The sequence below is a fragment of the Burkholderia sp. WP42 genome (genome assembly GCF_000745665.1).
In the GTDB taxonomy this organism is placed as follows: Bacteria; Pseudomonadota; Gammaproteobacteria; order Burkholderiales; family Burkholderiaceae; genus Burkholderia; species Burkholderia vietnamiensis.
Genome location: NZ_JQJT01000024.1, coordinates 55,176 through 156,275, shown reverse-complemented (window position 1 = coordinate 156,275; position 101,100 = coordinate 55,176). Strand labels below are relative to the sequence as shown.

The window sequence follows — 101,100 nt, the reverse complement described above, 5'->3', positions numbered from 1 at the left end:
CCGCCGATCTTCGCTGCCGCTGCGACCGTGTTCAGCGTCGCGGCCTTGATCGACGCGTTGTCGTGTTCTGCAATCACCAGAATCGTCATTTCTTTCCGCTCCCTCTTACAGCACCTTGGCTTCGGTCTTCAGCTTCTCGACCAGCGTCTTCACGTCCGGCACCTTCACGCCGGCCGCGCGCTTCGGCGGCTCGGCCACCTTCAGCGTCTTCAGACGCGGCGTCACGTCCACGCCGAGGTCTGCCGGCTTGACCGTTTCCAGCGGCTTCTTCTTCGCCTTCATGATGTTCGGCAGCGTCACGTAGCGCGGCTCGTTCAGACGCAGGTCGGTCGTGACGACCGCCGGCAGCGTCAGCGACAGCGTTTCCGCACCGCCGTCGACTTCACGTGCGACCGTGGCCTTGCCATCGGCGACCGTGACCTTCGAGGCGAACGTCGCCTGCGGCAGACCTGCCAGCGCGGCCAGCATCTGGCCCGTCTGGTTCGAGTCGTCGTCGATCGCCTGCTTGCCGAGGATCACCAGTTGCGGCTGCTCCTTGTCGACCAGCGCCTTCAGGATCTTCGCGACGGCCAGCGGCTCGACGCCGTCGGTCGACTCGACCAGGATCGCGCGGTCCGCGCCGATCGCCAGCGCCGTGCGCAGCGTTTCCTGCGCCTGCGTCACGCCCACCGAAACCGCGACCACTTCGGTCGCCACGCCCGCTTCCTTCAGGCGCACCGCTTCTTCAACGGCGATTTCGTCGAACGGGTTCATCGACATCTTCACGTTCGCGATGTCGACGCCCGTGTTGTCCGACTTCACGCGGACCTTCACGTTGTAATCGACCACTCTTTTCACTGGCACCAGGATTTTCATGCACACGCTCCAAAGTTACGAATACGACCAGAGGCCATTCTATAGCGAGGCCCCGTGATTGCGCGGCCAAGCGGGCCCATCATGGCCGCCGAGGATAGCGCTCCTCGACGGCGCGCCGGTAATAGCGAACGATCGTTCTATTTTAAAAGAGAAAAAACCCGGGCGCAAAGCCCGGGATTTGGATCATCGACTCTAATCGGCACCGGGCGCGCCCTGCATCTCGCGCTGACTGCTTACCAGGCGGCGATCACCGCGCCGCCGAACTTCTGTTCGATGAATTGCTTCACTTCCGGGCTCCGATAGGCCGCGACGAGCTTCGCCACCCACGGTCGCGCGCGGTCGGCTTCGCGAATCGCGAGGACGTTCGCGTACGGACCGTTCGGGCCCTCGATCGCGATCGCGTCCTGCTTCGGCTTCAACCCGGCTTCCATCGCGTAGTTGGTGTTGATCGCGGCCGCGTCGACGTCGCCGAGCGAGCGCGGGATCTGCGCCGCGTCGAGCTCGACGATCTTCAGCTTGCGCGGATTGTCGACGATGTCGAGCGGCGTCGCCTTCAGCCCCGCATCCGCGCGCAGCTTCAGCAGCCCCTGCTTCTGCAGCAGCAGCAGCGCGCGGCCGCCGTTGGTCGGATCGTTCGGTACCGCGACGCGCGCACCGGGCGCCAGCTCGGCCAGCGACTTCACGCGCTTCGAGTAGATGCCCATCGGGAACGTGACGGTATCCGCGACCTTGATCAGCTTGTAGCCACGGTCCTTCACCTGCGCCTGCAGATACGGGTCGTGCTGATAGCTGTTCGCGTCGAGGTCGCCCGCGGCGAGCGCCGCGTTCGGCTGCACGTAGTCGGAGAATTCGACGATGCGGATGTCGAGGCCGCTTCGCGCCGCGACCTTCTTCACGTATTCCATGATCTGCGCGTGCGGGCCACCCGTCACGCCGACCTTGATCGTTTCGGCCTGCGCATGCGCGCTCGCGAACAGTGCAGCCGCGCTAATGGCGGCCGCGAACTTGAGCATGAAGCGTCGTTGCATCGTCTCCCCCGAAGGATGAAGGTCTTTTTACTTGTGGCTCAGCCGGCGTACGAGCCAGTCGCCGAACGATTGCACGATCTGCACGAACACGATGAGGATCGCGACCACCGTCCACATCACTTCCGGCAGATAGCGCTGGTAGCCGTAGCGGATCCCGAGATCGCCGAGCCCGCCGCCGCCGATCGCGCCGGCCATCGCCGAATAGCCGACCAGCGACACGAACGTGATCGTCAGACCCGCGACAATGCCCGGCAGCGACTCGGGCAGCAGCACCTTGAAGACGATCTGCGACGTCGTCGCGCCCATCGACTGCGCGGCCTCGATCAGCCCGCGATCGACTTCGCGCAACGCCGTCTCGACGAGCCGCGCAATGAACGGCGCCGCCGCGAGCGTCAGCGGGACGACGGCCGCGGCCGTGCCGATCGACGAGCCGGTGACGAGCCGCGTAAATGGAATGACCGCGACCAGCAGAATGATGAACGGCGTCGAGCGCACCGCGTTGACGAGGCCGCCGAGCACGCGATTCACGCCGAGGTTCTGCAGCACGCCCTGGCGGTCGGTCAGATAGAGCAGCACGCCGAGCGGCAGCCCGACGAGCGCACCGACCGCCCCGGAGATGCCGACCATGATCAGCGTCTCCCAGAACGACTGCACGAACATATCGAACATCTCACTCAACATACGAAAGCTCCTCTACCACGACACCTTGCTCGCGCAGGAACGCGAGCGCCTGCCCGACCTTGCCCGGCTCGCCGCCAGCGAGCACGGCGAGCGACCCGAACGCCTGACCCTGGATCTCGTCGATCTGGCCGTGCAGGATGTTGAAATCGAGCTCGTAGCGGCGGATCGTTTCCGACAGGATCGGCTGGTCGACGCCCGTGCCGGTGAACGCGAGCCGCAACAGATGCCCGCTGCCGGTCTTCATCCGCTCGGCCACGCGCGCCTTCAGCGCCGGCGGCAGCTCCTGCGCGATCACGTCGCCGATCAGCGCGCGCGTCACTTCGTGATGCGGTTGCAGGAACACGTCGATCACGCGCCCCTGCTCGACCACGCGGCCCGCGTCGAGCACCGCGACGCGATCGCATACCTGCTTGATCACTTCCATCTGGTGCGTGATCAGCACGATCGTGAGGCCCAGCTCGCGGTTGATGCGCTTGAGCAGATCGAGGATCGAACGCGTGGTTTCGGGATCGAGCGCCGACGTCGCTTCGTCCGACAGCAGCACCTTCGGCTTGCTCGCGAGCGCGCGCGCGATGCCGACACGCTGCTTCTGGCCGCCGCTGATCTGGGCCGGATAGCGGTCTTTCTGCGCGGACAGCCCGACGAGCTCGAGCAGCGGCAGCACGGCGGCTTCGATCTCGGCACGGCTCGCGCCGGCCAGTTCGAGCGGCAGCGCGACGTTGTCGAACACCGTGCGCGACGACAGCAGGTTGAAGTGCTGGAAGATCATGCCGATTTCGCGGCGCGCCTCGCGCAGTGCGCCGGCCGGCAGCACCGTGAGATCGCGCCCGCCGACGACGACGTTGCCTTCGGTAGGCCGTGTGAGCAGGTTGATGGTGCGCACGAGCGTGCTCTTGCCGGCGCCGCTGCGGCCGATGATGCCGAACACCTCGCCCTGCGGAATCGACAGGTTGACGTTGTGCAATGCGTCCACCCAGCCGGACGGCCCGGGAAAACGCTGCGACAGATTGCGTAATTCGATCATGTAAACAAAACGGCGGCCGGCAGGCGAGGGTCGCCGGTCAGCCGCCAGATGCATCTGGAATAGCCGGCGATTTTACCGCAAACACCTCATTCCCCTTAATAATCAATTTCGCTCTTTTCATAACCCAGTGAAATTAGAGGCGCGCAGCGACTCCCTTGCGCGAAGGCCGCGACTATGATCCGGAATACCCATGCCAACTGACAAGGAGACCGCCAGATGAGCGCCATCACGCCGCCCGACACTGCAGCCGCCGCAGCCGCCATCGCAGCCGGGGATCCGGCCGCGTGTCCCCCGGCGCGAATGGGCCGGCTGCGCACCGCGGACGGGCTCGAACTGGCGTTGTACCGCTGGCCGGCCGCGGACGGCAGCGCGCCGCCGCGCGCGACGGTCGCGCTCGTACACGGCCTCGCCGAACATGCGGGGCGCTACGAGCGGCTGGCAGCACGGCTGAACGCGGCGGGCATCTCGGTGCTGGCGATCGACCTGCGCGGGCACGGCCGGTCGCCGGGCAAGCGCGCGTGGGTCGAGCGCTTCGACGATTACCTGAACGACGCGGATGCGCTGGTTGCCGAAGCCGCGCGCGGCAATACGCCGCTCTTCCTGATGGGGCACAGCATGGGCGGCGCCATTGCGGCGCTGTATGCGATCGAACGCCTGCCGGCCAGTGGCCACACGCTCGCTGGCCTCGTGCTGTCGAGCCCGGCGCTCGCGCCAGGGCGCGACGTGCCGCGCTGGATGCTGGCGATGAGCCGCTTCATCAGCCGCGTGTGGCCGAGCTTCCCCGCGATCAGGATCGATGCGGCGCTGCTGTCGCGCGATCCGGCGATCGTCGCGGCCAATCGGGCCGACCCGCTCGTGCACCACGACGCGGTGCCCGCGCGCACCGGCGCCGAACTCCTCGACGCGATGGCGCGCATCGAACGCGGCCGCGGCTCGCTGCGCGTGCCGGTGCTCGTCTATCACGGCACCAGTGACAAGCTGACGGAACCCGACGGCAGCCGCGCGTTCGGCGCGCACGTCGGCTCGCCCGATCGCACGCTGACGCTCTACGAAGGCGGATTCCACGAAACGATGAATGATCTCGAGCGCGAGCGCGTGATCGATGCGCTGATCGCGTGGATTCACGCGCACGCGCCGGCCGGCTGAGGTCGCGCGGGCTGCGTGGACGCGCTGCGCCCGCCGGTAGCCGAGCAGGTCGCGCGGCGCGGTCGCGGCCGGCAAGCTGCGCAGCCGCGACCGCTTGCCGATGCGCGGCAGCTCGCCGCGCGCGTCAGACGCCGGCGAGCGCGCGCAGATGCGCGACGACGCTGCGCCCGAGCGCCGACAGGTTGTAGCCGCCCTCGAGGCAGCTGACGATGCGGCCCTGCGCGTGCCGGCGCGCGACCTCGACGATCTGCGCGGTCAGCCATTCGAAATCGGCCTCGACGAGCCCGAGATTGCCGATGTCGTCCTCGCGATGCGCGTCGAAGCCGGCCGACACGAACACCATCTGCGGCTTGAACGCATCGAGCCGCGGCAACCAGAACATGTCGACCGCTTCGCGCACCGCCATCCCGTTGCTGCGCGCGGGCATCGGCAGGTTGACCATGTTCGGCGCCTGATGGTCGGCGCCCGAGAACGGGTACAACGGATGCTGGAAGAAGCTGCACATCAGCACGCGCTCGTCGTTCGCGAACGCCGCTTCGGTGCCGTTGCCATGATGCACGTCGAAATCGATGATCGCGACACGTTCGAGGCCGTGGACGTCGAGCGCGTGCCGCGCGGCGATCGCCACGTTGTTGAAGAAGCAAAAGCCCATCGCGCGCGCAGGCTCCGCGTGATGACCGGGCGGCCGCACGCTGCAGAACGCATTCGCGTAGCGGCCCTCGATCACCGCATCGGTCGCCGCGATCGCGGCGCCGGCCGCGCGCAACGCGGCGCGCCAGGTGTCGCGATTCATCAGCGTGTCGGGATCGATTTCGACGTAGCCGTCGACCGGCGTCATGCTGCGGATGTAGTCGATATGAGCCTGCGTATGCACGCGACCCAACGCGACCTCGCTCGCGAACGGCGCGGATTCGTGCACGATCAGGTCGTCGATGCGGCTCGCGATCAGCTGATCCTGGATCGCCGACAAGCGGGCCGGGCATTCCGGATGCCACTCTCCCATCTCGTGCAGCATGCAGTCGGGGTGCGTATAGAAGGCGGTTGCCATAAGCTGTCATCCGCGGCGTCGGGTGCGCCGCAGGTCTCCATCAATGATGTCCATCGTCTTGCCGCGAATTCGCCGCTAACTTACCACAACGCTGCGCCGCCACGTCCCGGCGCGCGGGATGCGTCGGGTATACTGCACCGTACCCCACCGCCCTGTCCGCCCGCTTCGACATGAATTCCAGCAAGCCCGCCGCCCTTCTCTCCACGCTGTTGCACGTTCGCGCTCCACTCGTCGCCGCTGCGCTCGCCGCCACGGCCGCGGTCTCGCCCGCGCACGCGCAGACGCAGCCGACGAAGCCCGCCGGCATGCTCGTCGCGCAGGCCCAACCGCAGCAGCCGGCGCCGCAAGGCCAGACCTTCGAAGAAGAAATCGTTCCGCAGCGCTACGCGAACAACGCGAAGGTCGATGCATTCATCGACGAGATGGTGAGCCGCGACGGCTTCGATGCCGCGAGCCTGCATGCGCTGTTCTCGCGCGTCAGCTATTCGGCGACCGCCGTGAAGCTCGTGAAGCCCGCGCCCACGCCGTCGGTGAAGAATTGGCGCGTTTATCGTTCGCGCTTCATCGAGCCGATCCGCATCAATGCCGGCGTGAAATTCTGGAAGGCGAACCGTGCGACGCTGCAGCGCGCGTCGCAAGAGTTCGGCGTGCCGCCCGAAGTGATCGTCGGCATCATCGGCGTCGAAACGATCTACGGGCGCTACATGGGCAACTTCCGCGTGCTCGATGCGCTGACGACGCTCACGTTCGATTATCCCGACACGCCGAATCGCGACAGCCGCCAGGCGACGTTCCGCAAGAACCTCGAGGACTTCCTCGTCTGGACGCGCGACAGCCAGCTCGACCCGACCACCGTGCTCGGCTCGTACACGGGCGCGATCGGCATTCCGCAGTTCCTGCCGAGCAGCATCCGCGAATACGCGGTCGACTACGACGGCGGCGGCCACGTCGATCTGCGCAGTAGTCCTGCCGACGCGATCGGCAGCGTCGCGAACTACCTGAAGCAGCACGGCTGGGAAACCGATCGCCCGGTGGTCTGGCGGATCACGCCGGACACCGGCAGCCTCGGCATCGCGCAAGCCGCCGCCGACGGTCAGCCCGAACCGCACTGGGCGCTGTCGCAGTTGCTGCGCGCCGGCATGACGCTCAACGAGCCGACCGTCAACATCACGACCGAAGCCGGTACGCCGGTCACCGTGGTCGACCTGCCGTCGCCGGGACACGCGACCGAGTACATGCTCGGGCTGAAGAACTTCTACGTGCTGACGCGCTACAACCGCAGCTTCTTCTACGCGCTCAGCGTGTATCAGCTCGGCGAAGCGGTGAAGGCGCAAATGGAGGCGAGCGGCGCACTGCCGCTGCCGCCCGCCGACACGGACCCGTCTGCGCAATAAGCAGCGTTCGCACAAACGAAAAGCGCCGCTCGATGCGGCGCTTTTTTCATCGGCTCGACGGCGTGCGGCCGTGGGCCGCGATCACGCAGGAAACACGCCGGTCGACAGGTAACGGTCGCCGCGGTCGCAGACGATGAACACGATCGTCGCGTTCTCGACCTGCCGCGCGATGCGCATCGCGACTTCGCAGGCGCCGCCCGACGAGATCCCGGCAAAAATGCCTTCGACGGCCGCGAGCCGGCGCGCCATCGTTTCGGACGCGGCCTGGCTCACGTTCTCGACGCGATCGACGCGGCTGCGATCGAAGATCGTCGGCATGTAGGCTTCCGGCCACTTGCGAATGCCCGGAATGCGCGAGCCGTCTTCCGGTTGCGCGCCGATGATCTCGATCGCCGGATTCTGCTCCTTCAGATAGCGCGACGTGCCCATGATCGTGCCCGTCGTGCCCATCGCGGACACGAAGTGCGTGACGCGTCCTTCGGTGTCGCGCCAGATCTCCGGACCGGTCGACTCGTAATGCGCGACGGGGTTGTCCGGGTTGCCGAACTGGTCGAGGATCACGCCCTTGCCTTCGCGCTGCATCTGCTCGGCGAGGTCGCGCGCCAGTTCCATGCCGCCCTTCACCGGCGTCAGGATGATTTCCGCGCCGTACGCGGCCATGCTCTGGCGGCGCTCGACCGACAGATCCTCCGGCATGACCAGCACCATCTTGTAGCCGCGGATCGCAGCGGCCATCGCGAGCGCGATGCCCGTGTTGCCGCTCGTCGCCTCGATCAGCGTGTCGCCCGGCTTGATACGGCCGCGCGCTTCCGCCTTGCTGATCATCGACAGCGCCGGACGATCCTTCACGGAGCCGGCCGGGTTGTTGCCTTCGAGCTTCGCGAGCACGACGTTGTTGCGCGCGCGAATCTCGTCGTCCGGCAGGCGGACCAGTTGCACGAGCGGGGTGTTGCCGATCGTGTCTTCAATCGTTTTGTAAGCCATGGGATACCGTGAGTGCGAGGCCGATCAATCGATCGATTGTAAACCAGCACCGACGCTCGCGCGGGCAACCCCTTCGCGGCGATGGAATACCGGTGCGATGCGATGCGCGATCGCGCAACGCGCGACGGGCCACGCAAAAAACCCGCGGCATGCCGCGGGAAGCCGTCCAACGACGGCGCCTGAAGGATCTTGTGGTGGCGCGTGCGCTACTTCTGTGGTGTGCGGGCGGCCGCGGCGGCCGGCTTCGGTGCTGCCGGCTTGCCGGCAGCAGCCGTGCCCGCACCGGCCGCGCCTGCCGCGCCGATGGTCAAGCCCTCCTGTTGAAGACGCTCGACCGTATGGCCGCCCATTCCCTTCACGCGCGATGCGAGGTCGTCCGCGCTCTTGAACGGGCCACGTGCGCTGCGTTCGTCCAGAATCGCCTTGGCCCGCGCCGGGCCGATTCCCCTGATGCCGACGAGCGCGTTTTCGTTCGCGGTGTTGACGTCGACGGCCGCCCAGGCCGACGCGATCACGCCGGACAGCGCCGCGGCGGCCAACCATTTCCTGATCATGTGCTGGATCTCCGATGAAAGCGGCCGGCGGCTGCCGACCGTGAGACCCAGTCTAGCGATGCGACGCGCGCGCTTAAACCTGGCCGGACAGCCAACGCACGTAGCGATCGACACCTTCCTGCACCGTCAGGAACGGCGCGTCGTAGCCGGCCGCGCGCAGCTTCGTCTGGTCGGCCTGCGTGAAGCACTGGTACTTGCCGCGCAGCGCATCGGGGAACGCCACGTATTCGATCAAGCCCTGCTCGACCTGCTGCGCGAGCGTGAGCGGCGGCAGGTTGTCGAGCGCACGCAGCGTATTGACGACCGTCGACGCGATGTCGTTGAACGGCTGCGCGCGGCCCGTGCCGAGATTGAAGATGCCCGACTTCTCCGGATGATCGAAGAAGAACAGGTTGACCTTCGCGACGTCTTCCACCGACACGAAGTCGCGCGTCTGCTCGCCCGGCGCGTAACCGTTGTACTCGCCGAACAGCTTGACCTTGCCTTCCGCGCGGAACTGGTTGAAGTTGTGGAACGCCACCGACGCCATGCGCCCCTTGTGCGTCTCGCGCGGACCGTACACGTTGAAGTAGCGGAACCCGGCGATCTGGCTCCTGGCGCTCGGCAGCACGCGGCGGATCACCTGGTCGAACAGGAACTTCGAGTAGCCGTACACGTTCAGCGGCGCCTCGACCTCGCGCTCTTCGACGAAGCGCGTCGAGCCGCCGTAGATCGCCGCCGACGACGCGTACAGGAACTGCGCGCCCTGCGCGAGGCACGCATCGAGCACCGCGCGGCTGTAGCGGAAGTTGTTGTCCATCATGTAGCGGCCGTCGGTTTCCATCGTGTCCGAACAGGCGCCTTCGTGGAACACCGCGCGCACCTTGCCGAAATCGCCGCGCGCGAAGCGTTCGACGAATTCGGTCTTGTCGAGATAGTCGTCGATCTCGCAATCGACGAGGTTACGGAACTTGTCCGCGCGCGTCAGATTGTCGACCGCGATGATGCGCGACTCGCCGCGCTCGTTGAGCGCCTTGACGATGTTCGCGCCGATGAAACCGGCTGCACCGGTGACGATGAGGGTCATGGTCATCCTGCCTGAAAAATGACGAGACGATCGCGCGGCGCTCGGTCGGGCCGCGGCGATCGCTCAATGAAACAGTTCGTCGTAGTCGACGGTGGCCGTGCCGAGCTTGCCGACCACGATCCCCGCCGCGCGGTTCGCGAGCACCACGGCGTCGACGAGCGGCACGCCGGCGCCGAGCATCGTCGCGACCGTCGCGATCACGGTGTCGCCCGCACCCGATACGTCGTACACCTCGCGCGCGAGCGCCGGCGCATGCAGCTCGCCCGCCGCCGAGAAGAGCGTCATCCCCTCCTCGGAACGCGTGAGCAGCAGCGCGTCGATGTCGAGCTCCGCGCGCAGCTTCGCGACCCGCTCGCGCAGATCGTCCTCCGACTTCCAGTGCCCGATCACTTCGCGCAGCTCCGCGCGATTCGGCGTGATCAGCGATGCACCGCGATAGCGCGCCCAGTCGTCGCCCTTCGGATCGACGAGCACCGGTTTGCCGCCCGCGCGCGCGCGCTCGATCATCGTCGTCACGTGAGTGAGACCGCCCTTCGCGTAGTCCGACATCAGCACGACGTTGTGCTGCGGCAGCAACGTGTCGAAATGGGCGAGGCCCGCGAGCAGCACTTCGTGCGTCGGCGTCGCCTCGAAGTCGACGCGCAGCAGCTGCTGCTGGCGTGCCAGCACGCGCAGCTTGATGGTCGTCGGCAGCGCCGCGTCGCGTTCGAGATGCGGCGTGACGCCGCTGCTGGCCAGCAGTTCGACGATCCGCTCGCCCGGTTCGTCGCAGCCGACCACGCACAGCAGCCCCGCCTGCGCGCCGAGCGTCACGACGTTGCGCGCGACGTTGGCCGCGCCGCCGAGCCGCTCTTCCTGACGCTGCACGTGCACGACGGGCACCGGCGCTTCCGGCGAAATGCGGTCGACGTTGCCGAACCAGTAGCGGTCGAGCATCACGTCGCCGACGACGAGCACGCGCGACTTCGCCAGCTGCGCGCGCGGGACCGGCACCACTTCGCGAAGAGAACTCATCGTGCGCTCACCCACGGGAAACGGTTTGGGGGTCGACATACGGGCGTCCGATCGCGTAGTAGTCGATGCCGATCTCGGCCATCGCATCCGGCTCGTACAGATTGCGCCCGTCGAAGATCACCGGCGCCTTCAGCTCCGCTTTCAGGCGCGTGAAATCCGGACTGCGGAATTCCTTCCACTCGGTGACGATCACGAGCGCATCCGCGCCGGCGACCGCCGCATCCTGCGTATCGACGAAGTGCAGACGCGCGAGCGCGTCGGCGCCTGCTTCGAAATCGAGCGCGAACACGCGGCGCGCCTCGTCGATCGCGACCGGGTCATACGCGCGCACGGTCGCGCCGCGCGCGAGCAGCGCGGCGATGAGCCGGCGGCTCGGCGCCTCGCGCATGTCGTCGGTATTCGGCTTGAACGCGAGGCCCCACACCGCGAACGTGCGGCCGCTCAGATCCGCGCCGAAGCGCTGTTCGATCTTGCCGATCAGCACGTCCTTCTGCGCCGAGTTGGCCGCCTCGACGGCCTCCAGGATGCGCAGCGGCTGGCCGTTCTCGCCGGCCGTGCGGATCAGCGCCTGCACGTCCTTCGGGAAGCACGAGCCGCCGTAGCCGACGCCCGCATACAGGAAGTGATAGCCGATCCGCGGATCGGAGCCGATCCCGCGCCGCACCGCTTCGATGTCGGCGCCGACCTTGTCGGCCAGATTCGACATCTCGTTCATGAACGAGATGCGCGTCGCGAGCATCGCGTTCGCCGCGTACTTCGCGAATTCGGCCGAGCGCACGTCCATGTAGATCGTGCGCTCGTGATTGCGGTTGAACGGCGCGTAGAGCTTCTTCATCTTCTCGCGCGCCACGCTGCCCGTCTCGTCGTGGTCGACGCCGATGATGATCCGGTCCGGCCGCATGAAATCTTCGACGGCCGCGCCTTCCTTCAGGAATTCCGGATTGGAGACGACCGAGAAGCGATGCGCGACGCTGCCGCCGAGCCCGCGGGCCGCGAGCGCGTCGTCGACCACCGCGCGCACGCGCTGCGCGGTGCCGACCGGCACCGTCGACTTGTCGACGATCACCTTGAAGCCCGTCATGTGGCGGCCGATGTTGCGCGCGGCCTCGAGCACGTATTGCAGGTCGGCCGAGCCGTCCTCGTCGGGCGGCGTGCCGACCGCGATGAACTGGATCTCGCCGTGGGCGACACTCGCCTCGATGTCGGTCGAGAAACGCAGCCGCCCTGCCGCGCGATTGCGCGCGATGATGTCGAGCAGGCCCGGTTCGTGAATCGGCATCCCGCCGTTGTTCAGGATCTCGATCTTGCGCGGATCGACATCGAGACAGAAGACGTCGTGGCCGATCTCCGCGAGACAGGAACCCGTGACAAGACCGACATAGCCGGTGCCGATGATGGTGATTTTCATAGATGTTCCGGTACGTCCCGGTAATTGACTAACTTGGCCGCCCGGCCGAAGCCGGCGGCAACCGCCACGCGTCGCGCCGCTCGCCGGGATCAGCCCGGCATCGCAGGTTCGACGCGCCGCGGCGCATAGGTTTCCCAGCCGCTGCAACCGGGGCACTGCCAGTAGAAGAGCCGTGCCCGGAAACCGCAATTCTGGCACGTATAGCGCGGCAGATTCTTGGTGCGCTGCCGGATCAGCGCGCGCATCATTTCAAGCTCCTTACGGCGCGGCTCGTCGGCCGCGGCGATCTGCGCATCCAGCAGGTGCAGCATGCCCGACAGGTTCGGCGACTTCTCCATCTGCGCGCGCGCGAGTGCGTGCGCAGCGTCCTGGCCGCGCATGCCCGCGATGTGCTGATACGCGATGTCGAGCAGATCGTTCGACGGATAGCGATCGACATAGCCCATCAGCAGCTCCGCGCCGTCGACCGGCTTGCCGAGCGCGATGTACGCCTTCATCAGCTTGTCGGCGACGAGCGGCAGGTAGGCGGGGTTCTGCGTTTCGACGCGCTTCCAGTGACCGATCGCGGCGGCGGGATCGCCGGCCGCTTCGGCCGCGTCGCCCGACAGGATCGTCGCGCGCACGTTCTGCGGGTTCGCCGCGAGCGCGAGCTTCAACTGCTCGGCCGCCGCCGCGGTGTTCTTGCGCTGCAGCGCATCCTGCGCGAGTTCGCAGTGGAACTGCGCGATTTCGATGCCGAGCGGCTTGTCGCTCATCGACTCGATGCGTCGCGCGGTGTCGATCGACTTGTTCCAGTCCTTTTCGATCTCGTAGATCGTCAGCAACGCCCGCTGCGCACCGAGCGCGTAGTCGCCGTCGGCGAGGCGGTGGAACGCCTCCTCCGCCCGGTCGAGCAGGCCGGCCTTCAGGAAGTCCTGGCCGAGCTCGTACAGCGCGTGGTCGCGCTCGTTCACCGGCAGGTCCGTGCGGCTCAGCAGGTTCTGGTGGACGCGGATCGCGCGGTCCGTCTCGCCGCGGCGGCGAAACAGGTTGCCGAGCGCGAAGTGCAGCTCGACCGTCTCGGGGTCGAGCTTGGCGACCTCGATGAACGCATCGATCGCCTTGTCCGGTTGTTCGTTCAACAGAAAATTCAGGCCGCGAAAATACGAGCGCGGCAGGTTGGCGCTCTCCGACAGGAGATTCTTCAGGTCATAGCGTGACGCCGCCCATCCGAGCGCGAACGCGACGGGAATCGCGAGCAACCACCAGAAATCCAGATCCATGCGAGATATCGAAGCAGAGACGAAAACCGCGCGAAATTCGCGCGGCGTCGGTGTTAAATGACGGGCGGCATCGGCGGCTGGTCGACGACCGCCGGGGTTTCACGCGCGGCGCGCAGATCCCGCTTGAGACGTCCGTTCTCCAGACGCAGCCGGAAGATTGACGGCAGCGCAGACAGCAGACCGGCCAGCAGACCGACGACGAAGAACGCGAGACCGATCAGGATCAGCGGCGCCTGCCACGCGTAGCCGGCAACGAAATTCAGCGTCGCGGTTTGCGTATTGGCCAGCGCGAGCACCAGCAGCAGCACGAACACCAATACCCGGATCAGCCAGACGATAAACTTCATGTAGCCCTCTCTTTGTTGAGGTTTGCCGCGGCGCGCGACTCCCCTTCGCGTCGCCGAATCGACCCGTATTGTAAAGGATGCGTTTCGGCGTCAGCGCAGATCGTTCGGAGTGCGTCGTCCTGCCGCCGCCGGAAATGAAAAAAGCGCCCGCTAGGGGCGCTTTCTTTTCAGCCTTCGCCGGACAGGTTCCGGGCAAACCGCACGACGCTCAACGCTCGTCGTCCGGGTCGTCAGCCTTCAGCGGCTCACCGGCGCGACCGTCGACGCGTTCACGCAATTCCTTGCCGGGCTTGAAGTGCGGCACGAACTTCTCGGGCACCTGCACTTTCTCCCCCGACTTCGGGTTGCGTCCGACGCGCGCCGGGCGACGGTTGAGGCCGAAGCTGCCGAAACCGCGAATTTCGATGCGATGCCCTTTCGACAGAGCGTCGGACATCGCATCGAGCATCGTTTTCACCGCGAAATCCGCATCCTTGAGGACAAGTTGCGGAAATCGCAGTGCCAGCTGTGCGACCAACTCGGATTTGGTCATACTTCAGCAGACCTCGCGAGGCTTACTGGTTCTGGCCGTCGAGCTTCGCCTTCAGCAGCGCGCCGAGGTTGGTCGTACCGGTCGCAGCAGCGCTCGAGTCCGACTGCAGGCCGCGGATCGCTTCCTGTTGTTCAGCCGAGTCCTTCGCCTTGATCGACAGGTTGATGCCGCGCGACTTGCGATCGATGTTGATCACCATCGCGTTGACCTTGTCGCCTTCCTTCAGCACGTTGCGTGCGTCTTCGACGCGATCCTGCGAGATTTCCGAAGCGCGCAGGTAGCCTTCGATGTCGCCCGTCAGCGTGATCACGGCGCCCTTCGCATCGACCGACTTCACCACGCCGTCGACGATCGAACCCTTGTCGTTCATTGCAACGTAGTTGCTGAACGGGTCGCCTTCGAGCTGCTTGATGCCGAGCGAAATACGCTCCTTCTCGACGTCGATACCGAGCACGATCGCTTCGACTTCGTCGCCCTTCTTGTACTTGCGAACGGCTTCTTCGCCGGCTTCGCTCCACGACAGGTCCGACAGGTGGACCAGGCCGTCGATGCCGCCCGGCAGACCGATGAACACGCCGAAGTCGGTGATCGACTTGATTGCGCCCGTGATCTTGTCGCCCTTCTTGAAGTTGCGGCTGAAGTCATCCCACGGATTCGGCTTGCACTGCTTCATGCCGAGGCTGATACGACGACGGTCTTCGTCGATCTCGAGGACCATGACTTCGACTTCGTCACCCAGCTGGACAACCTTCGACGGTGCGACGTTCTTGTTGGTCCAGTCCATTTCCGACACGTGGACCAGGCCTTCGATGCCCGATTCCACTTCGACGAATGCGCCGTAGTCGGTGATGTTCGTGACCTTGCCGAACAGGCGCGTGCCCGACGGGTAACGGCGCGAGATGCCTTCCCACGGATCGTCGCCCAGTTGCTTGATGCCCAGCGAGACGCGGTTCTTCTCTTGGTCGAACTTGAGGATCTTCGCGGTGACTTCCTGGCCAACCGACAGGACTTCGCTCGGGTGACGCACGCGACGCCATGCGATGTCGGTGATGTGCAGCAGGCCGTCGATGCCGCCGAGGTCGACGAACGCGCCGTAGTCGGTGATGTTCTTGACCACGCCGTTGACGATCGCGCCTTCCTTCAGCGTCTCGAGCAGCTTCGCGCGCTCTTCGCCTTGCGTTGCCTCGATCACGGCACGACGCGACAGCACGACGTTGTTACGCTTGCGATCGAGCTTGATCACGCGGAACTCGAGCGTCTTGCCTTCGTACGGGGTCGTGTCCTTGACCGGACGCGTGTCGACCAGCGAACCCGGCAGGAACGCGCGGATGCCGTTGACCATCACGGTCATGCCGCCCTTCACCTTGCCGGTGATGGTGCCGGTGACGAGTTCGTTGTTGTCGAGGGCCTTTTCCAGCGACAGCCACGATGCAAGGCGCTTCGCCTTGTCGCGCGACAGGATCGTGTCGCCGTAGCCGTTTTCGAGTGCGTCGATCGCGACGGACACGAAATCGCCCGACTGCACCTCAACCTCGCCCTGATCGTTCAGGAATTCCTCGATCGGAATGTAAGCCTCGGACTTCAGGCCTGCATTGACGACCACGAAGTTGTGGTCGACGCGCACGACTTCGGCGGAAATCACTTCGCCGGCGCGCATGTCTTGGCGGGTCAGCGACTCTTCGAACAGAGCCGCAAAGGATTCGGTATTCGGGGTGGAGGTTTGCAGGTCGGACATAAAAATCGGATTGTGCATGGATCGCTGTGCCACGCCGGCCGGAATGGCAGGCTGAAAGAGCCAGATCGAAACCATACGGGGTTAAGGGTTTGAAACACGCTGAGCGCTCGCGCGCCCAGCACCTACTGCTGCCCGCCTTTTCAGGCCGGCTGGCCGAGCGCCCGGTACCACTGCAGCACCTGATCGACCGCTTGATCGACCGAAAGCGCCGACGTATCGAGCAGCTTGGCATCTGCCGCGGGCTTCAGCGGCGCGGCCGCGCGATTGCTGTCACGCGCGTCACGCTCACGCAAATCCCGGAGCAAGTTATCTATATTAGCAGAAAATCCTTTTTGCATCAATTGCTTATGCCGCCTCGCCGCGCGAGCCTCGGCGCTGGCCGTCAGAAACACCTTGAGCACGGCGTCCGGGAAGATCACGGTGCCCATGTCGCGGCCGTCCGCAACCAGGCCCGGCGTCTTGCGGAAAGCCCGCTGGCGCGCCACCAGCGCCACGCGCACCGGGCCGTGCACGGCGATCGCCGACGCGCGGTTGCCGACCGCCTCCGCGCGGATGTCGTTCGACACGTCGACGCCGTCGAGCTGCGCGCAGCCCTCGCGAAACGTGATGTGGAGGTCGTCGATCAGCTTCACGAGCGCGTCGATGTCCTGCGCGTCGATCCCGTAGCGCACGCTCGCGAGCGCAGCGAGCCGGTACAGCGCGCCGCTGTCGAGCAGGTGAAAGCCGAGGTGCGCGGCGACGAGCGCCGCGACGGTGCCCTTGCCGGAAGCGGTCGGGCCGTCGATCGTGATGACGGGGGTCGGGTGAAAGGGTCGGGTCGATTTCATCGGGTACGGTCGGTCAGGCCTTGGCGAGCGCGGCGAAGCGGTCGAAATAGTCGGGGAACGTCTTGCCGACGCACTTCGGGTCGTTGATCCGCACGGGCACGCCGCCCAGGCTGACGAGCGAGAAGCACATCGCCATCCGGTGATCGTCGTAGGTGTCGATCGTCGCGTTCGGCGTGAGCCGCTGAGGCGGCGTGACGACCAGATAGTCGGGCCCCTCCTCGACCACCGCGCCGAGCTTGCGCAATTCGGTCGCCATCGCCGCGATGCGGTCGGTTTCCTTCACGCGCCAGCTCGCGATGTTGCGCAGCGTGCTCGTGCCGCTCGCAAAGAGCGCCGCGACCGCGATCGTCATCGCGGCGTCCGGAATCAGGTTGAAATCCATGTCGATCGGATCGAGCTTGCCGTGATCGTGGCCGATGCCGCGCACCTCGATCCAGTCGTCGCCCATCGACACGTTCGCGCCCATCTGCATCAGCGCGTTCGCGAAGCCGACGTCGCCCTGGATGCTCGCCCGGCCGACGCCCTCGACGCGCAGCGGGCCGCCGCCGAGCGCGCCGGCCGCGAGGAAATACGACGCCGACGACGCGTCGCCCTCGACCATGATGCGCCCCGGCGAGCGGTAACGGACCCCGGCCGGCACGACGAAGCGCTGCCAGCCGTCGCGCTCGACGGTCACGCCGAAGCGTTCCATCAGTCGAATGGTGATGTCGATGTACGGCTTCGAGATCAGTTCGCCGTCGACTTCGACGACGATCTTGCCGTCCTTCGCCTTCACGAGCGGCAAGGTCATCAGTAGCGCGGTCAGGAACTGGCTCGACACGTCGCCGCGCACGCGGATCGGCGCGTCGACCGTGATCGCCGCCGGCTTGATCCGCAGCGGCGGAAAGCCTTCGTTCTGTTCGTAATCGATCTGCGCGCCGATTTGCCGCAGGCCGTCGACGAGATCGCCGATCGGCCGCTCGTGCATGCGCGGCACGCCGTGCACGCGGTAGTCGCCGCCGTTGACCGCAAGCGCCGCCGTCAGCGGGCGCACCGCGGTGCCGGCGTTGCCGAGGAACAGATCGGCCGTCCTCGCGGTGAACGCGCCGCGCGTGCCGGCGACGACGCAGGTGTCGCCGTCGCGCGTGAACCGCACGCCCAGCTTGCCGAGCGCGTCGAGCATCACGCGCGTGTCGTCGGAATCGAGCAGGTTCGTGATCGTCGTTTCGCCTTCGGCGAGCGCCGCGAGCAACAGCACGCGGTTCGAAATGCTCTTGGAGCCGGGAAGTCGCACGGTGCCGGAGGCACTGGAGTACGGGCCGAGATCGAGATAGTCCATGTGAATCGTCCTGTTATTTCTTGACCGGTTCTGCAGCGGGCTGCGCGCCGCGCTCCTGCCACGCCTTGCGCGCGGCGCGCGAGCGCGTGAATACGGCCTCGAGCGCGGCGCCGTCGCCGGCGTCGATCGCCGCGCGCAGCCGTGCGAGCACGCGCGTGTAGCCGTCGAGTTCGTCGAGCAGCGCCGCGCGGTTGGCGACGCACACGTCGCGCCACATTTCAGGGCTCGACGCCGCGATCCGCGTGAAGTCGCGGAAGCCGCCGGCCGCATATGAGAATTTCAGCTCCGCATCGGCCTCGCCGAGGATCTGCTCGACGAGCGCGAACGACAGCACGTGCGGCAAATGGCTGATCGAGGCGAATACGCGATCGTGCTGGGCCGCGCTCATCGTGCGCACGTCGGCGCCGGTCGCCTGCCACATCGCGTCGATCCGCGCGACCGTCTCGGGTGCGTTCTCCGCGAGCGGGCACAGCACGACGTTGCGGCCGACGTACAGGTCCGGCAACGCGGCTTCGACACCACTCGACTCGCGGCCGGCGATCGGATGGCCCGGCACGAACCGGGCGATCCGCTCACCGAGCGCCGCGCGCGCGGCCGCGACGACGTCGGACTTGGTGCTGCCCGCATCGGTGACGATCGTCGCGGCGTCCAGCCACGGCGCGATGCGCGCGAGCAACGGCTCCGTCTGCGCGACCGGCGCGGCGAGCAGCACCAGATCGGCGCCGGCCAGCGCGTCGCGCAGTTGCGCGTCATCGTCGAGCGCCGCCGCGCGGTCGATCACGCCGAGCGCCAGCGCGCGCTCGACCGATGCACGCGACCGGCCCACGCCGACGATCTCGCCCGCCCCGCCCGAGGCACGCTCGCGCAACGCGCGCGCCAGCGATCCGCCGATCAGGCCGACGCCGAAAATGACCAGTTTGTTGAATGCAAAGCCTGACACGACATGAGCCAAGTGACGCGCGCGGAACGATGCCCGCGCACGGAAGTCCAGATCCCGGGCACCGGGCGCACACCCGGCGCGACCTGCGCCGGATACCGCCCGAACCCGCCGTCGGCAGCGCGGCCCGGCCGGCGCTGCCCCTTCGCCGCCTCGCCGCGTCGCCCGCGCGAGGCAGGCGACGGGCCGCCGCGCATCAGCGCGCGCGCGGATACGAACCGAGTATCTTCAGGAACGCGGCTTTCTGGCCGAGCTCCGCGAGCGCGGCGGCCACCGCCGCGTCGTCCCGGTGCCCTTCGATGTCGATGTAGAAGTAGTACTCCCACGTGCCGACCCGCGCCGGCCGCGATTCGAAGCGCGTCATCGACACGCCGTGCCGCGCGAGCGGCTCGAGCAGCTTGAACACCGCGCCCGGCTCGTTCTTCACCGAGACGATCAGCGACGTCTGGTCGTGACCGCTCTGCCCCGCCGGCTGCTTGCCGACGATCACGAAGCGCGTGCGGTTGTGCGGATCGTCCTGGATCAATGAGAACGCGACCTGCAGCCCGTAGTGCGCGGCCGCACGATCGCCGGCGATCGCCGCGACGCTCGGGTCGGCCGCCGCGAGACGCGCGGCCTCGGCATTGCTCGACACGGCTTGCCGCTCGAGCTGCGGCGCGTTCGCCGCGAGCCACTGCTGGCATTGCGCGAGCGCCTGAGCGTGCGCGCAGACGCGCGTCACGCCGGCGAGCGTGCCGCTTTGCGTGAGCAGGTTGTGATGGATCGGCAGCGCAAGCTCGCCGCTGATCAGCAACTGCGTCTGCAGCAGCAGGTCGAGCGTGCGCGACACCGCGCCCTCGGTCGAATTCTCGACCGGCGCGATCCCGAAGGCGGCCGCGCCCGCCTCGACCGAGCGGAATACTTCGTCGATCGACGGGCACGGCAGTCCTTCGATCGACTGGCCGAAATACTCGAACATCGCCTGTTCGCTGTACGTGCCCACCGGCCCGAGGAACGCGACGTGGATCGTCTGCTCGAGCGCGCGGCTCGCGGCCATGATCTCGCGCCAGATCGCGCTGATGTGCTCGCCCGCGAGCGGCCCGGCGCTCATGTCCTGCAGGCGCGCGATGACCTGCAGCTCGCGCTCCGGCCGGAACACCGGCGCGTTGAAGTGCTTCTTGACCTCGCCCACCTCGAGCGCCACCGCAGCGCGCTGGTTGAGGAGCGCGATCAGCTGCGCGTCGATCGCATCGATGCGGTCGCGCAGCGGTTTCAGGCGGGAATTCAGTTCGTCGTCCATGCGTTTTGCCGTGCTGTTTGAACAGCGCGCCGTCAGGCGTCGCGCCGTTCGAAGTCCTTCATGTACTCGACGAGCGCCTTCACGCCCTCGAGCGGCACCGCGTTGTAGATCGACGCCCGCATGCCGCCGACGGACTTGTGGCCCTTCAGCTGCAGCAGCCCGCGCGCCTTTGCGCCGGCGAGGAAGTCTTCATTGCGCGTTTCGTCGGCCAGGAAAAACGGCACGTTCATCCGCGAACGCACCGCCGGCTCGACCTTGTTCAGATAGAAGCCGCTCGCGTCGATCGTGTCGTAGAGCAGCTTCGCCTTCTCGATGTTGCGGGCCTCGATCGCCGCGAGACCGCCCTGCCGCTTCAGCCACTGGAACACGAGGCCCGCGATGTAGATCGCGTAGGTGGGCGGCGTGTTGTACAGCGAGTTGTTCTCGGCGACGGTCTTCCATTCGAATGCCGACGGGCAGATCGACAGCGCGCGGTCGAGCAGGTCCTCGCGAACGATCACGACGGTCACGCCGGCCATCCCGATGTTCTTCTGCGCGCCGCCGAACAGCACGCCGTACTTCGCGACGTCCATCGGGCGCGACAGGATGTGCGACGACACGTCGGCCACGAGCGGCACGTCGCCGAGGTCGGGAATCTCGAACGTCTCGACGCCGTCGATCGTCTCGTTGGTGCACAGATGCACGTAGGCCGGATCGTCCGACAGCTGCCATTCGGCGCGCGCGGGCGCGCGCGTGAAACCGTCGGCCGTCTTGCCCGAGGCCGCCAGATGCGGCGTGCAGTACTTCTTCGCTTCGTTGAACGACTTCTGCGACCACGAACCGGTGACGACGAAGTCGGCGCTCTTGCGCGAACCGAGCAGGTTCATCGGCACGATCGCGTTCTCGGCGATGCCGCCGCCCTGCAGGAACAGGATCCGGTGGCTGGCCGGCACGTCGAGCAGCTCGCGCAGGTCGGCCAGCGCGGTTTCGTGGATCGACATGAATTCCTTGCCGCGATGGCTCATCTCCATCACGCTCATGCCGCTGCCGTGCCAGTCGAGCATTTCGTCGGCGGCTTGCCGCAGCACTTCCTCGGGGAGCGCCGCTGGGCCGGCGGAGAAATTAAAGACGCGCATCGTGAATAACCTCGGGACGGACGCGGACCGGCTTGCGGCCGGCTCGCTGCCGGCAGAAAGACCGCGCCACAAAAAGGAATGGCCGCTTGCGCTCGCGCGCAAACGGCCATTATCGCACTGTCATCAGGCTCCCGCCAAACCCGACCGGACGGCCGGGCGGCGCGCCCGGACCGCTTACTTGCCCGGCTTGACCGCGGCGACTTCCTTGTCAGCCTGCGTGCGCGTTGCCTGGATCGCTTGCGGCATGTACTTCTGCATCAGGCCGTTGACGACGTCGCGGCCAACCTGATCCTGAACCTGGATGAACTTGCGGCCCGTCGGGCTCTTGTAGAACGTCGTCAGATCCTTGATCTCCGACGTGCTGTAGTACTTCGCGTACGCGTCGTACTGAGCCGACATCGCATCGTTCTGGAACTGCTGCGTGCCGAACACCTTGCCCGCGCCGTCGACCAGCTTCGGCACTGCGTTCTTTTGCAGCGTCGGCACGGCGGCCTGCTTCTGCTTGTCGTTCAGCGTCTTGTTTTCCGACAGCGCGTCCGACAGGATCGCCGGAACGAGTTGCTTCGCTTGCATCTCGGCGCTGTTGCCGATTGCCGACACGAGCTTCGGCGCGTCGATCGCGTCGAGCAGATCCTTGATCGCCGCCTTCTTGTCGGCGTCGATCGGCGCAGCTGCCGCGGTCGCAGCCGGTGCGGAATTCGACAGCGCTTGCGCCATCGCGAACGTCGGCACCAGTGCAGCCAGCAGAACCAGTTGCTTGAATTGCTTTTGCATCATCACTCCCTTGTGGAAATATGAATGGTTGCTCGCCGACCGCGGCGCTTCACGCCCGCGGCGGCTCGAGTCTCATCCCGTTGTTCAGGCTTCGCCGTCCGACGCCTCGTCGACTTCGCCCTCACCCTCTTCGGCTTCAGCGATCTGCTGCAGGCCGGAGAGCTTCGTGCCCTCATCAAGACTGATGAGTGTAACACCTTGCGTAGCCCGTCCCATCTCGCGGATCTCGGACACACGGGTGCGGATCAATACGCCGGCAGTCGTGATCAGCATGATCTGATCTTCGGCGTCGACGAGCGTCGCGGCGACCACCTTGCCGTTGCGCTCGGACGTCTGGATCGCGATCATCCCCTTCGTGCCGCGGCCGTGACGCGTGTACTCGGTGATCGGGGTGCGCTTGCCGTAGCCGTTCTCGGTCGCGGTGAGCACCGTCTGCTCCTCGCTGCCCGCGACCAGCATCGCGATGACCTGCTGGCCGTCCTCGAGCTGCATGCCGCGCACGCCGCGCGCTTCGCGGCCCATCGGACGCACGTCGTTCTCGTCGAAGCGCACGGCCTTGCCGGCATCGGAGAACAGCATCACGTCGTGGGCGCCGTCGGTGATCGACGCGCCGATCAGGAAATCGCCGTCATCGAGACCGACCGCGATGATGCCCTTCTTCATCGGGCGGCTGAATGCTTCCAGCGGCGTCTTCTTCACGGTGCCGAGCGACGTCGCCATGAACACGAACTTGTCGGCCGAGAATTCCTTGACCGGCAGCACCACGTTGATCTTCTCGCCTTCCTGCAGCGGGAACATGTTGACGATCGGGCGGCCGCGCGAGTTGCGCGAGCCCTGCGGCACTTCATACACCTTGACCCAGTACACGCGGCCGCGGTTCGAGAAGCACAGGATGTAATCGTGCGTGTTCGCGATGAACAGCGTCTCGATCCAGTCGTCTTCCTTCATCTGCGTCGCCTGCTTGCCGCGGCCGCCGCGCTTCTGCGCGCGGTACTCGGACAGCGGCTGCGACTTCACGTAGCCCGCATGCGACATCGTGACGACCATGTCCTGCGGCGTGATCAGGTCTTCGGTGTTCAGTTCGGTCGCGTTCAGCTCGATCTTCGAGCGGCGCGCGTCGCCGAACTCGGCCTTCACCGACGTCAGCTCCTCGCCGATCATCGTCGTGATCCGCTCCGGGCGCGCGAGGATGTCCAGCAGGTCGGCGATCTGCGCCATCACTTCGCGGTACTCGCCGATGATCTTGTCCTGCTCGAGACCGGTCAGGCGTTGCAGGCGCATCTGCAGGATTTCCTGCGCCTGCGTGTCGGACAGGCGGTACAGCCCGTCGCCCTGCATCCCGAACGCCGGGTTCAGCCCTTCCGGACGATACGCGGCGCGACCGCCGGCCGCGGCGTTCTCCGTCTCGGCGCGCGCGAGCATCTCGCGCACGAGCGACGAATCCCACGACCGCTCCATCAGCCCCTGCTTCGCGATCGGCGGCGTCGGCGCGGCCTTGATGATCTCGATGAATTCGTCGATGTTGGCGAGCGCGACTGCGAGACCTTCGAGCACGTGGCCGCGTTCGCGAGCCTTGCGCAGTTCGTAGATCGTGCGGCGCGTCAGCACTTCGCGTCGGTGCGACAGGAAGCACTGCAGGATTTCCTTCAGGTTCAGCAGCTTCGGCTGGCCGTCGACGAGCGCGACCATGTTCATGCCGAACGTGTCCTGCAGCTGCGTCGCCTTGTACAGGTTGTTCAGCACGACCTCGGGCACTTCGCCGCGCTTCAGTTCGATCACGACACGCATGCCGCTCTTGTCGGACTCGTCGCGGATGTCCGAGATGCCTTCGAGCTTCTTCTCGTTGACGAGCTCGGCGATACGCTCGAGCAGCGAGCGCTTGTTCACCTGGTACGGGAGCTCGTCGACGATGATCGCCATCCGCTGGCCACGGTCGATCTCCTCGAAGTGCGTGGCCGCGCGCATCACGACGCGGCCGCGCCCGGTGCGATAGCCGTCGCGTACGCCGGCCACGCCGTAGATGATGCCGGCCGTCGGGAAGTCCGGCGCCGGGATGATCTCGATCAGCTCGTCGATCGTCGCTCCCGGGTTGTTCAGCAGATGCTGGCACGCGTCAACGACTTCGTTCAGGTTGTGCGGCGGAATGTTGGTCGCCATGCCGACCGCGATGCCCGACGAGCCGTTGATCAGCAGGTTCGGAATGCGCGACGGCAGGACCGACGGCTGCGTTTCGTTGCCGTCGTAGTTCGGCTCGAAGTCGACCGTTTCCTTGTCGATGTCGGCCAGCAGCTCATGCCCGATCTTCGCCATGCGAATTTCGGTGTAACGCATCGCCGCGGCGTTGTCGCCGTCGATCGAGCCGAAGTTGCCCTGCCCGTCGATCAGCATGTAGCGCAGCGAGAAGTCCTGCGCCATCCGCACGATCGTGTCGTACACCGCCGTATCGCCGTGCGGGTGGTACTTACCGATCACGTCACCGACGATACGCGCCGACTTCTTGTACGCGCGGTTCCAGTCGTTGTTCAGTTCGTGCATCGCGAACAGTACGCGCCGGTGCACGGGCTTCAGGCCATCGCGGACATCCGGGAGGGCACGTCCGACGATCACGCTCATCGCGTAATCGAGATACGAACGGCGCATTTCCTCCTCTAGGGAGGTGGGCAGGGTCTCTTTGGCGAATTGATCCATGTATCCGTATCGTTTCGGAGCGAAGACGGCGAACGCCTTTCGCGTGGGCGCTGCATGCGCAACGCAACGCGAGATTCTAACATGCGCCCATCCGCAGCCAATTCGCGACCCCCAACTATATGTAAACAGCAAAAATCGGAGCTGCGGTGCGATGCCCGCCCCGGCCGCGATCGCGCCCTCCTTTGGTGCGCGGGCGAGTCCTGCGACGTGGCGTCGCGGCAGCGGGTAAACATAGGCGTCGTTTCCCGCAATTTCCCCGCCCCACTCTTGACAATTTCTTAAAGTTGCGGCAGGCGACTGTTGCGCATGCACCACAAAGTGGGGGCGATCTTGGGGTGGGGAGGATTTTTTTTCGTAGGAAGGGAACGATATGGCAAAATGCCAACGCACTGAAAGTTAGACGCTGCTCGAAGTCTACACAGAGCGGTGCCGCGTTTTTTGTGCCGCACCAATGTTATACTTCGAGCAATGTATGACTTGTCACCGTCAACAGGCTCGCAGTAAACCTGCGGTAATCTCAATTTCGAGAGGAGAAATATGAATAAACTTTCAAAGCTCGCGTTCATTGCAGCTACCGCAGTTATGGCTGCATCCGCTTCGGCACAGTCGGTGCCGGCGTCGCGTCAAGCCGTCAACGACAACTGGGTGAACGGTACGGGCGAATGGGTGTGGATGAACGGCACGAACGAGCTCTGCTGGCGTGACGCGTTCTGGACGCCGGCCACCGCCAACGCAAAGTGCGATGGCGCACTGGTCGCCCAGGCACCGCAACCGCCGGTCGCTCCGGCTGCTGCACCGGCAATTTCGAGCCAGAAGATCACGTACCAAGCCGACGCGCTGTTCGACTTCGACAAGGCAACGCTCAAGCCGCTGGGCAAGCAGAAGCTGGACGAACTGGCATCGAAGATCGAGGGCATGAACACGGAAGTGGTCGTCGCCACCGGCTACACGGACCGCATCGGTTCGGACAAGTACAACGACCGTCTGTCGCTGCGCCGTGCGCAAGCAGTCAAGTCGTACCTGGTCAGCAAGGGCATCCCGGCCAACAAGATCTACACGGAAGGCAAGGGCAAGCGCAATCCGGTTACGACGGGCTGCAACCAGAAGAACCGCAAGCAACTGATCGCCTGCCTCGCACCGGACCGCCGCGTGGAAGTCGAAGTGGTCGGTACGCAGCAAGTGCAGAAGACGACCGTTCCGGCGCAGTAAGCCGCGGTTTCAACTGCTCCAAAGCCCCGCTCCGGCGGGGCTTTTTCATTGATGCCCGTCCAGGCGCTTGCTGGCCTCGTTGTCCGCCCGCTTATATACTTGCGGCTGACGTACCGACGCACCGCCCTCCTTCCGTACCCGTTTGCCGACATGACCAACGCCGATCCGCACGAACTCCAGAAATTCAGCGACCTCGCCCATCGGTGGTGGGATCCGAACGCCGAATTCAAGCCCTTGCACGACCTGAACCCGGTCCGGCTCGGCTGGATCGACTCGCATGCGCATCTGGCCGGCAAGCGCGCGCTCGATATCGGTTGCGGCGGCGGCATCCTGTCCGAATCGATGGCCGGGCTCGGCGCGCAGGTCAAAGGCATCGACCTGTCGAACGAAGCGCTCGGCGTCGCCGATCTGCACAGCCTCGAAAGCGGCATCACCGTCGATTACGAGGCGATCGCCGCCGAAGCGATCGCCGAGCGCGAGCCCGGCAGCTACGACGTCGTCACCTGCATGGAAATGCTCGAGCACGTGCCGTCGCCGGCCGGCGTCGTCTCTGCCTGCGCGAAGCTCGTGAAGCCCGGCGGCTGGGTGTTCTTCTCGACGCTGAACCGCAACCTCAAGTCGTACCTGTTCGCGGTGATCGGCGCCGAGTACATCGCGCAGATGCTGCCGAAGGGCACGCACGACTACGCGCGCTTCATCCGCCCGTCGGAACTGGCCGGTTTCGTGCGCGCGACCGATCTGCACATCGTCGAGCTCAAGGGCATCACCTATCACCCGATCGGCAAGCGCTTTGCGCTGTCGAACGACACCGACATCAACTATCTCGTCGCGTGCCGCCGCGGCGCGTAATCCTCGACCCGGCATGACGACCTCCCTTTCGACCGAGCGCACGACGCTCGACGCACCGCGGCTGACGCAGTGCGACGCCGTGCTGTTCGATCTCGACGGCACGCTCGCCGATACGGCGCCCGATCTCGCCGCCGCCGTCCACAAGATGCAGCGCGTGCGCGGCCTGCCCGAGACGCCGCTCGACGTGCTGCGGCCGCTCGCGTCGGCCGGCGCCCGCGGCCTGCTCGGCGGCGCGTTCGGCATCGATCCGCAGACGCCCGGCTACGACGCGATGCGCGACGAGTTCCTCGCCAACTATGCGACGGACATCTGCGTGCACACCGCGCTGTTTCCGGGGATCGGCGACGTGCTGGACGAACTGGACGCGCGCCGCGTGCGCTGGGGCATCGTCACCAACAAGGTGATGCGCCTCACCGCACCGCTCGCCGACCTGCTCGGCCTCGCGGCACGCGCGGCCTGCATCGTCGGAGGCGACACGACGCCGCACTCGAAGCCCCATCCGGCCCCGCTGCTGCACGCAGCCGCACAACTGACGCTCGCGCCCGAGCGGATCGTCTATGTCGGCGACGACCTGCGCGACATCCAGGCCGGCACCGCGGCCGGCATGGCGACGGTCGCAGCCGCGTATGGCTACTGCGGCGACGGCGCTGCGCCGGCCGACTGGCAGGCGCAGCATCTCGTCGACACGACGCTGCAACTGCGCGAACTGCTGCGCGATGTTGGGCTATAATGGTCGATCTTATCCGCGGGGGCGACCTGGTTTCGACAGGGGTTGTGAAGCGGCTAGGGCATGTCGAGGACCCGTCACCTCGTTAATCAATGGGAAAAACGTAACTGCAAACGACGATACGTTCGCACTGGCAGCCTAACGGCCGCCGTCCTCTGCCTAGTTCACTGACGGGCTAGTGTCGCAAGACCGGTAGCAATACCGACAGAGGTCATATACGTCAGTTAAGCCTTGGCGGCGTCGCGACGTCCGGGTCGAAAACTTAGCGAATCGCCGTAGTGCAGCGTGTTCGTCCGCGTCGCTGCGGTTAAATCAAATGACTGAACTAAACATGTAGAACTAGTCGTGGAGCGCTTCTGGACGCGGGTTCGATTCCCGCCGCCTCCACCAAATACACGGCAACGCAGTTCGGCGCGTTGCCAGGAAAAACCCGCGACAGCGTCACGCTTCGCGGGTTTTTTATTGCCGTTCGGCTGGTTCGAGCGCCCGCAATCACACGTGCGGAGCGAAATTTCGCCGCGCGGCGATTTCCGTGTCGTGCCCCTGCCCTGCCGGATGTGTCTCGAACTCTTCCAATGCGGGAAGGCGCTCTGCCCGATCGCGGCCCGCGTTGAAACACAGCTGCCCTAGTACAGCCAGCCCGCAGCGCCCCGCAAACTTCCCGTCCAGACGAACAAAACCCCGCACGACACGCGTCTGCGGGGTTGCTTGTTGCCAACGAACGATACGTCACGCGCCATTTGAAAAAGCGCCCAGCCCCGGACGGGCCGGGCAGAATACCGCCGGTACGCCGGCGGCAGGAGGTGACGGACGTCCGCAGCCGCTCGCGCGGCGATCGACCGCGCCGAACGGCGTCTGCCCGACGGCGCGGGCCGGGAGCACGACACCTCGTCGCTCCCGGCCCGCGCTTTCGTCGGGCAGTGCGCAGCTTAGCTGCCGCGATACAGCGACTTCATTTCTTCAACGCTGGCCGGACGCACGCCGATCGCGCGCGAACCCGATGCCGACGCACCCTGCACTTGCGCACCGTAGCCGCTCGCATCGGCGCCTTGCGCCTGCGCGACTGCGCGCTGCTGCTCGGCGACGCGGGCGGTCGCAGCCTGGATCGCTTCCGGATAATGCGGATCTTCGCCGCGGGCGGTGTTGTAACCGGCCTGCTGCAGTTGCACCAGTTCCGCACGAACCTGGGCGCGGGTGAGTGCCGAGCCGGACTGAGCGAACGACACGACCGGGGCGACGAGAGCGGCAGCAACGACAACAGCTTGAACGAGCGACTTCATGATGACCTACCTCCGTATTTGTCTGATCTTGCGATGAACACCCGTTCATCGCCGACAAATGGAAGTGTATGTAGGCAACTGCTTAAGAATAAGGCAGGTTTCTGGAAGACATTCTTTCAGGATTACGGGTTAACCCTATAGTCCATTAGTGCGCCGGCACCCGCCCGGCAGCGCCGCATAAACGCGAGCCCCGCGAAGCGGCAGGCTTCGCGGGGCTCGGCAGACCGGCGCGCTGCGCGGCCATTGTGGCTACGCGCGCTGCGATCGGGAAGCGGTGGTTACTGCGTATCCATCGGGCACTTCAGGTTGCAGCCGTTCGGATCGCCGATGTCGCCCTTGCGACGCAGCGCAGACTTCTTGCCGCTCTGATATTTCTGCGACGGCGCCGACGCCGCGAACGGCATCTGCGGATGCTCGTTCAGGCGGAACTGATCGCTCAGAATCCCGCCGGGCACGCCCGGGGAGTTCTGCGCGAACGCAAACGGCGTGGCGGCGATCAGAAGCCCCGCGGTCAACGCTGCCGCGGAGAGAGGAACGGAAAGTTTCATGGCGGGATGACGCCTGAACGGCGTGCTTGTTGGAACGTTGATCAAGCGGCAAGCGTAGCGCAAATCCCCTGCTGCTGCAGCGCGCGCCGCACGCGCGTGCATTACCTTCCGTTGCCGCCCGGCACGGTGGCAGCGTCCCCGTCGAGCCCCGCCGCAACGCCGATCAGCGTGCCGCATGCTGCTGGATCGTAGCCGTCGAGATGCGCGACGCGCTCGACGAACGCCGGATCGCGCAGCAACGCGAGCACGTCGGCGAGCGGCCGCGACGCCAGCCGCGCGCGCTCGCATGCGAAGTAGTAATCCTCGTCGACGACCGGAATGAAATCGAGCCCGAAGTGATGGGCGGCCGGCTCGACGCCGAAGCCGAGATCCGCCATCCCGCTCGCGACGAACGCCGCGATCGCCGAGTGCGTGAGCTCGGCCGACGCATAGCCGTCGATCCGCTCCGGATCGACGCCGATCGAGCGCAGCGCGAGATCGAGCAGCATTCGCGTACCGGACCCCGGCTGCCGATTGACGAAGCGGATATCGTTGCGCGCCAGATCGGCCAGCCCGCGCACCTGCTTCGGGTTGCCGCGCGGCACGAACAATCCTTGCTGACGGCGCGTCAGATGAATCAGCACATGGCGCGTGTCGTCGAGCCACGGCCGGTAGATCTGCGCGCATTGTTCGCGAAACGCGCCACGCGGCAGATGAAAGCCGGCCAGCTCGCATTCGCCGCGTGCAAGCGCGCGGACGGCCTCGACGCTCTCGCGGTACTTGATGTCGACGGCCGCGTGCGCATCGACCAGCGCGGCCACCAGCGCCGCGACCGCATAGCCGTGCGACGCGTGGATGCGCACCGCACCGTCGCGCTGCGCGAGCCGGCGGTTCAGGTCGCTCGCCACCTCGGCGGCGAGCGACCGCAGATTCCCGTCGAGGCGCGTGTGCGCGAGGCGCTGCGCGTCGACGACGGCCCGCCCCAGTTCCGACAACGTCGAGCCCTTGCCGCGCGCCGTCTCGATCAGCTCGCCGCCGATGCACGCCTCGAGCGCGCGCAGCATGCCCCACGCGTGCCGGTAGGACAGCCCTTTCGCCTGCGCCGCCTGCGCGATGCTGCCCGTCTCGGCCACCAGCTCGAGCAACGGCGCGACGTCCGACAGGCTCGCCGAACGGCCCGCCGTGTCGCGCACGGTCAAATACGCGTCGCATTCGATTCGAATCATTTATGTACTCCGATTTCCTATTGCGGCCACGAAATCTTCCGCTTATCGTTGTTTGAAATCAATCAGAACGAAGTCACGGTGTGCGTTATATGAATTACCGGCACATATGAGACTTTGGAGGAGCACAAGCGATGTCCCCGAATTCCCCTGCGCCCGACGCGCTGGTCGAGCGTCACGCGCGCGCCGGCCGCTCGCTCGTCGCGATCCTGCATGCGATCCAGGACGATGCGGGCTACGTGCCGGCCGGCTGCGTCGCGCCGCTGGCGAAGGCGCTCAACTTGTCGCGCGCCGAAGTGCATGGCGTGCTCACCTACTATCACCACTTCCGCACCGCGCCGCCCGCCCGCGTGACGATCCAGATGTGCCGCGCCGAAGCGTGCCGCAGCATGGGTTGCGAAGCGCTGGCCGAGCATGCGCAGGCGCGCACCGGTTGCCGGTTCGACGCGGCGCACGGCGATGCTGCCGACCCACACGCGCCGCCCGACGTCGCCCTCGAATCGGTGTACTGCCTCGGGCTGTGCGCGCAGTCGCCGTCGATGACGATCAACGGCGTGCTGCACGCGAAGGTCACGCCGGAGAAATTCGACGCGCTGCTCGCGCAGGCCGCCGCCCACACGCCGGAGGCCGCATGACGACCCGCATCTACGTGCCGCGCGATTCGTCCGCGCTCGCACTCGGCGCCGACGCGCTGGCCGCCGCGATCGTCGCGCACGCGCAGCAGCGCGGCATCGACATCGAGCTGATTCGCAACGGCTCGCGCGGCTTGCTGTGGCTCGAGCCGCTGGTCGAAGTCGGCACGCCTGCCGGACGCGTCGGCTACGCGAACCTGTCGGCGACCGACGTGCCCGCGCTGTTCAATGCGAACTGGCTCGACGGCGGCGCGCATCCGAGCGGCGTCGGCCTCGTCGACGCACTGCCGTATCTCGCGCGCCAGCAGCGCCTCACGTTCGCCCGCATCGGCCTGACCGATCCGCTGTCGATCGACGACTACCTCGCGCACGACGGCCTCGCCGGCTTGAAGAACGCGCTCGCGATGGATGGCGATGCCGCGTGCGACACGCTGATCGAATCGGGGCTGCGCGGCCGCGGCGGCGCGGCCTTTCCGGCCGGCATCAAGTGGCGCACCGTCCGGCAGGCGGCCGCGACGCAGAAGTACATCGTCTGCAACGCGGACGAAGGCGACTCGGGCACGTTCTCCGATCGTCTGATCATGGAAAGCGACCCGTATTGCCTGATCGAAGGGATGATCATCGCGGGCATCGCGACGGGCGCGACGCTCGGCTACATCTACGTGCGCAGCGAGTACCCGCACGCGATCGCGACGCTCGAAACAGCGCTCGAGCGCGCCCGCGAAGCCGGCTGGCTCGGTGCGCACGTGCTCGGCTCCGCGCACGCGTTCGACCTGCACGTCGCGAAAGGCGCCGGCTCGTACGTGTGCGGCGAGGAAACGGCGCTGCTCGAATCGCTCGAAGGCAAGCGCGGCGTGGTGCGCGCGAAGCCGCCGCTGCCCGCGCTCGCCGGTCTGTACGGTAAGCCGACCGTGATCAACAACGTCATCACGCTCGCCACCGCGCCGGTGATCTTCGCGCGCGGCGCGGCGTTCTATCGCGACTACGGAATGGGCCGCTCGCGCGGCACGCTGCCGTTACAGCTCGCGGGCAACATCCGTCACGGCGGCCTCGTCGAGCTGGCGTTCGGCGTCACGCTGCGCGAGCTGCTGTTCGATTACGGCGGCGGCACGGCGAGCGGCCGGCCCGCGCGCGCCGCGCAGGTCGGCGGCCCGCTCGGCACCTACCTGCCCGAGCATCAGTGGGACGTGCCGCTCGACTACGAGGCGTACGCGGCGATCGGCGCGGTCGTCGGTCACGGCGGCATCGTGCTGCACGACGACACGTCGAATCTCGCGGAACTCGCCGAGTACGCGATGAAGTTCTGCGCGATCGAATCGTGCGGCAAGTGCACGCCGTGCCGGATCGGCTCGACGCGCGGCGTGGAGACGATCGCGCGGATCCGCAACGGCGATACGTCCGAACGGCAGATCACGCTGCTGCGCGACCTCTGCGACACGATGCTCGCAGGCTCGCTGTGCGCGATGGGCGGGATGACGCCGTATCCGGTGCTGTCCGCGCTCGACCATTTCCCCGAAGATTTCGGGCTCGCCGCCGGCCAGCCGGCCGCGTCGGGTCCGGTCAAGGCTGCGGCCTGACCCAGAAGGAGCCCTGCATGTCCCTCGACACTCAGAACGTCCGCCAAGGCGGCTGCGGCTCGGGCCAATGCGCGTGCAAGAGCGCCGCAGCGGCGCGCGCGCGCGATCCGTTCGACGAAACCGACTATGGCACGCCGCAACGCCATGCCGACACCGACGTCACGCTCGAAATCGACGGTCAGGCGGTCACGGTGCCGGCCGGCACGTCGGTGATGCGCGCCGCGATCGAAGCCGGCGTCAACGTACCGAAGCTGTGCGCGACCGATTCGCTCGAGCCGTTCGGCTCGTGCCGGCTGTGCCTGGTGGAGATCGAAGGCCGGCGCGGCTATCCGGCGTCGTGCACGACGCCCGCCGAGGCCGGGATGAAGGTACGCACGCAATCGGACCGGCTGCAGAAGCTGCGCCGCAACGTGATGGAGCTGTACATCTCCGACCATCCGCTCGACTGCCTCACCTGCCCGGCCAACGGCGACTGCGAACTGCAGGACATGGCGGGCGTCGTCGGGCTGCGCGAAGTGCGTTACGGCTTCGACGGCGCGAATCACCTGCGCGACCGGAAGGACGAGTCGAATCCGTACTTCACGTACGACCCGTCGAAGTGCATCGTCTGCAACCGCTGCGTGCGCGCCTGCGAGGAGACGCAGGGCACGTTCGCGCTGACGATCGCCGCACGCGGCTTCGAGTCGCGCGTCGCCGCCGGCGCAAGCGAATCGTTCATGGCGTCGGAATGCGTGTCGTGCGGCGCGTGCGTCGCAGCGTGCCCGACCGCCACGCTGCAGGAGAAGAGCGTCGTGCAGCTCGGCCAGGCCGAACACTCGGTGGTCACCACCTGCGCATACTGCGGCGTCGGCTGCTCGCTCAAGGCGGAGATGAAGGGCACGCAGGTCGTGCGGATGACGCCGCACAAGAACGGCCTCGCAAACGAAGGCCACGCATGCGTGAAGGGCCGCTTCGCGTGGGGCTATGCGACGCACAAGGACCGCATCACGAAGCCGATGATCCGCGAGAAGATCACCGACCCGTGGCGCGAAGTCAGCTGGGAAGAGGCGCTCACCTACGCGGCGACGCAATTCCGCAAGCTGCAGCAGAAGTACGGCCGCGATTCGATCGGCGGCATCACGTCGTCGCGCTGCACGAACGAGGAAACCTACCTCGTGCAGAAGCTGGTGCGCGCGGCGTTCGGCAACAACAACGTCGACACCTGCGCGCGCGTGTGCCATTCGCCGACCGGCTATGGCCTGAAGACGACGCTCGGCGAATCGGCCGGCACGCAGACCTTCGCATCGATCGGCCAAGCCGACGTGATCGTCGTGATGGGCGCCAACCCGACCGACGGCCATCCGGTGTTCGGCTCGCGGCTGAAGCGGCGCGTGCGCGAAGGCGCAAAGCTGATCGTGATCGACCCGCGCCGCATCGACGTGGTCGACGGCCCGCACGTGAAGGCGACGCACCACCTGCAGCTGCGCCCCGGCACGAACGTCGCGATGATCAATGCGCTCGCGCACGTGATCGTCACCGAAGGGCTGGTCGCGGACGCGTTCGTCGCCGAGCGCTGCGACACGCGCGCGTTCGAGCAATGGCGCGACTTCGTGTCGCGCGCGGAGAACTCGCCGGAGGCGACCGCCGAAGTGACCGGCGTGCCGGCCGAACAGGTGCGCGAAGCCGCGCGCCTTTATGCCACCGGCGGCAACGCGGCGATCTACTACGGTCTCGGCGTGACCGAACATGCGCAAGGCTCGACGACGGTGATGGGCATTGCGAACCTCGCGATGGCGACCGGCAACATCGGCCGCGAAGGCGTGGGCGTCAATCCGCTGCGCGGCCAGAACAACGTGCAGGGCTCGTGCGACATGGGCTCGTTTCCGCACGAGCTGCCCGGTTACCGCCACATCGGCGACGCGAGCGTGCGCAGCCAGTTCGAGTACGCATGGTCGGCCACGCTGCAGCCGGAACCGGGGCTGCGCATTCCGAACATGTTCGACGCGGCGCTCGACGGCAGCTTCAAGGGGCTCTATTGCCAGGGCGAGGACATCGTCCAGTCGGACCCGAACACGCAGCACGTCGCGGCCGCGCTGTCGGCGATGGAATGCATCGTCGTGCAGGACATCTTCCTGAACGAGACGGCCAAATACGCGCACGTGCTGCTGCCGGGCTCGACGTTCCTCGAGAAGGACGGCACGTTCACGAACGCGGAGCGGCGCATCTCGCGCGTGCGCAAGGTGATGCCGCCGCTCGCCGGCTACGCGGACTGGGAAGTGACGCTGATGCTGTCGCAGGCGCTCGGCTACGACATGCACTACACGCACCCGTCGGAAATCATGGACGAGATCGCGCGGCTCACGCCGACTTTCTCCGGCGTGTCGTACGAGAAGCTCGACGCGCTCGGCAGCATCCAGTGGCCTTGCAACGACGAGGCGCCGGAAGGCACGCCGACGATGCACATCGACGCCTTCGTGCGCGGCAAGGGCCGCTTCGTGATCACGCAGTTCATCCCGACGCCGGAGAAGGTCACGCAGCGCTATCCGCTGATCCTGACTACCGGGCGCATCCTGTCGCAATACAACGTCGGCGCGCAGACGCGCCGGACCGAGAACGTGCAGTGGCACGAAGAGGACCGCCTGGAGATCCATCCGCACGACGCGGAGGACCGCGGGATCCACAGCGGCGACTGGGTCGGCATCGAGTCGCGTGCGGGCCAGACGGTGCTGCGTGCGCTCGTGTCCGATCGCATGCAGCCTGGCGTGGTCTACACGACGTTCCACTTCCCCGAATCTGGCGCGAACGTGATCACGACCGACAGTTCCGACTGGGCGACGAACTGCCCGGAATACAAGGTCACGGCCGTGCAGGTGATGCCGGTCGCGCAGCCGTCCGACTGGCAACGCTCGTACGCGCGCTTCAACTCGGAGCAGCTCGAGCTGCACGAGCGCCGCGCCAGCGCGCCGGGCGTTGCGACGACGGGCAAGTGAGGACGCCATGGACCACGCACACCTGATCGAGATGGCGAACCAGATCGGCGCCTTTTTCGAGTCGATGCCCGATCGCGACGAAGCGCTGACCGGGATCGCCGACCATATCCGGCGCTTCTGGGAACCGCGGATGCGCCGCGCGCTACTCGCCGCGCTCGACGATCCGTCGAGCGAAGCCGGACGCCGCGCCGCGCCGATCGTGCGCGACGCGATCGCCGCGCATCGCGCGTCGCTCGTGCCGGCAGACGCTCACGCGTGACGGACGTGCTACGCGCCCGTTACGCAACCATGACGCGCGTTTGACGCAGGTCTGACGCGCGTCGCTACGCGGGCTGCGGCATGCCCGCGAACCAGCTTTCGCAATGGCGCAGCAGCGCGTTCGCGTCGGTGGCGGTGCGCCCGCGCGCCGCGATGTAGCCGTCGGGGCGCAACAGATAGAACGACGGCCGCGAGCGACCGTACGCTTGCGCGAGCGCGTCCGCGCCGTCGGCTTCGGCATCGGCGATGCGCCACGCACGCACGGCGCCCGGCATGATCCGCTCCAATCCCTGCGCGAGCGCCTGTGCATCCGCCGACGGCGGCCGCACTGCGCCGGCGTCGACGTCGACATCTGCCATGTCCATACCGGGCGGCTCCTCGAGCAACAGCAGCGTAAAGCTAGCCGGATCGTGCAGGTCGTAGAGCCGCGCGGTCCCCGGCGCGCGGCCGAGCGGCCCGTCGATCACATGCACGAGCGCATCGGGCGCACGCTCGCCCGCCCGCGGCCCGCCGTCGAGCACGCGCTCGAGCGTGAGCGGGCTTTTCCGGTACTGGACGCCCAGCTCGCTGAACGAGCGGCGCACCGCGTCGCGCACCGGCCCGAACGACGCGAGCAGCGGCACGACGTGATCGCGCAGCAGCTTGACCGCGCCGTGGTCGGCTTCGACCATCTGCGTGATGAAACCGGTCTGCCGCAACACGTCGCGCTCGATCGGATGGCGCTCCGCGTGATAGGTGTCGAGCAGCCGCTCGGGCGTGCCGGCGGCGAGCACGCGCGCGAGCTTCCAGCCGAGATTGAACGCTTCCTGCATCCCCGTATTCATCCCCTGCGCACCGGCCGGGCTGTGAATGTGCGCGGCATCGCCCGCGAAAAACACGCGGCCGTGGCGTAGCCGCTCGACCATCCTGCTGTGCAGATGAAAGTACGACGACCACGTGAGGTCGCTCGGCGCGATCGATATACCCATCCGCGCGCGCACGATCGCGTCGCACTCGTCGAGCGACGGTGCCGGTGCGTCGGGCGACGGGTCGCCGCCGGGCGGGCGATCGGCCACGAGCCGGTAGCGGCCGCCGCCCATCGGGAACAGGCCGGCAATGCCGTCGGGCGTCGTAAACAGGTGGATCTCTTCGTCGGACCAGTCGGGAATCGCGGCGAAATCGGCGAGCAGGAACGTCTGCTCGAACGCACGCCCCGCGAAGCCCACGCGCAGCAGACGCCGCACCGTGCTGTGGGCGCCGTCGGCGGCGATCAGGTAGGACGGCGCGCAGCGCGCTTCGCGGCCGTCGGCGCCGCGCAGCGTCACGTCGAGCGACGTGCCGTCGGCCTCGCATGCGACGAGCGTGACGCCGCGCTCGACCGTCACGCCGAAGCCGGCGAGATGCTCGGTGAGCAAGCGCTCGGTGACGCTCTGGTCGAGCAGCAGCAGGTACGGATAGCTCGTGTGCAGCGGGTCGAAATCGAGCCGTGCGATCACGCGGCCATCGGCATGCAGCGCGGCCGCATGCACCCGGTGGCCGAGCGCGAGGAACGGTTCGACCGCACGATGCTGCTCGAGCAGCTCGAGCGTGCGCGCCTGGATGCCGATCGCGCGGGAATGCGCGGCGGGCACCGCGAGGCGGTCGATGATGCGCACCGGCACGCGGGCACGCGCGAGGCTCATCGCCGCGGCGAGGCCGGTGGGACCCGCGCCGACGATCAGCACGGGTGGAATATCGAGCAGTGTGTCAGCCATGAGACCCTCGATGACACGCGACCCTGCCAGTCTACGCCGCTCCGCGTGACGGGGCCATATGCCAATCGGCCGATCTGGGGCCGCCATGCGCAGTGTGGGAAAATACGCGCTTTCCGTCAGTTCTAGCGTCATGGATTCCGCATTCGACCGAGCGTATGCCGCGCACCGCGCGGGCCGCCTCGCCGAGGCCGAGCACGGCTATCGCGCCGCGCTCGCCACCAATCCCGCCGATGCCGACGCGCTCCATCTGTTTGGCGTGCTGCGGCATCAGCAGGGGCAGCATGCCGAAGCGGCCGACCTCGTCGGCCGCGCCGTCGAGTTGCGCCCGGGCGACGCCGCGCTGCAGCTCAACCTGGGCAACGCGCTGAAGGCGCTCGGCCGGCTCGACGAGGCGATCGACCGCTTTCGCAACGCGCTGACGCTCGCGCCCGAATTTCCGCTCGCGCACTACAACCTCGGCAATGCGTATGCGGCGCTGCAGCGCCACGAGGATGCGGTCGACGCGTTCGGCCGCGCGCTGCGGCTCACGCCCGACGACGCCTCGATCCACAACAATCTCGGCAACGCGCTGAATGCGCTCGGCCGGCACGACGACGCGCTCGCCGCATTCCATCGCGCACTCGAGCTGCGCCCCGGACACGCCGGCGCGCACAACAATCTCGCGATGGCGCTGAACGCGATGGGGCGCGCAAACGACGCGATCGCGCACTTCCAGGCCGCGCTCGCCGCCGAGCCGCGCTTCGTGGCCGCGCATTTCAACCTCGGCAACACGTTCGAAGCGCTCGGCCGCCATGCCGAGGCCGCCGCCGCATTCGAAGCGGCCCTCGCGCTGCACCCGCCGTTTCCGCTCGCCCTGTTCGGGCTCGCGAACGCACTGAGCGCGCAGGGCCGCCACCGCGACGCGCTGCCCTGTTACGAGCGCGCGGTCGGCCTCGATCCGTCGTTCAGCCTCGCGTGGCTGAACCTCGGCAACGCGCATCACGCGCTCGGCGCGCACGAGATGGCGCTGCGCGCGTTCGACCAGGCGCTGCGCGTCGCGCCTGACCTCACGCTCGCACGGCTGCACCGCGCCGTCACGCTGCTCACGCTCGGCGACTTCACGCGCGGGCTGCCCGCCTACGAAGCGCGTCACGACACGCCCGGCGCAACGCCGCTCGGCACGCTGCCGCGCTGGCAAGGCGAGCCGATCGCGTCGCGTACGCTGCTGATTCGCGCCGAGCAGGGTTTCGGCGACACGCTGCAGTTCGTCCGCTTCGTACCGCTCGCCCGCGCGCGCTGCGCGCGCGTCGTGCTCGAAGTGCAGCGCGAGCTCGTCGCGCTGCTCGCCCCTGCCGCCGCGCGCTGGCGCGTCACGCTGGTCGCGCAGGACGCCGCGAAAACGCCCGCTGCGGACCTCGGATGCACGCTGATGAGCTTGCCGTTCCTGCTCGGCCTGCAACCGGGCGACATCGCCGCGGGCGCGCGCTATCTCGACGCGCCGGACAGCGCGCGCCGACGCTTTCGCGGCTCGCTCGGCGGGCAGTCGAGGCGCAAGTTCGGGCTCGCATGGTCCGGGCGCCGACAGGCGCAGGAAAACCGCTCGATGCCGTTCGATGCGCTCGCGCCGCTGCTCGCGCTGCCCGACATCGACTGGATCGTGCTGCAGCCCGCCCTGGACGCCGACGAGCGCGCGCGCGTCGACGCGCATCCGCGCGTGCATCACCTCGACGGCCGGCTGAACGACTTCGGCGATACGGCGGCGTTGATCGAGCGGCTCGACGGCGTCGTCACGATCGACACGGCCGTCGCCCATCTCGCGGGCGCGCTCGGCAAGCCGCTGTGGGTGATGCTGCCTTTCGCGGCCGACTGGCGCTGGTTCACCGGCGACGACTGTCCGTGGTACGCGCATGCACGGCTCGTCCGCCAGCCTGCGCCGGGGCAATGGCTCGACGTCGCGGCGAAAGTCGCCGACGCGCTACGCGCGGCCTGACGGCCGAGGCTCACAGAAAAAACGGAGCGGCGAGGCGCTCCGTTGTTCGTTCGGCGTGTCACACGCGAGGCATCAGGCCGCCTTGTACTGGTTGCGCGCCTCCGGCGTGCGGTACAGCACGAGCGTCGCGATCAGCCCGCAAATCGCGGCGACGCTCAACCACAGGCCCGGCGCGGCCTTGTTGCCGGTCTCGTGGATCAGCAGCGTCGAGATCGCCGGCGTGAAGCCGCCGATCGTCGTCGCGAGGCTGTATGCGAGCGAGAAGCCGGCGGTACGCACGTCGGCCGGCATCACTTCGGTGAGCGCGACGACCATCGCGCCGTTGTACGAGCCGTACAGGAACGACAGCCACAGCTCGACCGCGAGCAGCCGCAGGAACGACGGTTCCCCCACGAGCCACTGCACGGCCGGATAGGCCGACAGCAGCGTGAGCAGCGTGAACGCGATCAGCACCGGGCGGCGGCCGACGCGGTCCGACAGCGCGCCCGACAACGGCAGCCATACGAGATTGGACAGGCCGACGCACACGGTGACGACGAGCGCATCGAGCGACGACAGGTGCAGCACTTCCTTGCCGAAGGTCGGCGTGTACGCGGTGATCATGTAGAACGACACCGTCGTCATGATCACCATCCCCATCCCGGCGATCACGACGCCCCAGTTCTCGAGCATCGAGCGCATGATCTCCCCCATCGTCGGACGATGATGCTTGGCGAGGAATTCGTCGGTTTCCTTCAGCGAGCGCCGGATCAGGAACAGGAACGGCACGATCAGGCAGCCGATCAGAAACGGAATACGCCAGCCCCATGCCGTCATCTGGTCGGCGGGCAGCATACGGTTCAGCAGCACGCCGACGAACGCGGCGAACACGACCGCCACCTGCTGGCTACCCGATTGCCACGACGTATAGAAGCCCTTGTGCCCCTTCGTCGCGATCTCCGACAGATAGACCGACACGCCGCCGAGCTCGACGCCCGCCGAAAAGCCCTGCAGCAACCGGCCGAGCAGCACGAGCGCCGGCGCGAGCACGCCGATCGTCGCGTAGCCGGGGACCGCGGCCACCGTCAGCGTGCCGAGCGCCATCAGCCCCAGCGTCAGGATCAGCCCCTTGCGGCGGCCGTGATGGTCGATATATGCGCCGAGCACGATCGCGCCGACGGGCCGCATCAGAAAGCCCGCGCCGAACACCGACAGCGACAGCATCAGCGATGCGAACGCGTTGCCGCTCGGGAAGTACGTTTTGGCGATGGCCGACGCGTAATAGCCGTAGACCATGAAGTCGTACATTTCGAGGAAGTTGCCGCTGACGACGCGGAATACGGTGCGGACCTTCGATTCCGTCGCGACGGCAGGCGTGGTGGTGGACATGTTTTTCTCTCGACTCGAATGGGGCGGCGTTCGCGCCGTGGCGATGCAGCGATGTGGCAAGGCCGCGATGGGTGACGCACCGGCCCGGCGCGCACGGACCTCGCCGGCGTGGTCTGAAAATAATGCCATGCGAAGCCGACAATTGCCTTGTGCCCGCGGTGCCGGCCGTGCGGCATGCGTCGCTGCGTACGGGTCGTACCAGACGGGGCGGTCGGCACGCCAAAATCAGATCGGTCTGATCGACCGATCGCGATCGGCTCACCACAATGTCAGGATTTGCGCGGCGATCCGCGCCCGGTCCGGCGCGGTGGTCGCTTCGCAATGCGTATCCGTCCATGATCCAGCCGCCCGCCGTTCCCGTCGAAGGCAAACTCGCCCTCCCCCGCGTCGCGCCGCTCGGCGGCGTGCCGTCGTTCGGCCGCGAATGGACGTTCCGTCCCGCGTCCGGCGCCGGACGCCGCACGCGCTGCGTCGCCACGCTGACGACCTCATGCGTCGACATCGACGCGCCGCATCGCGCGTGCCGCTGGCTACCGCTGACCGTTGAGCCGCCGTCTGTCGCTCCCACCGCCGATCGGTCCATCGTTCGTACTGCCGGACGCCCGCGCGATCGGCGGGCGTTACACGCCGCGTGCTGGAGCATCGGCGCGCTCGGCATCATCGGCGCGTTGATCGCCACGCATGAACCGTTCCCGCGTTTCGCGCCGGAGCCCGCACGTGAGCACGCCGCCGTCATGCAGCCCCACGCCGCGCCAGCGGCGGCTGCCGTGCGCGTCGCGACGACCGAGCCGATCGCGCCGAATGCCTCGGTCGTCGTCCCGGCTCATCCGCGCGCCGCAGCGCAGCCCGTGCCGACATCATCGGAAGCAGCGCGCCGCGGCCACCGCGCCCGCACCATCGCCGCTCGCGTCGGTCGCGGCAGCGGACACGCCGCCGCATCGATCGAACATCGTGCGCACGCTATCTGCGCCACGCTACGCGTCGGCCACTACGCGACCTGCGGCCGCATGGCCGATCACAGGCCGCACGTCGCAGACGGCATCGCTCGACCACCCGCACCGCTTGCCCCATCCCGACGCATCGCACGATGCAGCCGACGATCTGCTCACGCTGATCGCGCTGGCCGATGCGTTGCAGGCGGAACTCCCCGCGCGTCGGGCCACGATGCCCGCCACCGGTTTCGACTGGACCGCCCGGTTGTCGCACCGCCGCCTGACCGACGCACCCGACCGGTACACCCGCTGACTGACCCGCAAACAAAAAACCCGGCGAAGCATGCTTCGCCGGGTTTCGTTGATACGTCGATCCACGGACCGCCACGTCGTCACTTGTGCGCGGGCAACCCCATCTCAGCCTGCCGCTCGAGTTGCCGTACCTGCTCCTGCAGATCGCGCAACTGCAACTGCGCCGCGCGCTTCTCCACCTGCAGCGCCTGCGCCTGTTCGCGTGCCGAGCGTTGCCGCTGCGCGACCTCTGCCTGCTGGCTGCGCGCGATGCTCAGATCGGCCTGCAGTTGCTGCGCGCGATTCGCCTGCAGCGCGATCACGCGCTCGAGGAACGCCTTCTGCGCCTGCAGTTCGGTGCGGCGCAGTTCAACGTCCGCGAGCTGCGCCGTCTGCTGGACGAAGTTCTCGTACACCATCTGCGCGCGGCTCTTGTCCTGCGACTTGATCACGCGCCACAGCTGCTTGTCCTGAAACAGCGCGACGTAGTAGGTCATCTCGCGCGGATCGAACATCAGGCTCGCGCCATAGCTGCCGTTGTAGGTCGTGCGCATCTCGACCATTCGCCCGTCGTGCAGCAATTGCGTGAGTTCGGCGACGTTGCCTTGCGCGGTCGCATCGGCCGCCGCCGTGGGCGACGTGGCCGGTCCGGCGGAGGCCGCGTCGCCGCTCAGGCTCGTCACCGCCGGGCGCGTGCCGGCGACGGGCGCGCCCGCATCGTCGGACCACGCCGCACCGGCGTACGCGCAAGCGGCGATTGCAACGACCCACGTGGCGCAACGCGCAGGGGAAAAATCTCGAGAGGCCAACGTCAGACTCCGGCGAACGAATCGGGACTCGCGATTATCGTGCAAAACCGGACGGCCGCATCTCGAATTGATCGTCCCGCGGCCGGCTTGCTGCCGGCCATCCCGACGCGGGCTTACAGGCGGGTATCGCGTGCGGCGCGCAGAAACGCGTCGAGCAGCGGCGTACAGTCGAGCAGCTCGGCGCCGCCCGCGCGATGAAACTCCGGGTGCCACTGCACGCCGACGACGAACGGCGCACGCCGATAGCGGATGCCCTCGATGATGCCGTCGCCGGCCGACACGGCCTCGATGCTCAGGTCGCGGCCGAGATCGCGGATCGCCTGATGGTGGATCGAATTGACGATCGCCTCGCTGCGCCCGGGAAACATGCTCGCGAGCGTCGACGAATCGGGAAAGCGGATCGCGTGCCGATGCTGGTCGTAATGCTCGCTCACGTGCGCGTTCGCGGTCGGCACGTCGCTGGCGATGTCCTGATACAGCGACCCGCCGAACGCCACGTTGATCAGCTGGCAGCCGCGGCATACGCCGAGCACCGGCTTGCCGGACTCGACGAACTCGTGGAACAGCTCGAGCTCGTACATGTCGCGCACGCGGTCGCCCGGCCATTCGGGGCGCGCATCGGACGCCGCGTAGGTTTGCGGCGACACGTCGGCGCCGCCTTGCAGCAGCAGGCCGTCGAGATGCTTCGCATAGTCGCGCAGGCGGATGTTGCTCGGGTGCAGCATGCCCTGATGACCGACGGTCGGAATCATGAACACCAGCACGTCGCGCGACATCACCCAATGCGCGATCGATTCCTCGAGATACTGCAGTGTCTTGCCGCGCAATCCCTTGGCGCCCGGCTCGGGATGGAAGATCCGCGCCGACACGCCGATGCGCAGCGTGCGCTGCGTGATGCGCTGGCCGGCGCGGTCGAACAGCCGCCGCGCGCGCGCCGCGATGATCCGGCCGACCACCGACCACGGCGTGTCGCTTTGTTTCAGGTAGGCGGGCGGCGCGTTCTGCGCGCTCGCGGGCGGCGGCCGCGGCGTGTCGAAATCCGGCTGCGCGCCGAAACCGGGCGGCGCCGCGCCGGGCTTCGGCGGCGCCGCTTCGCCAGCGGCGCCCGGCGTGCCGGCGGCACCCGGCTCAGACGCAGCCGTCACGGGCGAGGCGCCGTCGTCGGCAACGTCGTGGGCGGCAGCGGCCTGGGCAGCGGGAGCGGCGGGAACATCGGCTGCTCGCGGCGGCTCGGAACGGCGGGAATCGGGGGAAGCGGAAAAGGTGCCGGGCAGACCGGCCGGGGAAGGCGTGGTTTCGCTCATGACGATGGTCTGGTACGTCGCTCGCGCGTATTGGATTGACGAGGATTCATTATGCGTCAGCGTACGATCGCGCGGTAAACCAGCAACATCCTGTCGATACTGTTGCAAGTCGTCGCATTCCGCGCAGAACCCGCGAAGCGCCCGCCTTCGCCACCGTCCCGGCACGGTGGACAGCAGTGATATATCACAATACTATCCACCGATCGTCCTCGCCGTCGGCGGCCCACGCGATGACCGCGTCCGCCCCGCCGATCAACGCTGCCCTCGCATGAACACCGTACCCGACGCCGGCCGCGGCAGATCCGCGCCACCGGCCGCCAGCCTCGCCGAGCGCGCATATGCGCTGATCCAGCGGGACATCGTCACGATGCGCCTGCCGCCCGGTGCCGCGCTGAACGAAGCCGAACTCGTCGCCCGCACCGGCATCGGCCGCACGCCCGTCCATCAGGCCGTGCACCGGCTGGTGCTCGAGGGGCTGCTGTCGGTAAGGCCGCGCAAGGGGCTGCTGGTGCAGCCGCTGTCGCTCGACGAAATCGTCGCGGTGGTCGACGTGCGGCGCATCAACGAAGCGCATTGCGTCGAACTCGCCGCCCGCCATGCGACGCCCGACGATCTCGCCTGCCTCGCCGCGCTGCTCGCCGACGGACAGGCGTGCGTCGACACGCACGATGTCGAACGGATGATGGAGCTCGACCGCGCGTTCCATCAGACGATCGCCGCCGCCGCGCGCAACAGCGTGCTCGCGGAAATCCTGCGCGCGCTGCACGAGCGCTCGCTGCGCTTCTGGTTCGTCACGCTGTCGCAGCCGCAGCATCTGTCGGCCGTCCAGCGCGAACACCGCGAACTGTTCGAGCGCCTGTCCGCGCGCGATGCCGCGGGCGCGCGTGCGGCCGTCGAGCACCACATCGATTCGTTTCGCGCCACGCTTGTCCAACATCTTCGTCCCTGAGCCGCCCATGACCACCTTCACGCCGTTTCCCCCGCTCGCCCAGCTTGCCGACGATCTCGCCGCCGGCAGGACCACCAGCCGCGCGCTCGTCGACATCGCGCTCGAGCGGATCGCCGACCCGTCGGGCCAGGGCGCCGTCGTGTTCACCGAAGTCGATGCCGACCACGCGCGCACGGCCGCCGACGCGCACGACCGGCTGCGCGCCGCGGGCACCGTGCTGTCGCCGCTCGCCGGCATCCCGGTGTCGGTGAAGGATCTGTTCGACGTCGCGGGCCAGGTGACCCGCGCCGGCTCGCGCGTGCTCGACGGCGCGCCGCCCGCGCAGGCCGATGCGGCCGCCGTCGCGCGGCTCAGGCGGGCCGGCGCGGTGCTGGTGGGCCGCACCAACATGAGCGAATTCGCGTTTTCCGGCCTCGGCCTGAACCCGCATTTCGGCACGCCGCGCTCGCCGTACCGCCGCGACGTCCCGGGCGACGCGCGGATCGCCGGCGGCTCGTCGTCCGGCGCGGCGGCCTCCGTGGCCGACGGGATGGCGGCCGTCGCGCTCGGCACCGACACCGGCGGGTCGATCCGCATCCCGGCCGCGCTGTGCGGGCTCACGGGCTTCAAGCCGACCGCGAGCCGGATCCCGACCGGCGGCGCCGTACCGCTGTCGACCACGCTCGACTCGTTCGGCCCGATCGGGCTCACGGTGGCCTGCTGCGCGCTCGTCGACCGGGTGCTGGCCGGCCTCGAGCCGCATGTGCCGGCCGCGCGTCCGCTCGAAGGCGTGCGGCTCGGCGTGCTGACGAACTATGTGACCGACGGCGTCGACGCCGACGTCGCCGCGGCGCTCGACGCGTCGCTCAAGCATCTCGAAGCGGCCGGCGCGATCGTCTCGGACGTGCGCTTTCCGGCGCTGGACACGCTGCCCGACGTCAACCGGTTCGGCTTCTCGCCGATCGAGGCATACGCCTGGCACCGCCCGCTGCTCGCGCAGCACCGCGACCGGTACGACCCGCGCGTGCTCGCGCGCATTCTGAAGGGCGAGCCGGCGAGCGCGGCCGACTATCTCGACCTGCTCGCCGCGCGCGCCGCGATGCTCGACGAAGCGGCGCGCACCGTGTGGTCGCGCTTCGACGCGCTCGTCGCGCCGACGGTGCCGATCGTGCCGCCGCGCATCGCCGACCTCGAGGCCGACGACGCCGCGTTCGCGCACACCAACGCACTGGTCCTGCGCAACCCCGCCGCGTTCAACTTCCTCGATGCATGCGCGCTGTCGCTGCCGTGCCAGCCGCGCGGCGCGGCGCCGGTCGGGCTGATGCTCGCGGCCGCGCCGCACCGCGACGATGCGCTGCTCGCGATCGGCCAGGCCGTCGAGGCCGTGCTGAACACGATCCGGTGAGCGCGCAACGGTCGTGACGGCGCACGCCGTGCCGGACCCAACGTCGGCGACGAGCCGCCGCGAACGATCTGTCAGTTTCGTGCCAGATCGTTCGCGCTAAAATCGCGCGATTGTTTATCGGACCGACCAACGACAGGAATCCCGCCGACATGAACGATTACACGCTCGCACTCCGCCGTGAACGCCGCCTGCTGATGCTGCTCGGCTGGGTGTGCATCGCGCTGCTGGCCGGCGCGCTCTATCTGCAGTACGTGAAGAACGAAGACCCGTGCCCGCTCTGCATCATCCAGCGCTACTTCTTCGCGGCGATCGGGATCTTCGCATTCCTTGCCGCAGGGATGCGCCACTGGCGCGGCATCTGGGTGCTCGAGCTGCTGATCGCGATCGCCGCGGCCGGCGGCGTCGGCACCGCGGCCCGGCATCTGTCGATCCAGCTGAATCCGGGCTTCAGCTGCGGCTTCGACACGCTGCAGCCGATCGTCGACAGCCTGCCGCCCGCGCAATGGTTCCCCGGCATGTTCAAGGTCGCGGGCCTGTGCGAGACGGTCTACCCGCCGATCTTCGGCATCCTGCTGCCGGGCTGGGCGCTGATCGCGTTCGCGGTGATGCTGATTGCCGCCGTGTCGAGCCTCTGGCGCCATCGCCGCAAACTCGCACGCTGAAGCGACGCGGCCGAGCCGCACCGGCCGCGTCCATCGGGCGCGAGACAGCCGGCGCGGCGCCGCTCCACCTGCGCGCTCGAACCCTCAACGCCTCCCGCGCCGATTCCCCAGCTCGCTCGCGCAACCCCTCTGCACGCGCGTTTCCGCCCGCGCCGCGCACCTCGGCGCCCTGCCCGTGCGCAGCCGGCCTATGATCGACATGATCGCCGTCTGATAGCCCGGATCACCGCGCCGCCATGTTGCCGGCGCGTCGCGGTGTTATCTTCCCGACTGGATGGCGATCTACGTGCGCGAGGCCAAGCGGTCACACCCCTGCGTAACGCGCGCCCGATCCGCAATGTCGACTGGATTCATCATGACAACGCACACCATCCGCATCCGTCACCCTCATCGCGCCCGCACCTCGTGCGGCGTCGTTTCCACGCGCATTCGATGCTGCGCCGTCGACCGGCACCGGCCGTGCGACAGGCGCGCCCCGCTCTCGTCCGCACCGCTTGCCGCGCCGGTCGACACGCGCCGCGCGTCACGCCGTGTCGTCCCGAACGGAGCGTGCTGATGGAAGCCTGGCTCGGCGATCTGCAGCAACTGCTCGCGCACGGCGAAGCAGTCGTGCTCGTGACGGTCGCGCACACCGACGGCTCCGCGCCGCGCGAAGCCGGCACCAAGATGCTCGTCACGCGCGACGGCGCGCGCCACACGATCGGCGGCGGACACCTCGAATGGAAAGCGATCGAACTCGCAAGGCAGTTGCTGAAGGACGGCGCGCACACCGCGCATGCGCGCCGGCTCGAGCGGCTCGCGCTCGGCCCGAGCCTCGGGCAGTGCTGCGGCGGTGCGGTCGTGCTCGCGTTCGAGCGGCTCGACGTCGGCGATCTCGGCTGGATCATGTCGCTCGCGAAGCGCGTCGCGGCCGGCGCGGCGACCGTGCGTAGCGTATCATTCGGCCCCTCGCCAGGTGCGCCGCTGCTGAGCGAGCCCGAGGCGCCCGGCGCCCGCGCCGATTGCCTGCTGTGGGAAACCGGCGGCGTGTCGCTGATGACCGAAACGATCGCGCCGCATGCGTTCCCCGTCGTGCTGTTCGGCGCCGGCCCGATCGGCGCCGCGCTCGTCAAGGTGCTCGCGACGCTGCCGTGTCAGGTGCGCTGGATCGACGGGCCCGATGCGGCATTTCCGCCGGCCGCGACACTGGCCGGCATCGGCAATCTCGCGATCGACGCGCTGGCCAGCCCGGCCGACGCCGTCGACGCCGCGCCGCCGCACGCGTACTTCATCGTCACGACGCACGACCACGCGCTCGATTTCGTGCTGGCCGAGCGCATCCTGCGACGCGCCGACTATGCGTACTTCGGGATGACCGGCTCGCGCACCAAGCGCGCGCAGTTCGATCATCGACTCGCGGCGATCGGCATCGATCCGGCCCAGCTCGCCCGGATGCACTGCCCGATCGGCGTCGAAGGCATCGTCGACAAGGCGCCCGAAGTGATCGCGATCGCGGTGGCCGCGCAGTTGCTGCAGGCCGTCGACGCGAACGCGAACGCGGCCGCGCACGCTTCCCCAACATTCTGACCGACCAAGAACGACGCCATGACCCCGACATTCAAGGACAAGATCGCACGCGCTCCGAAAGCGGAGCTGCACATCCATATCGAAGGCTCGCTCGAGCCCGAGCTGATCTTCGCGCTCGCGCAGCGCAACGGCGTGAAGCTCGCGTACGAGTCGATCGACGCGCTGCGGGCCGCATACGCGTTCACCGACCTTCAGTCGTTCCTCGACATCTACTATGCGGGCGCGAGCGTGCTGCTCACCGAGCAGGACTTCTACGACATGACGGCCGCGTACTGCGAACGCGCGCTCGCCGACCACGTCGTGCACACCGAGCTGTTCTTCGATCCGCAGACGCATACCGAACGCGGCGTGCCGATCGAGACGGTCGTCGCCGGCATCGACCGCGCGCTCGCCGACGCCGAGCAGCGCGGGCTGTCGAGCAAGCTGATCCTGTGCTTCCTGCGCCATCTGTCCGAGGACGATGCGCTCGCGACGTTCGAAGCGGCGCTGCCGCTGTTCGAGCGCTATCGGCACCGGTTGATCGGCGTCGGCCTCGACTCGTCCGAACTCGGCCATCCGCCGACGAAGTTCGCGCGCGTGTTCGACAAGGCGCGCGCGCTCGGCCTCAAGCTCGTCGCGCATGCGGGCGAGGAAGGCCCGCCCGCTTACATCTACGAAGCGCTCGACGTGCTCAAGGTCGACCGCATCGACCACGGCGTGCGCAGCATCGAAGATGCGGCGCTCGTCGAACGGCTCGCGCGCACGCGCGTCGCGCTGACCGTGTGCCCGCTGTCGAACCTGAAGCTGTGCGTGTTCGACGACATGGCCAAGCACACGCTGAAGGCGCTGCTCGACCGCGGCGTCGCGGTGACCATCAATTCCGACGATCCGGCCTACTTCGGCGGTTACGTCAACGACAACTACTTCGCGACGGTCGACGGCCTGCAATTGACGGACGGCGAGGTCTACGCGGTGATCCGCAACGGCTTCGAAGCGTCGTTCGTCGATGCCGCACAGCGCGACGCGCTGATCGCGCGGCTCGACGCGTACTGGCACGCCGGATGACGGCCCGCATCGAGGTTCGCTAGACAGATGAAACGCCGCAACGACATCCGCTTCGCGATGCACGGCTCGGCGCTCAGTCGGGCGGACGCGTCGCACGGAGCGCACGCGACGCGCCCGGCGAGCATGAGCCCGGACCTCGCCGCATGCGTCGGCCGGACGGAAACGGCCGTGCGCACCGATGCGCACCGAAGGTCGCCGGCGCGGTGCGTCGTGCGGCCCGCTGCGGCGGCGCGAGCAACAGCGGGCACGCCGCCGGCTGCGGGCAGCCCGGCGCTATCGGCCGCGCCCTTCCCGCGCGTACGCGTCATCGCGGCCCGCGTGCATGCTCGTCGTCGCGACACGCATGCGCATGCAGGCGCGGCCGACCGATGCCGTCGGCCGCACCGACCGTTTTCTTCTGTTCGCCTTACCTTGATGCAGGACCATTCGTGATGACGCAAACCGCTTTCCGTTCCCAGCTGCTGACCTTCAACGGCGATCCGGCGCAGTCGAGCCAGGCCGCCCGTTACGAGACCGACGGCCTACTGATCGTCGACGACGGCAAGGTCGTCGCGCACGGCGCGCATGCGCAGCTCGCGCCGACGCTCGCGCGCGACGCGATCGTCCATGACCTGCGCGACAAGCTGATCGTGCCCGGCTTCATCGACACGCACATCCACTACCCGCAGACGGACATGATCGCGTCGCCGGCGCCCGGCCTGCTGCCGTGGCTCGACACGTACACGTTCCCGACCGAGCGCCGCTTCGCCGATCCGGACCATGCGCGCGAGGTCGCCGAGTTCTTCCTCGACGAGCTGCTCGCATGCGGCACGACGAGCGCGCTCGTCTACTGCACGGTGCACAAGCAGTCGGCCGACGCGCTGTTCGCGGCGAGCGACGCGCGCGACTTGCGGATGATCGCCGGCAAGGTGCTGATGGATCGCAACTGCCCAGAGTTCCTGCGCGACACCGCGCAGTCGGGCTACGACGACAGCGCCGAGCTGATCGGCCGCTGGCACGGCAACGGGCGGCAAATGTATGCGCTCACGCCGCGCTTCGCGCCGACCTCGACCGAAGCGCAGCTCGAAGCCTGCGGCGAGCTCGCGCGCCGCCATCCGGACGTGTTCGTGCAAAGCCACGTCGCCGAGAACGTCGATGAAGTGAAATGGGCGGCCGAGCTGTTCCCCGGCCATCGCAGCTATCTGGACATCTACGACCATTACGGCTTGCTGCGCCCGCGCGCCGTGTACGGCCACTGCATCCACCTCGACGACGAGGACCGCCGGCGGATGGCCGACACGCGCACCGTGGTCGCGCACTGCCCGACGTCGAACTTCTTCCTCGGCAGCGGGCTGTTCGATTTCGACAAGGCAGGCGAATTCGACGTGCCCGTCACGCTCGCCACCGACGTCGGCGGCGGCACGTCGTTCTCGATGCTGCAGACGATGAACGAGGCGCACAAGGTCGCGCGTCTGTCCGGCCATCACTTGACCGCGACGCGCATGTTCTGGCTCGCGACGGCCGGCGCCGCGCAGGCGCTCGATCTGGCCGACACGGTCGGCACGCTCGCGCCGCGCAGCGAAGCCGATTTCATCATGCTCGACCCACAGGCCACGCCGCTGCTCGCGCGCCGCACGCAGCGCGCCGAGTCGCTCGAGGAGCTGCTGTTCGCGTTCGCGCTGCTCGGCGACGATCGCGCGGTGTACCGCACCTACGCGGCCGGCCGGCTCGTGCACGAGCGCGGCGCCGCACGCCGGGCCGCCGCCTGACACATAGGCTGCCGGCACCGGCGCGGCCCACGCGGCAGCCGGCGCCGGCGCAGCCGCAGGCGCGCCGCACGCGCGCGTTGCCGTGCTAGAATTCGCCGCTCATTGGGGAGTAGCCGCTCCGCTCGATGTCCCGCGCCACCGGCGCGCATCGTGACGGAGGCGTCCGTCAACAGACTTGGCCGTTCGGCCATGGCGGACGCAGCCACCGTGGCCTGGCGAGACCGATGGTTCACTGCGCGCCGCATCAGGGCCCGGCGCGCGGCGAATCGTCGCTCGCACGCACAACCTCGGCCCGTGGAACCCCATACGTGTCTCAAGCCTTCCTGATCTCCACCGGCGCCGTCGCTCTCGCTGAAATCGGCGACAAGACCCAACTGCTGTCGCTCGTCCTGGCCGCGCGCTATCGCAAGCCCGTGCCGATCATTCTCGGCGTGCTAGCCGCGACGCTCGTGAACCACGGCCTCGCCGGCGCGCTCGGCGAATGGCTCGGCGCGCTCGTCACGCCGTCGATCATGCGCTGGGCGCTCGCGTTCTCGTTCATCGCGATGGGCTTGTGGATTCTCGTACCGGACAAGCTCGACGAGGACGAAGCGAGCGCAACGCGCTCGCGGCTCGGCGTGTTCGGCGCGACGCTCGTTGCATTCTTTCTCGCGGAGATGGGCGACAAGACGCAGATCGCGACCGTCGCACTCGCCGCGCGCTTCCACGATTACCTCGGCGTGGTGGCCGGCACGACGTTCGGGATGATGCTCGCCAACGTGCCGGCGATCCTGCTGGGCGACCGCTTCGCGCACCGGCTGCCGACCAAGCTGGTACACGGCATCGCGGCCGTGCTGTTCGTCGTGCTCGGCGCGCTGGCGTTGCTGGGCGTCGGCTCCTGAAGCAAGCGGGCCGCGGCGCGGCGCCTCGGCCGCGCTCGTGTGGGCCGTGCGGCGCGCGCGTTACTTCGCGACCGCCGCAGCCGAGGCCGGCACCGCCGGCACCGCGCGCTCGTTGGCAGCCGGCGCGGCCGGCCCGCCATGCTTGTCGACCGGCAGCCGCACCGTGCGGATCGCGCCGTTCGACAGCGGGAAATCGGCGAGCGCGCTGCGCGCGAGGAACGGCATCGCGTACAGCAGCGCACCGTTGTCGCCGGTGGTGCGTGCGGTCACGTTATAGACTTCCTTGCCGGTCGCACGCTCGGTGATGCGGATGCCGAGCGTGTAGTCGTAGACCTGATAGGTCTGCGCGACGTAGCCGGCCGGCATCGGTCCCCACGGGCCCCATGGCCCCCAGGGCCCGCCGCGCCAGTACGGCCCGGGGCCGATGAACCACGGATCGTAATAGACGGGCTGCGGCACCGTCACCAGATCGCTGCCGACGCCATAGCTGAGCCCCACCAGGTAGCGCGCCTGCGCGGCCGGCACCTGCCGGAACGCATAGGCGGACAGTTCGTTCGCGACGATCGGCTCGTACGTCGACTGCTCGATGCTCTGCTTCTGCGCGTCGGTGCGCGTGAACGCATAGGTGCGTGTCGCGTCGCTGCCGCTCCAGTCGGAGAAGGCCGTGACCTGCGTCGTCACGTAGCTGGTGCAGCCGGTCAGCAGCGCCACGGCCAGCGCAGCCGCCCAGCCCGCACCGCGTCGTATCCATTCGCGTTTCATGTCGATCCTCGTCGATCCGTCACCCGCACGTCGCACCGCGCGAAGCGCACGGGATGCCGATGATACGCGGACTCCCCGAGCCGGCAAAAAGTTCGCGCGGCACGCGGGCGCAAGCCTTTGTACAATGACCCGACTCGCCCGGCCCGCGCCGCGGGCCCGATCCCCATTCCACCCACCTCGACGACCATGTCCGACAACGCTTCCTCCACCGTGATCCGCCGCGCCGACTACACGCCGCCGGCCTTCCTCATCGACTCCGTCGCACTCGAATTCGATCTCGCACCGGCTCGCACGGTCGTCAGGAATACGATGCGCGTGCGCCGCAACCCGGACGCCGCGCCCGCACCGCATCTCGAGCTGATGGGCGAAGCGCTCGACTTCCTCGGCGCACGGCTCGACGGCGCGCCGTACGGCGCGGTGCGCGCGCACGAACACGGGCTGACGGTCGAAAACGTGCCCGACGCGTTCGAGCTCACGCTCGACAGCGCATGTGCGCCGGACCAGAACACCACGCTGTCGGGCCTGTACGTCTCGAGCGGCAACTTCTTCACGCAGTGCGAAGCCGAAGGCTTTCGCCGCATCACCTACTTCGTCGACCGGCCGGACGTGATGGCGTCGTACGTCGTCACGCTGCGCGCCGACAAGGCCGCGTACCCGGTGCTGCTGTCGAACGGCAACCTCGTCGACTCGGGCGAGCTGCCGGACGGCCGCCACTTCGCGAAATGGGAAGACCCGTTCCGCAAGCCGAGCTATCTGTTCGCGCTCGTCGCGGGCAAGCTCGTCGCGATCGAGGAGAAGATCACGACCGGCTCGGGCAAGGAAAAACTGCTGCAGGTGTGGGTCGAACCGGCCGATCTCGACAAGACGCGCCATGCGATGGATTCGCTGATCCATTCGATCCGCTGGGACGAGCGGCGCTTCGGCCTCGAGCTCGATCTGGACCGCTTCATGATCGTCGCGGTCGGCGACTTCAACATGGGCGCGATGGAGAACAAGGGGCTCAACATCTTCAACACGAAGTACGTGCTGGCGAACCCCGAGACCGCGACCGACACCGACTTCGCGAACATCGAATCGGTGGTCGGCCACGAGTACTTCCACAACTGGACCGGCAATCGCGTGACCTGCCGCGACTGGTTCCAGCTGAGCCTGAAGGAAGGCCTGACCGTGTTCCGCGACCAGGAATTCTCGGCCGACATGGCCGCGGGCGACGACGTCGCGTCGGCGGCCCGCGCGGTCAAGCGCATCGAGGACGTGCGCGTGCTGCGCCAGCTGCAGTTCGCCGAGGACGCCGGCCCGATGGCGCATCCGGTACGCCCGGAAAGCTATGTCGAGATCAACAACTTCTACACGATGACCGTCTACGAGAAAGGCTCGGAAGTCGTGCGGATGTACCAGACGCTGTTCGGCCGCGACGGCTTCCGCAAGGGGATGGACCTGTACTTCAAGCGCCACGACGGTCACGCGGTCACCTGCGACGACTTCCGGCATGCGATGGCCGACGCGAACGGGCGCGACCTCGCGCAATTCGAGCGCTGGTACAGCCAGGCCGGCACGCCGCGCGTGTCGGTCCGCACCGCCTACGACGCGGCCGCGCGACGCTATACGATCACGCTCGCGCAGGGCTACGGCGACGCGTCGCCGGCCGCGCGCGCGACCCAGCAAGGGCCGCTGCTGATTCCGTTCGCGCTCGGCCTGATCGGCCGCGACGGCCGCGATCTGCCGTTGCGCCTCGACGGCGAAGCCGCGGCGTCGGGCACGACGCGCGTGCTCGAATTCACGGCCGCCGAGCAGACCTTCACGTTCGTCGACGTGGCGGAAGAGCCGCTGCCGTCGCTTCTGCGCAACTTCTCGGCGCCGGTGATCGTCGAGTACGACTACAGCGACGACGATCTCGCGTTCCTGCTCGCGCACGACAGCGACCCGTTCAACCGCTGGGAAGCCGGCCAGCGTCTCGCGACGCGCGCGCTGCTCACGCTCGCCGCGCGCGCCGCAGCGAACGAGCCGCTCGCGCTCGGCGAGAACTTCATCGCCGCGTTCCGCCGCGTGCTGACCGACGACAGCCTGTCGCCCGCGTTCCGCGAGCTCGCGCTGACGCTGCCGTCGGAAACCTATCTGGCCGACCAGATGGCCGAAGCCGACCCGGCCGCCGTGCACCGCGCGCGCCAGTTCGTGCGCCGCCAGCTCGCGACCGCGCTGCGCGCCGAGTGGCTGGCCGCATACGAGCAGCATCAGACGCCCGGCGCGTACGAACCGACGCCCGACGCGGCCGGCCGCCGCGCGCTGAAGAACCTCGCGCTCGCGTATCTCGCCGAACTCGAGGATCCGGCCGAAGCCGTGCGCATCGCCACCGCGCAGTACGACGCGGCGAACAACATGACCGATCGCGCCGCCGCGCTCGGCGCGCTGCTGGCGGGCGCTGCGGCCGGTGCGACGGACGCGGCCGAGCGCGCGCTCGGCGACTTCTACCGCCGCTTCGAGAACGAGGCGCTCGTGATCGACAAGTGGTTCGCGATGCAGGCCGCGCAGCGCGGCACGCCGGCGCGGCCGACGCTCGCGCAGGTCCGCAACCTGATGGCGCATCCCGCGTTCAATCTGAAGAATCCGAACCGCGCACGCTCGCTGATCTTCAGCTTCTGCGCGGCGAACCCGGCGCAGTTCCACGCGGCGGACGGCTCGGGTTATGCGTTCTGGGCCGAGCAGGTGCTCGCGCTCGACGCGATCAATCCGCAGGTCGCCGCGCGCCTCGCCCGCTCGCTCGAACTGTGGCGCCGCTTCACGCCGACGCTGCGCAACCGCATGCGCGAAGCGTTGGAGCAGGTCGCGGCCGGCGCGAAATCGCGCGACGTGCGCGAGATCGTCGAGAAGGCGCTCGCATAACGCGCGCGACGCATCGCCTGCCGCTGCGACCAAGCCGGCGCCGCCTCGTTGCGGCGCCGGCTTTTTCATCGGCTCCACACCGGCCAGGCTCGGGCGGGGCCGCCGCACGGGCGCGTCGCGTCCATGTAACCGGACGAAAAAAGGCGGCGGCGCGACGGGCGTGCCGGGTAAAATTGCGGCAATTCAAGGATTCTTTGGCCTTTCGGAGTCTGTCATGTCCATTGCCCGCCGCACCACGCTGTCCAAGTTCCTGATCGAGCAGCAGCGTGAGACCAACAACCTGCCCGCCGACCTGCGGCTGCTGATCGAAGTCGTCGCCCGCGCGTGCAAGGCGATCAGCTACAACGTGTCGAAGGGCGCGCTCGGCGACGCACTCGGCACCGCCGGCAGCGAGAACGTCCAGGGCGAAGTGCAGAAGAAGCTCGACATCCTGTCGAACGAGATCCTGCTCGACGCGAACGAATGGGGCGGCAACCTCGCCGCGATGGCGTCGGAGGAAATGGAAACGTTCTTCCCGATCCCCGCGAACTACCCGCGCGGCGAATACCTGCTCGTGTTCGATCCGCTCGACGGCTCGTCGAACATCGACGTGAACGTGTCGATCGGCACGATCTTCTCGGTGCTGCGCTGCCCGCACGGCAAGCAGGCCACCGAGGAATCGTTCCTGCAACCGGGCACCGAACAGGTCGCGGCCGGCTACGCGGTGTACGGCCCGCAGTCGGTGTTCGTGCTGACGACCGGCAACGGCGTGAACTGCTTCACGCTCGACCGCGAAGTCGGATCGTGGGTGCTCACGCAAAGCAACATGCAGATCCCGGCCGACACGCGCGAGTACGCGATCAACGCATCGAACGCGCGCCACTGGTACGAGCCGGTGCAGCGCTACGTCTCCGAACTGAACGCCGGCAAGGAAGGCCCGCGCGGCGACAACTTCAACATGCGCTGGATCGCGTCGATGGTGGCCGACGTGCACCGCATCCTGAACCGTGGCGGCATCTTCATGTATCCGGCCGACAAGCGCACGCCCGATCGTCCGGGCAAGCTGCGCCTGATGTACGAAGCGAACCCGATGTCGTTCATCGTCGAGCAGGCAGGCGGCGCGGCGACCACGGGCACGCAGCGCATCATGGAAGTGCAGCCGACCGGCCTGCACCAGCGCGTGCCGGTGTTCCTCGGCTCGAAGAACGAAGTCGAGCGCGTGACCGCCTATCACAACGAAGGCAAATAAATTTGCATCGAAGCACTGGACGAAGGCGCGCGACCTCAGTAGAATCGCGCCTTCGCGATGCGGCCCTCACAAGCCGCATCGTAGTGAAGTGAAAGCGGCAAGCCCGCCGGATCGACGGTTTCGCGAAGTAGAAGCAGCAGCAAGCTGAAAAAATTTCGCAAAACCTATTGCCAAGATCTCGGACTTGACCATATAATTTCATTTCTCTGCTGCCGGTGTAGCTCAGTTGGTAGAGCAGCGCATTCGTAATGCGAAGGTCGTAGGTTCGACTCCTATCTCCGGCACCAAGACATAAAGGCCTGACGAGTAATGCTCGTCAGGCCTTTTCTTTTTTCCGACCCACGTTCGTGCAACACCGCGTGCGCCCGTTCTCCCTCTCATTCAGCCTGCGCTACGCAGCCGCGTGATTGCCGCTGCGACACCTTGCCGTGCGCCACGTTGCAGCAGCCGCCGCTCAGCCAGCATCGCTCCCGACACCGCTCTCCTCTCCCACGCACCACGCCCGGTGAGCCGGCGAATCTGCTGGAAAAAGCGTTTAAGCGTGCATAACATTACTTAACGATTCCGACCCGTCTATCGCGTTACATTGCGAAGGCGGCGCGGCGGGTCGCACTGTCGCCTTCAAGCAGCATGCGGCAGAACAGCCGGCGTCCGGTCATTTCGACTCAAACACAAGGAGAGGATCACCATGACTCATGGCTTGATTATGTGGCTCATCATCGGCGCGATCGCCGGCTGGCTCGCCGGCCTGCTGGTCAAGGGCGGCGGGTTCGGGCTGATCGTCGACATCATCGTCGGCATCGTCGGCGCGGTGATCGGCGGCTGGCTTGCCGGGCTGCTCGGCATCAGCATCGGCAGCGGCTTCATCGGCTCGGTGATCGTCGCGGTGATCGGCGCCGTGATCCTGCTGTTCGTGATCCGGCTATTCAGGCGCGCGGCCTGACGATCTTCTCGCGCGCCTTCGGGCGCGTTTTCGTTTCTGGCCCACCGAGACGCGGCGCGCAGCCCTTCGCGCGCCGCCGTCCTCGTCAGCGGCCGTTGCCGTGCCGCAGCCAGCCGTCCAGCACGTCGGACGTCAGCAAGCCGCTGCGCGCGTCGCGCACACCGTCGCGGCCGATCCACACGGTACGCGGCATTTCTCCTCGCCATCCCGCATCGAGCGCCGCGCGCAGCCGCTCGGGCATCGGCTCCGCGTTCGCGTATTGCGCCACTTGCGGCGGCAAGTTCATTTGCGCGAGCGCGTGGGCGAGCGCGGCAGCGCTGTCGTCGTAAGCGTCGAGCGCGACCATCGCGAGCCGCACGTCCGGATGCCGGCGCTGCCACGCCACCAGATGCGCGGCGTTCTCGCGACAGTATCCGCAGTCCAGCGACCAGATCTCGACCGCGAGCGGCCGCTCATGCGCGCTCGCGTACAGCTTAGCGACCTCGGCCGCACGCAGCGGCTGCAGTTCGCCGGCCCATGCCGGCACGCTCGCGAGCAGCGCGCCGAGCGCCACGATCCACCCTCGCTTCATTGCGCGCCCTCCACCGGAATCAGACGATAGCCGTCGTTACGCGTGCGCCACGACACGTAGATGCGGCCCGCATCGTCGAGCAGCTGCGGGTTGTCGCTCGCGCCGGACGTCGACGCGATGTCGCGCGGCGCCGACCAGTGCTCGCCGCGATCGTCTGAGCGGCGCAGCCTGATGTGCATCGTGTCGCCGTCGAACGCCTTCCACGCGAGCCACACGACGTCGCCGCGCGCGACGAGCGCCGCATGCGACGCCTGTTCGGCCGGCGCCGCCGGATTCGCGCCGAACGCCCACGGCGTGCCGCGCGGCCGGCCGTCTGCGTCGATGCGTGAATAGAACACGTCGGCGCGGCCGTCGACCACGCCGAACCACGCGATGTGGCGCGTGCCGTCCGGCGTGATCGCGAGCGCGGGCCCGTGCTCGGGGCACGCGTCGACCCGCCAGTTCGAGAAGGTCGCGCGCAACGGCACGACCGGCTCCGATGCCGCGATCGGCAGCACCGCGAGCACGTGATCGCGAATCTGCCCGGGAAACACGTTGCGCCATACGGCCTCGATGCGGCCGGCCGGATCGACGGCCATCGCGATCCGGCAGCATTCGCACGTGTGGTCGGTCACCTTGCGCTCCGCTTCGAACGACGCGCCGCCGTCCCGCGACACCGCGTAGTAGACGGCCGCGCCGTCGTACGACTGCCCCGCCGCCTTCGCCGCGACGAGATCGCGCTTGTCGATCCACGCGATCGCGATGTTGCCGGCCGGGTCGACGGCCATCATGTCGAAGCGGTGCGTGATCGCCTGACGGTCGCGATGCACGGTGATCGGCACGCTCCACGTCGCGCCGCCGTCGAGCGAACGCGAGAAGCGCACCATCCCCGTGTAGGGCGCATCGAGCGGCATCGACCACGACACGTACACCGCGCGGCCGTCCGGGCTCGTCGCGAGCTTCGGCCGATTTTCCGCGCTGGTGTAGATCGGCTCGGGCATCGCGTTGACGGTGACCGGCGCGGACAGCGTGCGGCCCGCGTCATCCGAGTGCGCGACGACGACGTGCGCGCCTTCTACCCATGCGACCCACAGCCGGTGCCGCGCATCGAACGCCGTGCCGGTGGCGAGCGGCGGCTTCTGCTGCGCCGGCGCCGGCTGCATGCTCATGTGCGCGGCATGCGGATCGGCCACCTGCGGTGCGGCGTGCGTATCCCGCAGATCGTGCGCGGCGGCGCACGACAGCGTTGCGAGCCACAACGCGCAAGCTGCCGCGAACGATTTCACAGCGACCATTTCAATTCTCCAAAGAAGGTACGGCCCGGGTACGGATGGAACACGTAGTAGCGGCGGTCGGTCACGTTGTCGATGCCGACCGAGGCGCTCCAGTGACGGTCGAAGCTGTAACGGGCCTTCAGATCGACGATCGTGAAGTTGCTGGTGCCGCCGTACACGTCGGGATTCACGTCGCTGTTGTCGAGCGTGTTGAACTGGCGGCCCGAGTAGCGCACGCCGACGCTTCCCAGCCAGTGTTCGTCGAAGCGGTACGACGCGAGCAGGTTCGCGCGCACGCGCGGGATGCGCGGAAAGCGCGACCCCACGTACGCCGGATTCGCGGCATCGGCCAGGATCTGCGCGTTGCTCGCCGACACGTTCGCGTCGATGTCGAGCCCGCGCAGCCCGACGTTGCGGCCGCTGAATGCGAGCTCGACGCCGCGCACGCGCACGCGGTCGACGTTCGAGATATTGGTGACCGTCGTTGCGCCCGACACCGTCGTCTGGCTGTAGATCGAATCGCGCAGGTCGCTCTGGAACACGCTCGCCCGCACCACGCCGACGCCGACGTCGCGCTCGGCCGTGAAATCCCAGTCGATCGCCTTTTCCGGCCGCAGGCCCGGGTTGTTGTTGACGATCGCGTTGTTCGAGATCGTCCCCTGGAACAGCTCGCCGACCGTCGGAAAGCGCGTGCCCGTCGCGAACGACAGGCGGAAGCGCCACACGTCGGTGGCGTCCCATTGCAGCGCGACCTTCGGCGACAGCGCATTCGCGCCGCGGTCGGCGTAGCCGAGCGTGGCGCTCCCGTTGCCGAGCGCGCCGCCGTAGGCGTCCCAGCGCTCGTAGCGCAGGCCGAGCGTCGCGAGCCAGCCGGGCGCGAACCGCCACGCGTCCTGCGCGAACAGCGCCTGCGTGCGCGTATCGCCGCGGTAGACGCTCGCGACCGACGCGCTCGGCCCGGCCAGCCAGTCGGCCGTGTTGTACGTGACGTTGCGCAGGAAATAGTTGTCGTAGTGATAGCCGAACGTGAACGTATGACCGTGCACGTCCGGCGCCTCGGCCTTCAGGTCGAGCGTGCGCCAGCCCGTGCCGTTGCCGTCGAACAGCGTCCCCGCACCGCCTTGTGCAGTCGACGCGGCGCGCAGCACGTCGCGCGACACGTCGTAGGCCGACACCACGCCCGACAGCCTCCAGCCGGAATCGAGCCGGCCGTTCAGCCCGAGCGCGTACAGCCAGTTCTCCTGGTCGCCGCGCTGCGGCGCGAATGCGCTCGGCGCGACGGTCATGTTGCGGCCGCCGATCGACACGTTGCCGCCGTACACCGGATTGCCGGCCGCGTCGCGCAGGAAGGTGGCGCCGTGCTGCCGGTAGTGGTTTTCCCAGTGACCGAGCGTGAGGGTCGCATCGACGTGGTCGGTGAACGCATAGCCCATCCGCACCGTGCCGTTGAGCTGCTCGGTCCGCTCGATGTTCTGCGCGCCGACGATCGTGCGCGGCTTGCCGTTGGGCCCGATGTCGGTGGCCGCGCCGGTCACGGGCACCGCCGCGCCGAGCCGCGGGTTGTACGCGGCATTGGGACTCGCATACTGCATCGGCTGGCCATCGTTCTCCAGCCGGTCGAGCGACAGCGAAAACCAGAACCTGCCGATGCGGTTCGCGATTCTCGCCGTCTGATGGTTGCCGCCGAAGCTGTCCGCGAACCCGTAGCCGTCGCGATAGCGCTGCGTGAAGAACTGCGTCGACACCGACGCCTCGAGCCGGTCGGGCTTGCGCGTCGTCAGCAGCACGGTCGAGCCGATCGCGTTGCCCGGATAGAGCGCGGAAAACGGGCCGTACAGCACGTCGACGCGCGCGATGTCGTCGGGGGCGATCAGCGACCAGCGCGGCGGATACGCGTAGCTCGAGCCGAGCAGGTTCGACAGCAGCAGGCCGTCGGCATACACGAGCCCGCGCGCACTCTGCAGCTCGTTGAAGTCGCGCCCGGCGAACACGCTGTTGCGGTCGCCGATGTAGCGCTTGCGCACCATCAGGTTGGTCGCGTACTTCAGCGCGTCCTCGGTGCTGGTGTTGGTGTGCGAGTCGATCTGCTCGCGCGTGATCGACTCGACGACGGCCGGCGTGTCGGGATCGACGCTTTGGCGCTGGGCAGTGATGCTGACGGCGCTGAGCGTGTCGCCGGTCGGCGTGGGTGCGGGCGTGGGTGCGGGCGTGGGTGCGGGCGTGGGTACGGCAGCGGACGGCACGCCGTCGGCGGACACGCGCGTCGCGCCGGAGGTCGGATCGGCGGACGCGCCGTCGATCGGGGCCGCTTGCGCGAGCGGCCATACGAAAGCGGTCGCGCACGCGAGCGCGAGCCGTCCGCGCGGCGGGCGCGCGGCGAAGGTGAACGACATGGATCAATTCCTGAAAACGTGACCGAATGCCGCAGCACGCGAGCGCACGCAGCGCGCGCGTGAGGCGTGGCGCGCGGAACGCGCCCGCGGGCGGCACGCGCGCCGTCGAGGCGCGCGGACGATATCAATCAGATCGGGACGTTTTCAGGCGGGCCGCGCGGCTGCGCGAGTCGGATAGGCTGCCCGGGACGATCGGGCACGACAGGTGCGACGGCCCGGTAGGCGAACGCGCGCACGAAGCCGGGCAAGACAGGCACGCTGGTGGCGAGCGCGACGTTCGACGCGAAGCCCGGGCAGTACACGCAGTGCGGTACGGCGGCATGGTCGAACGACGCCGTGCCCTGCTCGTCGGCGGACGGTGCGAACACGACGCGGTGGGCGCCGGCCGCACTGCACAGCTCGAGCGGAAGCGCGCCGGAACCGCTCGCCGCGACGCGCGCATAGCCGATGACTGGCGACAGTACGTTCAGTACCAGCGCCAGCCAGACGAGGCCGATCCATCGCGTCTTTCGTGTCATCGCGGTCGAGGAAAAAGTGCGCGCGAAGTATAACAAGCGGACCGATCGTTGCCGATCCTGCGCGGCGCAATAGTCGGCATCGGACAGCGCGCGCCAACGCATGTGCCGTTAATACAACAGAGACAAAAACTAACGATTCGCCTCTGGCATAAATCCGAGCGCGAGGTTGATAATTATTGAACCCGCTGGAGAAACGATCATGGATGAAAGACCAACCCGCATGCCGCCGCCCGAGCAAGTAATGAGCCCGGATCCGGAGCCCGTCGGCGTCGAGTTCCTCGCCGAGTTGCCCGAGCACGTCCGGGCATTCTTCGACGAGCAGCACAAGCTCTACGCGCCGAAGTGATCGCGCGTTCCGTTCCGTAACCGTCGCGTGTCGATCGAGATCGTGCGGTTTCTCGCTGCGTTTCGTGCGCAGATCGCTTTGCACCCGGGCTGCAACGGCCTGACGGTGCCGGTTCGGCGCGTCCGCTAAATATCCGCTGTCGCGTCGCTCCGCCGCGCGGCCGTCTTCGTCTATCCTTCTGGTTTTCCCGCCACGGCCCCTGCGGCCACTTCCGAACGTCCCGATGAAACAAGCCATTCGTGCCAGCCTCGCTGTCGCCACGCTGGGTGTCGCATTCCTTTCGGCGCCGCCCGCAGCGCGCGCAGACGGCGACGACACCGCGCTCACCAATCTCGTCGCCCTTGCGTCGCAGCGGCTCGCGCTTGCCGAGCCGGTCGCGCGCTGGAAATGGGCCAACCACCAGGCGATCGAAGACAAGCCGCGCGAAGCCGCGCTGCTCGCGTCGGTGGAAAAGCGCGCGGTCCAAGCCGGCGTCGACGCGGCGGTCGCCCGCACCTTCTTCGAGGACCAGATCGCCGCCAGCAAGGACGTGCAAAACGCGCTGTTCGCCAACTGGCGCGCGACGCGGCCTCCGGAAGGAACGCCACCCGACCTCGCGACCAGCACGCGCCCGGCGCTCGACCAGCTCACGCAGAAGATGCTGGCCGCGCTCGCGCAAGCCGCGCCGGTGCGCGACGCCCCGGATTGCCAGGCACGGCTCGCGCGCAGCATCGCGAACTGGAAGACGCTTACCCGCTACGAGTCGACGCGTACGCAGGCGCTCGGCACCGCGCTGTCCCATGTTTGCTCGGCGGGCGGCGCCAGCGCGATCGGCTGACCGGCCGCCACGATCGCAGGCAGCCGCGCGCGATTCTCAGTCGGCTGCCGCGAACGCCGCCAGCGGGATCAATTGGAGGCCGCGCGCGAGATAGGTCTGCAACAGACGCTGCGTATGGGGCTCGAACGCGCCGTCCGTGCCGTCCGCCGCGAGCCGCGCGGCGGCGTCGAGCGACTCGGCCACGCCGAGGTAGCGCCACGCATCGATCACATGAAACAGGCTGCGCTCGCCGTGCGCCTCGAACGCGACCGCGCCGTCGAACGGCCAGGGCGCATCACCGGCACGTACGGCCGCAGCCGTGGATCGCCGGTTGTATGCCGGGCGCAGGCGCGCGATCCACTGCGCTTCGGCAAGCATCGCGCCCAGCTCGTTGCCGGTCTCCCGCCACTCGACGCGCCGCACCTGCTGCGCGATCCGCATTTCCTTCGACGAGCGCCGCTCGCCGGTCAGCAGCGCACGCAAGCGCTGCCGGACACGCACGCTGCGGCCGACGTACAGCGCTTCGTCGCCCTCGCCGAACAGCGCATAGGCGCCGCATCCGGCCGGCGCGGTATCGAGCCATGCTTCGGTCAAGTCGCCGCCCAGACGGAAGTGGCGCGTCGTGCGTGCGATCTGGTCGCGCAAGCGCTCGAGCGGCACGAGCGTGTGTAATTGCCGCCAGAACTGCCAAATCAGGTCCGCATCCGCGAGCGCGCGGTGGCGCGCGGCGGGGACCAGCCCATACCGCTCGATCAGCGCATCGAGGCCATGCCGCGACTCGCGCGGAAACAGCGCGCGCGACAGCTTCACCGTGCATAGCACGTCGGGGTTGAATGCGAGGCCGGCGCGCTCGAATTCTGCGCGCAGAAAACCACGGTCGAAGCTCGCGTTGTGCGCGACGAACAGCTTGCCGTCCAAACGCTCGAACAGCGCCGGCGCGAGCGACGCAAACGACGGCGCGTCGCGCACCATGTCGTCCGAAATACCGGTCAGCTGTTGGATGAACGGCGGGATCGGCTGCCCGGGATTGACCAGCGTCGTCCATGTGGACATGTGGCCCGGACCGATTTCGACTACCCCGATTTCGGTAATGCGATGTTCGGCGGGCGATCCACCAGTGGTTTCGAGGTCGACGAAGACGAGCGGCTGTTCGCTGGCAGGATCGGACGGATAAAGGTCGGACATGAAGAGACGGGAGAAACGATGCTTCCGCGAGTATGCACCGGCGCGGGTGTCGCGGGCCAGTGCAACCGGAATCGATCCGCATGCCGGCCGTTTTCGCGGCCGCAAATGCAAAAAGCCCCCGCTATGCGGGGGCCGGACGTGATCGGTACTACGCGGCGCGTCAGGCTGCCTGGATATTCGCTGCCTGCTTGCCCTTCGGGCCGACCTTCACCTCGAACGAAACGCGCTGGTTTTCCTTCAACGTCTTGAAGCCTTCCATCCGGATTTCGGAGAAGTGCGCAAACAAATCTTCGCCGCCATTGTCGGATGTAATAAAGCCAAAACCTTTAGCATCGTTAAACCATTTTACGATACCGGTATCCATACCTTCGTTCCCCACTCGTTTAGATCAAAAAAGCTACCATTTATAGCCGCTTCCCGAACACCCGTAACAGCGTGCCGATTCCCAATGGGCGCTGCGTCCGGGGACGGAGTGCTCACTTTATAAATTGGACGATCGAGGCGCGTCAAGCAAATTTTTAACGCCCTCTTTATCAAAATCACATCAATGCCATTGGAATGGGCACACACTCGTCTTCTATTAACTAATTCGCGCCAAAACCCTGTCAATATTACCGGGCATGGAGCACCGTTAATCGAAATGATGAAAAACATACCGGGGTCGAATCATGCCGGTAAAATCCTCGGGGTTTTTTCCGGTTGCGCAAGCCGCGCCACGTTGCGATGCTGGAGTCACGCAATTGGAGGAGAAGGTCATGTGGCTGGACGGAATCAAGCGCTTCGCGAGCCGACTCGCACGCGCACGCCGCAAGTCCCGCGCGCTGGCCGAGTCCCGTGAAGCGCCGTGTGACACCGAGTTCGATCCGACCTGGCACGGCGACCATTGGCAAAACCTGTTGGCGTCGCCGCTGGATGCCCGTCACTACGTGATGGAAGACTGGACCTATACGCCGCCGCAGGCGCAAACCAACGACGCGGAACCGGCTGCGAGACGCAAGCGACGCTCGTACTCGTAGCGGCGCGGGAGAAGCCGCGGGGAAGGACAGGAACGACGGGCAAAAAAAAGCGCGACTGGGAAGTCGCGCCGACAAAGGTTTGGAGATCTTTTCCGTCAACGAAAAAGTCTGCTTCGGAAAGCAGAGACTGCAGTATAACGAGATTACATCCTTTCATTATCCATGCTCCGCACAAACCTCTATTGCCGATGTGTCAATAATCGGATTGTTTGCGCGGTGGCGTTGGCAGTGTCGCGACGGCGCAACGTCATTACGCACTGCTGACGACAGCAATCGTATGTTGCGCCGCCGCAATGCCCGGATAATCGGGGCACTCCGCCCGCGCGACCATTCTTGCGCCATCCTAAATACAGTATTGCGGCACGCGCTTCTCTACCGGAGCCACGGCGCTTCATACACTACAAAACGGATTGGTGACTGAGCGGCCGCTGCCCCACATGTCACGCGCGTACCGCTCGATGGCGATGCGCGCGACAGCCCGCTGCGGCTTCGATCGACAACAATCGTTTGGAGACAGATCATGAAAAAGACGCTGATCGTTGCCGCATTGGCCGGCATTCCGGCGATCGCCGCCCATGCGCAAAGCAGTGTCACGCTATACGGGCTGATCGATGCCGGCATCACCTACACGAACAACCAGGGCGGCCACAGCGCGTGGCAGGAAACGAGCGGCTCGATCAACGGCAGCCGCTGGGGGCTGCGCGGTACCGAGGATCTCGGCGGCGGCCTGAAAGCGATCTTCACGCTGGAGAACGGCTTCGGCATCAACAATGGCACGCTGAAGCAGAACGGCCGCGAGTTCGGCCGGCAGGCATTCGTCGGGCTCGCACACGACGGCTTCGGCTCGCTCACGCTCGGCCGCCAATACGACAGCGTCGTCGATTACCTGGGGCCGCTGTCGCTCACGGGCACGCAGTACGGCGGCACCGAGTTCGCGCACCCGTTCGACAACGACAACCTGAACAACTCGTTCCGGATCAACAACGCCATCAAATACCAGAGCGTGAACTACGGCGGCCTGAAATTCGGCGCGCTGTACGGCTTCTCGAACGCCACGAATTTCGCGAACAATCGCGCATACAGCGTCGGCGCGTCATACAGCTACCTCGGCTTCAACGTCGCGGCCGCTTACATGCAGCTGAACAACAACGTCAACGCGCCGGCGCTCGCAGCGAGCGACCCGGGCGCCGTGGCCGGCGACTGGACCTTCGCGGCCGGCCGCCAGCGTACCTGGGGCGCCGGCCTGAACTACGGCTTCGGCCCGGCGACCGCCGGCTTCGTGTTCACGCAGACCCGCCTCACCGATTCGGCCGGCATCAGCGCCGGACAGTCGGGCGTGTCGCGCGGCATCGCGCTCACGGGCGGCACGCGCTTCAACAACTATGAGGTGAACGGCCGCTATGCGCTGACGCCGGCATTCTCGCTGGCCGGCTCGTACACCTACACCGATGCCCGCCTCGACGGCCAGTCGCCCAGCTGGCACCAGTTCAACCTGCAAGCCGACTATGCGCTGTCGAAGCGCACCGACCTGTATCTGCAAGGGGAATACCAGCGCGTCAACGCGGACGGCTTGGCGATCGGCGCGAACATCAACGGGCTCGGCAGCGCGTCGTCGACGAACAAGCAAATCGCCGTCACCGCGGGTATGCGCCACCGCTTCTGAACCATTGCTGCGGCGATCGCGCCGCCGTCATGGGGGGGCTGGCCGTGCGGGCGCCGCGGACGTCGATACGCACCGCTGCGACGCCGCACGCCGCTACGCGCTCATGCGTCGTCCCGCGCCGGATAGCGCACGTCGAGCACGTCGATCGGTTGCGGGCCGGCCGGCGTGATCAACGTGACGGTATCGCCGATCTTCGCCTTGATCAGCGCCCGTGCAATCGGCGAGATCCAGCTGACGCAGCCGCGGTCGAGGTCCACCTCGTCGATCCCGACGATCGTCACGGTGTGGTCCTCGCCGTCCGGCGTCGCGTAATCGACGGTCGCGCCGAAGAACACCTGGTCGACGTTCTCCTGCCGGCTCGCGTCGACGACTTCGGCGAGATCGAGCCGCTTCGTCAGGAAGCGGATCCGGCGGTCGATTTCGCGCAGCCGCCGCTTGCCGTAGATGTAATCGCCGTTCTCGGACCGGTCGCCGTTCGACGCGGCCCACGACACGAGGCGCACGACCTCCGGACGCTCGACGTCGATCAGGTTCAGCAACTCGTCCCTGAGCCGCTTGTGGCCGGCCGGCGTGATGTAGTTCTTGGTGCCCGCCGGGATCGCCGGCTGACCGGGGTCGAGATCGTCGTCGTCGCCTTCCGATTCTTTGACAAACGCCTTGTTCATGATGCTGATTCGATACGTGAATGACTGATGCCCCAAGGGTACACGAACGCGGGCATGCAAGATCAGGCGACATTTTTTGCGGATAAGGCTTCCCTTTTTATACAACCCTGCTATACTTCCGCTTCTGCGTGCGGCTGTAGCTCAGTTGGATAGAGTACTTGGCTACGAACCAAGGGGTCGTGGGTTCGAATCCTGCCAGCCGCGCCACTTTTTTGGGGGCCTTCCCATCGCAGAAGGTTCCGACAGTTGAAGCAGTACCGTCTTGCGTGCGGCTGTAGCTCAGTTGGATAGAGTACTTGGCTACGAACCAAGGGGTCGTGGGTTCGAATCCTGCCAGCCGCGCCACCTCAGAAGGGCCTTCCTCCGGGAAGGCCCTTTTTTCTTTTCCGCTCCCCTCTTCCGCTCCCTTCTTCGGCTTCCCTTCCGTCGCCCCAAAGAAAACGGCGGCCCGTGGCCGCCGTCTCGACTCGCCGCAACCGTGCAGCGTCAGTAATCCTGGCGCTCGCGCTCGATCCGCATGCCGCCGTCGTGACGCGCATGCGCGCCGTCCTCGGTCGAGCGTTCGCGCATGATCCGCATCACGTCGGGATTGGTGCGCACGCGGCGCATCACGTTCGCGAGATGCAGGCGGTCGCTGACCTGGATGACGAAGCGCAGCACCGTCGACTCGTGCGTCAGATCTTCGTCCATCGCGATATGCACGATGTTCGCGTCGGCCGACGTGATGTCCGCCGCAACGCGCGCGAAGATGCCCTTCGTGTTCTTGACCAGCGCCTTCACCGCGACGTCGAACAGCCTGCCCGGCTGCGGCGCCCATTCGACGTCGATCCAGCGCCCCGGATCGCGCCGGTGGATGCGCTGCGCGACACGGCAATCGGTCGTATGAATCGCCATCCCGAGGCCGATGCCGATATAGCCCATGATCGCATCGCCCGGAATCGGCCGGCAGCATGCCGACAACTGCACCGACATGCCTTCGGTGCCGGTGATCACGACCGGCGGCGCATGGTGCGCGGGATGGCGCTCGGACTTCGGCAGATCGTCGTCCGCGTCGCGGCCGCTCATCAGCACTTCGATGCGCTTGGCCATCACGGCCGCCACCCGCCGGCCGAGGCCGATGTCCGCGAAGATTTCCTGGCGACTCTTGTTGCCGGTCCACTGGACGAGCTTGTCCCACACCTCCGGCGTCACGTCGGCGAGCGCGAACCCATAACCCTTCAGGCTCTGGTCGACGAGCCGCTCGCCGAGTTGCACCGACTCGTTCAGGCGCATCGTCTTCAGATAGTGACGAATCGCCGAACGTGCCTTGCCGGTGCGCACGAAGCCGAGCCACGCGGGGTTCGGCTTCGAATACGGCGCCGTGATCACCTCGACGATATCGCCGCTCTTGAGCTCGGTGCGCAGCGGCAGCAATTCGTTGTTGATCTTCACGGCCACGCACTGGTTGCCGAGATCGCTGTGGATCGAATACGCGAAGTCGAGCGCCGTCGCGCCGCGCGGCAGCGCCATGATCTTCGACTTCGGCGTGAACACGTAGACGGCGTCCGGGAACAGGTCGATCTTCACGTGCTCGAGGAACTCGCTCGAATCGCCCGCTTCGCTCTGGATGTCGAGCAGCGACTTCAGCCACTGGTGCGCGCGCTTCTGCACGTCGTTCAGATCGGCGCCGCCGTTCTTGTACAGCCAGTGGGCGGCCACGCCGGCCTCGGCGATCTCGTGCATCTTGCGCGTGCGCACCTGGAACTCGATCGGCGCGCCGAACGGGCCGACGAGCGTCGTGTGCAGCGACTGATAGCCGTTGATCTTCGGGATCGCGATGTAGTCCTTGAACTTGCCGGGCACCGGCTTGTACAGCGCATGCAGTGCGCCGATGCACGTGTAGCAGTCGAGCGGGTTGTCGACGACGACGCGAAAGCCGTACACGTCGAGCACCTGCGAGAACGACAGCTGCTTGTCGCGCATCTTGCGGTAGATGCTGTAGATGGTCTTTTCGCGGCCGGTGATTTCCGCGTCGATCTTCGCGTCGGTCATCGCACGCTGCGCGGCCTCGAGGATCTTGCTGATCACCTCGCGACGATTGCCGCGCGCGGCCTTCACGGCCTTCTCGAGCGTCGCGTAGCGATGCGGGTTGAAGTTCGCGAAGCTCATGTCCTGCAGCTCGCGATACGTGTTGTTCAACCCGAGGCGGTGCGCGATCGGTGCGTAGATGTCGAGCGTCTCGCGCGCGACGCGGCGGCGCTTTTCCATCGGCACCGCGCCGAGCGTGCGCATGTTGTGCAGCCGATCGGCGAGCTTGACGAGGATGACGCGCACGTCGCGCGCCATCGCGAGCAGCATCTTGCGGAAGTTTTCCGCCTGCGCTTCCTCGCGGCTGCGGAATTCCATCTTGTCGAGCTTCGACAAGCCATCGACCAGTTCCGCGACCTTCGGGCCGAACCGTTCGGCCAGCTCGCTCTTGGTCACGCCCTGGTCTTCCATCACGTCGTGCAGCAGCGCGGCCATCACGGCTTGCGCGTCGAGCTTCCAGCCGGCGCAGATTTCCGCGACGGCGACCGGATGAGTGATGTAGGGTTCGCCGCTCTGGCGATATTGACCGAGGTGGGCTTCGTCGCTGAAGTGGAACGCCGCCTTGACCTCTTTGATTTCGTCCGGACCGAGATACTCGGCAAGCGCGGTCGTCAGATTCGCGATCGAAACGACGCCGTGCTTGCGAGGCTGCTCCGGTGTGGCGGTCGGCCCGAACAGATGCCGGAAGGATTGTTCGAGGACCGCGTCGATGTACTGGCGCGCAGGCGACTGGGCCGTGACTTCGGTGGTCGAATCCGCGGAGGCGGACGATGGGGTGGTGCTCATATTCGCCTCCAGGTCGAGTCGTTGCGCGCGTGCACTACATGGCTGGAACGGGCCGGATGCGCGTTACACCGGCACCTTCTTCAGCATCTCGACGCCGACCTGACCCGCAGCGATTTCGCGCAGCGCGACGACCGTCGGCTTGTCGCGGCTTTCGATCTTCGGCGTATGGCCTTGCGCGAGCTGCCGCGCGCGGTAGGTGGCGGCGAGCGCCAGTTCGAAGCGGTTGGGGATTTGCTTCAGGCAGTCTTCGACGGTAATGCGAGCCATGTTGGAAATTCCTTCTGAATATAGTCGTTATTCTACCTTATGTCCCTCTACCCTCGCGTCATTCCGCGTGGGGCAGATGGATGCCGAGTTCGATGAACAGCTCCGCATGTCGCGCGTACTGCGAACCAAAACGCAGGCGCGTCGCCGCGACGATGCACTCCAGTTCCGCGAGCGCACGATCGAAATTCTCGTTGATCACCACGTATTCCGCTTCGGACGCGTGCGCCATCTCGCTGCCGGCCGCGAGCAGGCGGCGCGTGATGACGTTCGGCTCGTCCTGGCCGCGCTTCTTCAGACGCTCCTCGAGCGCATCGAGCGACGGCGGCAGGATGAAGATGCCGACCGCGTTGTGAAACTGCCGCTTCACCTGCTGCGCGCCCTGCCAGTCGATCTCGAGCAGCACGTCGTGGCCGCTCGCCATCTGCTCCTCGATCCACACGCGCGACGTGCCGTAGTAGTTGCCGTGCACTTCCGCGCTTTCGAGGAATTCGTGCGCGGCGTGACGCGCGCGGAAATCCTCGACGGTGGTGAAGTGATAGTGCTGGCCGTCCTGCTCGCCCGGGCGCGGCTTGCGCGTCGTGTACGAAATCGACAGGCAGATGTCGCTGTCCTTCGACAGCAGCGCGTTCACGAGCGTCGACTTGCCGGCGCCCGACGGCGCGATGACCATGAACAGGTTGCCGGGATAGACGCCGCCGTGCAGCGCATGCGACGCGTGGCCGTCGCGATGGGAATCGGTCATGACAGCCTCCGCCGGGCCGCCCCCTCGGGGGGCAGCGAACGTAGTGAGCATGGGGATCGTTTCATCTCTGTTACTCCAGGTTTTGCACTTGCTCGCGCATCTGCTCGATCAACAGCTTGAGCGCCATCGATGCGTCGGCGAGCTCCTTCGCCGCCGCCTTCGAGCCGAGCGTGTTCGCTTCGCGATTCAGTTCCTGCATCATGAAGTCGAGACGCTTGCCGACGCGGCCGCCCTTCTCGATCACATGACGCGTTTCGTTCAGGTGCGCGGTGAGGCGCGACAGCTCTTCCGCGATGTCGATGCGGATGCCGTACATCGTCACTTCCTGACGAATGCGCTCCGCCGCTTCCTCGCGCGTGACGATCGTCGCGCTGCCTTCCGGCGCCGCGAGGCCGAGCGCTTCCTGCAGCCGCTCGACGATCTTCTGCTGATGTTTCGCGATCAGCTCCGGCACGAGCGGCGTGATGCGCGCGACGATCGCCTCCATTTCGGTGACGTTCGACAGCAGCATCGTCGCGAGTTGCGCGCCTTCGCGCGAGCGCACCACGACCAGCTCGCCGATCGCTTCCTTGCCGCACGCGAGCACCGCGTCGCGGATCGCGTCCGCCGACACGCCGCTCTCGGCCAGCACGCCGGGCCAGCGCAGGACTTCACCGGCGCGCAGGCGGCCGACGCCCGGGAACGCATCGAGCACGGAGCGCTCGAGCTCGGCGAGCTGGCCGAGCGCCGTCTGGTTCAGCGCGCCCGCGCCGATGCTCTGCTCGCCGCGCTGCAGGTTGATACGGGCGTCGACCTTGCCGCGCGACAGCTTGTTCATCAGCATTTCGCGCAGCGCCGGCTCGCATGCGCGCACGTCGTCGGGCATCCGGAAATTGAGGTCGAGGAAACGCGAGTTCACGGTGCGCAGTTCGACCGACACGCTCGCGCCGCCGTTGCCGGCAGCCGTCGCGAGTTCGCGCGTCGCGCTCGCATAGCCCGTCATGCTGTAGATCATGGTTCGTCTCGCCGTGGGTGTGCCCGGATCGGGCGGGAATAAGTCGAGGCGCCCGGCGCATTGCAAGGCGCGGGGCGGGAAGCGCGCATTATCCCATTTTTGCGCGCGACCCCGCCGGGCAAGGCCGCCGTTCGGCGCTAAAATCGGGGTTTCCTCTTCCGTGCCCGATTCCCGATGACGTCATCCCTGTCCCGCCCGAGCGGCCGTCGCGCCGACGAACTGCGCAAGGTCGCGCTCACGCGCCACTACACGAAACACGCCGAAGGCTCGGTGCTCGTCGAATTCGGCGATACCAAGGTGATCTGCACGGCAAGCGTCGTGGAACGCGTGCCCGAATTCCTGCGCGAGCGCGGCCAGGGCTGGCTGACCGCCGAATACGGGATGCTGCCGCGCGCGACGCACACACGCAGCGATCGCGAAGCGGCGCGCGGCAAGCAGACGGGCCGCACGCAGGAGATTCAGCGCCTGATCGGCCGCGCGCTGCGCGCGGTGTTCGATCTGGAAGCGCTCGGCCCGCGCACCATCAACATCGACTGCGACGTGATCCAGGCCGACGGCGGCACGCGCACGGCGAGCATCACCGGCGCGTTCGTCGCCGCGCACGACGCCGTGTCGAAGCTGATCGCGGCCGGCAAGCTCGCGCGCTCGCCGATCACCGATCACGTCGCGGCGATCTCGGTCGGCGTGTACGAAGGCGCGCCCGTGCTCGACCTCGACTACGCGGAAGACTCGCGCTGCGACACCGACATGAACGTCGTGATGACGGGCGCCGGCGGCTTCGTCGAAGTCCAGGGCACCGCCGAAGGCGTGCCGTTCTCGCGCGCCGAAATGAACGCGCTGCTCGACCTCGCGCAAGCCGGCATCGGCCGGCTCGTGCAGCTGCAGAAGGACGTTCTGGGCGCCGACCATGTCTGACGATCGCACTGCCGCGCCGCTGTCGCGCATCGTGCTCGCGTCGAACAACGCCGGCAAGCTGCGCGAATTCGCGGCGCTGTTCTCGACGGTCGGCATCGAGATCGTCCCGCAGGGCGAGCTGGCCGTGCCCGAGGCCGACGAGCCGTTCGGCACGTTCATCGAGAATGCGCTGACCAAGGCGCGTCATGCGGCGCGCCTCACCGGCCTGCCGGCGATCGCCGACGATTCCGGCCTGTGCGTGCGCGCGCTGCGCGGCGCGCCGGGCGTCTATTCGGCGCGCTATGCGCAGCGTGCCGGCGGCGCTCGCGGCGACGCGGCGAACAACGCGCATCTGGTCGAGCAGCTGCGCGGCGTCGACGACCGCCGCGCCTACTATTGCTGCGTGCTCGCGCTGGTGCGTCATCCGGACGATCCCGAGCCGCTATTCGCCGAAGGGCGCTGGATCGGCGAGATCGTCGACACCCCGCGCGGCGAGCACGGCTTCGGCTACGACCCGTATTTCTACGTGCCGGCGCTCGGCGCGACGGCCGCCGAGCTCGAGCCGGCCGTGAAGAACACGCACAGCCATCGAGCGCTTGCGCTCGACGCGCTGCTCGCGCGGCTCGCAGAGGAAACCGCATGATCGTCTACGTCACGCCTTCGCAACCGGAGGCCGCATGAGCCAGGCGGCGCAAACCGGCGCACGCGTCGTCGCGACGTTCACGTCGCCCGGGCAGGTGCGGCTCACGTCGCTGCCGCCGCTCGCGCTGTACGTGCATTTTCCGTGGTGCGTGCGCAAGTGTCCGTACTGCGATTTCAATTCGCACGAATGGAAAGGCGAGCGCTTCCCGGAAACCGAGTATCTCGACGCGCTGCGCGCCGATCTCGAGCAGGCGCTGCCGCTCGTGTGGGGCCGCCAGGTGCATACGGTGTTCATCGGCGGCGGCACGCCGAGCCTGCTGTCGGCGGCCGGCCTCGACCGGCTGCTGTCCGACGTGCGCGCGCTGCTGCCGCTCGACGCGGATGCCGAGATCACGCTCGAGGCGAACCCCGGCACGTTCGAAGCGGCGAAGTTCGCGCAGTTTCGCGCGAGCGGCGTGAACCGCCTGTCGGTCGGCATCCAGAGCTTCAACGAAGGTCATCTGAAGGCGCTCGGCCGCATTCACGACACGGCGCAGGCGCGCGCGGCCGTCGAGATCGCCGCGCAGACCTTCGACAACTTCAACCTCGACCTGATGTTCGCGCTGCCCAACCAGACGCTCGCCGAATGCCACGCCGACATCGAGACGGCGCTGTCGTATGCGCCACCGCATCTGTCGCTCTATCACCTGACGCTCGAGCCGAACACGCTGTTCGCGAAGTTCCCGCCGGTCGTGCCGGACGACGACGCGTCGGCCGACATGCAGGAATGGATCCACGAGCGCACGGCCGAGGCCGGCTACGGCCGCTACGAGGTGTCCGCGTATGCGAAGCCGAATCATCAGTGCAAGCACAACCTGAATTACTGGCGCTTCGGCGACTATCTCGGAATCGGCGCGGGCGCCCACACGAAGCTGTCGTTCCCGAACCGGATCCTGCGCCAGGCGCGCTACAAGCATCCGGCCACCTTCATCGAACAGGCGATGGCCGGCACGCCGGTGCAGGAAGAACGCGAAGTGGGCGCGCGCGACCTGCCGTTCGAGTTCATGCTGAACACGCTGCGGCTCGTGGAGGGCTTCCCGGTGCACAGCTTCGCCGAACGCACCGGCCTGCCGATGGGCACGATCGAGCCGGCGCTGAACGAAGCGGAACGCCGCGGGCTCATCACGCGCGACTTCACGCAGATCGCGCCGACGCCGCTCGGCCAGCGCTTTCTCAACGACCTGCAGGAATTGTTCCTGCGCGACGATTGACGCGGAACGACGCGGCATTTCGGTTACAATGCACGCCTCGCGTGGAAGCGTGGCCGAGCGGTTTAAGGCACCGGTCTTGAAAACCGGCGACGGGAAACTGTCCGTGAGTTCGAATCTCACCGCTTCCGCCAGGAAATTCGCCAAACCCCGTCCATTCATCGAATGACGGGGTTTTTGTTTGTCCGCGGCGTTTGCGCGCGCAGCGCCGCAACGCGCCGACGCGCGCCGCCGGATGCCGTTACAATCCGGCGCTCCGAACCGCGAAACGGGACACCCACGTCATGAAACCCTTCATCGCCTCCTCGCTCGTCGCGCTGCTGGCCACGGTCGGCACGCATGCGGCGGCTGCCGATTCCGCCTCCGACGCCGACGCGCAAACGCCGTCGTGCGCGATCGCGTACGTGAAAGGCGTCGGCGGCTCGCCGCGCAGCCTGCGCGAATATCTGGCGAGCCCGACGCCGTACAACTACCTGAAGGAAAACGAGCTGCAGTGCAAGGTGTCGGACGACGGGCGCGCATCGAACTGCACCGGCGTGACCTACATCCGCAACGAGCAGGTCAGCGTGTACGACGATTCCGACCCGGCGACGCTGACCGTCGTCGCCCCGGTGGAGCTCGATCACGGCCAGAAATATCCGGTGATCCTCGTCATTCAGCGCAAGGACGCGCGCTGCGCCCGTTGAGCGGCGCTGCCGCGGGATCGTGGCGGGTGTGAGAACGACTGCGGGCCGCTTCGTGCAGCGAAGGCCCACTACACGCAACACTGACGACCCGCGCCGCCATCGCCTAGAATTCGATCAGCACGGCGACACGACCGCCGCCGCGACTCGCTGCCGCCCGCACCATCCCCGCGCGCGGCACACGGAGACCGCCATGACCGAACTGTCGACCGCGACCGATCACGTCGATTACGAAGGCTTCGAAATTCATGTCGTGCCCGGCCTCGCGCCCGGCAGCGACGCGCGTTATACCTACACCGGCTATGTGTGCCATCCGGGCGTGAATCCCGCCCTGCCCGATCATGCGGTGGCGTTCCATGCCGACGGCGAAGAGAGCTTCGCGAGCCTCGACGAAGCGGTGCGCGAAGCCGTGCACATCGGTAAAAGCATCGTCGACGGCACACATCCGGATCTGTCCGTTCTGGCGCTCGTGACGCACGGCTACTGAACGCGTTCGGCCGTGGCTGCATCCGCCGCGTCGAATCGCGACGTGGCCCCGGCGCCGCACCGGTTGCCGTTATCCGCGCATCGCGACGGCGCGTTTCGCGCGCTATGCGTTTCCCCGGATAACACGCCGCGCGCGGACGCCTATCATTTTTGTATCGTCACCCTCCGGCACTTCCCCATGCGCTCCGTTCTCCGCCCGTGCGCCAGCCGGCGGCGTATTGCCGTGCTCGTCGCCATCCCGCTGCTCGCCGCCTGCACGATCACGCCGCCGCCGTCGCTGCACTCGGTGCTGACGATCCCGTCGGTCGTGCGCAGCGCGAACCTCGACCAGTATCGCGTCGAAGTCGCGCGGTGCGTGGCCGACCACAACCCGTCGGGCGTGTCGCGCGGCACGCCGCAGGCGATGCTGCGCTCGCTCGTCGTCGTCGCATTCACCGTCGATCGCGGCGGCCGCGTCGTCAATGCTTCCGTCTATCGCAGCAACGGCGACAGCGAGGCCGAAGCCCTTGCGCTGGCGTCGCTGCGCCGCTCGGCGCCGCTGCCTCCTCCGCCGCCGAAACTGCTCGACGGCAACGGCCGGCTGGAGATACTGGAAGGCTGGCTCTTCAACGACGACGGCCGCTTCGCGCTGCAGAGCACCGCGTCCGCGCAGGCGCAATCGCTCGATTGAACCGTCGGCACTCCGCACTTACCGCTCCGCGGCCGCGCTCGCTATAATTTTTCGCCATTGCGCGGCCATCCCGCCGCGCACGCGTTCGCACGCCGCATCCGGCACGCGAGCCGATCACGCCGGCATCCGGCGGCGGCGGCCTATCCGTCTCCATCGTCGACCGGCGGGCGATACCCGCGCCACGACACGCGGCGCGCACCGCCACCGCGTCATCCGCTCGGCCGCGCCGGGCTGCGCCTGTTCGCGCTCGCCGCGGCCGAACACCCCAACGATAAAACGGAGACATCCATGTCCGCATTCCCCCCGGCCGTTGCACGCGCAACCGGCTCGGCCGGCGCCGTCAGCCATCGGCGCATCGTGTTCGCGAGCTTCATCGGCACCGCGATCGAGTTCTACGATTTCTACGTGTATGCGACGGCCGCGGCGCTCGTGATCGGGCCCGTGTTCTTCCCGCACGGCTCCGCGACCGCGCAGGCGCTGTCGGCATTCGTGACGTTCGGCATCGCGTTCATCGCCCGGCCGATCGGCTCGTTCCTGTTCGGTCACTTCGGCGACCGCATCGGCCGCAAGTCGACGCTGGTCGCGTCGCTGCTCGTGATGGGCATTTCGACCACCGCGATCGGCTTCGTGCCGGGCTACGACACGATCGGCACGCTCGCGCCGGTGCTGCTGTGCGTGCTGCGCTTCGGCCAGGGCATCGGCCTCGGCGGCGAATGGGGCGGCGCGGCGCTGCTCGCGACCGAACACGCGCCGCCCGGCAAGCGCGGCTGGTTCGGGATGTTTCCGCAACTGGGCCCGTCGGTCGGCTTCCTGATGTCGAACGGGCTGTTCTTCGCGCTCGCGCTGTCGCTGTCGGACGAACAGTTCCGCAGCTGGGGCTGGCGGATTCCGTTCCTGGTCAGTGCGGTGCTCGTCGCGGTGGGCCTGTACGTACGACTGAAGATCGCCGAGACGCCGGCCTTCCAGGCCGCGCTCGAGCGCGACGAACGCGTGCGCGTACCGGTCGCGACGCTGATCTCCCAACACTGGCAGCCGACGCTGCTCGGCGCGCTCGCGATGGTGGTCTGCTACACGCTGTTCTATATCTCGACGGTGTTCTCGCTGTCGTACGGCGTGTCGGCGCTGCATATCCCGCGCCAGAGCTTCCTCGGCCTGCTGTGCTTCGCCGTCGTGTTCATGGGGCTCGCGACGCCACTGTCGGCATGGGCGGCCGACCGCTTCGGGCGCAAGCCGGTGCTGGCCGCGGGCGCGATCGCCGCGCTGCTGTCCGGCTTCGCGATGGAGCCGCTGCTCGGCAGCGGCTCGATGCCGCTCGTCGCGCTGTTCCTGACGCTCGAGCTGTTCCTGATGGGCGTGACGTTCGCGCCGATGGGTGCGCTGCTGTCCGAGTTGTTCCCGACCAACGTCCGCTACACAGGCGCCGGCGTCGCGTACAACCTCGGCGGGATCCTCGGCGCGTCGATCGCGCCGTACATCGCGCAGCTGCTCGCCGCGCGCGGCGGCCTGTCTTGGGTCGGCGGCTATGTGTCGGTCGCGGCGGCGCTGAGCCTGATCGGCGTGCTGCTGATGCGCGAAACCCGCGACGCATCGCTCGTCTGACCTCCGGGACAGCCCCGGTTGTACGGCGCGCGGCGCTGCCTATACTCGGAGCCGGGCGCACCGCGCCCGGAACTTCTCCATCTCAAGGAGGCGCCGCGATGAACGTCCATCTGAACAACGCCGACCTCGTGCTGATACTCGCGCTCGCGCTCGGCAGCGCGCTGCTGCTCGCCGCGCGCTTTCGGCCGCAAAGCTGGCGCGGGCTGCTCGTCGAAGCGTTGCTGGCGAATCTGGCCGCGATCGCGGCGGTGGTGACGGTCGAAGCGTTGCTCGCGTGAAGCGCTCGCGCGCACAGCGGCGTCGATAGCCCCGTCAGGCCGTCAAGCGCACACGCCGCGCGCCATGCGCCGGGCCGACCGCATCGATCGCGTCGAGCACCTGCGCAACCGACGGCGGCGCACCGGGCTCGCCGATCGACAGCGCGTGCGGCGCGCCGCCGATGCCGCAATGGTGCCGCGACGTCGCGACGAAGATCATCACGGTCGGGCGCTTCAATGCGTGCGCCATATGCACGAAGCCGGTGTCGACGCCGACCACGAGCGTCGCCAGACCGATCGCCGCGCCCAGTTCGCGCACCGACATCGCGGGCAGCACGATCGCGCCGGGCGCCCGCGCGGCGATCTGCTGCGCGTCGTCGTGTTCGGCCGGCGATCCCCACGGCAGCAGGACCCGCACGCCGCGCGCGATCATCTGCGTGGCCAGCGCGGCCCAGTGATCGGCCGGCCATTGCTTGTCCGGATTGGACGTCGCATGAAACAGCAGCACGAACGGCGTGCCGTCGGTCAGCGCGGCCGGCAGGCGCGCGTCCTGCGGCGCGCCGATCCCGTGATCGGCGAGGCCTTCGGGGACATAGCCCAGCGCCTCGCCGGCGCTCACGCGCATCCCGTGCCACGCGTCGCAGTCCGGCCGCGGGCCGAAGCGATGCGAGTACGCGAAGCGGGCGCCCGTCTCGCCGAGATCCTGGGTCTGGTAGCCGACGCGGCGCGCCGCGCGCGCCAGCGCCGAGATGATCGCGCTCTTGTAGACGCCGTGCAGATCGATGGCCGCATCGTAGCGATGCGCGCGCAACGCGCCGATCGACGCGGAGATCGCCTTGAAGTCACCGCCGTTGCGCAGCTTCTTGAAACGCCGCAGCGGCGCGCACAGCACGTTGCTGACGCCGGGGTGCCAGCGCACGACTTCGGCGCAGGATTCGTCCACGGCCCAGTCGACCGCCACACCGGGGAACGCACGATGGAGGTCCGCGACGACAGGCAACGTCTGGACGACGTCGCCGAGCGAGGTCACTTTTACGATGAGGATGCGTTTCACTTTTCTTGTGGGGAATGGCCGGCCATTTCGCCATGCTAACGACGCTTGGCGACCCCACACATTACACCAAGATTACATTTGCAACAAAATGCGTCGTTTTCGTAAAGTTTTGTCAGGCGCCCATGGCATCCGAATCTTCCTATAATGCGCCTTTGCCCTGCCGGCCGACGCCGATGCAACGCTCAGAGCTTCCCGCCCCGCTTTCCCGTCTGTTTCCGCTCCTCACCCGACGCTCGCTGCGAATCTGGCGCCAGTTCGGCGTCTTCTGGCTCGGCGCCATCGCCGTCGGTCTCGCGGCCGTGCTGTACGCGCGGCTGATCGACTGGGGTTACGACACGTTCCGCACGATGCGCGAGCACGCCGCCTGGCTGCCGCTGCTGCTGACGCCGTCGATCGCCGCGGCGTCCGCGTGGATCACCCGCCGCTTCTTCCGCGGCGCCGAGGGCAGCGGGATTCCGCAAGTCATCGCGACGCTGCATGCGAGCCCGCGCGCATTCGGCTCGCGGCTGCTGACGCTGCGCATCCTGTTCGGCAAGGTGCTGGTCTCGTTCCTGGGGATCCTGGGCGGCTTCACGATCGGCCGCGAGGGCCCGACCGTGCAGGTCGGCGCCGCGCTGATGTTCAACCTGCGGCGCCTCTATCCGCGCTCGAACGCGCAAATCGAACGGCAACTGGTGCTCGCCGGCGCGGCGGCCGGCCTGTCCGCGGCGTTCAACACGCCGCTCGCCGGTATCGTGTTCGCGATCGAGGAACTCACGCGCAGCTTCTCCGCGCGCGCAAGCGGCGTGCTGATCACCGCGATCATCCTCGCCGGCGTCGTCGCGCTGGGCCTGAACGGCAACTACACGTACTTCGGCACGATCAACGCCGGCCAGCATTTCCCGAAGATGCTGGCGGTCGCCGTGCTCGTCACCGCGATCGTGACGGGCATCGCCGGCGGCCTGTTCAGCTGGCTGCTGCTCAACACCGGACGCTGGCTGCCCGCGCGCCTGCTCGTGCTGTATCGCGAGCGCCCGATCGCGTTCGCCGCGCTGTGCGGGTTCGTGATCGCCGTCGTGGGCATCGTGTCGGGCGGCACGACGTTCGGCAGCGGCTATGCCGAGGCACGCGGGCTGCTCGACGGCCACGAGCAGCTGTCGGTGTTCTATCCGTTTCTGAAGATGGTGTCGATGGTCGGGTCGTACCTGCCCGGCATCCCGGGCGGGATCTTCGCGCCGTCGCTGTCGATCGGCGCGGGGTTCGGCAACCTGCTGCACCTCGCGTTCGGCAACATGAGCCTGCCGATGCTGATCGCGCTCGCGATGGTCGGCTACCTCGCGGCGGTCACGCAATCGCCGATCACGTCGTTCGTGATCGTGATGGAGATGATCAATGGCCACGCGCTCGTGATTTCGCTGATGGCGACCGCGCTGGTGTCGAGCCGCATCGCGCGCTTCTTCGCCCCGCCGCTCTATGAAACGCTCGCGGAGCGCTATCTCGCGCCGCCGGCCGCCGCACCGTCCGCTACGGCACCGGCGGCGGCTGCCGCTGCGGCTGCGGCTGCGGCTACGGCCGCGAGCGGCGTCCCGGAGCCTCAGGATGCGCCCGCCGATCCGCTCGACACGCTGCGCGAAGAAGACGGCGACGCAGAGGTCGCGACGCAGGCGCAATCGCCGTCATCCGGATCGGCACCCGCGGCCGGCCACGACGCCACGCCCACCTCTGCGGCACGGCCCGATGCCGACTCGCCGGCGTCGACGGCGGCCGACCCGCGCGACCCTCAGTAGATCACCACCGGCGCGGGCCGATAGTAAATCGGCCGGGCCGGCACGACGATACAGCCGGCGAGCGCGATGGCGACGAGCGCAATCGCGATGGCGGTCCGTTTCATCGCAGCCCCCGGTCAGGCCCAGTGGCCGCGGGTCCAGAACCAGTTCGGCCCGCGCTGATCCCAGTGGCCGGGCACCCAGTGCATGCCGATACGCTCGGCTTCCCAGTGGCCGCCGATCCAGACGTAACGGCCATGCTCCCAGCGCCAGTGACCGCGCTCCCACACGTAGCCGACGCGCGCGTCCGGCACGACCTCGTAGCGAACCGGCGGCGGCGCGTTCGGCGCGACGACGACGATCTGCCCGGCCGGCATCGCGACCGGCTCCGCGACGACCATCCGGCCCGACGGCACCATCAGCGGCGCGCCGACGAGAATCTCGTCCGCGCGCGCGGCGAGCGGCGCGACGACGGCCGACAGGCCCGCGACGCACAAGGCCAGCGAAACGATACGGCGTTGAACAGTAGAGACAGCCATCACAACCTCCTGATTGACGAATGACGCGAGCGTATTCGTTCAATGCGGGAGGCCGGCGAGCGGCCGACAGGCGCCGTGTTACGGCGTGCCCGAAAGTGCAACAGGGCGTAAGACGCGCACGGCGGCGTGGCGCCGCCGTGCGGAGAGGGACCGAACAGCTCAGGCTTGCGGAATCTCGATCTTCACTTCGAGCACTTCGAGATCGTCCTGACGCTCGAGGCTCACGCGGATGTCGTCGTTCGAAATCTGCACGTACTTCGAAATGACCGCGACGAGTTCCTTCTGCAGCGCCGGCAGGTAATCGGCCGGCGGACGGCCGCCGACCCGCTCGTGCGCGATGATGAGCTGCAGGCGCTCCTTCGCGACCGACGCGGACTTCTTCTTCTCACCGAGGAGAAACGAAAGAATGGACATGGGCGGCCTCCGTTACTTGCTGCCGAAGAGGCGCTGCAGCAGGCCCGGCTTCTGGTAATCGGTGAAGCGCAGCGGCTTGTCCTCGCCGAGGAAGCGCGCGACGACGTCCTTGTACGCTTCGGCGACGTCGGTGCCGTCGATATGGACGGCCGGCAAGCCCTGGTTCGACGCGTGCAGCACGGCTTCCGACTCCGGCACCACGCCGATCAGCTTGATGCGCAGAATCTCGCTGATGTCCTCGAGCGACAGCATTTCGCCTTCGCTCACGCGCTTCGGGCTGTAGCGGGTGATCAGCAGATGCTCCTTGATCGGCTCCTTGCCTTCGGTCGCGCGTTTCGTCTTCGACGACAGGATGCCGAGGATGCGGTCCGAATCGCGCACCGACGACACTTCCGGGTTCGTGACGATCAGCGCTTCGTCGGCGAAGTACATCGCGTGCAGCGCACCGGCCTCGATACCGGCCGGCGAGTCACAGACGATGAATTCGAAGTCCATTGCGGCCAGGTCGTTCAGCACCTTCTCAACGCCGTCACGCGTGAGCGCATCCTTGTCGCGCGTCTGCGACGCCGGCAGGATGAACAGGTTCTCGCACTTCTTGTCCTTGATCAGCGCCTGGTTCAGGTTCGCTTCGCCCTGGATCACGTTCACGAGGTCGTACACGACGCGACGCTCGCAGCCCATGATGAGATCGAGGTTGCGCAGGCCGACGTCGAAGTCGATCACGGCCGTCTTGTGGCCGCGCAGCGCAAGGCCGGACGCGAAGCTGGCGCTCGTCGTCGTCTTGCCCACGCCGCCCTTGCCCGAAGTCACCACGATGATTTTTGCCATTTACCCAATACCCTGTGTTCGTCAATGAGAGCCGATCGATCCGGAGCGCAGCGCGTGAATCACGTCAGGCGCAGCGGTTCGATCATCAGTTTTTCCTCTTCGAGCCGGATCTGCACCGCTTTACCCAGTATGTCGGCGGGCAACGGGTTCTCGGTGGTTCGATAGATACCCGCGATCGAAATCAGTTCCGGCTCCAGACACGTGCAGAAAATGCGCGCATCGTGGTTGCCGTGCACGCCCGCGAGTGCGCGGCCGCGCAACGGCGCGTAGATGTGGATGTTGCCTTCCGCGATGATCTCGGCGCCGTGGCTGACCGGCGCGAGCACCACGAGGTCCCCTTTCGCGTAAATCTGCTGCCCCGACCGCAGCGGCCGGTCGATCACCAGCGTCTGCGCACCCGCCGCGGGCGCGCTCGGCGCGGCCTCCGGCGCCGGTTCCGCTGCCGCCGCGGCGACAGGCGGCTCGGCCTCGTCGGCCGGCTCCGGCTTCGCCGTGGCCCCGCGGCGATCGCGCGCCTCGAGCAACGGCAGGCCGGCTTCGGCCGCCCACGCCTGCGACGCCTGCGCGACGACACCCACCGGACGCATCCGCACGTCGTTCAGCATCTGGCGGATGTCCGAGAGAGCGACGCGTTCGCCCTCCGCCAGGCGGCGGACGTCGATCGCGACGACGTCGTCGGCGAAAAATTCGGGAGTCGCTTCGAAGCGCTTGACCAGTTCGGCACGCAACGCATCGAGATCGGTCGTCTTCACGGTGAACAGCAACGTATCGACCGATCCGCTGCGCAGCTCGAAGAATGGCGATTTTTTAAGCGACATGGACACTCTGCAAAAATTTTTTGCGTATTTTACAGGCGTCCAAGCGGCCGGCCATTATTTTTGGGCGACCTGGCAAGCGGTATCGCAAGGCGCGCGCGACCAGCGCGCGGACAGCGGGACGCGTACACGGGCCTTCGTCGCTCGGCGCGGGCCCGCACCGGCGCGCGTCACGGCGTATCGATGTGGGATACGAACAACGACTTCATCGCGCCGGGCATCCGCGCGACCGGCGCGTGCTCGCCCGTGTTGCCGAAGCCGGCGCGCTCGTAGAAACGGATCGCGTCGCGGTTCGCATCGGCAATCCATGCGTAGATGTCCCGCGCGCCGCGCTCGGCCAGCCAGCCGGTGGCCGTTTCGAGCAGCAGCACGCCGCCGCGCAGGTGGCGCACCGCGTGAGCGACCCACAGTTCGCTGACGAACGCGCGCCGCTCGGGCGTATTGTCGAAATACGCGCCGATCATGCCGGCCGGATGGCCTTCGGTGTACAGCAGGAAAGTCGTCGACTCGTCGGACGCGGCGCGCAACGCGGCAATGGCCGCCGCCGCGTCGGCGTCGACGCTCAGCAATTCGGCCTCCGGCGCTTCGCCCGGCGCGTAGGGCTCACGAAGCGACGCGGCGCGGAGTTCGCGATACACGCTGCCTTGGTCGGCAGCGATACGACGAACAGTCAAGGTCGAACTCATGCAGGCACAGCCCCCTTCGGACAGCAAGCTACTAGCTTCAACCGAAAGCGGGGCATGAGTCAAATCGTTATTTTCAAACGGCCGCGCCGATCGAGAGTCGGCGCGCAACGCAAGCGCGTGCGGGCCGCCGCCGCTGTGCACGTGCAGCATGCTGCCGTCGGTCGGTGAACCGTCACGACGAGCGCGTCCGGCCTTCGGACCGTGCGCCTCGCTCGGCTTGTCACTCGGGCATTCGAGCAATCGACGTCCGATGCGGAGACGTCGAAACCGTCAGCGTCCGGCATCCGCACATGCGAAAACGCGGCGCGCGCCGTCCTCGTCGCGCGATCGATATTGCGACGCAACATTCGTTGCAGCGTCGGTCGTCGGCTGTCGCACAGGCTTCGGGCATGCATTCATCTGATCAGAACGCGGGCCGCGCGGGCAGATCGCGCCGCGCGGTGCCCGTTTCAATCGCCCGGCGTCGCCGCCCGCCCGCGAGCCCCACATGCGGTCCGCCGTTTGGAGTTTCGCGCCTAGCGCCGGAGTTTGGAAAGCGGCCGCGCCCGTCGTATAACTGGCACAGCCGGACGATCGATCCGGTGCCGCGCCTGCCTCACGCCGCATCGCGGACCACCACGACGAAATGACACGAGCGGCCGTCGCGCTTGCAGGCGCAGCCGGCCCCCAATGGAGGGAGACGATGGCAACGACCGACGGACCGGCCTCGGGCTGGTCGGATGGCAAGCGTTATCTGTGGCTGCTCGGCGCGGTGACGATCACGCTGCCGATCCTCGCGGCGCAACTCGCACTGTCGACCGGCGTGCACGTGTTCTGGTGGTTCGGCCCGCTGTTCGCCTTCGGCGTGATCCCGATCCTCGACACGCTGATCGGCGACGACCGCGACAATCCGCCCGAAGCCGTGGTGCCGCAGCTCGAACGGTCGCGCTACTACCGCTGGATCGTCTACCTGGCGACGCTGGTCGAATACGTCGCCTTCTTCATGTGCGTGCGGATCGTCGGCACGCATGCGCTCGCGTGGTACGACTACGTCGGCTTCGCGCTGTCGCTCGGTGCCGCCACCGGCATCTCGATCAACACCGCGCACGAGCTCGGGCACAAGACCAACCGGTTCGAGCGCTGGCTCGCCAAAATCACGCTCGCGCCGGTCGCGTACGGACACTTCTTCGTCGAACACAACCGCGGCCATCACGTGCGCGTCGCGACGGCCGAGGATCCCGCCAGCGCCCGCTTCGGCGAGTCGTTCTGGGCGTTCCTGCCGCGCACGGTTGCCGGCAGCATCCGTTCGGCGTGGCGGCTCGAGAAGGCACGCCTCGAACGGCTCGGCCGCTCGCCGTGGACCTGGCGCAACGAGGTGCTGCACGCGTGGGCGATGACCGTCGTCGTGTGGGGCATCGCGATCGCGATGGCCGGCCCGGTCGTGATCCCGTTCCTCGTGATCCAGGCGGCGTACGGCGCGTCGCTGCTCGAAGTCGTCAACTACGTCGAGCACTACGGGCTCGGCCGCCGCAAGCTGCCGAGCGGCCGCTACGAGCGCTGCACGCCGCAGCATTCGTGGAACAGCAATCACGTCGTCACGAACCTGTTCCTGTACCAGCTGCAGCGCCACGCCGACCATCACGCGAATCCGACGCGCTCCTATCAGGCGCTGCGCCATTTCGACGACTCGCCGCAGCTGCCGGCCGGCTACGCGACGATGATCCTGTTCGCCTATGTGCCGCCGCTCTGGTATCGCGTGATGAACCCGCGCGTGGTCGCACATTACGGCGGCGACATGGCGCAGTCGAACATCAAGCCGTCGATCCGCGAACGCGTGCTCGCGCAGTATCCGGCCGCGACCTGACGCGGGCCTAGGCGGTCGCGGCCGCGCCGCTCAAGCGGCCTGCGGCAGCCTGAATACGGCTACCGCGCGCCGCAGCGCGTTCGCCTGCTCGGCGAGCGCCTGGGTCGCGGCCGAGGCCTGCTCGACCAGCGCCGCGTTGCGCTGCGTCGCTTCGTCCATCTGCGCGACGGCGACGTTCACCTGCTGGATGCCGGCGCTCTGCTCCTGCGATGCCGACGAGATCTCGCCGACGATCGTGGTCACGCGCTCGACCGCGCCGACGATCTCGCGGATCGAGTCGCCCGCGCGGCCGATCAGCACCGCGCCCTGATCGACGCGCTGCGTCGATTGCTCGATGAGCCCCTTGATCTCCTTCGCGGCGGACGCGCTGCGCTGCGCGAGCGAGCGCACCTCTGACGCGACGACCGCGAACCCGCGCCCCTGCTCGCCGGCCCGCGCCGCCTCGACGGCCGCATTCAGCGCGAGGATGTTGGTCTGGAACGCGATGCCGTCGATCACGGCGATGATCTCGCCGACCTTCGCCGAACTCGCGGCGATGCCGTCCATCGTCTGGACGGCGTCGGTCATCACGCCGCCGCCCGCCGACGCGACCTCGGACGCGTCGCGCGCCAGTTGCGCCGCATACTGCGCGTGCTCAGCCGATTTACCGACGATGCCGGTCAGCTCGGTCATGCTGGCCGCGGTTTCCTCGAGCGACGCGGCCTGCGACTCGGTACGCGACGACAGGTCGTGATTGCCCGAGGCGATCTCCGCGCTCGCGGTCGCGACCGCTTCGGCGTGCGTGCGCACTTCGTGCACGACCTCCGACAGGCTCGCCTGCATCGTCTGCAACGCGCGCAGCAGATCGGCGATCTCGTCGCGGCCGGCCGCGTCGACCGTACGCGTGAGGTCGCCGCCGGCCACCGCCTGCGCACAGGCGACCGCGCGATCGAGCGGCCGCAAGATCGCGCGACTGAACAGGAAGGCGCCGATCATCGCGATGCCGAGCACGATCAGCATCAGCACGACGCTCGTCACGCTCGCGTAGCTCGCATCGCGGCTCGCCTGCGCGGACACCGCCGCGCTCTGCTCGGCGATCACCTTCGCCGCGCGTTCGAGCAACGCGGCGGGCGTCCGGTCGACGCCGGCGACCGCCGCGTCGCCGGCGGAAGGCTCGAAGCCCGCGGCCTTGAATGCGTCGAAGCCGCGGCGATAACCGTCGCCCATCGCCGCATGCGCGCGCGTGAACTGCTCGACGAGCGCTCTGCTGTCGCCGGGCGGCAGCTGCTTGACGAGCTGCGCGGCGAGCGTATCGACGGTGCGCTCGCGCGTCTCGAACGCGTGCCAGTATTTGTCGAGCATCTCCGGCTGCTTGCCGCGCAGCAGCGTGTCCTTCCATTCCTGGACCTGCAGCTTGAATTCAATGAGCGTCGCCGACACGAGCCGCTCGTTGGCGACCTGCGTCTGGACGTCGTTGGCGAACGTGTCGATCGAGCGATTGAGAATGCGGATGCCGTACAGCGCGCCGCCGAACATCAGCAGCAGCGCAACGGCGAATGCGAGAGGAATCTTGTAACTGAGCTTCATGGGGCCTTGAATCGGAAGACAGCGACGACGCGGAAAACGCGCGTTGCTGACTTCTGTTAACGGCGTAAGGGGCCGGGGCTGAAGCGGCGAAGCCGCGGGGATGGGCGGTGCTGGCGACGTTGCGGAGCGGAATGCCTGCCGGCGCGCATGCGGGGCATCGAAGGCATCGACACCGCTTCCGTTCGCGATCGCACGGACAAAACGAAAAACCCCGTGATCCTTTCGAATCACGGGGCTTCGTATTTTGGCGGAGAGGGTGGGATTCGAACCCACGGTACGGGGAAACCGTACGCCTGATTTCGAGTCAGGTACATTCGACCACTCTGCCACCTCTCCTTCCTTGCTGCATTTCGCGGTTGGTCGTTTCCGCGAGAAAAAGATTATAAGACGATCGCTTCGCGGCTGACAAGCCCTTTCTGAAAATTTTTTACGAGGGCTTCGCAAGACCCGCGTTACGACGCCTGCACCGGTGCGTCGATCCGCTCCATGCCACCCATGTACGGACGCAGCACTTCCGGCACCGTGACCGAGCCGTCCGCGTTCTGGTAGTTCTCCAGCACCGCGACGAGCGTGCGACCGACCGCCAGACCCGAACCGTTCAGCGTATGCACGAGTTCCGGCTTGCCCTGCGCGTTGCGGAACCGCGCCTGCATCCGGCGCGCCTGGAACGCCTCGGTGTTCGAGCAGCTCGAGATCTCGCGATAGGTGTTCTGCGCGGGCAACCATACCTCGAGGTCGAACGTCTTCGCCGCCGAGAAGCCCATGTCGCCCGTGCACAACGTGATCACGCGGTACGGCAGGCCGAGCTTCTGCAGGATCGCTTCCGCATGGCCGACCATCTCGTCGAGCGCAGCGTACGACGTGTCGGGCGCGACGACCTGCACCATCTCGACCTTGTCGAACTGGTGCTGGCGAATCATGCCGCGCGTGTCGCGGCCATACGAGCCGGCTTCCGAGCGGAAGCACGGCGAATGCGCGGTCAGCTTGATCGGCAACGCCGACGCATCGACGATCGACTCGCGCACGGTGTTCGTCAGCGAGATCTCGGACGTGGAGATCAGGTACTGCGTGATCGTGTTTTCGGCGCCGCCCTTCTCGACGCGGAACATGTCGTCCGCGAATTTCGGCAACTGGCCGGTGCCGTACAGGATCTCGGGATTCACGATGTACGGCGTGTACGTCTCGCTGTAGCCGTGCAGCTGCGTGTGCGTGTCGAGCATGAACTGCGCGAGCGCGCGGTGCAGGCGCGCGATCGGCCCGCGCAGCATCGTGAAGCGCGCGCCGGCGAGCTTCGCGCCGGTTTCGAAATCGAGGCCGAGCGGCGTGCCGACGTCGACGTGATCCTTCACGTCGAAATCGAACTGGCGCGGCGTGCCCCAGCGACGCAGCTCGACGTTGTCGGCCTCATCCTTGCCGACCGGCACGCTTTCGTGCGCGATGTTCGGCATGCCCAGCATCAGGTCGGACAGGCGCGACTGGATCTCGCCGAGCTTCACCTCCGACGCCTTCATCTCGTCGCCGATGCCGCCGACTTCGGCCATCACGGCCGACGTGTCCTCGCCCTTCCCCTTCATCGCGCCGATCTGCTTCGACAGGCTGTTGCGGCGCGCCTGGAGCTCTTCGGTACGGGTCTGGATCGCACGGCGTTCCGCTTCGAGGGCGGAGAACGCGGCGACGTCGAGGGTGTAGCCGCGATCGGCGAGGCGCTTCGCGACGCCGTCGAGGTCTTTGCGCAGCAACTGGATGTCGAGCATGGGAGGACTTGGAAAATCGTTGTGTAAGACGCGAATTCTAACGCACCGCGGCGGCGCCACGGCATCGGCCAGACGGACAGTGCCGCAAATAGCCGGCCGCGTGGCAGTATCGGATCCGGCGGCGCACCCGCGTCTGTGCCGCGCCGGCCGCACGCGACGTCGCCGGCAACGCGTGCACCCGCACCACCCTCAACGGAGCAACCCGATGGCCATCGAGCTGGACAAGGACGTACGCGAGCGCGCGATCGCATCGCTGCAACGCTATTTCACCGAAAACATGGACGAGCCGATCGGCAACATCCAGGCCGGTGCGCTGCTGCACTTCTTCGTCGAGGAGATCGCGCCGGCGATCTACAACCTCGCGATCGCGGACGCGCAGGAGCGGCTGCACGCACGCGTCGCCGAACTCGACATCGAATGCCACGCGGAGCCGTTCGAATACTGGAACAAGCAGCCGGGCCGCAGGCGCTGATGTGCCGAGGCCCGTCGCGGCCGGCCGCTCAATCCTTCTTGCCGGCGTCGCGATCGAGCTCGCGCAGCCATGCGAGCTTCTCGGCGATCTTCGATTCGAGCCCGCGCGGCACCGGCTTGTACCAGTGCGGTTCGCGCATGCCGTCCGGCAGATAGGTCTCGCCGGCCGCATACGCGTTCGGCTCGTCGTGCGCGTAGCGATACGCATGGCCGTAGCCGAGCTCCTTCATCAGCTTGGTCGGCGCATTGCGCAAGTGCACGGGCACCTCGCGCGACTTGTCCTGCTTGACGAACGCCATCGCCTGGTTGAACGCGTTGTAGCCCGCATTGCTCTTCGCCGCGCACGCGAGATAGATCACCGCCTGCCCGAGCGCCAGTTCGCCTTCCGGCGAGCCGAGCCGTTCGTAGGTTTCGGCCGCATCGTTCGCGATCTGCAGCGCGCGCGGGTCGGCCAGGCCGATGTCTTCCCATGCCATCCGCACGATGCGCCGCGCGAGATATTTGGGATCGGCGCCGCCGTCGATCATCCGGCAGAACCAGTACAGCGCACCGTCCGGGCTCGAACCGCGCACCGACTTGTGCAACGCCGAGATCTGGTCGTAGAAATTGTCGCCGCCCTTGTCGAAGCGGCGCGCGTTCAGCGTCATCGCGCTGCTGACGAAATCGGCGTCGATCGTCGTGACGCGCGCGGACGACGCGGCCGTCTGCGCCTGCTCGAGCAGGTTCAGGAAGCGCCGCGCGTCGCCGTCCGCATAGCCGATCAGCGTATCGACCGCCTTGTCGTCGAACGCGAGGCCGTCGAGCGCAATTTGCTGCGCGCGCTCGAGCAGCTGACGCATCTCGTCGTCGTCGAGCGACTTCAGCACGTACACCTGCGCGCGCGACAGCAGCGCCGAGTTGACCTCGAAGCTCGGATTCTCGGTGGTCGCGCCGATGAAGGTCACGAGCCCCGACTCGACGAACGGCAGCAATGCATCCTGCTGCCCCTTGTTGAAGCGGTGGATTTCGTCGACGAACAGGATCGTGTGGCGGCCGGTGCGATTCAGCGTGTCCTTCGCCTGCTCCATCGCCTCGCGGATGTCCTTCACGCCGCCGAGCACCGCGGACAGCGCGATGAACTCGCAGTCGAACGCGAGCGCGGTGAGGCGCGCGAGCGTCGTCTTGCCGACGCCCGGCGGCCCCCACAGGATCATCGAATGCGGCTTGCCGGATTCGAAGGCGAGCCGCAGCGGCTTGCCTTCGCCCAAGAGATGCGTCTGGCCGATCACTTCGGCGAGCGTCTTCGGCCGCAGCGCCTCGGCGAGCGGTCGGCGCGGCTCGACTTGAAACAGGTCGGACATGAACCCTCGCTCCAGATCAAACGGTGGCGGCCGAGACGGCCGCCGGACCCGCCATTATGACAGCCGCACGACCGGCGGCGGTGCACGCCGCCGCAAGCGCGGCGCGCCAAAACAGCACGGGCCCGCCGTCGCCGGCAGGCCCGTGCAGCGAAACGGCGCGATGCCGGTCAGCCGTTGATCACGTCCGCGCCCTTCGGCACGACGAACTTGAACGTATCGCTCTTCAGCGGCGGGTTCGTCTGGATGTTGGTGAACGTGAGCAGCGTCACGTTGCCGAACACGTCGTGCAGCTCCATCGCGGCGAGCGTGCCGTTGCGAAAGCCGATGCCGATCCGCTGGAACTGCGTGTCCTGCGCCTTCGGCAGCATCTCGAGCCAGTCGATGCCGCCCTTCTCGCCCGCGTCGCGCAGCGTGTAGTTCTTGTCGAGATCGTTGCTGCCGAACAGGATCGCGGCCGGGCTCGCGCCCAGTGCGCCGTTCAGCTTGCGCTCGGTCACCTGGTTCAGGTCGCGGTCGTACACGTAAAGCTTGTCGCCGTCGGCCTGCAGCACCTGCTGATACGGCTTCTGATAAGTCCAGATGAATTTGCCGGGGCGCGCGAACACGAACGTGCCGCTCGAGTTGTCGTTCGGCTTCGGCGCGACCTGTGCGGCGCTCGCGCCCTTGGCCGGCGCCTTGACGATCTGCTGCGTGAAATCGCCCCGCGCCGAGCGCACCTGCGACACGAAGGCCTTCAGTTGTTCGGTGCCGCCCGCGAACGCGTGCGTCGCCGCGAGCATCAGCGATGCGCCGGCGAGCGCCGCGCCGAGCCAGCGCCGCGTCGAACGAAGGGAAGGAACGAACGAATGTTGCTGCATGATCCGGTTTTCTCCGTGGGTGGCCGGCGCCTCGGGCGCCGCGGACTCATTCCGCGTCGCGCGCCGGCACAAGAATTTCGCGGTTGCCGCTCGACGACATCGCCGACACGAGCCCCGACTGTTCCATTTGTTCGAGCAGCCGCGCCGCGCGGTTATAGCCGATCCGCAGATGACGCTGCACGAGCGAGATCGACGCGCGGCGGTTCTTGATGACGATCTCGACCGCCTGGTCGTACAGCGGATCAGACTCGCCGCCGCCTTCGCCGGTTCCCGCGCCGGCCGAACCTTCGTCGCCGTCGACGGTGCCGCCTTCGAGCAGACCTTCGACGTAGTTCGGCTCGCCGTGCTCCTTGAGCTTCTCGACGACGCGATGCACCTCGTCATCGGCGACGAACGCACCGTGCACGCGCACCGGCAGCCCGCTGCCGGGCGGCAGGTACAGCATGTCGCCCATCCCGAGCAGCGATTCGGCGCCCATCTGGTCGAGAATCGTGCGCGAGTCGATCTTCGACGACACCTGGAACGCGATGCGCGTCGGTACGTTCGCCTTGATCAGCCCGGTGATCACGTCGACCGACGGACGCTGCGTCGCGAGGATCAGATGAATGCCGGCCGCGCGCGCCTTCTGCGCGATCCGCGCGATCAGCTCCTCGACCTTCTTGCCGACGACCATCATCAGGTCGGCCAGCTCGTCGATCACGACGACGATGTTCGGCAGCCGGCCGAGCGGTTCCGGCTCGTCCGGCGTCAGGCTGAACGGGTTCGGAATCTTCTCCTCGCGCTTGGCGGCCTCGTCGATCTTGTTGTTGTAGCCGGCCAGGTTGCGCACGCCGAGCTTGCTCATCAGCTTGTAGCGGCGCTCCATCTCCGCGACCGTCCAGTTCAGCGCGTGGCCGGCCTGGCGCATGTCGGTCACGACCGGACACAGCAGATGCGGAATGCCTTCGTAGACGCTCATTTCGAGCATCTTCGGATCGATCAGGATCAGGCGCACCTGCTCGGCCGTCGCCTTGTACAGCAGCGACAGGATCATCGCGTTGATCCCCACCGACTTGCCGGAGCCCGTCGTGCCGGCGACCAGCAGGTGCGGCATCTTCGCGAGATCGGCGCACACCGGCTTGCCGCCGATGTCCTTGCCGAGGCTCAGCGTCAGCGCCGACGACGCGGCCGCATAGACCTCGGAGCCGATGATCTCCGACAGATGGACCGTCTGACGGCGCTGGTTCGGCAGCTCGAGCGCCATGTAGTTCTTGCCGGGGATCGTCTCGACCACGCGGATCGACACGAGCGACAGCGAGCGCGCGAGGTCCTTCGCGAGATTCACGATCTGGCTGCCCTTCACGCCGGTGGCCGGCTCGATCTCGTAGCGCGTGACGACCGGGCCCGGATAGGCGGCGACGACGCTCGCCTCGACGCCGAAGTCCTTCAGCTTCTTCTCGATCAGGCGCGACGTGAATTCGAGCGTGTCGGCGGAAATGGCTTCCTGCGCCTTCGGCGCGGGATCGAGCAGCGACACCGGCGGCAGCGTCGAATCGCCGGGCAGGTCGGTGAACAGCGGCACCTGGCGCTCGCGCTCGACGCGCTCGGACTTCGCCGGCGTGACGACCGGCGGCACGATCGTCACGGGCTCGTGATCCTCGATCCGCACGCGCTCCTCCTCGACCTTGCCTTCGCGGCGCACGGCCGCGGCCTCGCCGAGCCGGCGGTCGCGCTCGGCCTCGCGGCGCAGCTTCGCGACGTTGACGGCGGACAGGATCGCCCCGCCGACGCGCTCGGCGACCGACAGCCACGAGAAGCGGAAATACAGCGACAGCCCGATCGCCAGCAGGACCAGCAGCAGCAGCGTGCCGCCGGTGAAGCCGAATGCATGCGACATCGCGCCGGCCACCGCCTCGCCGATCACACCGCCCGGCGCGCGCGGCAACTGCACCTTCAGCGACCACATCCGCAACGCCTCGATGCCGTCGCACGCGAGCACGACGAGCACGAACGCGAAGATCTCGGTGAGCCAGCCGATCGGCCGCTCGGGCTCGTCGACGACGGCCTCGTGACGCGTGATGCGCCGGTAGTTGACCGCGATGCGCCGCCCGAGCGGCACGATCAGCCAGTAGGCCGACAGGCCGAACAGCAGCAGGATGATGTCGGCCGTCCACGCGCCGACGCGCCCGGCCCAGTTCGAGATGTGATCGACCTGCGCGGCATGCGTCCAGCTCGGATCGCGCCGGCTGTAGCTCAGCAGGGCCATCACCAGAAAAGCGCAGAGCGCGACCTGGAGAATCCAGCGGATCTCCGTGAGGAGCTTCGACATCCGGTGCGGCAACGCCTGTGCCTGGGCGGAATAAGGAGCTTTTGCCATGAATCCGTATAAAGATGGCGGGCCGCGCGCCCGCCTGTCGTTCGTTCCCGCTTATTGTAAACGCTGCACTGCGCCGCCAAGTGTAAATGACGGTTACATCGCGCGAAGACCAACGCGCACTGAGGCGCCGCCTGCGCGCACGCCGAACGCCACGCGTGCATCGCATTCGCGCATGCGGCAACGCGCCGCGACAGGCGGCCGGGCAGCCGCCTGCGCCGCGCTCCCCCGCTCCTGCCGGCCGCCGCGTGCTTGGCCCGGTACGTGCCGCCGCCACACGCTATCGCCGCGATTGAAACTCTCGTTCGGCAGTGCCGCAACGGGGCCTTTATAATGCGCGTCTGATACCCATCTATGACGGCATACCGGTCAACCCAGACCGTCCGGCGAGCCTTGTCCCGCACGCCGCGGCCGCCTTTTACGGATTCGCACATGTCCACGCCCAAACACGCCAAAGTCCTGATTCTCGGTTCCGGCCCTGCCGGCTACACGGCTGCCGTCTACGCGGCACGCGCCAACCTGTCTCCGGTGCTGATCACCGGCATCGCGCAGGGCGGCCAGCTGATGACGACGACCGACGTCGAAAACTGGCCGGCGGATGCGAAGGGCGTGCAAGGTCCGGAACTGATGGCGCGCTTCCAGGAGCACGCCGAGCGCTTCAACACCGAGATCGTGTTCGACCACATCCACACCGCGAAGCTGCACGAGAAGCCGATCCGGCTGGTCGGCGACGCGGGCGAATACACGTGCGACGCGCTGATCATCGCGACCGGCGCATCGGCGCAGTATCTCGGCCTGCCGTCCGAGGAAGCGTTCATGGGCAAGGGCGTGTCGGCCTGCGCGACCTGCGACGGCTTCTTCTATCGCAACCAGGAGGTCGCGGTGATCGGCGGCGGCAACACGGCCGTCGAAGAAGCGCTGTACCTGACGGGCATCGCGAAGAAGGTCACGGTGATCCACCGCCGCGACAAGTTCCGCGCGGAGCCGATCCTGATCGACCGGCTGCTGGAGAAGGAAAAGGAAGGCGTCGTCGACATCAAGTGGGATCACGTGCTCGACGAGGTGACCGGCGAGGAGTCGGGCGTCACGGGCCTGCGCATCAAGAACGTGAAGACCGGCGCGACGCAGGACCTGACCGTGCAGGGTGTGTTCGTCGCGATCGGCCACAAGCCGAACACCGACCTGTTCCAGGGCCAGCTCGAGATGAAGGACGGCTACATCCTGACGAAGAGCGGCCTGCAGGGCAACGCGACGTCGACCAGCGTGCCGGGCGTGTTCGCCGCGGGCGACGTGCAGGACAACGTCTACCGCCAGGCGATCACCAGCGCCGGCACCGGCTGCATGGCCGCGCTCGACGCGCAGCGCTACCTCGAAACCCTGCACGACAAGAAGTAAGCGCGAGAAACGAGCCGCGGGCCCCGCGGCAGCACGGCGCTACAATGACGTTCGCTGCCGCCGAGCGGGCTCGACCGAACAACCGCTGCCGTCGCGCAGCGGTTTTTTTGTGCCCGCGCGCCCGAACGCGCCTGCCCCGTTATCGAATCATGGCGAAGAACCAGCCCCACCCGAGCGATCCCGCGAAGCGGCAGATCGCCGCCCGCCCCGTGACCCCCGCGCCCGCCGCGCCGCCGCCCGCGCTCGACGCCGCCGCCTTGCGCGGCCAGGGCCTCGCCGGCCTCGGCGCCTTGCGCAAGTCGCTGCAAGGCGAAGCCGAACGGCGCGAACGCACGCGCGTCGAAGCCGCGAAGGCCACGCGCCAGGCGGAGGCCGACGCAAACCTGTTCCGCAATGAAATCGGCGCGATCCGGCCGCTGAACGCGCCGCCGCGCGCGAGCGCCGGCCGCACGCCGCCCGACCCGGTGCCGAAGCAGACGCAGCGCGACGAGGAAGCGGTGCTGAACGCGACGCTGTCGGACGAATTCGATCCCGAAACGCTGCTCGACAGCGACGAATCGCTGTACTACCACCGCCCCGGCATCAGCCGTGACGTGGTGCGCAAGCTGCGCAGCGGCGCATGGATCGTGCAGGCGCAGCTCGACCTGCACGGGATGCGGCGCGACGAGGCGCGCGACGCGCTCGCGGAATTCATCCGCGAAGCCGGCAAGAAGGGCTTGCGCTGCCTGCGCGTGATCCACGGCAAGGGGCTCGGCTCGATCGGCAAGGAGCCGGTGCTGAAGGGCAAGGTGCGCGCGTGGCTCGTGCAGAAGGAAGAAGTGATCGCGTTCTGCGAGGCGCGCGGTCACGACGGCGGCGCCGGCGCGGTGCTCGTGCTGCTGCAGCCGCCCGCGTCGCCGGCCGATCGGGGGCCGCGTGCCGCATCCTAGGCTCACGCTCGCGATCTCGATCCTCGAGGCGATCGCGACGCTGGCGTTTGCGATCTCCGGCTTCATCGAGGCGCGCAAGAACCGCCTCGACTCGGTCGGCACGTTCGTCGTCGCGCTCGCCACCGCGTTCGGCGGCGGCACGCTGCGCGACATCCTGCTCGAACGCCGGCCGTTCTACTGGGTCGTGCACGACGACTACGTGATCGCGATCTTCGTGCTCGCGCTGTTCGCGCCGTTCGTGCTGCGGATGCTGTCGCGGCTGTCGGCCGAGCGCCTGCTGCTCGTCGCCGACGCGATCGGGCTCGGCATCTTCAGCATCTCCGGCACCGCGATCGCGCTCGACGCCGAGATGCCGCGCTTCATCGCGGTGATGATGGGCGTGATCACCGGCGTGGTCGGCGGCATCGTGCGCGACGTGCTGTGCAACGACATCCCGCTGATCCTGCGCGATTCGCGCCCCTATGCGACCTGCGCGTTCGCCGGCTGCTGGTTCTATCTGCTGCTCGCATGGCTGCAGTACGACTCGGTGTACAGCGTGCTGCTCGCGACCGGCTTCATTCTCGTCGCGCGGCTGGCGACGTTCAAATTCGACGTGCGGCTGCCGCACTGACATCGTCGCGCCCCACCCTATGCCGTGCCGCGCCGGCGCCCGAAAACGAACGGGGCCGTCCATCGACGGCCCCGTTCCGTTTCATTCAGCGCATCAGCGCACGCGCTGCGTCACGCGATCCGCTCTTCCGACGCCGGATCGAACAGCACCGCCTTCGACACGTCGAACAGCAGCGACTGCGTCTGCCCCGGCTGCGGGTTCGCGGCCGGATGCACGCGGCTCACGATCCGCTTGCCGTTCACCTGCGCGAACACGTGCGTGTCCGGGCCCGTCGGCTCGGTCACGTCGACGCGCACGTCGATCGGCTGCAGCTTCGACGCCTCGCCGTGATGGGCGTTGCGCGCGTCGGTGATGCGCTCCGGACGCAGCCCGAGGATCACCTCGCGGCCGACGTGGCCGTTCATCCGCTGCGCGTCGAACGGCAGATGCAGCGCGCTGCGCGCGAGGCCCGTGTCGATCTCGAGCGCGACGCCGCTGCCCTGCTCGACGAGCTTGCCGTTGATGAAGTTCATCGGCGGCGCGCCGATGAAGCCCGCGACGAACAGGTTCGACGGCGAATCGTAGATGTCCTGCGGCGCGCCGAATTGCTGGACCACGCCGTCCTTCATCACCGCGATGCGGTCGCCGAGCGTCATCGCCTCGATCTGGTCGTGCGTCACGTAGACGATCGTCGTGCCGAGACGCTGGTGCAGCAGCTTGATTTCGGCGCGCATTTCGATGCGCAGCTTCGCGTCGAGGTTCGACAGCGGCTCGTCGAACAGGAACAGCGACGGATCGCGCGCGAGCGCGCGGCCCATCGCGACGCGCTGCCGCTGGCCGCCGGACAGCTGGCCCGGCTTGCGATCGAGCAGATGCTGGATCTGCAGCATCGCCGACACGCGCTCGACGATCTGCTGCTGCTCGCTCTTCGGCACCTTGCGGATGTTCAGACCGAACGAGATGTTCTCGCGCACCGTCATCGACGGATACAGCGCGTACGACTGGAACACCATCGCGATGTCGCGATCCTTCGGCGACAGGTCGTTGACGACCTTGCCGTCGATGCAGATCTCGCCGCTCGTCACCGTCTCGAGGCCGGCGATCATGTTGAGCAGCGTCGACTTCCCGCAGCCCGACCCGCCGACCAGGATCAGGAACTGTCCGTCCTCGATCTCGATGTCGACACCCTTCAGGACCGGCACCCCGTTCGGGTAGGTCTTGTACACGTCACGGATGGAAAGGCTTGCCATGCTGTGAATCCTCTGTCTCGTCTCGCGCGGCGCACACGGGCGCCGCGTCGGGTTCGTTTCGATGCGCCGCGCGCGCGGCGCGGCCGGTTCGTCGTATCGGATGGAGCCGCTTACCCCTTCACCGCGCCCGCCGTCAGCCCGCGCACGAAGTAGCGGCCGGCGACCACGTAGACGAGCAGCGTCGGCAGCGCGGCGATGATCGCGCCGGCCAT

The 101,100-nt window shown here is 67.4% G+C and carries 93 protein-coding genes, 5 tRNA genes, 1 other RNA gene and 1 riboswitch (1 of these 100 cut by a window edge); of the genes, 44 read left to right on the top strand and 55 right to left on the bottom strand.

The annotated features are described in order from the left end of the window. Positions 1-105: 105 nt before the first annotated feature. The 4 genes from EX20_RS16680 to EX20_RS16665 all read right to left on the bottom strand — a co-directional run bounded on the left by EX20_RS16680 (position 106) and on the right by EX20_RS16665 (position 3,588). Positions 106-855 carry an electron transfer flavoprotein subunit beta/FixA family protein gene (locus EX20_RS16680; RefSeq protein WP_034194146.1) on the bottom strand — a complete coding sequence of 250 codons (750 nt, stop codon included), beginning with the start codon at positions 853-855 and terminating at the stop codon, positions 106-108. 233 nt (positions 856-1,088) lie between these two features. Then, positions 1,089-1,883 carry a MetQ/NlpA family ABC transporter substrate-binding protein gene (locus EX20_RS16675; RefSeq protein ID WP_011883845.1) on the bottom strand — a complete coding sequence of 265 codons (795 nt, stop codon included), beginning with the start codon at positions 1,881-1,883 and terminating at the stop codon, positions 1,089-1,091. Positions 1,884-1,910: 27 nt separating this feature from the next. Beyond that, positions 1,911-2,564, bottom strand: coding sequence for a methionine ABC transporter permease (locus EX20_RS16670; protein ID WP_011883843.1), 654 nt, complete (start codon positions 2,562-2,564; stop codon positions 1,911-1,913). Further along, on the bottom strand, positions 2,554-3,588 hold the full coding sequence (locus tag EX20_RS16665) for a methionine ABC transporter ATP-binding protein (protein WP_034194145.1): 1,035 nt from the start codon (positions 3,586-3,588) through the stop codon (positions 2,554-2,556). The genes EX20_RS16670 and EX20_RS16665 overlap by 11 nt, the downstream gene beginning before the upstream one ends. Positions 3,589-3,804: 216 nt before the next feature. Here EX20_RS16665 and EX20_RS16660 point away from each other — a divergent pair, with 216 nt between their 5' ends. Continuing rightward, positions 3,805-4,734, top strand: a complete 930-nt coding sequence (locus EX20_RS16660; protein ID WP_034194144.1) for an alpha/beta hydrolase — start codon at positions 3,805-3,807, stop codon at positions 4,732-4,734. A 124-nt stretch (positions 4,735-4,858) separates the two neighbouring features. Here the strand turns inward: EX20_RS16660 and EX20_RS16655 are convergent, their stop codons facing one another. Then, positions 4,859-5,782, bottom strand: coding sequence for a histone deacetylase family protein (locus EX20_RS16655; RefSeq protein WP_011883840.1), 924 nt, complete (start codon positions 5,780-5,782; stop codon positions 4,859-4,861). A gap of 170 nt (positions 5,783-5,952) precedes the next feature. Here EX20_RS16655 and mltB point away from each other — a divergent pair, with 170 nt between their 5' ends. Then, positions 5,953-7,176 carry a lytic murein transglycosylase B gene (gene mltB, locus EX20_RS16650; protein WP_014722685.1) on the top strand — a complete coding sequence of 408 codons (1,224 nt, stop codon included), beginning with the start codon at positions 5,953-5,955 and terminating at the stop codon, positions 7,174-7,176. A gap of 81 nt (positions 7,177-7,257) precedes the next feature. Here mltB and cysM read toward each other — a convergent pair whose 3' ends face one another. From cysM to gyrA, 16 genes are all read right to left on the bottom strand, one after another. Continuing rightward, the gene (gene cysM, locus EX20_RS16645) at positions 7,258-8,160 is read right to left on the bottom strand and encodes a cysteine synthase CysM (protein WP_011883837.1); all 903 of its coding nucleotides are present in this window, start codon (positions 8,158-8,160) and stop codon (positions 7,258-7,260) included. A 206-nt stretch (positions 8,161-8,366) separates the two neighbouring features. Beyond that, entirely contained in the window at positions 8,367-8,714 is a 348-nt protein-coding gene (locus tag EX20_RS16640) for a ComEA family DNA-binding protein (RefSeq protein WP_034194143.1), read from the bottom strand. 73 nt (positions 8,715-8,787) lie between these two features. Then, a complete protein-coding gene (gene rfaD, locus EX20_RS16635) occupies positions 8,788-9,780 on the bottom strand; it encodes an ADP-glyceromanno-heptose 6-epimerase (RefSeq protein ID WP_011883833.1) in 993 nt (330 codons plus the stop codon). Between the two features lie 63 nt (positions 9,781-9,843). After that, positions 9,844-10,794: a D-glycero-beta-D-manno-heptose-7-phosphate kinase gene (gene rfaE1, locus EX20_RS16630; protein ID WP_011883831.1), complete on the bottom strand. Its 951-nt coding sequence runs from the start codon at positions 10,792-10,794 to the stop codon at positions 9,844-9,846. A gap of 7 nt (positions 10,795-10,801) precedes the next feature. Further along, complete coding sequence (locus tag EX20_RS16625) at positions 10,802-12,202, bottom strand: UDP-glucose dehydrogenase family protein (RefSeq protein WP_011883830.1); 1,401 nt, start codon at positions 12,200-12,202, stop codon at positions 10,802-10,804. A gap of 89 nt (positions 12,203-12,291) precedes the next feature. Further along, positions 12,292-13,464 carry a lipopolysaccharide assembly protein LapB gene (gene lapB / locus EX20_RS16620; protein WP_034194142.1) on the bottom strand — a complete coding sequence of 391 codons (1,173 nt, stop codon included), beginning with the start codon at positions 13,462-13,464 and terminating at the stop codon, positions 12,292-12,294. A 53-nt stretch (positions 13,465-13,517) separates the two neighbouring features. Beyond that, a complete protein-coding gene (locus tag EX20_RS16615) occupies positions 13,518-13,811 on the bottom strand; it encodes a lipopolysaccharide assembly protein LapA domain-containing protein (RefSeq protein ID WP_011883826.1) in 294 nt (97 codons plus the stop codon). 208 nt (positions 13,812-14,019) lie between these two features. After that, positions 14,020-14,343 (bottom strand): integration host factor subunit beta, encoded by a 324-nt coding sequence (locus EX20_RS16610; RefSeq protein ID WP_006750752.1) that lies wholly within the window; start codon positions 14,341-14,343, stop codon positions 14,020-14,022. A gap of 22 nt (positions 14,344-14,365) precedes the next feature. After that, positions 14,366-16,078 (bottom strand): 30S ribosomal protein S1, encoded by a 1,713-nt coding sequence (gene rpsA, locus EX20_RS16605; protein WP_034176254.1) that lies wholly within the window; start codon positions 16,076-16,078, stop codon positions 14,366-14,368. A gap of 140 nt (positions 16,079-16,218) precedes the next feature. After that, positions 16,219-16,905 (bottom strand): (d)CMP kinase, encoded by a 687-nt coding sequence (gene cmk / locus EX20_RS16600; RefSeq protein ID WP_034194141.1) that lies wholly within the window; start codon positions 16,903-16,905, stop codon positions 16,219-16,221. Positions 16,906-16,918: 13 nt separating this feature from the next. After that, positions 16,919-18,223 (bottom strand): 3-phosphoshikimate 1-carboxyvinyltransferase, encoded by a 1,305-nt coding sequence (gene aroA / locus EX20_RS16595; protein ID WP_034194140.1) that lies wholly within the window; start codon positions 18,221-18,223, stop codon positions 16,919-16,921. A gap of 13 nt (positions 18,224-18,236) precedes the next feature. Beyond that, on the bottom strand, positions 18,237-19,163 hold the full coding sequence (locus EX20_RS16590) for a prephenate dehydrogenase (protein WP_034194139.1): 927 nt from the start codon (positions 19,161-19,163) through the stop codon (positions 18,237-18,239). Between the two features lie 193 nt (positions 19,164-19,356). Beyond that, positions 19,357-20,439 (bottom strand): prephenate dehydratase, encoded by a 1,083-nt coding sequence (gene pheA, locus EX20_RS16585; RefSeq protein ID WP_011883815.1) that lies wholly within the window; start codon positions 20,437-20,439, stop codon positions 19,357-19,359. 32 nt (positions 20,440-20,471) lie between these two features. Then, positions 20,472-21,554, bottom strand: coding sequence for a 3-phosphoserine/phosphohydroxythreonine transaminase (serC, locus tag EX20_RS16580; protein ID WP_034194138.1), 1,083 nt, complete (start codon positions 21,552-21,554; stop codon positions 20,472-20,474). A 174-nt stretch (positions 21,555-21,728) separates the two neighbouring features. After that, complete coding sequence (locus EX20_RS16575) at positions 21,729-22,328, bottom strand: DUF2059 domain-containing protein (protein ID WP_011883810.1); 600 nt, start codon at positions 22,326-22,328, stop codon at positions 21,729-21,731. Between the two features lie 84 nt (positions 22,329-22,412). After that, positions 22,413-25,016: a DNA gyrase subunit A gene (gene gyrA / locus EX20_RS16570; protein WP_011883808.1), complete on the bottom strand. Its 2,604-nt coding sequence runs from the start codon at positions 25,014-25,016 to the stop codon at positions 22,413-22,415. A gap of 537 nt (positions 25,017-25,553) precedes the next feature. On the opposite strand from gyrA, the gene ompA reads away from it, so the two are divergent. The 4 genes from ompA (at position 25,554) to ssrA (ending at position 28,191) form a co-directional block, all read left to right on the top strand. Further along, on the top strand, positions 25,554-26,225 hold the full coding sequence (gene ompA / locus EX20_RS16565; RefSeq protein ID WP_011883806.1) for an outer membrane protein OmpA: 672 nt from the start codon (positions 25,554-25,556) through the stop codon (positions 26,223-26,225). 150 nt (positions 26,226-26,375) lie between these two features. Next, positions 26,376-27,074, top strand: a complete 699-nt coding sequence (gene ubiG, locus EX20_RS16560; RefSeq protein WP_011883804.1) for a bifunctional 2-polyprenyl-6-hydroxyphenol methylase/3-demethylubiquinol 3-O-methyltransferase UbiG — start codon at positions 26,376-26,378, stop codon at positions 27,072-27,074. A 13-nt stretch (positions 27,075-27,087) separates the two neighbouring features. Continuing rightward, positions 27,088-27,804: an HAD-IA family hydrolase gene (locus EX20_RS16555; protein ID WP_034194137.1), complete on the top strand. Its 717-nt coding sequence runs from the start codon at positions 27,088-27,090 to the stop codon at positions 27,802-27,804. A 17-nt stretch (positions 27,805-27,821) separates the two neighbouring features. Beyond that, positions 27,822-28,191, top strand: a transfer-messenger RNA (tmRNA) gene (ssrA, locus tag EX20_RS30820). Between the two features lie 539 nt (positions 28,192-28,730). Here ssrA and EX20_RS16550 read toward each other — a convergent pair. From EX20_RS16550 to EX20_RS16540, 3 genes are all read right to left on the bottom strand, one after another. Then, a complete protein-coding gene (locus tag EX20_RS16550) occupies positions 28,731-29,081 on the bottom strand; it encodes a DUF4148 domain-containing protein (RefSeq protein WP_011883800.1) in 351 nt (116 codons plus the stop codon). Positions 29,082-29,359: 278 nt separating this feature from the next. Beyond that, on the bottom strand, positions 29,360-29,629 hold the full coding sequence (locus EX20_RS16545; RefSeq protein ID WP_011883798.1) for a hypothetical protein: 270 nt from the start codon (positions 29,627-29,629) through the stop codon (positions 29,360-29,362). Positions 29,630-29,730: 101 nt separating this feature from the next. Further along, complete coding sequence (locus tag EX20_RS16540) at positions 29,731-30,834, bottom strand: substrate-binding domain-containing protein (protein WP_014722673.1); 1,104 nt, start codon at positions 30,832-30,834, stop codon at positions 29,731-29,733. A 131-nt stretch (positions 30,835-30,965) separates the two neighbouring features. Here EX20_RS16540 and EX20_RS16535 point away from each other — a divergent pair, with 131 nt between their 5' ends. From EX20_RS16535 to EX20_RS16520, 4 genes are read left to right on the top strand one after another with little or no spacing between them, the layout of a single operon-like run. Then, a complete protein-coding gene (locus EX20_RS16535) occupies positions 30,966-31,466 on the top strand; it encodes an NAD(P)H-dependent oxidoreductase subunit E (protein ID WP_011883796.1) in 501 nt (166 codons plus the stop codon). Next, positions 31,463-33,040, top strand: a complete 1,578-nt coding sequence (locus EX20_RS16530) for a formate dehydrogenase beta subunit (protein WP_034194136.1) — start codon at positions 31,463-31,465, stop codon at positions 33,038-33,040. Before EX20_RS16535 ends, EX20_RS16530 begins: the two co-directional genes overlap by 4 nt. A 17-nt stretch (positions 33,041-33,057) precedes the next feature. Then, positions 33,058-36,009 carry a formate dehydrogenase subunit alpha gene (gene fdhF, locus EX20_RS16525; RefSeq protein ID WP_034194135.1) on the top strand — a complete coding sequence of 984 codons (2,952 nt, stop codon included), beginning with the start codon at positions 33,058-33,060 and terminating at the stop codon, positions 36,007-36,009. Between the two features lie 7 nt (positions 36,010-36,016). Beyond that, complete coding sequence (locus EX20_RS16520; protein ID WP_034194134.1) at positions 36,017-36,268, top strand: formate dehydrogenase subunit delta; 252 nt, start codon at positions 36,017-36,019, stop codon at positions 36,266-36,268. 64 nt (positions 36,269-36,332) lie between these two features. On the opposite strand, the gene EX20_RS16515 is transcribed toward EX20_RS16520, so the two are convergent. Continuing rightward, positions 36,333-38,000, bottom strand: coding sequence for an FAD-dependent monooxygenase (locus EX20_RS16515; RefSeq protein ID WP_011883788.1), 1,668 nt, complete (start codon positions 37,998-38,000; stop codon positions 36,333-36,335). A 130-nt stretch (positions 38,001-38,130) separates the two neighbouring features. Between EX20_RS16515 and EX20_RS16510 the strand changes: the two genes are divergently transcribed. Next, positions 38,131-39,969 carry a tetratricopeptide repeat protein gene (locus tag EX20_RS16510; protein WP_404841956.1) on the top strand — a complete coding sequence of 613 codons (1,839 nt, stop codon included), beginning with the start codon at positions 38,131-38,133 and terminating at the stop codon, positions 39,967-39,969. A gap of 72 nt (positions 39,970-40,041) precedes the next feature. Here the strand turns inward: EX20_RS16510 and EX20_RS16505 are convergent, their stop codons facing one another. Both EX20_RS16505 and EX20_RS32910 read right to left on the bottom strand, forming a co-directional pair. Further along, entirely contained in the window at positions 40,042-41,337 is a 1,296-nt protein-coding gene (locus EX20_RS16505) for an MFS transporter (RefSeq protein WP_034194132.1), read from the bottom strand. 620 nt (positions 41,338-41,957) lie between these two features. Next, positions 41,958-42,164: a hypothetical protein gene (locus tag EX20_RS32910; protein WP_230945386.1), complete on the bottom strand. Its 207-nt coding sequence runs from the start codon at positions 42,162-42,164 to the stop codon at positions 41,958-41,960. Between the two features lie 235 nt (positions 42,165-42,399). Between EX20_RS32910 and EX20_RS32905 the strand changes: the two genes are divergently transcribed. Then, the gene (locus tag EX20_RS32905) at positions 42,400-42,582 is read left to right on the top strand and encodes a hypothetical protein (RefSeq protein ID WP_231572259.1); all 183 of its coding nucleotides are present in this window, start codon (positions 42,400-42,402) and stop codon (positions 42,580-42,582) included. Between the two features lie 79 nt (positions 42,583-42,661). On the opposite strand, the gene EX20_RS16495 is transcribed toward EX20_RS32905, so the two are convergent. Both EX20_RS16495 and EX20_RS16490 read right to left on the bottom strand, forming a co-directional pair. Beyond that, positions 42,662-43,369: a DUF2968 domain-containing protein gene (locus EX20_RS16495; RefSeq protein ID WP_034194131.1), complete on the bottom strand. Its 708-nt coding sequence runs from the start codon at positions 43,367-43,369 to the stop codon at positions 42,662-42,664. 113 nt (positions 43,370-43,482) lie between these two features. After that, a complete protein-coding gene (locus EX20_RS16490) occupies positions 43,483-44,673 on the bottom strand; it encodes a gamma-glutamyl-gamma-aminobutyrate hydrolase (RefSeq protein ID WP_011883779.1) in 1,191 nt (396 codons plus the stop codon). Between the two features lie 268 nt (positions 44,674-44,941). On the opposite strand from EX20_RS16490, the gene EX20_RS16485 reads away from it, so the two are divergent. The 7 genes from EX20_RS16485 (at position 44,942) to EX20_RS16455 (ending at position 52,907) form a co-directional block, all read left to right on the top strand. Continuing rightward, on the top strand, positions 44,942-45,622 hold the full coding sequence (locus tag EX20_RS16485) for a GntR family transcriptional regulator (RefSeq protein WP_034194130.1): 681 nt from the start codon (positions 44,942-44,944) through the stop codon (positions 45,620-45,622). 7 nt (positions 45,623-45,629) lie between these two features. Beyond that, a complete protein-coding gene (locus EX20_RS16480) occupies positions 45,630-47,006 on the top strand; it encodes an amidase (RefSeq protein WP_011883775.1) in 1,377 nt (458 codons plus the stop codon). A gap of 149 nt (positions 47,007-47,155) precedes the next feature. After that, a complete protein-coding gene (locus EX20_RS16475) occupies positions 47,156-47,668 on the top strand; it encodes a disulfide bond formation protein B (RefSeq protein ID WP_011883773.1) in 513 nt (170 codons plus the stop codon). 555 nt (positions 47,669-48,223) lie between these two features. After that, on the top strand, positions 48,224-49,234 hold the full coding sequence (xdhC, locus tag EX20_RS16470; RefSeq protein WP_034194129.1) for a xanthine dehydrogenase accessory protein XdhC: 1,011 nt from the start codon (positions 48,224-48,226) through the stop codon (positions 49,232-49,234). A gap of 18 nt (positions 49,235-49,252) precedes the next feature. Further along, positions 49,253-50,278 carry an adenosine deaminase gene (locus EX20_RS16465; RefSeq protein WP_034194128.1) on the top strand — a complete coding sequence of 342 codons (1,026 nt, stop codon included), beginning with the start codon at positions 49,253-49,255 and terminating at the stop codon, positions 50,276-50,278. A gap of 431 nt (positions 50,279-50,709) precedes the next feature. Further along, positions 50,710-52,026: a guanine deaminase gene (gene guaD / locus EX20_RS16460; RefSeq protein ID WP_014722658.1), complete on the top strand. Its 1,317-nt coding sequence runs from the start codon at positions 50,710-50,712 to the stop codon at positions 52,024-52,026. 92 nt (positions 52,027-52,118) lie between these two features. After that, positions 52,119-52,240, top strand: a riboswitch (yybP-ykoY riboswitch). A gap of 94 nt (positions 52,241-52,334) precedes the next feature. Next, positions 52,335-52,907 carry a TMEM165/GDT1 family protein gene (locus tag EX20_RS16455; RefSeq protein ID WP_011883765.1) on the top strand — a complete coding sequence of 191 codons (573 nt, stop codon included), beginning with the start codon at positions 52,335-52,337 and terminating at the stop codon, positions 52,905-52,907. 60 nt (positions 52,908-52,967) lie between these two features. On the opposite strand, the gene EX20_RS16450 is transcribed toward EX20_RS16455, so the two are convergent. Continuing rightward, positions 52,968-53,669, bottom strand: a complete 702-nt coding sequence (locus EX20_RS16450) for a DUF4136 domain-containing protein (RefSeq protein WP_011883763.1) — start codon at positions 53,667-53,669, stop codon at positions 52,968-52,970. A 186-nt stretch (positions 53,670-53,855) separates the two neighbouring features. Here EX20_RS16450 and pepN point away from each other — a divergent pair, with 186 nt between their 5' ends. From pepN to EX20_RS16430, 4 genes are all read left to right on the top strand, one after another. Then, the gene (gene pepN / locus EX20_RS16445; protein ID WP_034194127.1) at positions 53,856-56,549 is read left to right on the top strand and encodes an aminopeptidase N; all 2,694 of its coding nucleotides are present in this window, start codon (positions 53,856-53,858) and stop codon (positions 56,547-56,549) included. Positions 56,550-56,763: 214 nt separating this feature from the next. Next, positions 56,764-57,777, top strand: coding sequence for a class 1 fructose-bisphosphatase (locus tag EX20_RS16440; protein WP_011883759.1), 1,014 nt, complete (start codon positions 56,764-56,766; stop codon positions 57,775-57,777). 211 nt (positions 57,778-57,988) lie between these two features. Next, a tRNA-Thr gene (locus tag EX20_RS16435) sits at positions 57,989-58,064 on the top strand. 401 nt (positions 58,065-58,465) lie between these two features. Further along, positions 58,466-58,720: a GlsB/YeaQ/YmgE family stress response membrane protein gene (locus tag EX20_RS16430; protein ID WP_006476609.1), complete on the top strand. Its 255-nt coding sequence runs from the start codon at positions 58,466-58,468 to the stop codon at positions 58,718-58,720. 85 nt (positions 58,721-58,805) lie between these two features. Here the strand turns inward: EX20_RS16430 and EX20_RS16425 are convergent, their stop codons facing one another. The 4 genes from EX20_RS16425 to EX20_RS16410 form a co-directional block, all read right to left on the bottom strand. Then, positions 58,806-59,291 (bottom strand): TlpA family protein disulfide reductase, encoded by a 486-nt coding sequence (locus EX20_RS16425; RefSeq protein ID WP_011883757.1) that lies wholly within the window; start codon positions 59,289-59,291, stop codon positions 58,806-58,808. Then, the gene (locus EX20_RS16420) at positions 59,288-60,565 is read right to left on the bottom strand and encodes a sialidase family protein (RefSeq protein ID WP_034194126.1); all 1,278 of its coding nucleotides are present in this window, start codon (positions 60,563-60,565) and stop codon (positions 59,288-59,290) included. Before EX20_RS16420 ends, EX20_RS16425 begins: the two co-directional genes overlap by 4 nt. Continuing rightward, positions 60,553-62,937, bottom strand: coding sequence for a TonB-dependent receptor (locus EX20_RS16415; RefSeq protein WP_034194125.1), 2,385 nt, complete (start codon positions 62,935-62,937; stop codon positions 60,553-60,555). Before EX20_RS16415 ends, EX20_RS16420 begins: the two co-directional genes overlap by 13 nt. Positions 62,938-63,065: 128 nt before the next feature. Next, positions 63,066-63,455, bottom strand: a complete 390-nt coding sequence (locus EX20_RS16410) for a DUF2946 domain-containing protein (RefSeq protein ID WP_014722652.1) — start codon at positions 63,453-63,455, stop codon at positions 63,066-63,068. A 199-nt stretch (positions 63,456-63,654) separates the two neighbouring features. On the opposite strand from EX20_RS16410, the gene EX20_RS32545 reads away from it, so the two are divergent. Both EX20_RS32545 and EX20_RS16400 read left to right on the top strand, forming a co-directional pair. After that, complete coding sequence (locus tag EX20_RS32545; RefSeq protein WP_006476612.1) at positions 63,655-63,801, top strand: hypothetical protein; 147 nt, start codon at positions 63,655-63,657, stop codon at positions 63,799-63,801. Positions 63,802-64,024: 223 nt separating this feature from the next. Beyond that, entirely contained in the window at positions 64,025-64,618 is a 594-nt protein-coding gene (locus tag EX20_RS16400; protein ID WP_034194124.1) for a chorismate mutase, read from the top strand. A gap of 36 nt (positions 64,619-64,654) precedes the next feature. Here the strand turns inward: EX20_RS16400 and EX20_RS16395 are convergent, their stop codons facing one another. Further along, positions 64,655-65,782 (bottom strand): exonuclease domain-containing protein, encoded by a 1,128-nt coding sequence (locus EX20_RS16395; RefSeq protein ID WP_034194123.1) that lies wholly within the window; start codon positions 65,780-65,782, stop codon positions 64,655-64,657. Between the two features lie 160 nt (positions 65,783-65,942). After that, positions 65,943-66,146 (bottom strand): cold-shock protein, encoded by a 204-nt coding sequence (locus EX20_RS16390; RefSeq protein ID WP_011883742.1) that lies wholly within the window; start codon positions 66,144-66,146, stop codon positions 65,943-65,945. A gap of 391 nt (positions 66,147-66,537) precedes the next feature. Between EX20_RS16390 and EX20_RS16385 the strand changes: the two genes are divergently transcribed. Together EX20_RS16385 and EX20_RS16380 are read left to right on the top strand one after the other, a co-directional pair. After that, positions 66,538-66,798 (top strand): hypothetical protein, encoded by a 261-nt coding sequence (locus EX20_RS16385; protein WP_014722650.1) that lies wholly within the window; start codon positions 66,538-66,540, stop codon positions 66,796-66,798. A 520-nt stretch (positions 66,799-67,318) separates the two neighbouring features. Continuing rightward, entirely contained in the window at positions 67,319-68,461 is a 1,143-nt protein-coding gene (locus EX20_RS16380; protein WP_011883734.1) for a porin, read from the top strand. A gap of 101 nt (positions 68,462-68,562) precedes the next feature. Here the strand turns inward: EX20_RS16380 and greB are convergent, their stop codons facing one another. Further along, positions 68,563-69,126 (bottom strand): transcription elongation factor GreB, encoded by a 564-nt coding sequence (greB, locus tag EX20_RS16375; RefSeq protein ID WP_034194122.1) that lies wholly within the window; start codon positions 69,124-69,126, stop codon positions 68,563-68,565. A 130-nt stretch (positions 69,127-69,256) separates the two neighbouring features. On the opposite strand from greB, the gene EX20_RS16370 reads away from it, so the two are divergent. Both EX20_RS16370 and EX20_RS16365 read left to right on the top strand, forming a co-directional pair. Beyond that, positions 69,257-69,333 (top strand) — tRNA-Arg (locus tag EX20_RS16370). 61 nt (positions 69,334-69,394) lie between these two features. Next, positions 69,395-69,471: transfer RNA gene (locus tag EX20_RS16365), tRNA-Arg, on the top strand. A 141-nt stretch (positions 69,472-69,612) separates the two neighbouring features. Here the strand turns inward: EX20_RS16365 and EX20_RS16360 are convergent. The 4 genes from EX20_RS16360 to EX20_RS16345 all read right to left on the bottom strand — a co-directional run bounded on the left by EX20_RS16360 (position 69,613) and on the right by EX20_RS16345 (position 73,982). Further along, the gene (locus EX20_RS16360) at positions 69,613-71,979 is read right to left on the bottom strand and encodes a RelA/SpoT family protein (protein ID WP_011883730.1); all 2,367 of its coding nucleotides are present in this window, start codon (positions 71,977-71,979) and stop codon (positions 69,613-69,615) included. Positions 71,980-72,042: 63 nt separating this feature from the next. Further along, on the bottom strand, positions 72,043-72,246 hold the full coding sequence (gene rpoZ, locus EX20_RS16355; protein ID WP_006025620.1) for a DNA-directed RNA polymerase subunit omega: 204 nt from the start codon (positions 72,244-72,246) through the stop codon (positions 72,043-72,045). A 58-nt stretch (positions 72,247-72,304) separates the two neighbouring features. Then, positions 72,305-72,988, bottom strand: a complete 684-nt coding sequence (gene gmk / locus EX20_RS16350; RefSeq protein WP_011883728.1) for a guanylate kinase — start codon at positions 72,986-72,988, stop codon at positions 72,305-72,307. A 70-nt stretch (positions 72,989-73,058) separates the two neighbouring features. After that, positions 73,059-73,982, bottom strand: a complete 924-nt coding sequence (locus tag EX20_RS16345) for a YicC/YloC family endoribonuclease (RefSeq protein WP_034194121.1) — start codon at positions 73,980-73,982, stop codon at positions 73,059-73,061. A gap of 174 nt (positions 73,983-74,156) precedes the next feature. On the opposite strand from EX20_RS16345, the gene rph reads away from it, so the two are divergent. The 9 genes from rph (at position 74,157) to EX20_RS16300 (ending at position 80,481) form a co-directional block, all read left to right on the top strand. Further along, positions 74,157-74,897: a ribonuclease PH gene (gene rph, locus EX20_RS16340; RefSeq protein ID WP_011883725.1), complete on the top strand. Its 741-nt coding sequence runs from the start codon at positions 74,157-74,159 to the stop codon at positions 74,895-74,897. After that, entirely contained in the window at positions 74,890-75,519 is a 630-nt protein-coding gene (gene rdgB / locus EX20_RS16335) for an RdgB/HAM1 family non-canonical purine NTP pyrophosphatase (RefSeq protein ID WP_034194120.1), read from the top strand. Before rph ends, rdgB begins: the two co-directional genes overlap by 8 nt. A 34-nt stretch (positions 75,520-75,553) precedes the next feature. Further along, on the top strand, positions 75,554-76,768 hold the full coding sequence (gene hemW, locus EX20_RS16330; RefSeq protein WP_034194119.1) for a radical SAM family heme chaperone HemW: 1,215 nt from the start codon (positions 75,554-75,556) through the stop codon (positions 76,766-76,768). Between the two features lie 43 nt (positions 76,769-76,811). Beyond that, positions 76,812-76,899 (top strand) — tRNA-Ser (locus EX20_RS16325). A 150-nt stretch (positions 76,900-77,049) separates the two neighbouring features. Then, entirely contained in the window at positions 77,050-77,451 is a 402-nt protein-coding gene (locus EX20_RS16320) for a hypothetical protein (RefSeq protein ID WP_011883719.1), read from the top strand. Positions 77,452-77,641: 190 nt separating this feature from the next. Beyond that, the gene (locus EX20_RS16315) at positions 77,642-77,935 is read left to right on the top strand and encodes a hypothetical protein (protein ID WP_011883717.1); all 294 of its coding nucleotides are present in this window, start codon (positions 77,642-77,644) and stop codon (positions 77,933-77,935) included. A 177-nt stretch (positions 77,936-78,112) separates the two neighbouring features. Then, positions 78,113-78,604: an energy transducer TonB family protein gene (locus EX20_RS16310; RefSeq protein ID WP_011883716.1), complete on the top strand. Its 492-nt coding sequence runs from the start codon at positions 78,113-78,115 to the stop codon at positions 78,602-78,604. Between the two features lie 288 nt (positions 78,605-78,892). Beyond that, positions 78,893-80,203 (top strand): MFS transporter, encoded by a 1,311-nt coding sequence (locus EX20_RS16305; protein ID WP_034194148.1) that lies wholly within the window; start codon positions 78,893-78,895, stop codon positions 80,201-80,203. 98 nt (positions 80,204-80,301) lie between these two features. After that, entirely contained in the window at positions 80,302-80,481 is a 180-nt protein-coding gene (locus EX20_RS16300) for a hypothetical protein (RefSeq protein ID WP_011883712.1), read from the top strand. Positions 80,482-80,515: 34 nt separating this feature from the next. On the opposite strand, the gene waaC is transcribed toward EX20_RS16300, so the two are convergent. Further along, positions 80,516-81,514, bottom strand: a complete 999-nt coding sequence (gene waaC / locus EX20_RS16295; protein WP_034194118.1) for a lipopolysaccharide heptosyltransferase I — start codon at positions 81,512-81,514, stop codon at positions 80,516-80,518. 173 nt (positions 81,515-81,687) lie between these two features. Here waaC and EX20_RS16290 point away from each other — a divergent pair, with 173 nt between their 5' ends. Next, on the top strand, positions 81,688-83,280 hold the full coding sequence (locus EX20_RS16290; RefSeq protein WP_034194117.1) for a chloride channel protein: 1,593 nt from the start codon (positions 81,688-81,690) through the stop codon (positions 83,278-83,280). Positions 83,281-83,396: 116 nt separating this feature from the next. Here EX20_RS16290 and EX20_RS16280 read toward each other — a convergent pair whose 3' ends face one another. The 5 genes from EX20_RS16280 to EX20_RS16260 all read right to left on the bottom strand — a co-directional run bounded on the left by EX20_RS16280 (position 83,397) and on the right by EX20_RS16260 (position 86,604). Continuing rightward, complete coding sequence (locus EX20_RS16280) at positions 83,397-83,798, bottom strand: YXWGXW repeat-containing protein (RefSeq protein ID WP_034194115.1); 402 nt, start codon at positions 83,796-83,798, stop codon at positions 83,397-83,399. Positions 83,799-83,957: 159 nt separating this feature from the next. Beyond that, on the bottom strand, positions 83,958-84,212 hold the full coding sequence (minE, locus tag EX20_RS16275) for a cell division topological specificity factor MinE (protein ID WP_006400798.1): 255 nt from the start codon (positions 84,210-84,212) through the stop codon (positions 83,958-83,960). 12 nt (positions 84,213-84,224) lie between these two features. Continuing rightward, a complete protein-coding gene (gene minD, locus EX20_RS16270; RefSeq protein ID WP_011883701.1) occupies positions 84,225-85,040 on the bottom strand; it encodes a septum site-determining protein MinD in 816 nt (271 codons plus the stop codon). A gap of 59 nt (positions 85,041-85,099) precedes the next feature. After that, positions 85,100-85,858 carry a septum site-determining protein MinC gene (gene minC, locus EX20_RS16265; protein WP_034194114.1) on the bottom strand — a complete coding sequence of 253 codons (759 nt, stop codon included), beginning with the start codon at positions 85,856-85,858 and terminating at the stop codon, positions 85,100-85,102. A 167-nt stretch (positions 85,859-86,025) separates the two neighbouring features. After that, complete coding sequence (locus tag EX20_RS16260; protein WP_105857048.1) at positions 86,026-86,604, bottom strand: GNAT family N-acetyltransferase; 579 nt, start codon at positions 86,602-86,604, stop codon at positions 86,026-86,028. A 619-nt stretch (positions 86,605-87,223) separates the two neighbouring features. Here EX20_RS16260 and EX20_RS16255 point away from each other — a divergent pair. Continuing rightward, a complete protein-coding gene (locus EX20_RS16255; protein WP_034194113.1) occupies positions 87,224-88,384 on the top strand; it encodes an alkane 1-monooxygenase in 1,161 nt (386 codons plus the stop codon). 30 nt (positions 88,385-88,414) lie between these two features. Here EX20_RS16255 and EX20_RS16250 read toward each other — a convergent pair whose 3' ends face one another. From EX20_RS16250 to serS, 3 genes are all read right to left on the bottom strand, one after another. Beyond that, on the bottom strand, positions 88,415-89,950 hold the full coding sequence (locus tag EX20_RS16250; protein WP_014722637.1) for a methyl-accepting chemotaxis protein: 1,536 nt from the start codon (positions 89,948-89,950) through the stop codon (positions 88,415-88,417). 245 nt (positions 89,951-90,195) lie between these two features. Next, positions 90,196-90,286 (bottom strand) — tRNA-Ser (locus EX20_RS16245). Positions 90,287-90,402: 116 nt separating this feature from the next. Further along, on the bottom strand, positions 90,403-91,704 hold the full coding sequence (serS, locus tag EX20_RS16240) for a serine--tRNA ligase (RefSeq protein ID WP_011883693.1): 1,302 nt from the start codon (positions 91,702-91,704) through the stop codon (positions 90,403-90,405). A gap of 205 nt (positions 91,705-91,909) precedes the next feature. Between serS and EX20_RS16235 the strand changes: the two genes are divergently transcribed. Next, positions 91,910-92,176 (top strand): DUF2164 domain-containing protein, encoded by a 267-nt coding sequence (locus EX20_RS16235; RefSeq protein WP_011883691.1) that lies wholly within the window; start codon positions 91,910-91,912, stop codon positions 92,174-92,176. A gap of 28 nt (positions 92,177-92,204) precedes the next feature. Here the strand turns inward: EX20_RS16235 and EX20_RS16230 are convergent, their stop codons facing one another. The 3 genes from EX20_RS16230 to EX20_RS16220 all read right to left on the bottom strand — a co-directional run bounded on the left by EX20_RS16230 (position 92,205) and on the right by EX20_RS16220 (position 96,728). Next, complete coding sequence (locus EX20_RS16230) at positions 92,205-93,515, bottom strand: replication-associated recombination protein A (protein WP_011883689.1); 1,311 nt, start codon at positions 93,513-93,515, stop codon at positions 92,205-92,207. A 167-nt stretch (positions 93,516-93,682) separates the two neighbouring features. Then, the gene (lolA, locus tag EX20_RS16225) at positions 93,683-94,372 is read right to left on the bottom strand and encodes an outer membrane lipoprotein chaperone LolA (RefSeq protein ID WP_011883687.1); all 690 of its coding nucleotides are present in this window, start codon (positions 94,370-94,372) and stop codon (positions 93,683-93,685) included. A 46-nt stretch (positions 94,373-94,418) separates the two neighbouring features. After that, positions 94,419-96,728: a DNA translocase FtsK gene (locus tag EX20_RS16220; protein ID WP_034194112.1), complete on the bottom strand. Its 2,310-nt coding sequence runs from the start codon at positions 96,726-96,728 to the stop codon at positions 94,419-94,421. Positions 96,729-97,157: 429 nt separating this feature from the next. On the opposite strand from EX20_RS16220, the gene trxB reads away from it, so the two are divergent. From trxB to EX20_RS16205, 3 genes are all read left to right on the top strand, one after another. Further along, complete coding sequence (gene trxB, locus EX20_RS16215; RefSeq protein ID WP_014722632.1) at positions 97,158-98,120, top strand: thioredoxin-disulfide reductase; 963 nt, start codon at positions 97,158-97,160, stop codon at positions 98,118-98,120. A gap of 149 nt (positions 98,121-98,269) precedes the next feature. Beyond that, on the top strand, positions 98,270-99,049 hold the full coding sequence (locus EX20_RS16210) for a Smr/MutS family protein (RefSeq protein ID WP_014722631.1): 780 nt from the start codon (positions 98,270-98,272) through the stop codon (positions 99,047-99,049). Beyond that, positions 99,036-99,659, top strand: a complete 624-nt coding sequence (locus EX20_RS16205) for a trimeric intracellular cation channel family protein (protein WP_011883680.1) — start codon at positions 99,036-99,038, stop codon at positions 99,657-99,659. The genes EX20_RS16210 and EX20_RS16205 overlap by 14 nt, the downstream gene beginning before the upstream one ends. Before the next feature lie 110 nt (positions 99,660-99,769). On the opposite strand, the gene EX20_RS16200 is transcribed toward EX20_RS16205, so the two are convergent. Together EX20_RS16200 and EX20_RS16195 are read right to left on the bottom strand one after the other, a co-directional pair. Then, entirely contained in the window at positions 99,770-100,888 is a 1,119-nt protein-coding gene (locus tag EX20_RS16200; protein WP_011883678.1) for an ABC transporter ATP-binding protein, read from the bottom strand. 110 nt (positions 100,889-100,998) lie between these two features. Continuing rightward, a protein-coding gene (locus tag EX20_RS16195; protein ID WP_011883676.1) for a carbohydrate ABC transporter permease crosses the window boundary here: on the bottom strand, positions 100,999-101,100 show its 3' end. It continues 756 nt past the right edge of the window; only the last 102 of its 858 coding nucleotides appear in the window; the start codon falls outside the window, past its right edge; it ends in the stop codon at positions 100,999-101,001.

Bases quoted from the DNA above. Each gene is read 5' to 3' on its own strand.
- EX20_RS16505 (WP_034194132.1), bottom strand. From the start codon at position 41,337: ATGTCCACCACCACGCCTGCCGTCGCGACGGAATCGAAGGTCCGCACC.
- EX20_RS16305 (WP_034194148.1), top strand. From the start codon at position 78,893: ATGTCCGCATTCCCCCCGGCCGTTGCACGCGCAACCGGCTCGGCCGGC.
- lolA (WP_011883687.1), bottom strand. From the start codon at position 94,372: ATGCAGCAACATTCGTTCGTTCCTTCCCTTCGTTCGACGCGGCGCTGG.
- EX20_RS16310 (WP_011883716.1), top strand. From the start codon at position 78,113: ATGCGCTCCGTTCTCCGCCCGTGCGCCAGCCGGCGGCGTATTGCCGTG.
- guaD (WP_014722658.1), top strand. From the start codon at position 50,710: ATGACGCAAACCGCTTTCCGTTCCCAGCTGCTGACCTTCAACGGCGAT.
- EX20_RS16425 (WP_011883757.1), bottom strand. From the start codon at position 59,291: ATGAAGCGAGGGTGGATCGTGGCGCTCGGCGCGCTGCTCGCGAGCGTG.
- lapB (WP_034194142.1), bottom strand. From the start codon at position 13,464: ATGGATCTGGATTTCTGGTGGTTGCTCGCGATTCCCGTCGCGTTCGCG.
- EX20_RS16490 (WP_011883779.1), bottom strand. From the start codon at position 44,673: ATGAGCGAAACCACGCCTTCCCCGGCCGGTCTGCCCGGCACCTTTTCC.
- EX20_RS16320 (WP_011883719.1), top strand. From the start codon at position 77,050: ATGAAACCCTTCATCGCCTCCTCGCTCGTCGCGCTGCTGGCCACGGTC.
- EX20_RS16515 (WP_011883788.1), bottom strand. From the start codon at position 38,000: ATGGCTGACACACTGCTCGATATTCCACCCGTGCTGATCGTCGGCGCG.
- EX20_RS16280 (WP_034194115.1), bottom strand. From the start codon at position 83,798: ATGGCTGTCTCTACTGTTCAACGCCGTATCGTTTCGCTGGCCTTGTGC.
- pepN (WP_034194127.1), top strand. From the start codon at position 53,856: ATGTCCGACAACGCTTCCTCCACCGTGATCCGCCGCGCCGACTACACG.
- EX20_RS16615 (WP_011883826.1), bottom strand. From the start codon at position 13,811: ATGAAGTTTATCGTCTGGCTGATCCGGGTATTGGTGTTCGTGCTGCTG.
- rph (WP_011883725.1), top strand. From the start codon at position 74,157: ATGACGTCATCCCTGTCCCGCCCGAGCGGCCGTCGCGCCGACGAACTG.
- EX20_RS16250 (WP_014722637.1), bottom strand. From the start codon at position 89,950: ATGAAGCTCAGTTACAAGATTCCTCTCGCATTCGCCGTTGCGCTGCTG.
- EX20_RS16485 (WP_034194130.1), top strand. From the start codon at position 44,942: ATGAACACCGTACCCGACGCCGGCCGCGGCAGATCCGCGCCACCGGCC.
- gyrA (WP_011883808.1), bottom strand. From the start codon at position 25,016: ATGGATCAATTCGCCAAAGAGACCCTGCCCACCTCCCTAGAGGAGGAA.
- gmk (WP_011883728.1), bottom strand. From the start codon at position 72,988: ATGACCGATTCCCATCGCGACGGCCACGCGTCGCATGCGCTGCACGGC.
- EX20_RS16675 (WP_011883845.1), bottom strand. From the start codon at position 1,883: ATGCAACGACGCTTCATGCTCAAGTTCGCGGCCGCCATTAGCGCGGCT.
- EX20_RS16345 (WP_034194121.1), bottom strand. From the start codon at position 73,982: ATGATCTACAGCATGACGGGCTATGCGAGCGCGACGCGCGAACTCGCG.
- EX20_RS16415 (WP_034194125.1), bottom strand. From the start codon at position 62,937: ATGTCGTTCACCTTCGCCGCGCGCCCGCCGCGCGGACGGCTCGCGCTC.
- cysM (WP_011883837.1), bottom strand. From the start codon at position 8,160: ATGGCTTACAAAACGATTGAAGACACGATCGGCAACACCCCGCTCGTG.
- EX20_RS16410 (WP_014722652.1), bottom strand. From the start codon at position 63,455: ATGACACGAAAGACGCGATGGATCGGCCTCGTCTGGCTGGCGCTGGTA.
- rfaD (WP_011883833.1), bottom strand. From the start codon at position 9,780: ATGACCCTCATCGTCACCGGTGCAGCCGGTTTCATCGGCGCGAACATC.
- EX20_RS16545 (WP_011883798.1), bottom strand. From the start codon at position 29,629: ATGAAACTTTCCGTTCCTCTCTCCGCGGCAGCGTTGACCGCGGGGCTT.
- EX20_RS16540 (WP_014722673.1), bottom strand. From the start codon at position 30,834: ATGATTCGAATCGAATGCGACGCGTATTTGACCGTGCGCGACACGGCG.
- greB (WP_034194122.1), bottom strand. From the start codon at position 69,126: ATGAACAAGGCGTTTGTCAAAGAATCGGAAGGCGACGACGACGATCTC.
- ubiG (WP_011883804.1), top strand. From the start codon at position 26,376: ATGACCAACGCCGATCCGCACGAACTCCAGAAATTCAGCGACCTCGCC.
- EX20_RS16200 (WP_011883678.1), bottom strand. From the start codon at position 100,888: ATGGCAAGCCTTTCCATCCGTGACGTGTACAAGACCTACCCGAACGGG.
- aroA (WP_034194140.1), bottom strand. From the start codon at position 18,223: ATGGACTATCTCGATCTCGGCCCGTACTCCAGTGCCTCCGGCACCGTG.
- cmk (WP_034194141.1), bottom strand. From the start codon at position 16,905: ATGAAATCGACCCGACCCTTTCACCCGACCCCCGTCATCACGATCGAC.
- minE (WP_006400798.1), bottom strand. From the start codon at position 84,212: ATGTCCATTCTTTCGTTTCTCCTCGGTGAGAAGAAGAAGTCCGCGTCG.
- EX20_RS16230 (WP_011883689.1), bottom strand. From the start codon at position 93,515: ATGTCCGACCTGTTTCAAGTCGAGCCGCGCCGACCGCTCGCCGAGGCG.
- EX20_RS16480 (WP_011883775.1), top strand. From the start codon at position 45,630: ATGACCACCTTCACGCCGTTTCCCCCGCTCGCCCAGCTTGCCGACGAT.
- EX20_RS16665 (WP_034194145.1), bottom strand. From the start codon at position 3,588: ATGATCGAATTACGCAATCTGTCGCAGCGTTTTCCCGGGCCGTCCGGC.
- mltB (WP_014722685.1), top strand. From the start codon at position 5,953: ATGAATTCCAGCAAGCCCGCCGCCCTTCTCTCCACGCTGTTGCACGTT.
- EX20_RS16255 (WP_034194113.1), top strand. From the start codon at position 87,224: ATGGCAACGACCGACGGACCGGCCTCGGGCTGGTCGGATGGCAAGCGT.
- EX20_RS16385 (WP_014722650.1), top strand. From the start codon at position 66,538: ATGTGGCTGGACGGAATCAAGCGCTTCGCGAGCCGACTCGCACGCGCA.
- EX20_RS32545 (WP_006476612.1), top strand. From the start codon at position 63,655: ATGGATGAAAGACCAACCCGCATGCCGCCGCCCGAGCAAGTAATGAGC.
- EX20_RS16555 (WP_034194137.1), top strand. From the start codon at position 27,088: ATGACGACCTCCCTTTCGACCGAGCGCACGACGCTCGACGCACCGCGG.
- fdhF (WP_034194135.1), top strand. From the start codon at position 33,058: ATGTCCCTCGACACTCAGAACGTCCGCCAAGGCGGCTGCGGCTCGGGC.
- serC (WP_034194138.1), bottom strand. From the start codon at position 21,554: ATGCGCGTCTTTAATTTCTCCGCCGGCCCAGCGGCGCTCCCCGAGGAA.
- EX20_RS16550 (WP_011883800.1), bottom strand. From the start codon at position 29,081: ATGAAGTCGCTCGTTCAAGCTGTTGTCGTTGCTGCCGCTCTCGTCGCC.
- EX20_RS16360 (WP_011883730.1), bottom strand. From the start codon at position 71,979: ATGAGCACCACCCCATCGTCCGCCTCCGCGGATTCGACCACCGAAGTC.
- EX20_RS16610 (WP_006750752.1), bottom strand. From the start codon at position 14,343: ATGACCAAATCCGAGTTGGTCGCACAGCTGGCACTGCGATTTCCGCAA.
- EX20_RS32910 (WP_230945386.1), bottom strand. From the start codon at position 42,164: ATGAGCCGGGACGACGACCGAGGCATTCGGCGCGATCGGCTCGGTCGT.
- EX20_RS16235 (WP_011883691.1), top strand. From the start codon at position 91,910: ATGGCCATCGAGCTGGACAAGGACGTACGCGAGCGCGCGATCGCATCG.
- EX20_RS16535 (WP_011883796.1), top strand. From the start codon at position 30,966: ATGTCCCCGAATTCCCCTGCGCCCGACGCGCTGGTCGAGCGTCACGCG.
- minD (WP_011883701.1), bottom strand. From the start codon at position 85,040: ATGGCAAAAATCATCGTGGTGACTTCGGGCAAGGGCGGCGTGGGCAAG.
- rdgB (WP_034194120.1), top strand. From the start codon at position 74,890: ATGTCTGACGATCGCACTGCCGCGCCGCTGTCGCGCATCGTGCTCGCG.
- EX20_RS16510 (WP_404841956.1), top strand. From the start codon at position 38,131: ATGGATTCCGCATTCGACCGAGCGTATGCCGCGCACCGCGCGGGCCGC.
- EX20_RS16220 (WP_034194112.1), bottom strand. From the start codon at position 96,728: ATGGCAAAAGCTCCTTATTCCGCCCAGGCACAGGCGTTGCCGCACCGG.
- EX20_RS16670 (WP_011883843.1), bottom strand. From the start codon at position 2,564: ATGTTGAGTGAGATGTTCGATATGTTCGTGCAGTCGTTCTGGGAGACG.
- pheA (WP_011883815.1), bottom strand. From the start codon at position 20,439: ATGGACGACGAACTGAATTCCCGCCTGAAACCGCTGCGCGACCGCATC.
- EX20_RS16520 (WP_034194134.1), top strand. From the start codon at position 36,017: ATGGACCACGCACACCTGATCGAGATGGCGAACCAGATCGGCGCCTTT.
- EX20_RS16655 (WP_011883840.1), bottom strand. From the start codon at position 5,782: ATGGCAACCGCCTTCTATACGCACCCCGACTGCATGCTGCACGAGATG.
- rfaE1 (WP_011883831.1), bottom strand. From the start codon at position 10,794: ATGAGTTCTCTTCGCGAAGTGGTGCCGGTCCCGCGCGCGCAGCTGGCG.
- EX20_RS16440 (WP_011883759.1), top strand. From the start codon at position 56,764: ATGTCCATTGCCCGCCGCACCACGCTGTCCAAGTTCCTGATCGAGCAG.
- EX20_RS16660 (WP_034194144.1), top strand. From the start codon at position 3,805: ATGAGCGCCATCACGCCGCCCGACACTGCAGCCGCCGCAGCCGCCATC.
- EX20_RS16380 (WP_011883734.1), top strand. From the start codon at position 67,319: ATGAAAAAGACGCTGATCGTTGCCGCATTGGCCGGCATTCCGGCGATC.
- ompA (WP_011883806.1), top strand. From the start codon at position 25,554: ATGAATAAACTTTCAAAGCTCGCGTTCATTGCAGCTACCGCAGTTATG.
- EX20_RS16290 (WP_034194117.1), top strand. From the start codon at position 81,688: ATGCAACGCTCAGAGCTTCCCGCCCCGCTTTCCCGTCTGTTTCCGCTC.
- EX20_RS16390 (WP_011883742.1), bottom strand. From the start codon at position 66,146: ATGGATACCGGTATCGTAAAATGGTTTAACGATGCTAAAGGTTTTGGC.
- EX20_RS16315 (WP_011883717.1), top strand. From the start codon at position 77,642: ATGACCGAACTGTCGACCGCGACCGATCACGTCGATTACGAAGGCTTC.
- EX20_RS16680 (WP_034194146.1), bottom strand. From the start codon at position 855: ATGAAAATCCTGGTGCCAGTGAAAAGAGTGGTCGATTACAACGTGAAG.
- rpsA (WP_034176254.1), bottom strand. From the start codon at position 16,078: ATGTCCGACCTGCAAACCTCCACCCCGAATACCGAATCCTTTGCGGCT.
- xdhC (WP_034194129.1), top strand. From the start codon at position 48,224: ATGGAAGCCTGGCTCGGCGATCTGCAGCAACTGCTCGCGCACGGCGAA.
- EX20_RS16640 (WP_034194143.1), bottom strand. From the start codon at position 8,714: ATGATCAGGAAATGGTTGGCCGCCGCGGCGCTGTCCGGCGTGATCGCG.
- EX20_RS16300 (WP_011883712.1), top strand. From the start codon at position 80,302: ATGAACGTCCATCTGAACAACGCCGACCTCGTGCTGATACTCGCGCTC.
- trxB (WP_014722632.1), top strand. From the start codon at position 97,158: ATGTCCACGCCCAAACACGCCAAAGTCCTGATTCTCGGTTCCGGCCCT.
- EX20_RS16395 (WP_034194123.1), bottom strand. From the start codon at position 65,782: ATGTCCGACCTTTATCCGTCCGATCCTGCCAGCGAACAGCCGCTCGTC.
- EX20_RS16625 (WP_011883830.1), bottom strand. From the start codon at position 12,202: ATGAAAATCACCATCATCGGCACCGGCTATGTCGGTCTTGTCACGGGT.
- EX20_RS16575 (WP_011883810.1), bottom strand. From the start codon at position 22,328: ATGCAAAAGCAATTCAAGCAACTGGTTCTGCTGGCTGCACTGGTGCCG.
- hemW (WP_034194119.1), top strand. From the start codon at position 75,554: ATGAGCCAGGCGGCGCAAACCGGCGCACGCGTCGTCGCGACGTTCACG.
- EX20_RS16210 (WP_014722631.1), top strand. From the start codon at position 98,270: ATGGCGAAGAACCAGCCCCACCCGAGCGATCCCGCGAAGCGGCAGATC.
- EX20_RS16450 (WP_011883763.1), bottom strand. From the start codon at position 53,669: ATGAAACGCGAATGGATACGACGCGGTGCGGGCTGGGCGGCTGCGCTG.
- EX20_RS16530 (WP_034194136.1), top strand. From the start codon at position 31,463: ATGACGACCCGCATCTACGTGCCGCGCGATTCGTCCGCGCTCGCACTC.
- EX20_RS16430 (WP_006476609.1), top strand. From the start codon at position 58,466: ATGACTCATGGCTTGATTATGTGGCTCATCATCGGCGCGATCGCCGGC.
- EX20_RS16400 (WP_034194124.1), top strand. From the start codon at position 64,025: ATGAAACAAGCCATTCGTGCCAGCCTCGCTGTCGCCACGCTGGGTGTC.
- EX20_RS16420 (WP_034194126.1), bottom strand. From the start codon at position 60,565: ATGGTCGCTGTGAAATCGTTCGCGGCAGCTTGCGCGTTGTGGCTCGCA.
- minC (WP_034194114.1), bottom strand. From the start codon at position 85,858: ATGTCGCTTAAAAAATCGCCATTCTTCGAGCTGCGCAGCGGATCGGTC.
- EX20_RS16475 (WP_011883773.1), top strand. From the start codon at position 47,156: ATGAACGATTACACGCTCGCACTCCGCCGTGAACGCCGCCTGCTGATG.
- rpoZ (WP_006025620.1), bottom strand. From the start codon at position 72,246: ATGGCTCGCATTACCGTCGAAGACTGCCTGAAGCAAATCCCCAACCGC.
- serS (WP_011883693.1), bottom strand. From the start codon at position 91,704: ATGCTCGACATCCAGTTGCTGCGCAAAGACCTCGACGGCGTCGCGAAG.
- EX20_RS16465 (WP_034194128.1), top strand. From the start codon at position 49,253: ATGACCCCGACATTCAAGGACAAGATCGCACGCGCTCCGAAAGCGGAG.